The sequence below is a fragment of the Desulfatiferula olefinivorans genome, from assembly GCF_054657895.1.
In genome coordinates, this window is record NZ_BAAHXV010000001.1 from 173,015 (window position 1) to 288,357 (window position 115,343).

The following is a 115,343-nucleotide window of genomic DNA, read 5'->3' on the forward strand; positions in this document are numbered from 1 at the left end:
CCAAGGCCATCGCCGAGGCCCGGATCCAGAACAAGACCCTCCGGGTGGCGGCCTCGTCCAAAGACCGGAACTACGCCTACATCCCGAAAGACATTGCTGTCGACCCGAAGGCCGCCTTCGTCCATCTGACCTCGAACAACACGGTCAAGGGCACCCAGTGGCATGCCTTCCCGGAGACCTTCTCCGTGCCGATCATCGCGGACATGTCCTCGGACATCCTGAGCCGCCCCATGGACATGACGAACGTCGGCATGATCTACGCCGGGGTGCAGAAAAACATGGGTCCGGCCGGAGCGGCCCTGGTCATCATCCGCAAGGATCTGCTCGACCGCGTGCCCGACACGCTGCCGACCATGCTGTCCTACAAGACCTTCGCCAAAAACAATTCGATGTTCAACACGCCGCCCTGTTTCACCATCTACGTGGTCCGACTGGTCATGGCCTGGCTGGAGGAAAACGGCGGGGTCGAGGCCATGGGACGGCGCAACGCGGAAAAAGCCAAAACCCTGTACGACGTGATCGACCGGAGCCGGGATTTTTACACAGGCACGGCCGATACCGACAGCCGCTCCCTGATGAACGTGACCTTCCGCCTGCCCGACGAGGGGCTGGAAAAACGCTTTGTGGACGAAGCCCTCAAGCAGGGCATGGGCGGTCTCAAGGGCCACAAATCCGTCGGCGGCTGCCGGGCCTCGATCTACAATGCCACGACCCTTGACTCGGTGTCGGCCCTGGCCGACTTTATGCGGTATTTTGAAGAAAAACACGGGTAAGCCCGGCCCGGACGTCGGGCTCGGAACGCTGATTGATCCGTCCTGGGCCGACCGCGTCCCGATGATCGAAGGGGGCGCGGCCCTTAGGCTTCTTGAAAAAACCCGGCGGCTGCGCCGGACCCGGACCCTCTATCCTGAAGATGACCGGGTGTTCGCCGCCCTGAAACGGGTTCCCTTCGACGCGGTGCGGGTGGTGATTCTGGGCCAGGACCCCTACCACGGCGAGGGGCAGGCCATGGGCCTTGCCTTTTCCGTGCCCGAGGGCGTCGCCGCCCCGCCGTCGTTGAAAAACATCTTCCGGGAACTGGCCGAGGACACGGGCCTGCCCGACCGCCTGACCCGCAGCACGGATCTGGGCGACTGGGCCGATCAGGGGGTCCTGCTGCTCAACACCAGCCTCACCGTCGAGCAGGGCAAACCCGGCGCCCACAAAACCCTGGGCTGGACCGCCCTGACCGACCAGATCATCACCACCCTGTCCGAACAGCGCCGGGGCCTGGTGTTCATGCTCTGGGGCGCCCCGGCCCAGGCCCGGGCCCGTCTGATCGATCCGTCCCGGCACCTGATCCTGACCGCCCCCCATCCCTCGCCCCTGTCCGCTTACCGGGGCTTTTTCGGCTGTCGCCATTTTTCCGCCGCCAACGCCTGGCTGACCGGTCACGGTTATCCGCCCATCACCTGGTAAGTCCGTCCGCCGTCATTTACTTCAGGCCCAATTCCACCCGCCCGGGCCGGAACCCGTCGTCGGGAACGGCAAGGGGCGCTTCCGGTTCGACCAGAAAGACCCGCTCCGCCGAAACGGCCGGATCCGCGAGAAGCCGGGTCATGGTCTGCCGGGCCCGCCTGACGGCCAGCATCCGGAGGTCGCCGTCGGTGACAATCATCCGGCTCAAAAGGGCCGCTTCCATCTCTCCTTCGGTCAGGGCGGGATCGGAAAGGGGCTTGGCCGACGGGTCGTCTCCCGGATCGATCACCTCTTTTTTGTAAAGAAGGCGCAGGGCCCAGAGCCGGTCTTCGGCCGTCAGCGCCATGGCGGAAAGCGCCTTGTCGTCCACGGCCTTAGCGGACCGGGCGGATCGCTGCAGCACCGCCGTCCGGATGCTGCGGTCCAGGCGCCGGGCGGCCAGGGCCGGTCCGTCGGTCTTGGGGTCCGCATAGCCCATGACCTCCATGGACAGGCCCGGCCGTTCGACCAGAAGTGTCCGGAGGGCCGAAAGCTTCTGCTCTCCGGGTTCGTCCACCACCGCCCGACCGGCATCGAATTCGACAAACCGAAGCTCCTCACCCCCGCCCACCAGGGAGCCCACCAGCGCAAAGGGCGATGTGGCGGCCTTGGTGATCAGATTGACCAGGGATTTGAGCAGCGCCTTGCCCCAGCGGAACTCGGGGTCATCGGTGCGGCCCGAGACCGGCAGATCGATGTCGATCACCCCTTTTCTGTCCTTGAGCAGGGAGACGGCGAGGCCCAGGGGCAGAGGCAGGGCGTCGGGACTGTCCACGGTTTTTCCCAGGGTGAACTGATCGAGAACCAGACGGTTGCCCGCCGTGATGGCCTTTTCCTTGATGTGGTAATCCACGTCAAGGGAAAGCTTGCCTTTTTCGATGGCCCGGCCGACGTATTTGCCGGTGTAGGTCGAAAAGGCGGTCATGTCCACATTACCAAGGCCCAAATCCAGATCCACGAACAGATCCTTGGAAAGGGGGTTGATCCGGCCCGAGATTTCAAGGGGTGCGGTGCCGTCCAGGGTTCCCTTGGCTTTCACATCGGCGGCCTTGAAATCCTCGGAGGTCAGGCCGGTCACGGTCAGGGTTTTCAGGGCAAGGCGGGTGGCGAAGGGCGGCGTGAGACTGCGGTCCCTGAAACGGACCTCGGTGCCGTTAAGGGCCAGGGTGCCGATGCGGACGGGGACGACAGCCGAGGAAGCGTTTTCGTCACCTTTCTCCTCGGGCGTTTTGGGCGACGCCTCCTTTGTGCCTGCGATGGTGCTGAGGTTCAGGGCGCCTTTTTCATCGATCAGGATCCGCTGTTTCAGCCGGTTCAGCGTGACGGCGTCAATAGCCACCCGCAAGGGTTCCATGGCCAGGGAAAGGTTGTCGAGGCTAACATCGTCCCAGGTCAGAAACGGTTCGTTCGTGTCCCGGTCCACCGAGGCAAAGTCCCGCACGGCGGCGTCCGCGGTGACGGTGAGCGCCATGGGCTGATCGGCAGGCATCGTCAAACGCAGATGCCCTTCGGTTTCAAACCGTCCCCCGGTGAGGCCCAGGCGGATCGGTTCGGGAATGTAGGGCTGGAGCCAGGCCAGAGAAAAATCGGACAGGGCCGCCTCGCTGTCCACGGACAGGGGGCTGAGCGTCAGGTCTGTTCCCAGACGAAGGGGGGCGGCGTCGTTGATCCGGGCGCTCAGGTCGACACGGGAGACCTGGCCGTCGACGGTGGAAAGGGGGGCCGCGGTGACGGACAGGCCGGAAAGAACGGTGACCGCCGGGTTCTTTTGTCCGGGTGCGTCATGATCCGTGAACCGGATCAGGCCCTTTTCGAGCACCAGTCGGTCGATGACCAGGGCCGGGGACGGGGCGTCATCCGCCTCCTGTGTCGTCGTTTCGTCCGCCGGGCCATCGTCCGGGGTGACCAGCCCGGTCAGGTTGAATGCGCCGTCCGCGTCACGCACCACGTCAAGGGTCGGCGAATCGATCCGGACCTCGCCGAGATGCATCCGCTTGTCCGTTACCGGCGACGGCAGCAGGGAAATATGGAGGCCCGTAAGGGAAAACAGGTTTCCGCCGTGATGATCGGTCAGGGCAAGATCGGACAGGTGGAGGGCGCCCTCGGCCTCGACCACGGATTTTCCCCCTTCTTTCCGAAAGGCGATGCGGGCCGTCAGGTCCAGCAGGCCCCGGTCGACGGAAAGATGGACCCGCTCCCTGGGCAGATGGGCCGCGTAACGGGGAAGGGCGAGGCCGGTGAGCCCCAGGTCCAGGACGGTTTCCAGGCTGTCCTTGAAGGGCTTGGTCTTGACGTCGGCGGTCAGGGCGGCCCCGTTGACCGAGCAGGACAGGGCCGGATGGGAAAACCGGTCGTGCTGCTTGGGAAAATTGCTGATCAGCGGCAGACGGAAGGTCAGGGGCTCGACGGCGTGGTCGGCCCCCGCGGGCAGATCCCGATAGGTGACCCTGCCGTTGTTGACCGCGATGTCGGCCACGGCGAAATAAAAGGGCCGGGCACCGTCTTTTGCAGGGACGTCCGTCGGTTCTTCGGGGGCCGTGTTACCGCCTTTCAAAAGATCGGAAACATTGAAGGTCGTCTCGTCCAGCCGGACCAGGTTGATTTCGGGGCCGTCCAGGCTCAGGCGTTTGACCACCAGTCCCCGCTTGAGAAGGGACAGGATTTCGGCGTTCACGTACAGGCGGTCGAACCGGACGAAGGGCGCCGACCCGTCCGCCTCCATGACCGAAAAGCCCCGGACGGTCACGGACAGGGACAGGGGATTGACCCGGATGTGGTCGATGGCGACGGGCCGTCCGAGAATCCCGGCCAGCCGGTCCGGAACCATGCGGGTCAGCAGGGCGGACACGCCGAAAAAAACGAGGACGACATAGGCGGCCGCAAGGCCGGCTGCAGCAATTACACTCTTACGTTTGCGGGTCATGTGCGCGTTCCTGGAAGAGGTTGTTTTTTAAAGGGATTCGGGATAATGGCGTTGCCAGTAATCGTATTCATAGGGCCAGTCTTCCTTGCAGTACATGACCAGGTCTTTCATGCGCTGATGGAAGTTTGAAAGCCGCTCGGATACGTCGGCCGGGATCGTCCGGGTCTTCCAGGCGGCAACCAGGTTCCGGCCCAGGTCGAAGGCGGCCTGACGGATGGATTCGGGAAAGGCGTCCCCCTCGATCAGTCCCATGGTGGCAACGGCCGAGCCCACGGGGACCATGCCGGTCATGATCATGAAATGGTTCATGAACTCGGCGATGGGCGCTTCGTCGCCGCCGCCGGAGGTGACCACGGATACCCCGAATTTGCCCGTGAACGACCGGCAGTGCACCGGGCCGCAGCAGCGGTCCATGAAGGCCTTGAGCTGGGCGCTGACACTGAAGATGTAGTTGGGGCTGCCGAGAATCAGGCCGTCGGCGTCATGGATTTTGTCGAGAAGGTCCGGGAACTCGTCTTTCTGGACACAGCGCCCCCTGACGTGACAGACATCGCAACCCCGGCAGGGCTTGACGGTGTCCCCCTTGAGGATGACGGTTTCGTTGTCGGCCCCCACCGACCGGGCTCCGGCAATGACCTCGGCGGCCAGCCGCGCCGTGCTGCCTTTTTGCCCGTGGGGACTTCCGATCAGGGTGATAAGTTTCATGGGTGCTCCTTTTGGGGTTTGGAGGTTTTGGAAAAAATGCGGTGCACGGACACAGGGACGAACACGTGCGGTGCACGGACACACGGACATTCACGGACGGACACGGACGATCACGGACACACGGACGGCGCACTGATGTCCGTGTTCGTCCGTGGCTGTCCGTGCTCGTCCCTGTGTCCGTGAATTTGCCTTCCCCTCGGAAATGTCAAATAAGGTATCACACTCCGGTTCCTGAATCCACCGGTGCCGTCATACGTGATGGACACCACGGGAATGCCGGTGACCCGTTCGATCTCCTGCTTCATGGCCTCGGTGACGATGGAGGGGCAGCAGAAGGCCGGGGAAGCCTGAACAAACAACGACAGATCCGGGTGCTGTTTGGCCAGATAATGAACCTTCAGGATGTTTTCCATGGATTCCCCCGTGTTTTCCGGCTTCACGTGAAAGGCCGAAAGGATGGCTTCCGGATCGTCGTCGTAGGCATGGAGCGGTTCCCGTGTCACCCGTTCGAAGTAGCGGTGATACTTTTTCTCGATGAGTTTCATACCCGTGACCAGAGCCTTGACCGACACCAGGTTCATGTAGAGCCCTTCGTTGAACCATTTCCTGAAATACATGGGGGCGATCATCTTGCCCATGTCCGTGTAGGGCGTGGTGATCACTTCCCCGCCGTTTTCTTCGATGAACCGGATCAGGTCCTGGTTGATCACAGGGTTGTCCCGGACGTAGAGATCCCCGAAAATCGCCACCTTGGGCCGTTCGTGTTTTTCTGTTTCGATCCATTCGAACCGGGAGACGATCTGGGAGACGGCCTCTTCCTTGGGCCGGTTGCCGAGAAAGGCGTCTTCGAGAATCGCCGCGCTTTTCTCGATAACCCGGTCCGTGGCACCTTTCTCCCGTTCGTAGGGCCGGATCATGCAGCCCATTTTCCGGATCATACCGCCGAACATGTGGGAAAAATAGGCGTTGATCGAGGCCCGCACCGAGATGTCGATGAAGGTCAGCTCCCCGTGGTAGACGCCCGCCTTTTCAAGACCGTAAGCCGGGAACAGGGAGGCGATGAAGTTGGGATAAAGTTTCAGGTTGCAGGTGTTTGACTTGCTGATCCACAAAAGGGTTCGGGCGGGATCGAGATCGTGTTTTTTCACGGTTTCGGCAAAGCCCTGGGCGATGGCGTTGGCCGGGGTGCACTGGCCGGTGTTGAAGGTGAGGCTTCGGGAAATCGTGGCCGGTGTTTCCTCGATCAGATAGGTTTCGATACCCTCCCGCTTCAGCACCGCCGCCAAAAGCCGGCAGGTGATGGGATCCCAGTTGGGCAGCACCAGATTTTTCCCGGCGAGCTTTTTCGCCGCGGTGAAAAACATCGGGGCGTAATCCGGCGTCTTCGGTGCCTCGTCTGCCCGGGCGTGGTTGCGGAAGGCCCGCACCGCCGCCTCGATGCGTGTTTCGTATCCCACGCTGGAATCGTGTTCGTCCAGTTCCAGAATCAGGTAGGGCTTAGCCGTTTCAGCCATGATCTGTTTGAAATAGCGCAGCCCGAAGGAATCCGGCGTGCATTTGAAGGACGTGACAAACACCGGATAGACCCCGGGGGTTTCGGCCACGGCCTGGGCCGCCTTGAGGATGGTCGCGGGATAGTTCCAGTGAAGATCGGACAGAAGGGGCCGCAGCGGATGATTCTCGTCATCCGAAACAGGCACCATGTCCTGAAAGAACGTTTTGACGCCCAGGTTCCGAAAGATGTCCGGAATGCCGTTGTTGGCCGAGGCTGACAACACGGTGTAGGGCCGCCCCAGGAACACCACGCTCACATCGTCCGTCTGGGCCCGTTCCCGCGCGTAGAGGGCCTCAAAGGCCCGGAGGTGTTCCTCTTTGGCCGTAAAGGCCCGGTCATAAGCCTGGGATACCTCGAAGACCGACAGCGAAAGGCCCATTCCCCTGAGCATCCGGTAGAGTTCCATCTTGGTGTGAAAGGGGCTGTACAGGTATTTCAGAAGGGGGGTGAGTACCCGCCTCCGATCGTTTCCGGCCATGATGGACGGGATGTACTGTGTGTAGTAGCAGAACTGCCGCCGGGCGTTTTTGTTTTTATTTTCGAGATAATAGGGCAGAAACACCACATCGGCCCGGCCCAGGAGGTCTTCCACCTGGCCGTACATGGCCGTGGCCGGGGCGCAGAATTCCGTTTCGGACAAATGTTTACCCCGTTTGACCGCGTCTTTCACGCCCTCGCCGGTGACGGTGCGGATGGACAGGCTGTGAAAAAACCGCTGCCAGTAGGGAAGATCCTCGGCCATGTGAAGGGCCGAGGGAATTCCGACCAGGGGGCCCCGGAACGACAGGGGCATCTCCTGATCGGACAGCCGCTGGATTTTCTTTCGTTCGGCGAGGAGATTGAATCCTGCCGTTTTATTGGCCACGAATTTTTTCGTGTCGTAATCCCGTCCGCAGAGGAATCCGTAGGCCACCGTTTCCCCGTCGATGTCCGCCACGGACAGTTTGCAGTGGTTGGTGCACAGCGGACAGATTTCAGACCGCACGGGGATGGTCTTGGTGTAAAGATCGAGCCCCCGGAAGGCCGAGGCCGGCACCGTCTCGTCCAGAAGGGTCAGGGCCGTACCCAAAGCCCCGGTCAGGTGGCAGAATTTCGACACGAGAACGGGCTTGTTCAGCCGCTGTTCGAAGGCCGCCACCAGGGCCTGGTTTTTCGCCGTGGCGCCCTGGAAGAGCACCACATCGCCGATGGCTCCTTCGTTGGCCACCTTGATCAGGTAGTTGTCGCGGACCGAATGAAGCACCGAGGCCAGCACCTCGTCGACGCTGTAACCTTCGGACAGGTAATGATTGAGATCCCGCTCCATGAATACCGTGCAGCGGTCGCTGGACTGGGGCGCCCCGACACCCAGGGCCCGTGCGGCGTAATCCGACAGGGGACAGCCCAGCTTCCGGGCCTGTTCCTCGATGAAACTGCCCGTGCCCGCGGCGCAGACATTGTTCATTACGGCCGAGGTCACCCGACCCTGTTTGAGGGTGGTGAACTTGGCGTCCTGCCCTCCGATCTCGATGATGGTATCCACGTCGGGGTTGAGCGAGACGGCTGCCCGGGCGTGGGCCGTGATTTCGTCGAGAACGAGATCCGCTCCGATCATCCTGCCGATATACTTCCGGCCCGATCCGGTGGTGCCGCAGGCGATGATGTCAAGGGCCACCCCTTTGTCTGCCGCCAGACGACGGTCCAGGGTCTCGAAAATGGCGCACACCGCCGAAAGGGGATTGCCGGCGGTCCGGGTGTAGAAGCCGGCCGCCGGCTCTCCCGTCTGGTCGACGATCACCGCCTTGGTGCTGGTGGACCCGATGTCGATGCCCAGACAGACCTTAAGCGCCTGCCCTTTTTCAAACTCCCGGTAGAAATCGGTTTCCACGGGATTGCCGGGGCTTTTTCCGCTTTCGGGCGTATATAAAAAACGCTGGGCGCTGTCGAACACGGGATAGTCTGATCGGCTGAGCAAAAGCGGGGGCAGAGCCGGACCCTTGTTCCCCTTGTCCCTTACAAAGATCGTCTCGCGTGAAAGTCCGGGAACCCCCTCGGCCGGAAGGCCCTTGTCCAGGTCGGCCAGACCCGACAGGGCAGCGCCCAGGGCACCGTAGAGATGGGACAGGTCATCGACCGCCAGGCCGACGCCGGTCAGCTGTTCGAGATGGCGCTTCACGGCCCGGTTTTTGGAAACCCCGCCGCAGAACAACATGGGGCCCTCGGCCCGGGTTCCGCCGCTGAACAGCGTATCCACGATGTTCTTGGCCAGCCCGTAGCAGAGACCGTCGCTGATTTCCGACAGGCTGTAGCCTTCCTGCTGGGCGTGGATCAGATCGGTCTTGGCGAACACGGCGCAGCGGGAGGCGATCAGCGGAAAGGGATTCTCGTTTTCGAAGGCCACCCGGCTCAGGGTTTCGATGTCGGCCAGATTCAGCCGGCCGGCCTGCTGATCGAGAAAGCTGCCCGTTCCGGCGGCGCAGGAGGTGTTGGTTTTGAAGCTTTTGTAGTTGCCGGCCTCGTCAAACCGGATCAGGCCGAACTGTTCGCCGCCCACCACCAGGATGGATCGGACGTTGCCGTGACGGGACCTGGCGGCGGCGATCACCGACACCTGATTGTCGTAGACCCCGTGGGCCTTGACCCTCCGGGGGGTGGAGGCGGTTTTTACCACATGGGAAATACGAGTAAAATCAATGTCGGCGAGAAGACGGTCGAGGCCGCCTTCGATGTCGCCCCTGTGAAAGGCATAGGCGGTGTTGACGATGGCGCCCTCACGGGTGATTTCAACAAGCGACACGGACACCGAACCGATGTCGATGCCGAGAATGTGTAAGGTCATGGCTTCTCCTTAAAGGAAGGGTGCACGGACGAACACGGACACACGGACAGACACGGACGTTCACGGACACACACGGACGGCGCGCTGCGGTCCGTGTGTCCGTGCCTGTCCGTGGTCGTCCGTGTGTCCGTGTTACACCAAAGGTCACGCCCCTACCGTCCCGCCTTCCCAAACGGGCAGGCCGGAAAATGACAGACCGGGCAGTCCAGGCAGAGGCCGCCGTGGGAAAGGGCGGCCAGATCCCGGTTGTCGGGATGGACGCCGGCCAGGAGGCGGGGCAACATCAGGTCGAAGACCGTCCGCTCATGGTACAGGGCACAGGCCGGAATGCCCATGACGGGCAGCTCGCCCCGGTAGGCCAGAAGAAACATGGTGCCGGGCAGCACGCCGGCCCCGTAATACTCCCGGTGAACCCCCATGTCCCGGATGCCCAGGCGGGTCACGTCGTCGGGGTCCACGCTCATGCCGCCGGTGGTGATGATCAGGTCCGTGCCTTTTTCTTCGAAACCGTTGAGGGTCTGGGCGATCACCGCCCGGTCGTCGGGCAGAATCACCGTTTCTAAGAGCGTCGCCCCGTAAGCGGTCAGCTTACGGCGCACCACGGCCTCGAACCGGTCTTCGATCAGGCCGTCGTACACTTCGCTGCCGGTGACGGCCAGGCGCACACGCAAGGGTTTGAAGGGGAGGACGGCAATCACCGGGGCGGCGTCGACGGCCAGGGCCACGGCCCGGTCCAGCACGTCCCGGCGGATGGAAAGCGGGACGGCCCGGGTCCCGGCGATTTTCCCGTCTTTTTTCACCGGGGTGAAGGTGTGGATGCTCGCGCACATCACGTCGGGAATCATGTTGAAGGCGATGAGGGCTTCCACATTGATGACCGCAAGGCCGTCGTGGGCGGCGTACAGCTGGAGCTTGCCCTCCGAGGGCCGCTCCTCGATGCGGATGCCCGGTCCTGAAAGGGCCCGGGCCAGTTCGACCACGGCCTCGTCCTCATGAATCTTTCCGGCCTCGTCCTCATGGACATAAAGGTGTCGCTTGCCCAGACGCATGAGCCGGCAGACATCTCCGGCACCCACACGATGGCCTTTGCGAAAGGCCGGGCCTTTGAACTCGCCGGGCCTGATTTCCGTGATATCGTGGGCCAGGGCCAGGCCCACGGCGTCTTCGACCTTGATGGTTTTCATGATGCACCCCGTGTCGTCATGTCGATTTTGAGCGGATACCTGTAATACGTGTCGCCGGAACAGAAACGGCAGAGTACGCGGCCGTTGTCGCGGATTTCCCGGCCGTCCCGGACCACGGCGCCGCAGGCGTCGCACACGGCTTTGTACCGGGTGGGGCCGGGGTAATCGGTGTCCGGAATATCGACCCGGACCTCAAACACCTCGAACAGTTCGGACAGCGGCATGCGCTTGTAAGCGTCGAGCTGAGCCCGCCGGGGGTCCTCGATGTCCGGGGCGTAGACGGATACCAGCTCCCGGGACCGTTCGGTGGAGACGATCCGGAAGGCCCGGGCGGTTTCAAGGTTCACGAAGGTGGCGGCCATGATGCCGTAGTCCTTGAATTTCAGGGACCGTCGCCCCAGTTTTACCCCGGTCACGTAGGAAATGGCGTCGGTGGCGCAGCGGTCGATTTCCACGTAGACGATCAGTTTTTTGATGTCCGGCCCGGTTTTCGTGTCGTCAAGGCCGATCAGGGACAGACCCAGAAGGGCCATCCTGACCCCGATGACCTGGCCGGCGCACAGATGGCCGTGGGTCCTGGCCGACCCGGCCAGGAGGGTCTCAAAGGTTTCCATAGTATTTCCCCTTGCGGTAAGCCGGCATGTGTCTCACGGGTTATTAAAAGCACATCATCCTTATAAAAGCCACCGTAAAAATTTTCCGCCCGGACGGCGGGCTTTTTCGTCTCGTTCAGATGCAATGCGTCGTCATTGCGTTCATGTGCGAACCACATATTGTACACATATGTACTACATGTCAAGGCCTTTGTTCGACACAGCCTGCCGGATGGGCACACCCCGTGTTTTTTGGAGCCTTGCCGGGGTGAGGCTCAGGTGTTTTTCACGACGGATGATCCGATTTCGATATCGTATTTGGCGATTTTTGCATGCAGGGTCGGCCGGGACAGCCCCAGAATCCTGGCGGCCCTGGACCGGTTGCCGTCGGCGGCCTTGAGGGCTTCGGTCACCAGAAGGGCCGAGAATTCATCGACGCAGCGGTCAAACAGATTGTCCTCGGTCCCCTGGGAGATCCGGCGCCTGATCCAGGCGGCCATGCTTTCCTCATGGCCGGCGCCCTCGTCCTTCCGGTCCGGGAGACGGGTGTTTTTCAGCACATCCTCCCGGGAGACGGGGTTGCCCCGGTTGAAGATCAGGATCTTGCGGATCACGTTGGACAGTTCACGCACATTGCCCGGCCAGGGGTAGGCAGACAGGCTCACCAAAGCCTCGTCGGTGAAGCCGGGGCTTACCACCCCGCTTTCCCGGGCATAGCGTGTGAGAAAATACCGGGCCAGCAGGGGAATGTCTCCCTCCCGTTCGCGCAAGGGGGGAAGCTGTACGGTCACCACCTTGAGGCGGAAATAGATGTCTTCACGGAAAAGCCCTTCTTCCATGGCCTTTTCCAGATCCCGGTTGGTGGCGGCGATGATGCGCACATCCACGGGGATGGTTTCCCTGCCCCCGATGCGCTCGATGCTTTTCTCCTGGAGCAGCCGCAAAATCTTGGACTGGAGTCCGGCGGGCATGTCGCCGATTTCGTCGAGGAAGACCGTGCCCCCGTTGGCCTGCTCGATCTTGCCTATTTTTCGGGTGGTTGCGCCGGTAAAGGCCCCTTTCTCATACCCGAACAGTTCGCTTTCGAGGAGGGTTTCGGGAATGGCCACACAGTTGATCACCGTAAAGGGCTTGTCCGACCGCGTGCTGTGCTGATAGATGGCACGGGCGGCCAGTTCCTTGCCGGTGCCCGATTCACCCCGGATCAGCACGGTGGCGTCGCTGGCCGCCACCCGACCGATGGTTTTATACACATCCTGCATGGTCCTGCTCCGGCCCACGATGGATTCCCCTTCGGAGGAATACCCGGAGTCCTGCCCGTCATCGAGGGTCACCGGCCGGCGCATGAACCGTCCGGCGTCCACGGCCTGGGCGATGACCGTGAGCAGGGACGGGATGTCAAAGGGTTTGAGGATGTAGTCGAAGGCCCCCTGCTTGATGGTTTCGATGGCGGTTTCCGTGGTGCCGTAGGCCGTCATGATGATCACCGGCAGCTTGGGCTGCATCTTGTGAATCACGCCGAAGGCCTCAAGGCCGTTCATTCCGGGCATCTGCATGTCCAGAACCACCAGGTCCGGCACATCCTCGGCCAGCATGCGGATGCCTGTTTCGGCCGACGGCGCGGTGGTCACCTGATACCCTTCATGGGCCAGCAGCCTCTCGAAACTTGCCCTCAGATTGTCGTCATCGTCGATGATCAGCACCTTGCTCATGATCGGTTTTCCTTTGTCGTTTCCGTAAACGGAGGCAGAATGATGGTGAATGTGGCGCCTTCACCCGGCAGGCTGTCCACGCGGATGGCCCCCCCGTGATTGTCAATGATCCGCTCGGCGATGGACAGTCCGAGCCCCGTGCCGTCCTCCTTGGTGGTGAAAAAGGGAAGAAAGGCCTTTTCAAGGGCATGGGCCGTCATGCCCGGTCCGTTGTCCCTGAACGTCAAGACGCAGGCCCGGGGTTCGGGGCCGGTGTCCGCCCGCTTCTCCCGGATGGTGATCATGCCCCCCCGGCCCATGGCCTGGCAGGCGTTTTCGATCAGATTCACGAACACTTCCTTGAGCTGTTCGGGGTCGGCTTTGATGTCGGGGAGCACGGCGTCCCGTTCCAGCCGCACCGTGACATCATAGGACTTCAGACGGTGGGTCAGAAGCTGGAGGGTCATGTCCACCACCGTGGAGGGGCTGATCCGCTGCATCTGGAGGCGCGGGGGCCTGGAAAATTCAAGAAAATTCTGGACAATGGTGTCAATATGCTGGATTTCCTCGGAGATGACCATCAGGTCCTCGGCCTGGTCTTCGTCCAGAGACAGGGACCGGTTTAAGGAAAACAGGCGCATTTTCACCGAGGTCAGGGGGTTCCTCACGCTGTGGGCCATGCCGGCGGCCAGCTTGCCGACCATGGCCATTTTTTCGGCCATCACCAGGTTTTCCCGGCTCTTCTCAAGTTCCTCGTGGGCCTGACCGGCATCCCGGAGCAGATGCTCCACGTTGTCGGTCAGGGCCTTGACCAGGTCCATGGGCGGATGATCGCCGCGGCGGCGTTCTGTTTTCATGGTCAGGATCCGCAAGGGCTCCAGCACCTGTCCGATGAGCATGGCCCCGAGAAACAATCCGGCGCCCACCTGGATGAGCAGGGCCGTCACCGTCATTTTGCGGAGGCGTGCGGTCTCCCTGCTGCTGTTCGATCGGGCCCGGCTGATTTCCCGGTCCTGATGGGCCTTGTAGTCCTCACACAGAGCGAGAATGGCGAAAAATTCCTCCCTGAGCTTCTGGTGAAGATCGATGCCGGCATCCTGATCACCCCGGGAATAGTGGTCGAGGACCACGTCCTTGTCGGTGACATAGGCGTTGTAGCGCCGGTCGATGCGGGTGAGAATGTCGGCGGCCTCGGGGGTCGTTTCCCTGTCCCGGATCTGGGCCAGGCGGGCCTTGAAGGTCTGTCGCCATTCCCCCAGCTGCCGGAGCCAGGCCGGGTCCTTGTCCATCACATAATAGGACACGAAGCCCTTCTGGTTGACCAGGGCGATTTCCAGGGCCTCGGCCGCCTGGTAGGCGGCGATGTTGTGGTCCAGGACCTCGCGCACCATGGTTTCCACCCGATAGGTGTACCAGATCATGGTGCCGCCGCCGACGAGGGACACCAGAACCAGAAGGCTCAGGGTGGCCACCACCCGCGCTCTTAGATTGATGACGATCTTCATGTTGTTTCCGCCCCCTTTCCGGCCCATCCGTTCGGCCCGTATGAACGTGAATAAAACATATTGAAATATTCTTCAAGATGCAATATGAAACAATTTAAAACATCATGAACCCGGCCATCGGGATTTTCAGATCGAACCCAAGGACAACAGACGATGATCAGCCTTCCCACGCCCCAGGTCAGCAGGCTTTTGACCTCCGCCGTCGATTTCACGCGGATGTTCAGCGACATCCCCGTGGGTCTGGCCGTGCTGGACCGGGATCACCGCATCGTGTTCGTCAACCAGGCCTTCGAGGCCCTCACGGGGTTCTCCCTGGCCCAGGCCTACGGCTATCCCTGCCGCTGCATCATGCGGAGCAGGCTCTGTGTCCAGAACTGCCCGGCACGCAGCAGCAAAAAACAGCACAGGTCTCACACCGTCGAGAGCGACATCGTGAACCGGGACCGGCAGAACCTTCCGGTCCGCCTGACCATCGCTCCCATCCATGATCCTGACGGCAACCATCTGGGCTATGTGGAGACCCTTGAAGATTTGCGGATGATCAAGCAGCTCCATGTGCGCAAAAGCCAGGCCTACAGTTTTTCGGACATCGTGGGTCGGAGCCCCCAGATGGAGCGGGTGTTCCAGACCCTGCCGGTTCTGGCCCAGAGCGACGCGTCGATCCTGATTACCGGCGAGACGGGCACGGGCAAGGATCTGGTGGCCGAGGCCATCCACCAGACCTCGGGCCGGGCCGCTGGCCCCTTCATCAAAATCAACTGCGGGGCATTGCCCGAAACCCTTCTGGAATCGGAAATTTTCGGTCACAACAAGGGCGCCTTCACCGGGGCCGTGGAAAACAAACCCGGCCGGTTTCGCCTGGCCCACAACGGTACGATCTTTCTGACGGAAATCGGGGATCTGCCCCTTTCCCTCCAGGTGAAACTCCTGACCTTTCTCGACGACAAGGTCATCTATCCCCTGGGCAGTACCACGGGGTTCAAGGCCAACGTCCGCATCATCGCCGCCACCCACCGGGACCTGGAACAGATGGTGCGTGACAAACGGTTTCGCCAGGATCTCTTGTTCCGCCTGAACGTGGCCCGGATCCACCTGCCGCCCCTTCGAAAGCGTGAGGGGGACATCCGGCTGCTTCTGGATCATTTCCTCAACGGTTTCGCCGCCCAGATCGACAAGGCGGTCCAGGGGTTCACGCCCCGGGCTCTGGAATGCCTGACGGCCTACCGTTATCCGGGCAACATCCGGGAGCTTCGCAATATCGTGGAATACGCGGCCAACATCACCAGCGACGTCCGCATCGATCTGGAGCATCTTCCGGCCTATCTGCTCGATGCCGCTCCTTTGCCTGTTCCGGCTGACGAGCCGTCTCCGGAGGACACAGGGCTTCCGGACGCCCAGCCGGCCCCTGTTTCGGAGACGACGCCCCGCACCTGGGCTCTGGCCGAGCGGGACATGATTATGGCGGCCCTGATCCGGGCCAAGGGCAAAAAACACCAGGCCGCCGACATTCTGGGCTGGGGACGGAGCACCCTGTGGCGCAAGATGAAACTTTACGGACTCGACCAATGACCGTCGGCCCGCGTTCGGGCCGGACAGGAGCGCAGCTGTGATCAAAAAAGTCCTGATTCCCCTGTATCTCAACGAGGTGGCCCCGCGCTTCGACCTGGCCACCGAGGCCCTGATCGTCACCCTGTCCCAGGACAACAGGATCGAGGAGGAGCGGACCGTGGTCCTGCCCCAGGCCTCCAGTGAAAAGCTCTGCCATCTGGTTCTGACCGAAAACATTCACACCGTGATCTGCGGTGCGATCGAAGATGAGTATTATCAGTTTCTCCGTTGGAAGAAAATCGAGGTCTGCGACTCGGTGGCCGGTCTCTTCACCGACCTGTTCACCCGATTCCTGGACCGCCGGCTGAAATCCGGGGATATCCTCTGGGCACGTCAAATCGAGGGCCGCCATGTCTGAAACGTCGAAAACCCGTCGCACCGTCGACAAGCTGTTCGATTCCGTCAACACCTCGCCCGAGCACTACAGACGGCTCAGGCGGAACATCATCGCCACCATGCTGACGATCACCATCCTGCCCCTTGCGGCCATGATCGTCATCAATCATTTCCAGTACCGGAGCCATCTGAGGGCGGAGATCACCACCCCTTTGATCACCCTGGCCAACAAGACCCGGCACTCCTTCGAGCTGTTTTTGAACGAGCGCCTGTCCACGGTGCGCTTCATCTCCGCCGCCTACACGTATGAGGAACTGAAGAACGACCAGACCCTGAACCGGATCCTGGCCCATCTGAAGATCGAGCTGGGGGGGTTCGTCGACCTGGGCGTCATCGACGCCCGCGGCACGCTGATCAGTTACGCCGGTCCCTACGCCCTTCTGGGCAAGGATTATTCGGACCAGAGTTCGTTCCAGGAGGCCCAGCTCAAAGGCCAGTTCATCAGCAACGTCTTTATGGGGCATCGGAAATATCCCCATCTGATCATCGCGGTCCAGCATCTGACCGAAACCGGTGAGCCCTGGATTCTCCGGGCCACCATCGACACGGACCAGTTTGACAACCTGATCAGCAGCATGGGCCTCGACCCCCTGTCCGACGCCTTTCTGGTGAACAAGGACGGCATCCTTCAGACCCATTCCAAGCATTACGGGCAGCTTTTGGAGCCCTGTCCCCTGTCCCTGCCCAAGGCCATGTACGGCAGCGACATCTTCGAAACCAAGGACCCGGACGGACGGGACATCCTGATCGCCAGCACGGCTTTCACCAGCGCCAACTACGTGCTGGTCATCGTCAAGCCCCGGTCGGTGGTGCTCAAATCCTGGCAGGCCCTCAAGACCGAACTTCTGGTGATTTTTTCTATCAGTCTGGTCGTGCTGACCCTCGTCATCATCAAGATCACCAATGTCCTTATCCGCCGCATCCGGTCTTCCGACGAAAAACGGGAAAAGGCCCTGACCGAACTCCAGCATACCCAGAAACTGTCGTCCATCGGGCGGCTGGCCGCCGGGGTGGCCCACGAGATCAACAACCCCCTGGCCATCATCAACGAAAAGGCCGGGCTGATGAATGATCTTCTGGATTTTTCCGATGAATTCAAGCAGCGGGATAAATTCAGAACCCTGACCGATTCGGTGATTTCGTCCGTGGACCGCTGCCGCAAGATCACCCACCGGCTCCTGGGCTTCGCCCGGCGTATCGAAATCCAGATCGAACCGATCAACGTCAACACGGTTCTCACCGAGGTCATGGGCTTTCTGGAGCGGGACGCTCTGTATCGGAAGATCGATCTGAGGCTGAGCCTGGACCCCCAGCTCCACATGGTGTCTTCGGACCGGGGCCAGCTCCAGCAGGTGTTTTTAAATCTTCTGACCAACGCCTTCGCCGCCGTGAACGACGGCGGCGTGATCAGTCTGCACACCGAGAACCAACCCGACGGCGGCATCCTGATCTCCATCGCCGACAACGGCTGCGGCATGCCGCCGCATATCATCAAGCATATTTTCGACCCCTTTTTCACGACCAAGAAAGAAAAAGGGACCGGGCTGGGCCTGTCGATCACCTACGGTATCATCTCTAAACTGAGCGGAACCATTGCGGTGACCAGTAAGGAAAACGAAGGCACGACCTTCACCATCACCCTGCCCAAAGAACCCATCCACACCCCTGAGGAGTATCATGAACCCTAAACCCATTACCGTCCTTTTGATCGACGACGAATCGGAATTCACCTCGACCCTGGCCGAGCGGCTCGACCTGCGGGGCTACGTCACCCATACCGCCCCCGACGGCGAAGCCGGCATCCAGACCGTCATGGACAGGGAGGTCGACATCGTGGTTCTGGACCTGATGATGCCGGGCCTCTCCGGCCTTGAAACCCTCAAGCAGATCAAACGCATTCAGCCCGATCTGCCCGTGATCCTTCTGACCGGCCACGGCTCCACCAAAGAGGGCATGGAAGGCATGCGGCTGGGGGCCCTGGATTACCTGATCAAGCCCCTGGACATCAATGACCTGCTCAAAAAAATCACCCAGGCGACCCAACCCCCACAAGGACAGCAGCCATGAAAAACACCCCAACGGACCGATCTTTCTTCATGGGACGCATCACCGCATCGGTGTCCCACGAACTTCAGAACGTGCTGGCCATCATTCGCGAAACGGCCGGCCTGATGCAGGATTTCCTGATGATGGGCGATCGCTGCACCGATCTGGAAGAGCGGCTGGATACCAGCCTGAAACGCATCAAGGACCAGGTGAACCGCGGTGTCGGTCTGACCCACAACCTCAACCGCTTCGCCCATGGCCCGGATTTTCTTACGAGCGTCATCGACACCCGGGACGCCCTTGAGCGGCTGCTGGCCCTGACCGAACGCATTTTCCGGAACAAGGGGTACAGCGTCACCCTCAGTCCCGGCGACCCGGTTGCCCTCGAACAGGATCCCATGGCCTTCCAGCTATTGGCCTTCCTCTGTCTGGAAACCCTCACGGGCGTTTTGCCTTCGGGCCAGACCCTGACCGTTTCGGTCAAACGCACGGGTCCGTCGACCGTCATCACCTGCTGCTGTCCCTCCCCGGCCGCCCAGCCCGTTTCCGAGCTTACCGCCTCCGTCCTCTGGCCCGACCTGACCGAGGCCTGCCGGCAGAGCGGCGTCGTCCTGGGCGTGACCGAGTCCTGTCCCGGCGTGACATTGACCTTCGACTGATCCCCCCCCCTGTTCGTTATCTTTACACGGTGTCAAGCCGGAGCTGTCACCGGCTCCGGCATGTCAGACCCTTCCTTTCGCCCAATCTCGCTAACATCCTGATCCTTAACCCTTTTTTGCGGCACAGTCCTCTGGCACACTCCCTGCTATCCTCAAACGGGTGTTGAGCGGGCCCCTGGTGTTACGACGATTGCGGGGCATCGGGCCGGCCCGTCTTTTCGTGGACCATACGCCGAAATCGGCGAGACGAAATAGGACGGCTTTTTGACATGACACCTGAAACGTTTAAGGAGGGACCATCATTGACGCAGTACGAGCATGGACAATGGTATGCCAACCCATTTGTTTGAAGAAAGGAGAACGGACATGACTGTAAAAATTAAGGTGATGATGGTGGATGACGAACCCCGATTTCGTGAGACAACATCAACGCTGCTTAGAAAAAAAGGGTTTGAAACCACGATGGCCGCATCGGGCGAGGAAGCGTTGAGCCTGATCCGGAAGAATCCCCAGGACGTGGTGATTCTGGACGTCCGCATGGACGGCATGGACGGCCACGAGGCCCTGGCCGAAATCAAGAAAATCGCTCCGAATACCCAGGTGATCATGCTGACCGGTCACGGCAGCGAGGGCTCCGCCGAAAGTTCGCGCAAACTCGAGGCCTTCGACTATCTGGCCAAACCCTGCGACATCGACATTCTGGCGGTCAAGATCAACCAGGCCTTCGCCCTCCGGCAGACCGGAGCGGCCCAGAGCGAAAAGAAGGTCAAGGATATCATGACCGGGATCGACAACTACTCCCGCGTGAGCGTCAACCAGACGGTGCGGGACGCCATTATGACCGTCATGGCATCCATGACCGAAAAGGCCTCGAGCTCCCGGGTCCGCGAATCGGGCCACCGGTCCATCCTCGTCTTCAACGACCGGGAAGAGCTTTCGGGCATCCTCAGCATCAAGGATCTGATCAAGGGTATCCGGCCCTACTATCTGTCTCCCCCCCAGTCGTCCATGGCCCAGAGCGTCCGGTTTTCCAGCGCATTCACCGGCGGATGGGACGGCCTGTTCACCATTCAGCTCAAGGCCCTGGCCGACAAGAAGGTCGGGGAGCTCGTTCTGGACAAGCCGCCCATGATCGATGAAAACGCGAACCTCATGGAGGTGGCCGAACTGCTGTTCAAGACTCAGAAGACCCGTCTGATCGTCACGTCCGGCAAAAAAGCCGCCGGCATTCTGAGAGAACAGGATCTTTTCTTCGAGATCGTAAACATCGTCACGCGATGAGCTGACAGGAGGTTGCCATGAGTACGGAAATCAATGTAGCGAAACTGGAAGAAGAAGGCGGCGCCGATAAGAGCCAGAGCAAGGCTTTTAAATGGATCGCCATATCGATCGCCGTGGGCCTCTTGATCTGGATCCTGCCCACGCCGGAAGCCCTGGGTGTGCGCGGACACGCCTTTCTCGCCCTTTTGGCCGTGATTGTGATTTTGTGGACGTCCGAGGCCATTCCCATCGGTGTCACGTCCATCCTGGCCGGCTGCGCCATGATCGTGTTCAACATTCAGTCGTCCAAGGCGGCCTGGGCGCCCTACGCCAACCGGACCGTCGTGTTCGTGTTCTTCATCATCATGCTCGGGGTCATGCTGGGGCAGACCACCCTCCCAAGCCGGATCATGGGGTACATCCTCAAGGTGGGGGGCACCAACGTCAAGCGCCTGAGTTTTACCCTCTGCATGGGGGCGACCTTCATGGCCGCGTGGACCCATGATGCCACCATCACCATCATTCTCCTGTACGCCATGATGCCCATGTTTCTCAAGATGGGTCTCACGCCGGACAAGAGCAACAGCTTCACCAAGCATTTCATGTTCATGATCCCCCTGGGGGCGGCCTGCGGCGGCGGCGCCACCTTCCTCGGAAGCGGCCGTTCACCCGCATCGGCGGAACTGCTCGGCCAGATCACCGGCTACCACATCGGGTTCATGGAATACATGCTCTACCAGTTTGTGCCCTCCCTGTTTCTGGGCGTCGCCACCTGGCTGGCGGTGTGGATTATCTATCCGCCGAAAATCAAGGAATTGCCTGCGGAGCTGGTCGTCGAGAAATTGCCGGCCATGACGAAAAACGAGAAAACCCTCGCATGGATTCTGGCCGTGACCTTCGGTCTCTGGTTCCTGACCGACCTGACCAAGATTCACGTGTCCGCCATCGGCGGCCTGTTTATCGTCGTCTGCATGGCCTTCAAGGTCGTGGACTGGAAACGCTGTCTGGACGAGTACCCCTGGAACCCCATCATGGTGTTCGGCGCGGGCTTCTCCCTGGGCGTGGCCATGCTCGATACCGGAGCGGGGAAATGGCTGGCCACCCAGATTTTTCCCCTGTTCACCGATTCGCCCTGGCCCGTGGTCGCCGCCGGCGCCTCCTGGCTGAGCGCCGTCATCACGAGTTTCATGGCCAACGCCGCTGCCACCGCCCTTCTGGTTCCCGTGGTGGTGCCCATGGCGGACATGGCCGGAACGCCCGTGGCGCCCATCGCCATGTCGGTGCCCTTGGCCACCACCTTCGTTCTCCTGGTCATCGGCTGCCCGCCGACCCTGATTGCCTACGGCTTCGGGTACTTCACCCAGTGGGAAGCCTTCAAGGTTCTGATGTTCAGATCCTTTCTGGGCATTCTGGTGCTGGCCTTCTGTATGGCCATCTGGTATCCGCTGGTCGGCATGCCGGGTAACATTGACAACATGAAAACACCGGCCAAGCTGACCATGAGCGGGTATGAGCTGATCGAAACCCAGCCCGTCAATGCGGAATAAAAGGACCCGGTATGAACCACAACAAACCCGACAGTGCCGCCGTGAAACGACCTGTCGGGTTTGTTTCATTTTGTGCTAAAACGATCTAATGTTTTTGTTTTAATTTGTTTCAAAATGTTGTCGGTGGCAGACCGGAAAAGTGTTAACACATTGAAAATTAAATAAAAAAATATTTGGCACGCCCCTTGCTATACTAAGAAGGCAAGTGATCAAACAACAGCCCATTCACACGAATTGACACATAAAGGAGGCCACCATGACAACAGTGATAATGACCAGCGGCTTGTTCACCCACGCTGATAAAACGGCAACGAAACTGGCGAAGGATCTCGGACTGACCATCGTGACGGATCAGGATATCCTTGCGGAGACGTCGGCGCGCTTCGATATCAAGATGAGCACCCTGACCAAGGTCATGGAAAACAAGACTCTGGCCTTCAACGATTTCACCCATGAAAAGGAAAAATGCCTGGCCGGCCTGACCCGGACCGTGGCCGACCATGTGGGGAAGGGCGACCGCCTGCTCCACGGGATCATGGGCCACCTGGTTCCCAAATGGGTCACCCATGCCATGCGGGTTCTGATCATCGCCGACAAAAAGACCCGCATCGATCAGGGGGTCAGCGTCTTCGGTCTCAATGAAAAGGACGCCGCAGCCCAGGTCGCCCAGGCGGACAAGCTGGCCATTGTCTGGACCAACGCCCTTTACGAGAAAAAAGCCTGGGATGAATCCCTCTACGACATCGTCATTCCGTCGGACAAGGTCGACACGGACGCGTCGGCGGACCTGATTGCCAAGCACTTGAAGCGCCTCGACGACATTCCGGAGGACACGCGGAACCAGGAAATCGACGATTTCCGGCTCACCGCCGAGGTCGCCATCGCCCTGGCCGATGCAGGCAGCGGTCTGGTCGTCTCCTGCCGCAAGGGCGAGGTGACTGTCACCATAGAAAAAAACGTGCTGATGCTGTCCATGCTTAAACAGAAAATCACCCGCATCGCCCAGGCGGTTCCGGGGGTCCGGTCCGTCGATACCAAAATCGGGAAAAACTACTATAAAACCGATATCATCCACAATTTCGACTTCGAAACGCCCCTCAACGTGCTTTTGGTCGACGATGAGAAGGAATTTGTCCAGACCCTGTCCGAACGCTTGAAGATGCGCCAGGTTCAGAACAAGGTGGTGTTCAGCGGTGAGGATGCCCTGGAACACGCGGACCGGGAAGAAACGGAAGTGATGGTCCTGGACCTCAAGATGCCCGGCATCGACGGCTTCGAGGTGCTCAAGCAGATCAAGGCCACCAAGCCCCACATCGAGGTGATCATCCTTACCGGCCACGGGTCCGAGGCGGACAAACAGACCTGCATGGATCTGGGGGCCTTCGCCTACCTCCAGAAGCCTGCGGACATCGATATTCTGACCGATACCATGCGGCAGGCCTATGAAAAAATCAATCTGAGAAAAAACGCTCCGGCGATGTAAGGGGCGTCAGATAATACCAAAACCCGGACAGGGCCTGTTTCACCGGCCCTGTTCCCTTGAAAACAACGGATCGGAGGATAAACGATGAACGTCAAGGTACTCGTCGTCGACGACGAAAAGGAGTACACCGAGACACTGGCCCAGCGGCTCTCGATCAGAGACTTTGCCGTCACGCCGGTGTTTTCGGGTGAAAGCGCCCTGAGCGTCCTGGAAAAGGTGGACATCGATGTGGTGGTGATGGATGTGAACATGCCCGGCCTGTCGGGCATCGAGGCCCTCAAGGCCATGAAGAAAACCAAGCCCCTGATTCCGGTCCTTCTGCTCACCGGCGAAGGCACCATACAAAACGCCATTGAAGGCATGAAGCAGGGGGCCTTCGATTTTCTGCTCAAGCCTGCGGAAACCGATCTGCTGGTACAAAAAATCAACGAGGCCTATGAACTGAAAGCCATGCACGACGAACGTATCCGGCAGGCTGAAATCGATACCATTCTGAAACGACGGGGCTGGTAACCAAAGGAGGACTAACAGATCATGACAACAGACGCCATCACCCAAACCCAAATCGACTGGAAGCGCTGGATCTTTCTTTTTTCCGGCCTTTTCCTTTTTGCCCTCATCAATTTTGCCCCGTCCTTTCCCGACGCCGTGGACCCCATGGGCAAGCACTTCGCCCTGAGCCGACAGGCCCAGGGTGCCCTGGCCGTGTTCATGCTGGCCGGCACCTGGTGGGTCTTCGAGGTGGTGCCCATCGGCGTCACCAGTCTGGCCATCGGCGTTCTTCAGGTCCTGTTCATGGTCCGCCCCGCCAATGCGGCGTTCAAGGACTTCATGGACCCCTCGGTACTGTTCATCTTCGCTTCCCTGGTCATCGGCATGGTGTTCACCAAGACCGGGCTGACCCGGCGTCTGGCCTACAAGATGCTGGCCGTGGTCGGTGAAAACACCGGTATGATTCTTTTAGGATGCTTTGTGGTCACGGCCCTTCTGACCCACATCATGGCTCACACCGCCGTGGCCGCCACCATGTACCCGCTTTTGATCACCATCTACAGCATGTATGCCGACGACAACACCCCCACCCGTTTCGGTAAGGCCATGTTCATCGGCATGGCCTACGTGGCCGGCGCGGGCAGCATCATCACCCTTCTGGGTGCGGCCCGGGGCGCCGTGGCCATCGGCTTTTTCCGCGATATCATCGGTAAGGAAATATCCTTTTTCGAGCTGAGCTTCTACATGTTTCCCGTAGGCTGGGCCATGGTGTTTATTCTCTGGGCCTTTTTCATGATTTTTCTGAAGCCGGAAAAGAAAACCATCCCCGGCCTCAAAGAAAAAGCCAAACGCTTAAATGCCGAAATGGGAGGCATCACCCGCAAGGAAGTGATCGCCGCCGCCATCATCTTCGCCTGCATCTTCATCATGTCCATGCGCTCGTTCATTCCTTTCTTAAAGCCCCTTGACAAGACGGCGGTGATCCTTGTGTCCACGATTCTGTTCTTCATCCTCGGCATTCTGGACATCAAGGATCTCGAGGCCATTCCCTGGAACATCATCCTTCTGTTCGGCGGCGCCATGAGCATCGGCTTCTGTCTGTGGGAAACCGGCGCAGCCGAATGGCTGGCCATCAACTGGCTGACCATGTTCCAGAAGGCCCACTGGTTCGTGTTTGTCCTGAGCATCGCCTTTTTTGTCATGATCATGACCAACTTCATCATGAACGTGGCGGCCATCGCCATCTCCCTGCCCGTGGCCCTGGTCATCGCGCCCTACCTGGGTGTGTCGGCCGAAGTCATCCTGTTCGCCTCCCTGGTCACGGCGGGCATGCCGTTTATCCTGCTGGTCGGTGCGGCCCCCAACGCCATCGCCTATGACTCGAAGCAGTTCACCACCGGTGAGTTCTTCAAATACGGCGTTCCCACCAGTCTCATCCTGATGGTCATTGTGGCCGTGTTTGTCCTGGTGGTCTGGCCCCTGATGGGCATGCCGATTCTGGTCAAACCCATGTAAATTTCGTTCGGCCGGCGGGGAAGGGACTCCCGCCGGCCGATTCTTTTGATTCCGAGCCCTGAACCCCATCCGGAGAATGAACGAAACCATGAAAACACGCATTGTCAAAGAATACATGATTCCCATCGCCGACTACGCCACCGTGTCAGAAGACGCCACCATGCAGGAGGCCATTTCGCGCCTTCAAGAGGTCCAGAAAGAGTCCCCGACCGGCCGTTACCCGCATTTCTCGATTCTGGTCTTCGATGCCGCCGGCAAAATCAGCGGCAAGGTCAGCCCCCTGGACATCGTCCGGAGTCTTGAGCCCAAATACCGCCTGATCGGTCACTCGGACCCTCTGTCCACCCTGGGTCTGTCCCGTTTCGGGCTGAGCCCGGATTTTCTGAAATCCATGATCGTCCAGTACAATCTGTGGGACGACACCCTGGAAGCGCTGATCGCCAAATCCCGGACCCTGGCGGTCAAAGAGTTCATGTACACGCCGCTGGCCGGCGAATACGTCCAGGTGAATGAGACCCTGGCCGACGCCATTCACCAGATCGTCCTGGGTCATCATCACTCCCTTCTGGTCATGGACGGGGGTGAGATCGTGGGCGTCTTGCGCATGATGGATATTTTCAGCGAAGTCTGCGAGCTGATCGGAACCGCCCGTTGACATCCGCGGGCCGACGGGGAGCCCCCTAAGGAGAATTGACCGGACCGCCCCGATGGATTATAAGCAGAGACGACCCTTCGGCCCGCCACTTTTTCGATAAGGAGAGACCATGAAAACCCGACTGCTTCTCGTGGACGATGAAAAGGAATTTATCGACACACTCAAACAGCGCCTTGAAATCAGAGACTTTTCCGTTCAGGTTGCCTATTCAGGCGAAGAGGCCCTGGACATGTTTGATCCGGACGGCACCGATGTGGTGATTCTGGATGTCCTGATGCCCGGCCTGGACGGCATCGAAACCCTTGAGAGGCTCAAGGACAGGGCGCCTCTGGTGGAAGTAATCATGCTCACCGGCAACGCCACCATTGAAAATGCCATTTTGGGCATGAAAAAAGGAGCCTATGACTTTTTGATGAAGCCCACGGAAGCCGACGCGCTCATCGCAAAGATCAACGGGGCCCTTGGGATCAAACAGGCCCATGAAGAACGGATCCGGCAGGCCGAAATCCAGAACATAATCAACCATAAGGGCTGGTAGAAACCCGGCGTGGCGCATCAGAAAAAGATTGACATTTTGGCGCTTGCTAGTATATATCCCATATTTTAATTTTTAAGACGGATTGTTTGGCCGAAGCGGCCCGGACCCTTCGGTGGAAACGGCCGAAACCCTTAAACAATCAGCCGGAATTCTTGTGCCGTTTGTTTCCTCGGACAAGCGGCTGATGACACGTGGAAGGAAAAGAAAATTGACTACCCGGGCCCATGATTCATCGGACACCCAGACACGGGAGCCGCAGCCGGACCAGAAGCGTTTGAGACCCATCCCCTTTATTATCACCTTTTTGATCATGATGGGCATGTGGGTGATTTTTTCAGGCAAATTCGATCTGTTTCATCTTTCCCTGGGCGTCATCTCCTGCCTGATCGTGGCCTATCTGTCCTCGGATCTTTTGATCACCACCACCACGTTCAGGACCATGCCCGCCCTCTGGGGAGGTTTCCTCATGTACTTTCCCTGGCTTCTGTGGCAGATCGTCCTGTGCAACCTGCACATGGCCAGGCTGGTGTTCCATCCGAACATGATCAACCTGATCGATCCCCGGATCGTGCATTTCAAGAGCCGCCTCAAACACGACATGGCGCTGGTCACCTTCGCCAATTCCATCACCCTGACGCCGGGGACCATCACCGTGTCCCTGTCGCCCTTCGGTGATTTTTCCGTTCACGCTATCGACGACGTCTCCGCCTCGCCGCAGTCCGGCACCATGGAAAGCCGGGCGGGACGCATTTTCGGGGAATGATTATGGAACAGATTATCCTTTACTCCGGCATTGCCCTGGCCCTGATCATGGTGCTGTCGCTGTACCGCACCCTGGTGGGCCCCACGCTTCTTGACCGCCTGATCGGCGTTAACGCCATCGGCAGCGAGACCACGGTCCTTTTGATCATCATCGGCATTCTGTACAAGAAGGTCGACATGTTCATCGACATCGCCCTGGCCTATGCCCTGTTGAACTTCATCGCGGTTCTGGCCTCGGCCCGGTATTTCCACAAACGCAAAGGGCTGTCCGACGAGCCCAATGACCACAAGGGGTAACCGACATGGAATTTGACATCCTGACCATAATCATCGGCGTGCTCATGGCCGTCAGCCTGTTCTTCTTCCTGGCCGGAGCCGTCGGTATCATCCGCTTTCCCGACTTTTATTCACGCCTCCATCCGGCGGGCATGATCGACTGCATGGGCCTTTTGTTTTCCATGATCGCCCTGGCCCTTTATACCCTGCATGACGGTCATTTCACCTGGCCCGCCGTCCTGAACGCCATGAAAATCATTCTGATCGCCATGTTCATCTATATCACCAGCCCCACGGCCACCCATGCCATTTTCGACGCCGGCATGCGGGCAGGCCTCAAACCCTGGACCAAGAAAAGGAACCATTAGCATGAACATTTCCATCGATATGATCATCCTTGTCCTGGTCGTGGTCAGCGGGATCGCCGCCATTTCCGTCAAGGACCTTCTCGGGGCGGCCATCGTGTTCAGCGCCTACAGCTTTCTCATGTGCCTGTCCTGGGCCGTCATGGGAGCCGTGGACGTGGCCTTCACCGAAGCCACCGTGGGGGCCGGGGTCAGCACCGTGTTCTGTGTGGCCGCCGTATTCCACACCACAAGGAGGACCAAGGATTGAAACTCACCGCCCTTATCACCGTTATCGTCTGCGGGGCCCTTCTGATCGCCAACGCCATGCATTTTCCGGACTTCGGGGACGTGAATTCACCGGCGAGCACCCACCTGTCGCCCCATTTCATCGAGAACACCCTGGATGACGCCAACGTGCCGAATATCGTCACCACCACCCTGGGCGACTACCGGGGGTATGATACCATGTATGAAACCGCCGTGGTGTTCACCGCCGGTCTGGCCTGCTTCTTCCTGCTTCGCCGCAAGGAAAGCGTCAACCCTCCGGCCCGGTTCTATCGCCATACCCCCACCGGCATCACCCTGCGTATCGAGGAAGGGGGAACCCTGCCCGATGAAAACTCCAAGGTCTTCATGCGCATCGACAGCCTGTGGGCCCCGGATTCGCTGATCGTCCGGAACACCTGCCGCTTAATTATCGCCTTCATCCAGCTGTTTGCCCTGTACGTGGTGGCCCACGGTCATCATAGCCCCGGCGGGGGCTTCCAGGGCGGGGTCCTTCTGGGCAGCTCGATCATCCTGTTCGCCATCTCCAACGACCTGAGGCGCACCATCAAACGGTTCGGGGAAAAGACCTCGGCCCTGCTCGGAGCTTTGGGGGTGCTTATCTACGCCGGAACGGGTTTTTTCTGCCTGCTGCTCGGATTTCAGTTTCTCAATTATAAAGCGCTGGCCCCGATCTTCCGGAGCACCGACGCCATGGCACGGTCCCACGGCATCCTGTGTATCGAAATCGGTGTGGCTCTGGCCGTCATGGCGGTGATGATCTGGATCTACTACAACCTGTCTTCGGCAGGCAAACACGACGAGGGGCTGTGATATGGACACCATCAACGATATCCTTGCGACCAAATTCAACTACGTGGCCTTCATCATCCTGATGATGATCGGTCTTTACGCCATGATTGCCAAAAACAACCTGGTCAAGAAGATCATCGGCATGAGCATTTTTCAGACGGCGATCATTTTGTTCTACGTGTCCACCGCGTTCAAAACGGGGAAATCGATTCCCATCATCGCCCACGGCCACGGCATGGAGCATCACGTCGTCCATGCCGCCGACTACATCAACCCCCTTCCCCATGTTCTGATGCTGACGGCCATCGTCGTGTCCGTGGCCACCCTGGGCGTGGCCCTGGCCCTGGCCATCAAGGTCTACCGCCAGTACGGCACCCTTGAGGAAGACGACATCAATGCACAGTTAAGATCCCAGGCAGGCAAACCATGATACAGCAACTTCCCGCACTTCTCATTATCATTCCGCTGCTTACGGCCCTGGTGACGGCCATGGCATCCTGGATCAATCCCAGGGCCTGTTACCCCCTGGCTCTCACCGGCCTCGCCCTGTCCCTGGCCTCGACCGTCGGGGTGCTCGGCCGGGTGATGGCCCACGGCCCGGTGATCTATTCCATGGGCGGCTGGCCCGCGCCGGTGGGGATCGAATACGTGATCGATTACCTGTCGGCCCCCATTCTGGTGGTCATCGCCGCCGTGGCCCTGACCAACCTGATCTCGGCCCGGGCCACCGTCAACGAAACCTTTCCCGGCAAAACCGGCGCCTTTTATGCCCTGTACGTCCTGTTCACCTCGGGGCTTCTGGGCATCACGGCCACCGGAGACGCGTTCAACCTCTATGTGCTCCTTGAAATTGCGGCCCTGACCGGCTACGCGCTGATCGGCCTGGGCAGCGACCGGGCCCCCCTGTCCAGCCTCAACTACCTGTTCATCGGCACCATCGGGGCGTCGTTCTATCTACTGGGCGTGGGCTATCTGTACATCGCCACCGGGACCCTGAACATGGCCGAGCTGGCCCGGTTCATCCCGACCCTGTCGGACAGCCCCATCATCCTGTTCGCCTTCGTCATCTGCATGACCGGCCTGTTCATCAAGATGGCCCTGTTTCCCATGCACGGCTGGCTGCCCAACGCCTACAGTTATTCCTCCACCGCCGCCTCGGGCGTCATCGCACCGCTGACCACCAAGGTGATGATCTACGCCATGATCCGGGTGGGGCTCTATGTGTTCACCCCCGGGTACACCTTCGAGACCCTTGCCGTGTCCGACGCCTTAGTCTGGGTGGCCATTGCCGCCATTGTCGCGGGGTCGTTTCTGGCCCTTGCCCAGAAACGCCTGCTGAAAATGATGACCTACGTGATCGTCGCCGAAGTGGGCTACATGGTGGGGGGCTTTTTTCTCGGGAACCGCATGGGCATTACCGGCGCCGGCCTTCACATCATCAACGACGCGGCCATGACCCTCTGTCTGTTCATGGCGGCAGGGGCCATCGTCTACAAGCTGAACGACGATTCCTTCGACTCCCTCAAGGGGCTGTTCCGGAAAATGCCCGTGACCATGATCGGTTTCACGGTGGGGGCCCTGGCCGTCATCGGCATTCCCCCGACCTGCGGGTTCTTTTCCAAATGGTATCTGATCATCGGAGGCCTTGACGCCGGGCACTACGCCTTTGTGGCGGCCCTCTTGTTCAGCAGTCTGGTCAACGCGGTGCTGTTTTTCCGGATCTTTGAAATCGCCTTTTTCGAACCCTTCGCCGATCATCACGGCCATGACGATCACGATGATGCCCATCACGGCCATGAGGCGGTGATCGACGAGGCACCCCTGTCCATGGTGGTTCCGCTCCTGGTTGTGGCGGCGGCTCTGATCGTTCTGGGCATCTATTCGGGAGACATTGTGACAAACCTCATTCAATCCGCCATACCGTCAGGGATAGCTTAATTATGGAAACGATTTACTCTGCCAAACCGCTCATCGCGATCCTGGTTTCGCTTTTCGTGGTTCCCGTTCTGATTTCAAGCAAGTCGGACAATGTCCGGGAAGCCTGGACCTTTGGCGCCGCCATTCTGAAATTTCTGGTCGTGGCCTCCATGGCCCCCCTGGTGCTGTCGGGCGTCAGGATCGAGTTCACCCTGTTCGAGGTGATGCCGAATCTTGCCCTGGCCTTCCGGGTCGACAGCTTCGGTCTTTTGTTCGCCCTGGTGTCCACGCCCCTTTGGATCGTCACCTCGGCCTACTCCATCGGCTACATGCGGACCTTGAAGGAGCACAGCCAGACCCGGTATTACTGTTTCTTCGCCCTGTCCCTGTCCGCCACCGTCGGCGTGGCCTTTTCGGCCAACCTGTTGACCCTGTACCTGTTCTATGAAATGCTGTCCTTCGCCACCTACCCCCTGGTCACCCATCACCAGGATCAGGAAGCGAGAAGCTCCGGACGCAAATACATCCTGTATATCCTGGGGTCATCCATCGCCTTCGTGCTGCCGGCCATGCTGTTTATCTTTGCCGAAACCGGCACCTTCGATTTCGTATCCCAGGGTTTTTTGGGCAATCATTTCTCGCAGACGACCCTTTTGATCCTGCTTCTGATGTTCGTGTTCGGGTTTGCCAAGGCGGGGATCATGCCCTTTCATTCCTGGCTGCCCGCCGCCATGGTGGCCCCCACGCCGGTGTCCGCCCTGCTGCACGCCGTGGCCGTGGTCAAGGTCGGCGTGTTCTGCGTGGCACGGGTGATCACCGGGGTTTTCGGCACCGATCTTCTGCTTCGAACCGACCTCAACACGGTGATCTGCTACATCGCCTCGTTCACCATCATCGCCGCCTCGCTGATCGCCCTGTCCCAGGACGGTCTCAAGCGCAGGTTGGCCTTTTCCACCATCGGCCAGCTGTCCTACATCGTTCTTGGCGTGGCCCTCTTGTCTCCGCTTGCCGTCACCGGCGGCGTCCTTCACATCGCCATGCACGCCTTCGGAAAAATCACCCTGTTCTTCTGCGCCGGAGCGATTTACGCGGCCTCGGGCATCAAGAACATCAGCGACATGGTGGGTATCGGCAAGCGCATGCCCGTCACCATGGGCTGTTTTCTGATCGGGGCCTTGAGCGTCATCGGCCTTCCCCCCTGCGGCGGTTTTATCAGCAAGTGGTATCTGGTCCTGGGCACCCTGGAAGCCGGAAAGATCTTTTTCCTGTTCGTGCTTCTGGCCAGCTCCCTCCTGAACGTGGCCTACTTCCTGCCCATTGTGTACAGGGCCTTTTTCTGTACCGATGAGGAATCCATGTTCGAGAACAAGGTCGACGAGGTGCCGATCTGGTGTCTGGTGCCCCTGTGCATCACCGCCTCCATATCGGTGATTCTGTTTTTCTTTCCCCAACCCTTTCTGCGCCTGGCCCAGATGACGGCCCAGACTGTTTTCGGAGGTTGACATGAGCCCTGATTCCCCCAAGGAAACCATGGAAATCCGCCACGACCCCGTTCCGGGATACCGTCCCGTGTTTTACGGTCTGCTGGCCGCAGCGGCGCTTTTTCTCGGATTTCTTCTTTTCAACTATCTGTCCCATCCGGCATGACGAGGTACTGATATGACACTTTTTTATTCCTTGCTGATCTCCGGGGCCGTTTTTTTTGCCGTCTGCGCCCTGATTCTCCGGTACAGCCGGGGCCGGACCCTTTCGTTTTTCGACGATCCCAGGCGGGTCAAACAAACCCTTGCGGTGTTCGGCGTGCTTCTTGTCGTGCTTCTGGGCCTGGATTTCGTCGTACACAAGCACGACCCCGTGGCGCTGGGCAACGCCCCTGAATTTTTCGCCGTCTACGGCTTCATCGCCTGCGTGGTCCTGATCGTCGGGGCCCGGGTGCTGCGGCTGCTGGTCAAACGCGATGAACGGTATTACGAAAACGATTAACCCCTAACGCTGTCAGGTGTGATATGATTCAGTCACTTTTCGAAACCGGTTGCCCGCCCTCGCTGATCTATATTTTCGGCGCCCTTTTGATTCCCTTTTTGAAAGGCCGGGTCAAATCCGTGTACATGCTGCTCATTCCCCTTGTGAGCCTTCTTGTGATCGCCGGGGTCGACATTCAGGGCGGCGCCCGCTGGACCGTCGGGCTTCTGACCTTCGGACCGGAGTTCAACCTGATCTTCGGACGGGTTGACGGCCTGAGCCGGGCCTTCGGCATCATCTTTACGCTCATCACCTTCATCGGCCTGATCTACGCCCTCAAGGTGAACGACGACCTGCAGTACACGGCCGGCCTCTGCTACGCCGGCGGGGCGTTGGGCGTGACCTTCGCCGGGGACCTTTTTTCCCTGTACATCTTCTGGGAAGTGATGGCCATCGCCTCGACGTTCCTGATCCTGGCCCGCAGGACCAAGGCTTCCCAGGCGGCGGCCTTCCGCTACATTCTGGTGCATATCGTGGGGGGCCTTTCCCTTCTGGCCGGCATCGTGCTGTACATCCAGGCCTACAAGACCACCCAGTTCTCGTACATCGGCCTGACCGGCCCCGCGGCCTGGTTCATCTTTATCGGCGTCGCCATCAACGCCACGGTCTTTCCCATCCACGGCTGGCTCAAGGACGCCTATCCCGAAGCCACCGTGGCCGGGGCCGTGTTTTTGTCCGCCTTCACCACCAAGAGTGCCGTCTATGTCATGGCCCGCATGTTTCCGGGCACCGATCTTCTGATCGTTCTGGGAACCCTCATGGCGGCCATTCCCATTTTTTACGCCATCATCGAAAACGACATCCGGCGGGTCCTGTCCTACAGCCTGATCAACCAGATCGGTTTCATGCTCTGCGGCATCGGCATCGGCAGCCAGCTGGCCATAAACGGGGCCGTGGCCCATGCCTTCTGTCACATTCTCTACAAGGCCCTTCTGTTCATGTCCGCCGGCGCCGTCATGGAAATGACCGGCAAATCCCGCTGCACCGATCTGGGCGGTCTGTACCGGACCATGCCCCTGACCTGCCTGTTCTGCATCATCGGCGCGGCGTCCATTTCGGCCGTCCCCCTGTTCAGCGGGTTTGTCAGCAAGTCCATGATCATCAGCGCCGTGGGCTACGAAAAACTCCTTCTGGTCTGGATGGTGCTCCAGTTCGCCGCCGTGGGCGTCTACTGCGGGCTCAAGGTGCCGTACTTCATCTTTTTCGGAAAGGATTCGGGTCTCCGTCCCAAGGAAGCGCCGGTTCACATGCATGTGGCCATGGGCATGGCCGCCTTTTTGTGCATCTACACGGCCGTGGACTACCACAGCCTGTACAATCTGCTGCCCTTTGCCGTGGACTACCATCCCTATTCGGGCAGCCATGTGGTGGGCCAGCTCCAGCTTCTGATGTTCGGCGCTCTGGCCTACTTCCTGCTGATTCTTTCCGGGCTCTATCCGTCGGAGGTCCGGGCGGAAAACCTGGATACGGACTGGTTCTACCGCAAGGGGGGCAGGGCGTTCTACCGACTGGCCGATGCGGTGATGAACACGGCCAACGCCGTGGCCGATGCCGTGCTCGTCCGTACCCTGACCTCGGCAATCAACCGGTTCGCGCAAAAGGCCCCGGCCACCCTGGCCGGGCTTGTCCTGCTGCCGTTCAAGGGCCTTCTGACGGACGAGCCCACGGATGACGCCGCCTTTACGGCGCGGATTACCAAAGCGTTCGACAGCGGGTCCCTGCCCGTGGGCCTGACGGCTCTCGTCACCGCCCTGTTCATCGTGGGGCTGATCGCTCTGACATAAATCATAAGGTACGAAAAACAGATAAAGGACACGCCCATGGCCTCAATCGACGATTTCAAAAACAACATCATCTTCAGTGATCTGACCGATCAGATGATCGAAACGATCATCCCCCTTGCCAAGGTTCTTCACGTGGAATCCCGGGACTACGTGTTTCGGGAGGGCGATGCCGTGGAAAACCTCTATCTGATCCGGCGCGGCACGGTTTTGATCGAACAGCGTCTGTCGGACAAGATGACCCTCACCGCCGGCACCATCACCGTGGGCGAGACCTTCGGGTTTTCCGCCCTGTTTGCCGAAGGCACCTACAGCACCAACGCCGTCTGCGCCGATCAGTGCGAGCTGATCGTCATCAACGGCCAGGCCCTGATGGATCTGCTTCAACGGAACCACTCCATGGGCTTTCATGTGATGAAAAGCATCGCCGTGGTTTTTTCAGGCCGGATCCAGCGGCGCACCGAGCAGTTCCTCAGGGCCGTCACCACCCATCCGGATATCCATGATCTGAAGCACTGATTTTTTTCCCGTCATGTCTGCCCGGGCGTTGCCGCCCGGGCTTTTTTATCCCCCCCCGATGCATCGGTTTCGATCTTCCTTGACGTTAACGTAAACAGCGTTCGCGGGTCCGTATTATAAACCCAAACGTAAATGAAAATCCTTTAATTACCATTGTTTATCCTACAAAGTATTTGTTTTTTACGACCCGGGATGGTATTTAGAACCATTGTTTTTTATGCGAACCGATGACACGCGTCACGAGGTTCATTCTTGATCGCAGAGACGTGATCCCTTCTGGAGCAGGCGTGTGGAGGGGGATGATCTGTACGGCAACGCGCCGGGGTATCGGGCATGAGGTCGTGAGAAACCCAATCGGTTGCACGGTGTGTTTTATACTTTATCCGGATCCGGCGCCCGACACGGCACCGGGTTCATTGTTGAGGGGGAGATTCAAAACATGAAAAAAATCGTTCTCGGTATGATCCTGTCGGTGATCACTGCAACAGCCTCATACGCGGCCAGCGTCGACACCTTCGGCATCGGCCCCAAAGCCACGGCCCTTGGCGGTGCGGTCACGGCCCAGTCCAACGACGTCTTTTCCATTTACTACAACCCGGCGGGCCTGTCCCAGCTCAAGGGCGGCCAACTGTCCGTGGCCCTGCAGGTGTGCGATCCGGACCTTCAGTTCCATGAATACACCGCAACAGGCGGTCGTTCCGAATTCACCGGCGCACCGCTTGCCGACATCGGCGGCAGCAATATTAAGGACGAAGCAGACCTTCTTTACGTGCCCTTCCTGGGATACGCCCAGCCGATCAACGACAGAATCTCCCTGGGTGTGGCGGCCTATGTGCCCTTCGGCCTCGATGTGGAATGGAGCGACAGTTCCGCGGGTTCCCTAAACTGGTTTCACTCGTACTACCTGCGTGAAGTCGTAACCCCGTCCGTCTCCTACAAAATTAACGACGCTTTCTCCGTGGGCGTGGGCGTTTCCATCGGCAAATCCAAATCCGGTGCGGAAAAAAATCTGAATCTCGCCGCGCCGTCTGAAGCGTTTCGTGGCGTGATTGCCCCTTCATACGACACGTATACGGATCAGGCTGACATGATGACAAAGCTTGGTGAAATCAACGCGACCGTAACAGCGGCAACTGGCAGTGCCGCTACGGGTGCTGCCGCCGCCCAACTGGCCGGCGCCTATTACCTGTATGACGGAAAACGGCTTGAACTGGAACTGGAAGACAGCTTCAACTACTCGATGAACGTGGGTCTTCAGTATACTCCCAACGACAAGGTCGCTGTGGGTCTTTCCTACCGGGGCCGGGCGGAAGCCGATTTTGACGGCGATGTGACCATCGACGGCGCCAAAGTAACCACCGCCGACATGTCCTACGACCACCCCGAACAGGTTCAGGTGGGCGTGATGGTCAAACCCGTGCCCAGCGTCACCCTGGAAATGGACGTGGTCTGGACCAACTGGAGCATTAATAGTACCCAATATACCAAATTTTCAACGCCTCTCATGGGTGCCATTCCTGATGAAACCCTCGAACGAAACTGGAACGATACCAACCAGATCCGTCTGGGCGCCGAATGGCAGGTCAACGAGATGGTGGCCCTGCGCTGCGGATACTTCTACGATCCGACACCGATCCCCGACAACACCTTCGACATCATGTGGCCCGACGCCGACCGCAAGACCTATTCGATCGGAACCGGCCTCAACTTTGGTCCCTGGACTCTGGACGCCTCGCTGCAACTGGCTCACGCCGAAACCAAACGCATGATCGGCGGCGAAAGCGACAATCTGAATCACTCATACAACCCCACCGGCATCACCGGTTACCGGGTTGAAACCTCCGCCGACGGTTTCCTGGTCGGCTATGGTCTGGCGCTGACCTACAATTTCTAAGCGTTTCGTTTCACACACAGGCACAAAAAAACCAGGGGCGTTACCGCCCCTGGTTTTTTGTTTTGATCGGCCGATCAGGCCTCGATGATTTTCAGTCGGGCCTGGACTTCATCGGTTCCGGTCAGGTAGAGCGTGTCCAGAAAGGCCGTCTCAAAACTGCCGGGGCCCTTGCTCAGGCGGGCGGCCATCTCTCCGCAGAGGCCGTAAAACCCGAAGGCCGCCGCCGCGGATCGCAAGAGATCATCGGGACATACCGCGCAGAAAGCCCCGACCACCGAGGACAACCCGCAGCCCAGCCCCGTCACCCGGGCCATCATGGGATGGCCGTTTCGAACCCGATAGACCGCCCGGCCGTCGGTGATGCAGTCCTCCTCACCGGATACGGCCACCACCAGACTTAAACGCCCGGCCATGTCGCGGCAGACATCCACCGCCTCATCGGACAGACCCAGGGACGAATCGACGCCCTTGGTGGTGGCCGCCACATCGGACAGGGACAGCACCTCCGAGGCGTTGCCCCGGAGCACCGAGACCCGGCATTCATCGAGTATCCGTCGCACCGACCGGGTCCGGTAGGCCGTGGCTCCGGACCCCACGGGATCAAGGATCACGGGTATACCTTTGTCGTTGGCCGCCCGTCCGGCCGTGATCATGGCCGACACCCAATTTTCCTCAAGGGTACCGATATTGAGCACCAGGGCATCGGCAAGGGACACCATGTCGGCGACCTCGTCACGGCTGTGGGCCATGACCGGCGATGCGCCGATCGAAAGCAGAATATTGGCCGTGACGTTCATGGCAACAAAATTGGTGATGTTGTGAACAAGGGGAGACCTTTCGCGAAGGGTCTCCAGATTATCCCGGGTAAAGGCTTTCATGGTCATGGTTCAATCCTCGCATAGGGGGGGGGGAATCGTTGAATTGGTCTCTGATCAGATACCACAGACGCAACAGCCCTGCAAGCCTCCAGCAGGGAAGGGCCGGGGCAATCGCATGTTCCACGGTCATGCGCCGGATGTCGATGAGCGGCACCGTGTGACAGGCGAAGGCCTGTCCGGCTTTTCTCATAGGCGTGTCTTTGTGCCTCTGTGAGAGCATTACACCGGCGTCTCAGAAGGGGACGGTCTATGAGATTTCTCACGGAGCCACAGAGTCACAAAGAGGGTGTCGTGTGCTCACGCGGTGTATTTCCTGCCGGCACGGATGACGTGTTTAAGTCCACAGGATTGATCTGTGATCAATCCACTGAGATTCTCACGAAGACCGTTTTTAGTTTTCTTCAAGGGTTTGAAACATGCGATGATCAGGGCAATCGCATGTACTATTCGTTCACGTGCATGTTCACGGTCACGCGCACGAGCACGGCAGACCGAGACCTTCTCGACCGCATCATCCCTCGCCGGTTGAACCGTCTGACGGTTGCGTTCACGTGTTGCCTTCCGGCATCGTGCTCGTGACCGTAAACGTGAACGGCATGATCCGTTCCGCAGGAAGAGACCCATGTGTTTTAAGATCATACTTGCGATTGCCCTGAGGGCAGGGCCGGGGCAAACGCATCGGTGTCGTACGGGGACGGTTCGGCAGGACAAAAACCTTCTAAGGTTTGATGAACTCGTAAAAAGTCATCAAATGATGGCAAAGAAAAAAGTTCGAGTTCAAGGCGTCGCGAATCCCGAGGAATGAGGCATACTTAGGGTACGCCGCAGTGACGAGGGATGAAGCGCAACGCAGAAATCGGACTTTTTACGAAGCCATCAAGGTTTGGCGTCGTAATCGTCGATCAGGCGGTCCAGGTCGGAGACGCGGTCAAAGGGGCCCAGCACCGTGAGGGAAGGGCGCTGACCTCTGAACTGGCGGCGGGCCAGGGCGAGGATGTCGTCGACGGTCACCGCCTGGATCCGGTCGATGACCTCGGAGACAGTCATGTCCCGACCGTAGTGGATTTCATTCTGGGCCATGCGGATCATCTGACTTTCCGTGCTTTCGGCGGATAGAAGGATGTTGCCCTTGATGTATTCCTTGGCGGCGCGCAGTTCCTCGTCGGGAATGGGCCCGGCGCAGAGGGCGCCAAGTTCCTTGAGTATCAGGGACAGCGAGGCTATCACGTCCTCGGGGGCCACGGCGGTGTAGACGCCCGACAGGCCCGTATCCGTGTTGAGGGCGGTGAACGAATAGATTGCGTAGGCCAGGCCTCGGTTTTCCCGGATTTCCTGAAACAGGCGGGAACTCATGTTGCCGCCCAGAAGGGTGTTGAGCAGGGAACTGCAGAACCGGTCCGGATCGGTGAGGGAAAGGCCCCGATTGCCCAGACAGAGATGGACCTGTTCCAGGTCCTTGGGATAGACCCGGGTATGGACCACGGGGTCGGGACAGAGCCGCACCAGGGGATCGGTTTTGGCAGGCAGTGAGTCGAAGATCGGAGCCACACGGTCCACGAACTGTTCGTGGGACAGGTTGCCCGCCGCTGAAATGATGATGCGTCCCGGCTGGTAATGCCGGGAAAAATAGTCTTTGATTTTTTGTGAATCGAAGGTTTCGATGGTTTCCGGGCTGCCCAGAATCGGGAGGCCCAGGGCATGGCCCTTAAAGTAATTTTCTTCGAAGAGGGTGTGAACGTATTCTTCAGGACTGTCTTCGATCATGCTCACTTCGGACAGAATCACCGGTCGTTCGCCTGCAATGTCCTGGTCGTTGAAGGTCGAATGGAGCACGATGTCGCCGAGCAGATCGACCATGATGTCAAGATGGCTGTCGATGGCCCAGGCGTGATAGCAGGTGTATTCGGACGAGGTGAAGGCGTTGGAATGGCCCCCGATGGCGTCGAATTCCCGGGCGATCTGGAAGGCGGAGCGGGTCCCGGTTCCCTTGAACAGCATGTGTTCGATGAAATGGGAGAGGCCGTTTTCATGGGCGGCCTCGTCGCGGGAGCCCACCGTGACCCAGATGCCCATGGACACCGAACGGACGTGGGGAAGGTGCCGGGTAAGCACCCGGACACCGTTCCCCAAAACCGTTTTACGTGTCGTTACGACGGTCATCTAGTTGTCTTCTTCCAGGATATCCGCAGTCTGGTCGTCCATGGCCGCCTTGTAGCTGAGGCGGATCTTGCCGTCGCGGGTCACTTCAAGGACCTTGACCCGGATGGTGTCGCCTTCTTTGACGATGTCCGTGACCTTCTTGACCCGGTAGTTGGCCAGCTCGGAAATATGAACCAGACCGTCGGTACCGGGCTTGATGGTGACGAAGGCGCCGAAGTCCGTGGTCTTGGACACCACACCGTCGTAAATGGTGCCCGGTTCGGGATCGGTGCCGATCTCGGTGACGATGCGGAGGGCCGCTTCACCGTCTTCCTGGCTGGTGGCGTGGATCTTGACCAGGCCGTCGTCGTTGACCTCGATGGTGGTGTTGGTGTCGGCCTGGATCTGGCGGATGATTTTACCGCCGGGGCCGATAATGTCACGGATCTTGTCCTTGTTGATCATGACCGAGTAGGCCTTGGGCGCATACTTGGAGATCTCGGGGCGGGTTTCACCCAGGCTTGAGAGCATGCGGTCGAGGATATGAATCCGGCCCATGCGTGCCTGCTCCAGGGCCTTGACCATGATGTCCTTGGACAGTTCTTTGATCTTGATGTCCATCTGGAGGGCCGTGATGCCGTCACGGGTTCCGGCCACCTTGAAATCCATGTCGCCGGTGTGGTCTTCATCACCGAGGATGTCGGACAGGATGGCGATCTTGTCCCCGTCCTTGACCAGACCCATGGCGATGCCGGAGACCGGCGCCTTGATGGGCACGCCGCCGTCCATCAGGGCCAGGGTGCCGGAACAGACCGTGCCCATGGAGGAACTGCCGTTGGATTCGGTGACTTCGGAAACGATCCGGATCACGTAATCGAACGACTCCCTCTCGGGTAGGACCGCCTCGATGGCCCGATGGGCCAGGGCGCCGTGGCCGATTTCACGGCGACCGGGACCGCCGATGCGTTTGACTTCACCCACGGAAAAGGGCGGGAAGTTGTAGTGAAGCATGAACGGTTTGGTGGAATCGCCGCTGAGGGTTTCCACCCGCTGTTCGTCGTTGCCGGAGCCCAGGGTCACCACGCCGAGCACCTGGGTTTCACCGCGGGTGAACAGGGCGCTGCCGTGTGTACGGGGCAGGACACCGACCTCGCAGGTGATCGGACGGATTTCATCGAAGGCGCGACCGTCGATGCGGTGGCCTTTCTCAAGGATGATTTCCCGGCTGACGGCCTTGATGTGTTTTTCCCACAGACCGCCGATCTCGTCTTTCCGATCGGCGTACGCCTCGCCCAGGCTGTCGATCAGATCGCTTTTGATTTTGGACAGGGCGTCACGACGGTCCATTTTGTCGGGAACCTGAAGGCCGGCGACCACGGCGTCGTAGGTCTTTTCCTTGATCAGGCCGTAGAGGGCCTCGTCGATGACCACCGGTTCGACGGGCCGTTTGGGCTTGCCCAGGGCCTCGACCAGTTTTTCCTGGATGTCGATCAGAGGCTGCATGGCCTTGTGCCCGAATTCGATGGCGTCGAGCATGTCGGCCTCGCTGACGATTTTTGCCCCGGCTTCGACCATGATAACCCCGGTCCGGTTGCCGGCCAGCACGATATTGATATCCGCCGGTTTGGATTCCTCGATGGTGGGGTTTGCGATCAGTTCACCGTTTACCCGGGCCACGCGGACCGCGGCAATGGGGCCTTCGAAGGGAATATCCGAAATCGACAGGGCCGCCGAGGTGCCCACCATGGCAAGGATGTCCGGCTCGTTTTCGCGGTCCATGGACAGCACGGTGCAGATCACCTGGGTCTCACAGTAGTATCCCTTGGGAAACAGCGGGCGGATGGGGCGGTCGATCAGACGGCAGGTCAGGACTTCCTTTTCGCTGGGGCGTCCGATTTCCCGGCGGAAGTAGTTGCCGGGAATGCGGCCCGCGGAATAGATTTTTTCCTGGTATTCGACGGTCAGGGGCAGAAAATCCAGGCCTTCCCGGCCTTTTTTTTCCGACACCACCGTTACGAGAACCATGGTTTCTCCCAATTGGACGATGACGGCTCCGGAAGCCTGTTTGGCGATTTTACCGGATGAGATGCTGAAGGTCTTGCCGCCGATTTCAGCGTGAAAGCGTTGTTCCATTATGTCACTCCTTTGTCTGTTGCGTGGGCGGCGTCGGAAGGTTTGCGTAGCAATCGATTCATGTGAAATAATCGCACACATGTGACATCAAAAGAAGCCATGGGCGTGACGAGGAGCCCGGGCCATGGTCTTTTGATATTACAGGCGTGCTTATTTGACATGAATGGTGGCTTCGTAAAACGTCCGATTTCTTCGTTGCGCTTCATCCCTCGTCACTGCGGCGTACCTTAAGTACGCCTCATTCCTCGGGATTCGCGACGCCTTGAACTCGAACGTTTTTCTTTGCCCGCCTTTGATGACTTTATATGAGTTCATCATGAATGGCTATTACGCAAACCGGGAATCCGAACGCTGCGGGTTGTGTGTTCGAGAGGCGCCCGGCCTTAGGGGGCCGGGCGCCCGTTCGGGTTTTAACGTTTCAGCCCCAGTTGTTCGAGCAGGGTTCTGTAACGGTTGATGTCTTTTCCTTTGAGATAGTTGAGCAGCCGGCGCCGACGCCCGACGAGGATCAAAAGACCGCGGCGTGAGTGATGATCCTTTTTGTGAACCTTGACGTGTTCGGTCAGGTACACGATGCGGTCGGTGAGCAGGGCGATCTGAACTTCCGGTGAACCGGTGTCGGAATCGTGCTGCTTGAATTTGGCGATGGTCTCAAGTTTGTCTTCTTTGGCGTAAACCACGTTTTTCCTCCGTCATAAAGTTTGGAATAACCCGGGGATCCGTCGCCGCTCAAACCAATATTCCACTCAGAATGAACGCATGGGGTCGAGACGGATCCGTCAATCGATGAATATATAAATCAAGGCATTATACATCTAATCCTTAAAAACACAACAATAATTGTATCGCCGCCTGCTTTTGTCGAACTCCGCCAGAGCCAGAACCTGCCGGTTTTTATCGAGAATCTTAAGGCAGCCCTCGGGCGGCGTCACGGCCAGATCGGAGGGGCCCAGCACTTCCCCGTTCCGGATTTTGACGGAAAGGGCGTCGTCCACCGATGCTTCGGGCATGTCCGACAGGGCCCGGTCCATGGAAATCAGGTGACAGGTCCAGTCGGGCAGATCGGCCAGGGTGTCCGGATCCGTGGCCTGGGACAGGGAAAACCCGCAGGTTTCGGTGCGGACCAGGGCACTCAGGTGTGCGCCGCATCCGGCCAGGTTTCCGATGTCGGCGGCCAGGGACCGGATGTAGGTGCCCGCCGAACAGGCCACGGACACAACGATGGACGGCGGGGTGATGTCCATGAGCTCCAGACGGTGGATGACCACGGCCCGGGCCTCCTTTTGAACGGGCTTGCCTTTGCGTGCCAGTTTGTAAAGGGGAACCCCCTTGTGCTTGAGGGCCGAATACACGGGGGGCATCTGCTGCAAGGGCCCCAGAAAATGTGAAATCAGCCCGGTCTGAACTGTTTCGCTGAAAAAATCCGGATGCTGATCGAAAAAATCCTTGGGGGCGGTGCGGGTCACGGCGCCGGTACGATCCAGGGTGTCGGTTTCGATGCCGTAGGTGATGGTGGCGGTGTAGGCCTTGTCGCCCTGAAGAAAAAACCGGGACAGCCGGGTGCCGTGGTTGATGCCGCAGACCATCAGGCCCCGGGCGAAGGGATCCAGGGTTCCGGCATGCCCCACCTTGGCGGCGCCGGTGATCCGTTTGACGCGGGTGACCAGACCGGCGGAACTGAGATTTTCCGGTTTGTCGATGAGCAGAATACCGCTGGGGCGGGTTAACAGGGATCGGGTCATGATCAGAGGGCTTCGGCCAGCGAGAAGATCTGTTTCTTGAGATCAGAGAGGGTCAGGGATTCGGCCTTGAACCCGGCGGCGTTGCAGTGGCCGCCTCCGCCCAGCCGGGCGGCAAACCGTGATACATCCACCGAGCCGTTTGACCTCAGGCTCACATGGTAGGTGCCCCTGCCGTTGACGCCGGGGTGGGTTTCCCGGATCAGGGCCGCCACCTGGACGTCCTCGATGTGTTTGGCGTAGTTGACCAGGCCGTAGATGTCTTCCAGCTGGGTTCCCGTTTCCATCAGCATTTTCTGGGACAGGAACATGGTCGACAGTTTGCCGTTGTCTGAGATTTCAATGGTGTCGAGGACCATGTTGAGCAGCCGGAGCCGTCCCAGGGAATAGGTGGCGTAGACATACTGGGCCACGATGTAGGGATCGGCGCCCTTGGCCACCATCTCCGAAGAGATCGAAAAGGCGGCGCTGTTGGTGTTCTGAAACAGAAAGGACCCGGTGTCGGTGAGGATGGCCGTGTACAGGGCGTTTGCAATGGTGGCGTCGATGGGCGCATTCAGGGTTTTGATCAGCCGGTAGATGATTTCCGCCGTGGCGCAGGCCCGGCTGTCCACCATCTGATGGGTGCCGAAGTCGGTATTGGTCGGGTGGTGGTCGATGTTGACGATCACCGGGATCGTCCCGATGGTCTCGGACAGTTTTCCGATGCGCCCCAGATCGCCGCAGTCGAGGACGATGGCCATGTCGAAGACGGACAGATCGCCGATGCGATCCACAATCAGGTTCACCGACGGCAGAAACCGAAAAATGGCCGGGATGGGACTTTCGTTGAAAAGGGTCACCGTTTTGCCCAGCGATTTCAACGCCACACCCAGGGCCAGCATGGAGCCGATGGCGTCTCCGTCGGGCTGGACGTGGGACACGACCAGAATGGTGCGGCTGTTATGAATGGCATGAGGGATCATGGCGTATGATCGTCGTCTTTGTCTTTCAGGGATTTGAGGATGGCATCGATGCGTGATCCGTAATCGAACGAGGAGTCATGCATAAAACGGAGTTTGGGCATGAACCGAAGGCCCAGGTTTTTGGCCAGGGCGCTTCGGATGAAGCCTGATGCGCTTTCAAAGCCGTGGAGCGCGTCTTTCTGCGCTTTTTCTCCACCGGCGCAGGTGAAGTAGATGTAGGCGTCCCGAAGATCCGGACTGAGTTTGACACCGGTGACGGTGACCATGTCCAGACGGGGGTCGCTGATTTTTTTCGTGAGGAGCTCGGACAGGGTCGTCTGAATTTTCATGCCGATCCTGTCAGCCCGCGTAAAGGGTTTCATCTGTCCTGTAACCTATCAATCAAGACTGGGCTTGACCTCTTCGAGTGTGTAACAATCCAGGGTGTCGCCAACCTTGATATCATTGTAATTTTCGATGCCGATGCCGCACTCGTACCCGTGCTGGACTTCCTTGGCGTCGTCTTTGAACCGTTTCAGGGACGAGATGTTGCCGTCATAGATGATCACGCCGTCACGCAGAAGACGGATGCGCTGGCCGCGCTGGATATGGCCTTCGGTGACGTAGGCTCCGGCGATGGTGCCCCGTTTGGGAATCACGAAGGTGTCACGGACTTCGGCCCGACCCAGGATCACTTCCTTGAAGGTGGATTCCATCAGGCCGACCATGGCATCGCGCAGATCCTTGATGGCATCGTAAATGATGTCGTAGAACCGCATGTCCACATGCTCTTCCTTGGCCATGTCCTGGACCTTGGTGGCCGGTCTTACGTTGAAGCCGAGAATGATGGCGTTGGATACCGCGGCAAGGGAGATGTCCGATTCGGTGACGGTTCCCGTGGCCGAATGGATCACGTTGATCTTCACTTCCTGGGTGGTCAGCTTGCCCAGGGCTTCCTTGAGGGCTTCGATGGAGCCGTGAACGTCGGCCTTGATGATCAGGTTCAGGTCCTTGACGATGCCTTCTTCCATCTGCTCGAACAGACCTTCCAGAGACAGGCGGCTGTTTTTGGCCAGTTCGCGGGATCGGGCCTTTTGGGTCCGGTGGACGCTCACCTGTTTGGCATCCTTGTCGGCGGCCAGGGCGATCAGCTCATCGCCGGCTTCGGGAACACCGGTCAGACCGATGACCTCCACGGGGATAGACGGTCCGGCTTCGGTGACCTGGCGTCCCTGGTCGTTGAACATGGCCCGGATTTTACCGTAATGCATGCCGCAGACGATGGATTGGCCGGTTTTAAGCGTCCCTTCCTGAATCAGGACGGTGGCCAGGGGGCCCCGGCCCGAATCGAGCTTGGATTCGACCACGTGACCGGTGGCGAACTTGTTCGGATTGGCCTTGAGTTCCAGGACTTCGGCCTGGAGCAGGATCATTTCCAGAAGATCGGTGATGCCGATTTTCTTTTTGGCCGAGACGTTGACGAAAATGGTGTCGCCGCCCCAGTCTTCGGGAATGACGCCGTGGTCGGACAGTTCGCGTTTTACGCGGTCGATGTCGGCGCCGTCCTTGTCGATCTTGTTGACGGCCACGATGATCGGCACTTTGGCCGCCTTGGCGTGGTTCAGGGCCTCGATGGTCTGGGGCATGACCCCGTCGTCGGCCGCCACGACCAGGACCACCAGGTCCGTGACCTTGGCGCCCCGGGCGCGCATGGCCGTGAAGGCCTCGTGACCCGGCGTGTCAAGAAAGACGATCTGACCCCGGGCCGTTTCAACGTTGTAGGCCCCGATATGCTGGGTGATGCCGCCTGCTTCGCCGTCGGCAATGGCGGTTTTGCGAATCACGTCAAGCAGCGAGGTCTTGCCGTGGTCGACATGGCCCATGATGGTGACCACCGGCGGGCGGGGAAGCAGTTCCTCGGGATTGTCTTCGCTTTCAGGTTTGAGCAGGACGTCCTCTTCAAACGAGGCCCGTTCCACCTCGAATCCGAATTCCGAGGCGACCAGCACCGCGGTGTCGTAATCGATGGTCTGGTTGACCGTGGCCATGACGCCCAGGCCCATGAGTTTGGCGATCATTTCACTGGCCTTGATGCCCATGCGTTTGGCCAGATCGGCCAGCACGATGGTGTCGTCGATCTTGATCCTTCGCTTGATGGCCTTGGGTACGGTGATCTGCGTTTTCTGGCCGTCGGGTATTTTGACTTTACCGCCTTTGGCGCCTTTCCGGCCCTTGCGGCCTTTGCCGCCGGCATAAAGGGCGTTGCCTTCGACCACGGTCTTGCGTTTGGATTTTTTCTTGGAAAATTCGTCGCCCTCATCCTCTTCGGCAAAGGCCCGTCCTTTTTTGCCTTTTTTCGCCAGGCGGTCTGCGGGCGAGGCGTCTGCGGCGGGCGTCACGACGATATCCGGTGCGGAAACCTCGGTGGTGTCGGGCGTCACGGGGACCGGATCAGGCAGCTTGATGATGCGGGCCGCGGTGAATTTTTTCTTTTTCTTCTTGCGCCCGGTGGGGGTTCCGTCTTCGTCCAGCTCGTTTTCCTCGGTGTCTTCCGCCGCCGCGACGGGTTCCTGATCCGCGTCACTATCGGCCGGTGACGTTTCTTCCAGGGCTTCGGGCGCCGATTCGACGACGGTTTCCGGGGCCGGGGGCTCGGCTGAGGGTATCTCTGCGGCGGGGGGGGCGGCCGCGGGTTCTTCGGCTTTCTCGTCCAGTTCGGGCTGGGCGGGAACGGGTTTTTTTACGATCCTGGCCGGTTCGAAATCCGGCTTGGCCAGATGCTTGACGGTTTTGACCTCGGCCTTGGGCGGTGACGGTTCCGTGTCCTCATCCGTCTCAGGAGCGGCGTGTTTTTCCTCCACGGGCTCTTTCGTCCGGGACGGAGACGCGGCTCGTGGGGCCGGGGCCTCGGAGGGGGCCTCCGCCGCCTCGGTTTCTTCGGATTCGGTGTCCTCCGACAGAAGGTCCTCGCCCTCCTCGTCCGATGCGCGTTTGCGACGACGGATGACGGTCGATCGCACGCGCTTGACATCCACATCCGTTTCTTTTTTCCCGAACAGGTTGGTTTTGATCAGCTCAACGATGTCATCGTCCAAAGAACTCATGTGGCTTCCGACCGAAATGTTCATTTTTTCGATCTTGGTCAGAAGGGCCTTATTGGTCATGTTTAGATTTTTGGCAAGTTCATATACTCTGATTTTTGCCATTCAATCCCCCTAAATTGATCTGCCCCCGAAGGCAGGTTGAGTCTCAGGCGGTTCCATGAACCCTTGCCGTCATAAAGCCGTAAGACATTGAGTGTTCGTTATGGCCGGCGACTATACGTCGGAGCCGTTTTCCGGATCCGGGTCGACCATGGCCGCCGGTTCCGATGGTTCTGATTCAACACCTTCCGGTGCCGTTTGCACGTCGTCCGTCTCGCCGGGGCCTTCCTCGATCGAAGGCGGCACATAATGCATCGCCGCATCGATGATGGCCTCGGCCTTGGCCGGTCCGATGCCCTTGATCTGCATCAATTCGTCGACGGTGGCCTCGGTCACGTCCTTGACCGTGAAGAACCCCTTTTCATGAAGCGCATCGGCCACGGCGATGCTGATGCCCGGCAGGCTCAAAAGAGCGTCGTAACCGGCCTTCATCGACGAACTGTAGGATTCCTCGCTGATTACATCAAGCTGCCAGCCGGTCAGAGCCGAGGCCAGACGGACATTCTGCCCGCGTTTTCCGATGGCCACGCTCAGATAATCATCGTGAACGATCACCTCCATGGAGTGGTTGTCCTCATCGATGATCACTTTGGATATTTCAGCCGGAGCCAGGGCGTTGCAGATATAGCGTGCCGCGTCGATGTGCCAGGGGATGATATCGATTTTTTCGCCCCGAAGCTCCTGGACCACGTTCTGGACCCGGCTGCCCTTCATACCCACGCAGGCGCCCACCGGATCGATGTCGGAATCCGTGGAACTGACGGCGATCTTGGACCGTGCGCCGGGTTCCCGGGCCGCGCCTTCGATGGTCACGACCCCTTCCATGATTTCGGGCACCTCGGTTTTGAACAGGCTGATCAAAAAGTCGGAGCTGGCCCGGGTCAGAATGATCTGGGGGCCCCGTGAATCCAGGAGAACGTCCTTGATCAGCGCACGGATGCGATCGCCCCGCCGGTAGCTTTCCTTGGGAATCTGGTCCCGGACCGAGAGGATCCCCTCGGTGTGGCCCAGATTGACGATAATGTTGCCCCGATCGATACGCTGGACAATGCCGTTGATGATTTCACCCTTGCGGTCGATGAAGCTTTTGTAAACGGCGTCGCGTTCGGCGTCCTTCATCTTCTGGATGATGACCTGCTTGGCGGACTGGGCCGCGATGCGACCGAAGGAGGAGGTGTCCACCTTGGAGCCCAGGCTGTCGCCGATCTCGCAGTCGGGATCGAGCTTCCGGCCTTCTTCGATGGTAATTTCAAGCTCGGGATTTTCAACATCCTCGACCACTTCCTTGAACTGAAAGACTTCGATTTCGCCGGCTTCCTCGTTGTACTGCACCTCGATATCGGCGTCCCGGCCCAGAATTTTCCGGGCGGCGGACGTGAGGGCCTCTTCAAGGGTCTTGATCAGCACATCCGAATTGATGCCTTTGTCCTTGCTGACCTGCTCAACCACGCGTTTAATGTCTGATATCAACATCTGTTTTCTCCATTGGTTTCGGCAATCCGTGCACGTTGAATGGATGAATAGTCGATGGCCACCGTCTGCCCGTCAATGGAAAGCATCACACGATCATCGTCCGTGATGCCTTCGAGAATGCCGGTGAATTTCTTTTTATCCATCACCTTGGTCACGGTTCGGATTTCCACGGTGCGCCCCTTGAACCGTCGGTAGTCGTCTTTTTTGAACAGGGGCCGGTCTATCCCCGGTGACGAAACCTCAAGCCGGTACTCGGTATCCAGATTGAGATTCACATCGAGGATGTCGCCCAGCTGCCGGCTGATCAGCGTGCAGTCATCCATGGTCACTCCGCCCGCTTTGTCAATGTAGACCCTCAGGAAGTACTGCTGGAATTCACTGACAAATTCCACATGGACCAGCTCGATGGATTCGTCGTTGCACAAGGCGGCGGCCAGGGGTTCAACCCGGCGGGCAACGGTTTTTTCCTTCTCGGGCGACAGTCTTTTCTTCGCCGGATTAAACCGGCCTTTTCGAGCCGGCTTCAGTCCCTTCTTTTTTTCCATACCTGCACATCCCGTTCATCGCATATAAAAAAAACGGGCATTTGCCCGTTCCCATGTGCAATATACTTCAATTTTGAAGTGGACCCTGGGACACTTAACCCGACTCGGGCTCGACGCTTGTCCCAGGCGGATTAACGGTCAACCCGTCGGTCGATCGATGCTCGACCGGCGGGGGAGTTGGAGCGGGCAACGAGATTCGAACTCGCGACACCAAGCTTGGGAAGCTTGTACTCTACCAACTGAGCTATGCCCGCAATATGACGTCACCCTTGTACCAAACAGACCTTTTACGACAAAATATCAATCATGTCAATACACAATGCAGATTGCCCCGCGATACACCGAAACGGATCATGATTCGAGCATCTTTTTGATCTGTTCCAGCTCGGACCGGATGTAATTCACATCAATCGCGGCCGCCGCGGTCGGCGGCGTCCTGGACTGACCGGCTTCGTTTTCCAGGTACTTCCGGGCGCCCTGGATGGTGAATTTTTCGTTGTGCAGCAGGTGCTTGATGTAAAGAATCAGCTGGATGTCGTTTTTCCGGTACATGCGCTGACCGGTGGAGGTCCGCCGGGGCTTGATGTTTTTGAATTCGCTTTCCCAGAACCGGAGCACATGGGCTTCAAGGCCGGTGATTTCACTGACCTCACCGATTTTGAAATACATTTTGTCCGGAATGACGGGGTCCATCTCACTGTCCTTCCCAGCAGATTCTTCACCGGTCGGCGGCCGGACGATCACGAACCCGGGAGATCGGCGCCGAATCGATCGAGAATCATCTGTGTCAGTCTGCTGTGTATTGTATTGACGTCCTTGTCTTTCAACGTTTTGGCCGAGGATCGGTAGGTCAGCCTGAACGACAGGCTTTTCTTGCCTTTGGCGATGGGTTCGCCCGTATACAGGTCGATCAGGTCCGCCGCTTCGACCAGTTCTTCCCCCGACTGACGGAGGCAGGTCAGGATATCACCCGCCTGGACAGACTCGGCGCAGATGATGGTGGTGTCCCGGGACATGGACGGAAACCGGGGAATGGGTCCGGACTGGCGGACGTCGCTGGCCAGGGCCGTCAGGGGCGCCAGGTGAAGTTCAAAGAAAAACACATCCTGGCGGATATCGTAGTGATTGAGCACCTCGGGGTGAATTTTGCCGATGATGCCCAGATCGAGGCCGCCTGAGGTCATCCGGGCCAGATAGCCTTTGCGTCCGTAGGTGCATGCCGAGGGCGGCATCACGGAAAACGTAACGGCCGGAAGCCTCAGGGCCTTGAAAAAGCCTTCGAGAATACCCTTGAGGTCGAAGAAATCACAAGCCGTTTCACGGGCATACCAGGATGGCTCCAGGCTGCTTCCCGTCATGACGCCTGCGATCATTTCCACCTCGTCGGCCAGGGGGCTGTCTGATTTTTTCAGAAAGATCCGGCCGATCTCGAAGAGCATCAGATTGCGGACCTGCCGGGCGTTGTTGTGATAAATCGTCGACAGAAGGCCCGGCATCAGGGAGGTGCGCATCGCCGACTGGTCTTCCGACAGGGGATTGAGCACCGCGATGACGTCCCGGCGGGGGTCATCCGGGGCCAGACGAAGGTGGTCGCAGGATTTGGCGTGAATGAAGCTGTAATGGATGGTTTCGGAAAACCCGTACCCGGTCATCAGGGAACGCGCCGCGTCTTTCACCTTGAGGGCCGGGCTCAGATCAAAGGCTTCGGCCGGAATGGGCGGAAAGGTGGTCTGAATCCGATTGTAGCCCCAGAGCCGTGCCACTTCCTCGGCGATGTCCTCCGGCCGTTCCAGGTCCACGCGGAAGGTGGGCGGGACAACGGTCAGGGTGTCGCCGGACGCGGCGGACACGGTAATTTCAATGGATTCCAGGTACCCCTTGATTTCGTCCCGGCCAAGGGAGGTGCCCAGGCGCCGGTTGAGGGCCGGGATGTCGACCGTGATGGTGCGGCCGGGGATGGGAGACGGGTAGGCGTCGATCAGTCCCTCGACCAGATTGCCCTGACCCAGGGTGGTGATCAGCGACGCGGCCCGGTTGAGGGCGTAGATCACCCCTTCGGGATCGATGCCGCGTTCGAACCGGTAGGAGGCATCGGTGCTCAGGCCTGTTTTTTTGGACGTTTTCCGGATGCAGGCCGGGTCGAAATAAGCGCTTTCGATCAGAACCCGTGATGTGCCGTCATGGATTTCCGAATTCAGACCGCCCATGACGCCGGCCAGGGCCACGGGCTTTTCACCGTCGCAGATCATCAGCATGCCGCTGTCCAGACGGTGGGCCCGCTCGTCGAGGGTGGTGAAGGCCTCACCGTCCGCGGCGGCGCGCACCTCGATCCGTTGTCCCGCAAGTCGGTCGAAATCGAAGGCATGGAGGGGCTGTCCCGTTTCCATCATCACGAAATTGGTCACGTCCACGATGTTGTTGATGGGCTTGAGGCCCACGGACAGCAGCCGGTCCTGGAGCCAGAAGGGCGAGGGTCCCACGGTCACGTCGAAGACCAGGCGGGCCGCATACCGGGGGCACAGATCCGGATCCTTGATCGTCACCGAGGTGTAGGCGCTGATGTCCTTGTAGTCGCCGGACGGCGTAACCGTCAGGGGATCGGGGCGCTGAATCAGGGCCCGGTTCTCCTCGAAGGCGCCGATTTCCCGGGCGATGCCCATGACGCTCAGGCAGTCGGGGCGGTTGGGGGTCACGCTCACGTCCAGCGCGGCGTCGGAAAGGTTCAGGGCCCGGACCAGGGGGGTGCCCGGAGGGGCGTCCACCGCCAGCTCCATGATGCCGGACCGTTCGAGGCTCAATCCCAGTTCCGAGGCGCTGCACAGCATGCCTTCGGACCGTTCGCCCCGGAGCTTGCCTTTTTTGATCTGGATGCCGCCCGGAAGCACCGCGCCTTCGAGGGCGCAGGGAACAATCAGGTCCTTCGCCGCATTGGGCGCGCCGCAGACAATGGACAGCACCTCGCCGCCCACGTCCACCCGACACAGGCGAAGCTTGTCGGCGTTGGGGTGGGGCGCGATGTCGATGATCCGGCTGACCACCACCTTGTCCAGGGCGGCGAAACGGTCTTCCACCGATTCGATCTCAAGGCCGGTCATGGTCAAGGCCTCGGCCAGATCCGGTGTGCTCATGGTGATGGGAAGGTATTCTCGTAACCAGCTTAAACTGACTTTCATATCAGAACTGCCTTAAAAATCGTGAATCGTTTTCGAAGTATTTGCGGATGTCATCCACGCCGTATTTGAGCATGGTCAGCCGCTCCACGCCCATGCCGAAGGCAAAGCCCGTGTATTTGGCCGTGTCGTAACCGATGTTTTCGAACACCGCCGGGTGGACCATGCCTGCCCCGAGCACTTCAAGCCAGCCGGTCTGGGAGCAGACCCGGCAGCCCTTGCCCCGGCAGATCACGCAGCGGATATCGACCTCGGCGCTGGGCTCGGTGAACGGAAAGAAGCTGGGGCGAAAGCGCAGGCTGGTTTCCGGATCGAACATCTGATGGATGAAGGTGGTGAGAATGCCCTTCAGATCACCGAAGGAGCTGGTTTCATCGACCAGAAGGCCTTCGACCTGGTGAAACATCGGCGTGTGGGTCAGATCCGAATCGCAGCGGTAAACTTTTCCCGGGGCGATGATGCGTACCGGCGGGTCCTGCTTTTCCATCACCCGGGGCTGGGTCGGCGAGGTGTGGGTGCGGAGCACCGTACTGTCCGAAATGTAAAAGGTGTCCTGCATGTCGCGGGCCGGATGGTGCTTGGGGATGTTCAGGGCTTCGAAGTTGTAATAGTCGCTTTCGATTTCCGGCCCCTCGACAATTTGGAACCCCAGGCGGGTGAAGATATCGCAGATTTCCCGGGTGACCCGGGTCAGGGGATGCAGGGTGCCCTGGCGGACGGTGCGGCCTGGAAGGGTGACATCGATGCCCTCATCGGCGCCTTCGGCGGCCAGTTCGCACCGGCTGGCCGCATCCCGGAGGGCGGCCTCCAGGGCCTGTTTGACTTCGTTGGCCCGTTTGCCGGCCTGGGGCCGTTCATCGACGGGCAGTCCGGCCAGGTTGCGCAGGAATTGGGTGATCAGCCCCTTGCGTCCCAGGTAGGCGACGGAAAGAGCCTCAACGGCTTCCGGTGAATCGGCGCGCTCGATGTCTCTAAGGGCGTCCTGATAGATCTCTTCGATAGGTTTCTGCACGGTGTTTCTGCTCTGTGTTGTCGGTCCGGCCGCAGCCGGAACCGGGAACATGCCACATGCCGGTCCGTTCAGGCCCGGAAGGGTTCCCGGGCATCCGGAAGAACGGGGCCGGACACAATGAAATCATAAACAGGTAAAGGGAATGAAGCGATCGGCAGGAATGCCGCAAGCCGCTTGATTCCCTTTACAGGCAAATGAATGACTATGAAAGCTGCTGGGACGCCTGGCCGGCGATCTGGCTGAACGCCGCGGGATCGGAAATGGCCAGCTCGGCCAGAACCTTTCGATCCAGCTCGATATTCGCACATTTGAGCCCGTGAATAAACTTGCTGTAGCTCAGGTCGTTCATGCGGGCTGCGGCGTTGATACGGGCGATCCACAGGGCACGGAAATCGCGCTTTTTGGCTTTGCGGTCCCGGAAGGCATACATCAGGGCCTTGTCCACCGAGTCGGCGGCGGTACGGAACAGTTTGCTGCGGCCTCCGCGGAAACCCTTCGCCAGCTTGAGAATTTTCTTACGGCGTTGTCTTGCTTTGTAACCTCGTTTGATTCGCATGGTATACTATCTCCTCACACATCGAAAGCGATGTCATGACTATGGCTGAACATCAGGCCCCTACAGGTTGGGAAGCATCCGTCGGATGGCCTTGACGTTGGTTGAATCGATGATGTCACCCTGACGGAGCGACCGTTTGCGTTTGCGTGACTTGCTGGTCAGGATATGACCGGCGAAGGCCTTCTTGAATTTGAATTTTCCGGTGCCGGTGACCCTGAATCGTTTGGCGGCGGCTCTGTTGGTTTTGATTTTTGGCATTTACATTCTCCTTAAAAGACTCCATATGCGTTGTACAGTCATCGGAAACCCGGGCCTCCGAACAAACACATATGGCGCGAACCTGTGTTGACAGACCACGCCATTGGTTCCTGCATCGTTATCACTTTGGGATCATTGCCGAAAACGGCAGATGCCCCCGGTTTTCAGGAAAAAAACACGCGAACTACTTCGGCCCCAGAATCATGAACATCGCACGGCCCTCGAACTTCGGCATCTGCTCGACGACGGCGATCTCTTCCGTTTCAGCCGCAATCTGAGAAAGCAACTCTTTGCCCATGGCGGAAAGGGTGATTTCACGGCCCCTGAACACACAGGTGACCTTGACCTTGTTTTTCTTGGCGATAAATTTTTTGATATGGCCAAGTTTGGTCTGAAGATCGTTCTCCCCGGTTTTGGGTCTGACCTTGATTTCCTTGAGCTGAATGACCGCCTGCTTCTTTTTCGCCTCCTGCTTTTTCTTGGTCTCTTCGTACTTGTATCTGCCGTAATCCATGATTTTGCAGACGGGCGGAGACGCATTGGGCGAGACTTCAACAAGATCAAGGTTGAACTCATTGGCGGAAGCCAGAGCCTGATGAAGCGGCAGAATCCCCAGCTGGTTGCCCTCGGGATCGATCACGCGGACTTCCTTGGCCCTTATCTTCCTGTTAATGTTTGTCTGGTCGCGGTTGGGGTTAGCTATGCTTTCCTCCTCATGGTAACCTGTTATCGTATGCGGAAATGCCGATGGTAACGGGTGCATTTCACAATAAAATATTAACAACCGCTCTTCTTATAGAATAATTGTATGAAAAGCAAGAGAAAAAACGGCCGGCCGGGCAATCGCAGGGGAACGGATCAGCGGGCCGCCAGGATGTATCGGGCCAGGGGGCTGTCTTTCCAGTACCGGTTGTCGGGTTTTTGGAAAAAACGACGGAACAGCGCAAGGCTCTCCGCTCGCATCACGCCCGGCGTCAGCGTTAGATCCGCGTCGCGGTAAAGCGTGGGCAGCACGGACCGGTCGCAGGCCGTACCGCCTCCCATGGGGTCCTCAAAGGCGTAGACGATGTGACGGATACCGCAAAGGAGAATGGCGGCAAAGCACATCAGGCAGGGTTCCATGGTGGCGTAGACGATCATCCGGCCGCGTTCGTCCCGGCTGAGTCCGGGATCGAGGCGGCGAAGGGCGTTGATTTCCGCATGATCGATCTCGTTGGTCCCGTCCCCGGTCGTGCCCGTCCGAAGGCCCCGGGCGATGACGGTCCCGTGGTGGACGATCACGCAGCCCACGGGGAAGTCTCCGGCATCAAGGGCCGTCTCGGCGAGGATCAGCGCCTCGTGCATGAACAGGTTATGGTTCACGGCTCGATCCGGCAGATGTCGGTGTCGCAGGGGCAGCTGCCGTCCACGTCAAAGGCGTAGAGGATACGGGATTCCAGGCGGGCCCGATCGGGGCTGACCGGTTCCGGCGGATGCTCACGGCCCAGCCGGACCAGGGTCTCCCGGTCGGGAACGGCGTCGAGGCCCCGGCCCAGCAGCCGGCCGCTTTTGCCGTCCAGAATGTCGGCATCTTCCCCGTTGGTTACCACCACCCTGGGGATCTGGCGGCCGGATATCAGGCGGGACGCCGCAAGGGCCGGCCGGTGCCGGGTGATGATCGATCCGGGGCCGTATTTGACCAGCATCAGGTCCGTCCCGTCGATGCGCACGATGATATCGATTTTCAGACGGGCTTTTTTACCGGCGGTTTCGGCGGTGAGGGACACGTTCCGTATCAGCTCCCCGGGGGCGAACTGTCTGTCCTCGACCAGCAGCCGGGCGAGGTTCTGCCGGTAGCGTTCGTCATGGGTGTCGTCAAGGGTCTCGCCCGTCAGAACATCGACGAGGGTGCCCAGAATGAGATGATGATCGTTCATGAGTGTGATTTTAATCGAGGGCCTTCCGGATGTAAAGCGGTGATCAGATAATTTTTAGGTAATGGTTGTTAAAACCGTCGTTCTGATTTATATAACTCCTTTGAAAAAAATTGAAATTCGACAACCGTGGATGGTCGGTCATGGGCCGCAGACCAGTAAAGATCGGAATCTCATCATGTCTATCCGGGAAGAATTTGAAAAACGAGAACGGAAATTCATCTCCGAATTCGGCTGCCTGAGTTCGGAATCGCGCGGCCGGGCCCGTGAGGAGGACCCCTGTCCGATCCGGACCGCGTTCCAGCGGGATCGGGATCGGATCGTCTATTCCAACGCCTTTCGACGGCTGAAACACAAAACCCAGGTGTTTTTGTCACCCCTGGGCGAGCATTACCGAACCCGCCTGACCCACACCCTCGAGGTGGCCCAGATTGCCCGGACCCTGTCCCGGGCCATGCGCCTGAACGAAGACCTGACCGAGGCCATCGCCCTGGCCCATGATCTGGGGCATACCCCTTTCGGACACAGCGGCGAGACGGCGCTCAAGGAGATTTATTCCGTCGATTTTTCCCACACCAGCCAGAGTCTGAGGGTGGTGGACGTGCTGGAGAAAAACGGGGCGGGGCTCAATCTGACCTATGAGGTTCGTGACGGCATCATCAAGCACTCCAAGGGATTCGGTGATGTGATCTCCAAAAATCCCGATGATATGGCCTGCACCGTCGAAGGTCGGATCGTCCGGATCGCCGATCTGATGGCCTACCTGAACCACGACCTGGACGACGCCATTCGAAGCGGCGTGATCACCACGGACCAGATCCCCGAGGTGTGTCTGTCGGTGCTGGGCCACACCCATTCCCAGCGGGCCACCACCATGGTCACGGACCTGATTCAGTCGTCCCGGCCCGAAAACGGGGAGTTCTGTCTGAAGGTCAGCGACGCGGTCAAGCACGCCATGGGCGCGCTCCGGGAATTTCTCTACGAGAATGTGTACCGCTCGCCCCAGGTCCACGGGGAATTCGAAAAATCCATGAAGGTGCTCAAGGATCTGTACCTGTTTTATATGAACAGGGACAATGCCGACAGCTTCGAAGCCGAACTCGTCGGAATCGAAATGGAAGGCTGCGCGACAGACGAACCCCTGGACAGACGCGTGGCGGATCTGATCGCCAGCATGACCGACCGCCATGCCCTGGATCTTTATTCCAGGCTGTTCTTTCCCCTGCCCATGGTGTGATCGATGCGTCTTCTGAGCCAAATCATGCCGGACAATCACGGCCCCTGGCTTGAACGGATCGAGGCCCTCTTCGTCCGGATGGACGCGGCCTATGACCGGGTGGCCGAGGCATACGGCTTTCAATGCCGGGGCTGTGAGGACAACTGCTGCTTCAGCCGGTTTTACCACCATACCCTGCTGGAATACCTTTTTCTGCATCACGGCCTGGGAACCCTGGCCCCGTCCCGGCGGGAGGACATCCTGGCCCGGGCGAAAACGACGGCCGCCCGGATGGCCGGCGATGACCGGGACGGCGTGCTGCGCAAACGGCTCTGCCCCCTCAACGACAACGAACGCTGCCTGCTGTACGCCTACCGCCCCATGGTATGCCGCCTGCACGGGCTGTCCCATGAACTCTGCAAGCCGGGCGGGGAGCCTGTTCGAAGTCCGGGCTGTGATCTGTTTGTCCGACAGACCCGCGCCGTGCCCTACATCCCCTTTGACCGGACACCTTTATATATGGAGATGGCCCGTCTGGAACGGGACCTGAGGCGAGCCTCGGGCTTTTCAGGCCGGATGAACCACACCATCGCGGAGATGCTGCTGTTATGAAATCCGTGGATCCTCACGAGATAGACGCCCTGCCCGGACGACGCCTTGCGCCCGGCGATACCTTTCATTTCCGCTGCCATGAGGGGTTGTCCTGTTTCAACCTCTGCTGCCGGAATCTCAACCTGTTTCTGTATCCCTACGACCTTCTCCGCCTGAAAAACAATCTGGGCATCACGGCCGGTGCGTTCATCGACCGGTACACCGATATCGTTCTCCGGCCTGGGCACGCCTTTCCCGACGTTTTGCTCAACATGGCGGACAACGAGGAAAAGACCTGCCCCTTTCTGACCGATCGGGGCTGTTCGGTCTATCCGGATCGTCCCGACACCTGCCGGACCTTTCCCGTGGAGCAGGGGCTGTTGTTCGAGCCGGGGAGCGCGCCCAGGTCCGTGTCCTTTTTCAGGCCGCCGGATTTCTGTCTGGGGCGTCATGAATCCCAGGCTCATACTCCTGCGACCTGGGCCGCGGATCAGGACGCGGATACCCACAACCGGATGACGGCCCTGTTTGCGGAAATCAGACGGCTTTTCGATATGACCCCGCCTTTCGGCGCCGAAGGTCCCGGGGGGCCCCAGGGCAAAATGGCCTTCATGGCTCTTTTCAATGTGGATGATTTCCGGTCTTTCGTGTTTGAGAGCAGCTTTTTCAAGCGGTACAAGGTCAAAGACGAGCTGAAGAAAAAAATCCGCCGCAGCGATGTGGCGATGATGCTGTTCGGGTTCGAGTTCGTCAAGGTCGCTTTTTTCAGGATGACCTCACCGAAGCTGCGCCTGAAATAAAGGCTCCCCGGCGGCTTAGCGCGAGAGAGGAATCGCCGGTGACCAGTTCAGCCAGGCCGGGTCGGGATCATCGGCCAGATCGAATATCCGCTGTGCCGAGGCGGGCTCCCCCATGTCCGGCGGGTCCGGCGTGGCGAAGGCGATGCCGCCTTCGATCAGGGACGCCACGCTGTCCATATCGAACCTTACGCCCCGGAACAGACCGGCGTCGAGTTTCATGCCGCTGACGTTCCAGAACCGGCTGGTCGTTCGGACCAGAGGGGCGTATGCGTCGTCGACCACCGCGTCGATCAGGACATGGTCCGCCGCATCGGCCAGCCGGACAGACACCACCGTGCCCACCGTCACATCCTTGTAACGAATCGGATTGCCTGCCTTGATCGATCCGCGCCGGGGCGCACGAAGGACGATGGCCAGGCCGTCGGCGCGCCGGGCGTCAGCCGGCGGCCTGGTCAGCCCCGTGAATTGCCGTCCCGGATCCCCTTTCCCCGGCAGAACCGCCAGGTAGGGGCCGCTGATCAGGGTGTCGAGATGGGCGGTTTCCGTCAGCCCCAGGCTTGGCCCCACCACCCAGAACCGGCTGCCCTGCCGGGCAAGATCCCGGGCGTGGGGGTCGAGTTCGGCATAAACCGTCACCGCAGACAGATCCTCGGAGGGAACAACGGCGGTCACACGGCCCAGATCCACATCCCGGTACCGGATGGGCGCGCCGGGTTTCAATCCCCGGCCGCGATCGAACCGGATGGTGATGGGAATTCCGCCGGAAAGGGCCTGGTCGCGTGAGGCGTGCAGGGTGAACACCTGACGGGGATCGGCCGGCGGCCCCTGATTTCCCGGTGTTTCAAAGGCGATGCCCCCGGAAACCAGGCTCTCCAGGGATTCGGCCTGGATTTCCAGCCCCTTCAGACCTCCCTTGACCGTAATGCCGCTGCTGTTCCAGAAGGCCGTATTGGCGTGAATCAGACCGGTGTAAGGTTCCTCGACAATGGCATCGATCAGGACGGCGTCGCTGTGATCGGTCAGCCGATGGGTCAGAACCGAGCCCACCTTGAGTCCACGGTAAAGCAGGGGCGTTCCCCGGCTGATCGACGACAGGGTCGGGCTTTTCAGGGTGATGGCCAGGCCCGTGCGCCGTCCGTTACGGACCGGTGGATCTTTGAGGAGGGTGAAATGGGTTTTGGCCCGTCCGCCGAGTTCGAAATCCATCTCCAGGTAAACGCCCGACAACAGAGTGTCGAGTCCGGACACCTCGGTAAACGACAGGCGGGGTTTGACGGCCCAGAACCGGGTGCTTTCGTTGAGGGCCTCCTCGCTGCTCGGATCGAAAACGAAGTGGCCGACAATGCCGTCCAGCGATGTGCCGATGGTCAGCTCCTTGAGGAGGCCCACCGCCACCCCCTTGTACATCACTTTGGTTTTCCCGGGCGTGAGGCCCCCGGCCGAATCGAAGGCGATGGTGACGGGAATGCCCGCATGGGCGCTCTGGTAGTCCGTAAACAGCGTGAAGGTGTCGCCGTTTCGGCAGATCTCGCCTTTGGGGACGGTGTCCGTTTTCGGGTTGTGGAACGAGATCCCCCCGGCAACAATGGACATCAGCGATTCGGTGCGGAGCGTCAGCCCGCCCAAATCGCCGGACAGGGAGATGCCGCTGGAATTCCAGAACCGGGAACAGGGGGTTACCAGATCGGCATATTTGCTCTTGATGTGGATGTGGATGAGAAGACCTGTGTTGTCCGGGTTGAATTCGTAGCTCTGAACGCTGCCGACCACCACCTTGCGGTAGAGAATCGGGGTGCCCTGGCGGATGGAGCCCAGATCTCCGGAGGTCAGGGTCAGATGGAGGCCGGGTTCGGATCGGGGCAGGGGCGGCGGGGCGCTCAGGGCGTCGAAGGTCTTGCTCGGACGGCCCTTCCCCGGCCGGATTTCGATGTAGGCCCCGGACACCAGCGTCTCCAGGCCGGTGACGCCTTCCAGGGAGATCCGGGGCTCGACCAGCCAGAACAGGGTCTCCTCCCGCAGGACCGCCTCGGCGTTCCGGTTGACGGCCACGGTGGCGATGACCCCTTTGATGTCGTCGTCCAGCCTGAAGGACTTGAGATAGCCGATGATGACGCCTTTGTGCTTGACCTGGGTTTTTCCGGCCACCAGTCCCGCCCCGGAATCGAAATGGACCTGAACGATCAGATCCTTTTCGATAAACTGGTTGTAGATCAGAAAGCCGCCGATCAGAAGGGCGATCACAGGCAGGATCCAGACAAAGGAGAATCGTCTGGGCCGACGTAAAACGGCGTCACTGATGGTCGGGGTTTCGGTGCGGGCAAGGGGGGGCATGTCAGGTCTCCTTAAGGTCCCAGATCAGGCGGGTGTCAAAGCTCGAGGCGGCCAGAAGGGTGACGACGACCACGGCGGCGAAGGCCGTGGCGCCGGGCCCCGGGGTGACCGAAGACAGGCTGCCCATGTCCACCAGAGCCGTCAGAATGGCAATCATGAACAGGTCCAGCATGGACCACCGCCCGATCAGGGAAATGAACCGGTACATCAGGGTACAGTGATAGGCGCTGACCGCCCACCGCATCTGAACGCAGATAAGGAGAAATCCAAGGCCGATCAGTTTGAGAATGGGAACGACGATGCTGGCCAGAAAAACCAGCACGGCGATGGGCGTCATGCCGCTTTCCATCAGGGAAATGACACCGGAAATGATGGTGTCGGGCTCTCCTGCGCCTAAATACACCACCTCGGCGATGGGCAGGAGGTTGGCCGGAATCAGCAGCAGAAAGCCGGTGACCACCAGGGCCCAGGTGGTGGACAGGCCGGTGTGGGGAACGGGGCGAACCCGTGAGCCGCAGCGGGGACAACGGACCCGCCCGGATGTGTTCGGCACCAGCCTGAGGCAGGTTCTGCACAGAAGAAAACCGCTGGAATGAACCGTCGCAGGTGCGCTCATGGTGATCCCTCCCCGATCATGTCCCAGGCCTTGTGGGTGCTGAAGGCCGTCATGGCCAGGGTGGTCGCGGCCATGACACCGATAAAACAGTAAAGGCCCGTACCGGGCACCAAATCGCCAAAGTCCTTCATTTTGATAAAGGCAATCAGAATGCCGATCAGATACACGTCCAGCATGACCCATTCGGAAAGGCCCTGATACAGCCTGAGCAGCGGAACGATGAGGGGGCGGATGCGTCCGAGCTTCAGCAGCAGGGTGACGGCGCACAGAAGACTGAGGATGCCAAGGGGGGCCATCAGGCTGCACAGCAGGACCAGGCCGGCTGTCCACGGATCACCGTTCCGATAAATCTGGAACACGGCCCGGATCATGGTGCACCGGCCGCTTTGCCCCATGATGTTCAGTTCAAGAAGGGGGAGTCCGCCGGCGGGGACGAACAGAAGAAGCCCTGAAAGGCTCAGGGCCAGGGCCCGGGTGATACCGTCCTCACAGCCTTTGAACAAAAGGGCGCCGCACCGGGGACAGCAGCTGTCGTAGCGTCTGTTCACAGGATGCCGCCTGACCAGAAGGTCGCACTGGGGACATCCGAGCAGGGACTCGGCGTGTGGGGGGAAACGGGTATCCATGGTTGTCGTGTCGTGATCCGGCAGTGTGTCGTTAAACGATCTTTGCAAAAACGAATGCACCCAGAATGTCAAAACACGCGACGATTTTCAAGCCTTTTCACACGTCGTCTTCACCCCGGGGCATGGGAGGGACCGCCTCACCGCCCAGAACATAGCCGCCGTCCAGGCGGATGACCGAGCCGGTCATGAACGGGGCCTCGTCGATGAGGAACAGGCAGGTTTTCACCACATCGTCGATCTGTCCGATGCGACCCAGAAGGGTGTGACGGACCAGATCCCGGCGGATCGACTTGGGCAGCAGGCCCCAGCCCCGTGTCCCGGTTCCGTGACGGGTGTCGATCAGCCCCAGCATGATTTCATTGACCCGGAGATGCGGGGCGCCCAGGCGGGCCCAGGTTTCCGTCAGCAGGGAAATGCCCCGGTTGAGGGCCGCATAGCCGTCGTTGAACAGATAGCCGGCGGGGCCCGTCCGGCCGATCCGGCCGGCGATTGACGAAAAATTGATGACGCAACCGTCGGGGGACTGCATCAGGTAGGGGAAGGCCGCGTCAAAGACCCACCGTTTGGCGCGCAGGGTGGTTCCCATTTCAAGATCCCACTGATCCCGGGTGTAGGCCCCGTGGACGATGGGCATGCCGCCGCGTTCGATATTGTTGATCAGGATATCCAGGCGGCCGAACCGCCTGATCACCGACGCGATGAGGGGGGCGACGGACTCGGTGTCCAGGAGGTTGACCCGGATGATCTCATGATCGGTTCCGGTTTCGGAAAAATCCCGGGTCATGTCGGGCAGGCTTTCTTCCCAGTCGTGCCAGGTCAGGGCGGTGCGAATTCCCCGCCGGGCCAGGGCCAGGCCGATCTGCTTTCCGATTCCCTTGACGGCGCCGAGCACCAGGGCCACCCGTTGTTCGGCAGTATGGACGGGGCCGGTGTGCGTCATGGTTTGAGCGGGGTTCCGAACAGTTCGGATGTGACCCAGGCCAGGCCGAGGTCGAGAACGGTCGGGTCGTCGGTGCGGAGTTTTTCGAGCAGATCGGGGCCGATCAGGTCCGGGTCGATCAGCGCGTCGTTAATAACGGCGTCCCGGAATCCGTCCACGTTGTAGCAGCCCAGAATGAATTTTTCGCGGTAGGGGGTGTCCAGGTATCCGGGCATGATCTGCTGTTTCATGCTGATCAGCTCGATCATCTTGTCGTTGTATGTGTTATACGGCAACAGGCCCTGGTCGGCGACAAACCGGCGGACCGTCACGGGCGTGCCCCCGTCGAAGCCCCGGCATACGGGATCCTCGATCAGGGCGTAATGCTCCCGGATCTCGAAGGTTGTGCGCGACCGGGAGATGGCCCGGGCCAGGGGAAAGAGGCGGCAGGCCGCGGGGCGGTCATCGTAGACCGTACAGCCCGCATCGCTTACAAAGGGGCATCGATGGCCGTCGGAGGCCCGGGTCCTGAAGGAAACCACGGGAAGACCGGTGCTGTCTCCGCCGTAGATAATGGTGTAGGTGTCCAGAAACACGTCCGAGCGCATGCCGAGGCGGTTTTTGAGCCGGACGATGTCATAGGGGTAAAGGAACTGGTTCAGGTCCCGGCAGCATTCGTTGAAGCAGGAAAGCGAGGGGCCGCAGGAAAACGTAAACGTATCGTCAATGCCGATTAATTCGGGTTCGTCACTCATGGTCATCTCCGTCGGTTAACGGCCGCGCCGGTCGTTCTCACGGTCGGGCGGGCCAATCATTTCCGATCACAGCTACCATGTCTGGAATCTATGTCAATGATTTTTTAAGGGCACGCTCCGAAGGTGACCGCTCACGACCGCTGCGATTCCCTGGGCGGATCGAAAGGGCATATGTAGTGGTAAATCCTTTGTCGTTTTCCAGATATGGTGATAGTTGCCGAGACCTGTCGGACAGGCCTGTTTTAATGGTCCGACGAGCCTGAAAATTCTTGACATCGATCAGGCCCGGTGATAACTTTGCGCTTTGATTATGGTAGGGTAGAGCCTTTTGGAACGCCCGCTTTAACAGCATAATCAATGTGTTAGAAGTATGAAAAACGGAGAGGGCGCCGTTCGGTGACCTTCTTCCATCGCATAACAATCAGTTTTAGTTTGGAAATTGCCAGGAAGTGTATCATCTTCCGGCGAATTGTTGTGAGCGGCGATACGGTAAGTGTGCCTGTATCGCCAAACAGTTAACGCGGGTGTTGATTGGTTGCACGTTCAATACCGAATTAGGGAGGTATAATTAATGCCAAGCTATGTAATCGCAGAAAAATGTGACGGCTGTAAAGGCGGGGACAAAACTGCATGTATGTACATTTGTCCGAATGACTTGATGGTGCTCGATGCCACTGCAATGAAAGCCTACAACCAGGAACCGGATCAGTGCTGGGAATGCTTTTCCTGTGTAAAAATCTGTCCGTCTCAGGCCGTTGAAGTTCGTGGCTACTCCGACTTCGTACCCCTGGGAAGCAGCATCGTTCCGATGATGGGTACCGAAGATGTCATGTGGACCTGTAAATTCCGTAACGGCGTTGTAAAACGCTTCAAGTTCCCCATCCGTACCACTCCTGAAGGCGCCGCCAATGAATACGGCAGCCTCAAGGGCAAGGATCTGGACAGTTGCCTTCTTTCTACGGAAGAAGCTGAAGGCGTCACTCTGGCCGTGCCCACTCAGCTTGCTTAGTATCTGAGACACTGAGTTGGAATCATTCGTCCAAATTACGACTATGACAATCTTAAGGAGGAAGTAATATGGCATTACCGAATAAACCTTTGGGAGAGCTTAAAGCCGTTAGAGATCCTGAAGTTATCGAAAAAGAAGTTGACATTCTCATCGTGGGCGGTGGTATGGCTGCATGCGGTACCGCGTTTGAAATCAAGAAATGGGCCAGCGACGACACCAAGATCCTTCTGTGCGACAAAGCCGCCATGGAACGTTCCGGCGCTGTAGCCCAGGGTCTCTCCGCCATCAACACCTACATCGGTGAAAACGCCATCGAAGACTACGTCCGCATGGTCCGTAACGACCTGATGGGTATCGTTCGTGAAGACCTGATCTATGACCTTGGCCGTCACGTTGACGATTCCGTTCATCTGTTCGAAGAATGGGGCCTTCCGATGTGGAAAAAATCCCCCGAAGGAAAGAGCATCGACGGTAAAAAAGGTCTGCAGTTCGGTACGCTGAAATCAGGTGCCGCTCCTGTTCGTACCGGTAAATGGCAGATCATGATCAACGGCGAATCCTACAAGAGAATCGTTGCCGAAGCCGCCAAAAAAGCGCTGGGTTCCGACAACATCCTCGAACGCGTGTTCATCGTTGAACTGCTCAACGACAAAAACAACCCCAAGAGAATCGCCGGCGCCGTCGGTTTCTCTACCCGTGAAAACAAAGTCTACATCATCAAATGCAAAACCATGATGGTTGCCTGCGGCGGCGCGGTTAACATTTACCAGCCCCGTTCCGTTGGTGAAGGAAAAGGCCGTGCCTGGTACCCCGTATGGAATGCCGGTTCCACCTACACCATGGCCCTCCGTGCCGGTGCCGAACTCTCCATGATGGAAAACCGTTTCACCCCGGCCCGTTTCAAAGACGGTTACGGCCCCGTTGGTGCCTGGTTCCTCCTGTTCAAAGCCCATCTTGAAAACGGTCTCGGCGAAAACTACGCCGCTTCCGACAAAGCCAAGGCTGAACTCCAGAACTACGCTCCCTACGGAACCGCTCCGATTACGCCGACCTGTCTGCGTAACCATCTGATGCTGTTCGAAATGAAAGCCGGTCGCGGTCCGATCATCATGAAGACCTCTACCGCTCTCCAGAAACTCGGTCAGACCATGGACAAGAAAGAACTCAAACATCTGGAATCAGAAGCTTGGGAAGACTTCCTTGACATGACCTGCGGTCAGGCCAACCTGTGGTGTGCCACCAACACCGAACCGGAAAAGAAAGACTCCGAAATCATGCCGACCGAACCCTACCTGTTGGGCTCACACTCCGGCTGCTGCGGTATCTGGGTATCCGGTCCGGACGAACCCTGGGTTCCCGATGCATACAAGATCAAAGCCCTCAGCGGTAAAGTCTACAACCGTATGACCACGGTCGACGGTCTGTTCACCGCCGGTGACGGTATTGGTTGCTCCGGTCACAAATTCTCCTCCGGTTCACACGCCGAAGGCCGTATCGTCGCCAAGGAAATGGTTAAATACATCCGCGACAATGCCGACTTCAAACCCGAACTGGCAGAAAGCAAGGAAGAACTGGTCAACCTCGTATGGAAACCCGTTCAGGTTTACCTGGATCACTGCAACTACACCACCGCCGTTGATCTGAACCCCAACTACGCGAAACCGGCCGGTATGGCTCTTCGTCTGATGAAAGCCACCAACGAATACGGCGGCGGTACGGCAACGTACTACCAGACCAGCAGCAAGGCCCTCGACATCCTGATCGACGACCTTCTGTTCATGATGCACGAAGATACCGAAAAACTGGCTGCCGGCGACCTTCACGAACTGATGAGATGCTGGGAAATCTTCCACCGTATCTATACGGTAGAAGCCCATGTTCGTCACATCCGTTTCCGTAAGGAAACCCGCTTCCCCGGTTTCTACTATCAGGCGGATTATCCCGGACAGGACGATGCCAACTGGTTCTGCTTCGTGAATTCTTCCTACGACAAGAAAACCAAAGAGTGGAGCCTCAAGAAACAGGAATACGTGAAAATCATTTCCTAATCGTGAGATACGACTCTGAGTGACTAATGCAGGCCTCCAGGTGTCACCGATGCCTGGAGGCTTTTTTCGTTAAATTCAAGGCGGGTGTGTGATGCGACCGCAGGCGGTGGACATGGCCGTGTCCAGATTTTTAAGGGTTTTATAACAAGACGGTCACCCGGAATAAAACCCTTCGAAATATGGGCACGCGGAACAGGTGACCTGGACCATGGCCCACGGACGGCATAAAACCCTGTCAAAGGTTTAGCGATATGAACATTATTTTTTTAATTTTATGCATGGAGGGATAGCATGACAATAGACAAAGCAGCCCCTGCTAGTGCGAGTATTCTGGTTGTTGGCGGCGGGATCAGCGGACTGACCACGACCCTCGAAGCCGCCGAGGCAGGCTACGAGGTTCTTCTGGTTGAAAAAAATCCGTACCTGGGTGGACGAGTCATTCAGCTCAATCAGTATTTCCCCAAACTCTGTCCTCCGACCTGCGGTCTTGAAATCAATTTCAGACGCGTCCGGGACAATAAAAAAATCAAAGTTCTGACCATGACGGAAGTGGAAAAGGTCGAGGGAACCAAGGGCAATTACGAGGTTACGCTCAAGATCAGTCCCCGCTACGTCAACGAAAACTGCACCTGTTGCGGCGCCTGCGCCGAGGTGTGCGAGACGGAAATCGAAAACGAATTCAATTTCGGAATGAACCGGAGCAAGGCGGCCTACCTTCCCACGGAAATGGCGTTTCCGGCCCGCTACGTGATGTCTCCCGAAATCAGCGCCGAAGACAAAAAGAAGGTTGAGGAAGCCTGTAAATACAAGGCCATCGACTTTTCCATGGAAAGCAAAACCGTGACCATCAAGGTCGCCGCCGTTGTCTGGGCCACCGGCTGGAAACCCTACGACGCTACCAAGATCGACAATCTGGGCTTCGGACGTCACCAGAACATTATCACCAACATGATGCTTGAGCGCATGGCGGCCGTCAACGGACCCACCGAGGGAAAGATTCTCCGTCCGTCCGACGACAAGGCCCCCAAAACCATCGCCTTCGTTCAGTGCGCCGGATCCCGTGATGAAAATCACCTGCCCTACTGTTCGTACATCTGCTGCATGGCGTCTCTGAAACACGCCACCTATCTTCGCGCCCAGTATCCGGATGCGGAAATCACCATTTACTACATCGATCTGCGCGCACCCGGCCAGCGGTATGAAAAGTTCTACAAAATGCTCAAGGACGACCCCAAGGTTTTCTTTGTCAAAGGCAAGGTGGCGGACGTCGCCGAAGCGGACAACGGAAACATCACCGTGACCGCCGAAAATGCCGTGACCGGCGAAAAGGTCAGACAGACCGTCGATCTGGTCGTTCTGGCCACCGGTATGGAGCCGACAGCTGCATCGGATAGACCCAATGCGGATCTCGTGATTACCGAAGACGGGTTTATCGTCAACGACTTCAACAAGGGCGGTATGTTTGCCGCCGGATGCGCCAACAAGCCGGCGGATGTTGTATCTTCAAACCAGAATGCGACAGGCATGGCCCTGAAAGCCATTCAAACCGTTGTGGGGAGGTAGAATCGATGAGCAATAAACTCGGTGTTTTTATATGCAAAGGTTGTGGGATCGGCGAATCCATCGATTGTGACCAGCTTGTCAAAGTAGCGGCCGAAAAGCGCGCCCCGGCGGTAATTCATGACTGCCTGTGCAGCAAGGACGGCCTTGAGGTCATCAAGAAAGGCATTGCCGACGGTATCAATTTCCTGTCCATCGTCGGATGTTCCAAGCGAATCAATTTCGACATCTTCCAGTTCGACGGCTGCATGGTCGATCGCGTGGCCATGAGAGAAAACGTGGCCTGGACCATTTCCCGGGAAAAATATCCCAAGAAAACCGAAAACGACGACGATTACTTTGTGGACAACGTCCAGCTGGCCGCCGACGACTACATCCGCATGAGTCTGGCCCGTCTGGAAAAAGTCAAGATTCCCGAAGCGTTCAAGCTGGAATCCATCTCCAAGAAAATCCTGGTCATCGGCGGCGGTATGACCGGTATGAGCGCCGCTCTGGATGCGGCCAAGGCCGGATACGACGTGACCATCGTCGAAAAGAACGGCTCCCTGGGCGGGTATGCGGCTAAAATGCGCAAGCAGATGCCCGTGGCCGAACCCTACGACGCATTGATTCCTCCCATGGTGGCGGACAAGATCAGTGAAGTCCAGGCCATGAAAAACATCACCGTGAAAACCAACACCGTGGTGGCCCGTCTGGCCGGCCAGCCCGGTGAATTCACCGTGACCCTGAAAAAACCCGGTGAAAGCATTGAATTCGACGTCCCCTTTCCTCTGCCCGACGAGATGAAGGTCGATGAGAACGGCAAGGAGTATGATGCCGACAAGCTCTTCGAAATCTACCAGGAATACAACAAGGGCCGGAAAGACGTCCTGACCCTGGATCCCAACGGTGAGCTGTTCGGCGCCGTGATCCTGGCCGCCGGCTGGAGACCCGACGTGCTCAAGGCCGATCAGTTCGCCCATCTGGGCGTGGGAGACGCCGACGTGATCACCAACGCCCAGTTCGAGGAAATGGCCGCCAAGGGCAAGATCGTCCGCCCCTCCGACGGCAAGGAAGCCAAAAGCGTGGTGTTCATCCAGAGCCCCGGCAACGGGGACGACCGCGACTTCAACTACGCCGGTTCCGTGACCAGCATGGTGGCCCTCAAACAGGCCAAATACGTGCGTGAAGACTACGAAGACGGTAAAGCCTACGTGATCTACCAGCACATGAGAACCCCGGGACTCACCGAAGGCTTCTACAAGAACATGCAGCAGGACCCCGGCGTGTTTCTGACCAAGGGCGACGTGACCGCCGTGGAAAAGAAAGGCGGCCGGCTGATCGTTTCCGCCAAGGACACCCTTCTGGGTGAAAGCATCGCCATCAAGGCCGACCTGGTGGTCCTGGCCGCCGGTATGGTTCCGGCGACCGTGGATGATCCCGTGGTCAACATGGCTTACCGTCAGGGCCCCGGCTTCCGTGACAATGCCATCTTCGACGGCTATGCGGACTCCAACTTCATCTGCTTTCCCTACGAAACCCAGCGTACCGGCATTTATGCCGCCGGTGCCGTTCGTCGGAGCATGACCATCGAAGAGTCCATGGAAGACGCCGCCGGCGCCGCCCTCAAGGCCATTCAGTGCATCGATTCGGTCAACCGCGGCGTGTCGGTTCATCCCCGCTCCGGCGACATGACCTTCCCGGATTTCTTCTTCCAGCGCTGCACCCAGTGTAAACGCTGCACCCAGGAATGCCCCTTCGGCGCCCTGGACGACGATGCCAAAGGCACGCCCAAGCCCAACCCCACCCGCTGCCGTCGCTGCGGAACCTGTATGGGTGCCTGCCCCGAACGTATCATCGGCTTTGCCGACTACAACATCGACAGCATCGGTTCCATGGTCAAGTCCGTCTGGGTTCCCTCGGAAGACGATTACTACAACGCGCCCATGAGAATCCTGTGTCTGTACTGTGAAAACGACGCCATGCCGGCCCTCGAAATGGCCGCCATGAGAAAATCCCAGATCGATCCCCAGGTGCGTTTCATTCCGGTTCGCTGCCTGGGCTCCGTCAACACCATCTGGATCAAGGACGCCCTGGCCCAGGGTATGGACGGTGTTTTCCTTCTGGGTTGCAAACACGGTGACGATTACCAGTGCCACTTTGTCAAAGGCAGCGAACTGGCCGACGTCCGTATGAGCAAGATCGGTGATGCCCTCGAAAGCCTCGCCCTCGAACTCGAACGCGTGGCTCAGTTCGAAGTGGCCATCGATGATTACGACAAGGTTCCGGCCATCATCAACGACTTTGTCGCCAAAGTCGTGGCCCTGGGACCCAACCCCTTCAAAGGGTTCTAATCAACGGATAATTTAGATCAGCCCGCGCACGGCGATGCCGTGTGCGGGCTCCTGAATGTTTTTAATATCAGAGAAATTGGGAGGCATGAACATGTCAAATCAATACCTTATACAGCCTGATCTGACCTTTATCGACGAGGTGATGGCGCTCGGCGGAGACACACTCAAGAAATGCTTTCAGTGTGCCACCTGCTCGGTGGCCTGCCCCATCGCTCCGGAAAACAGCCCCTTCCCGCGCAAGGAAATGATTGCCGCGTCCTGGGGTCTGAAAGACAAACTGGTAAGCAGTGCCGATATCTGGCTCTGCCACCACTGCGGCGACTGTACGGCCCTGTGTCCCCGCGGCGCCAAGCCCGGTGAAACCCTGTCGGCCATCCGGTCTTACGCCATCAGCGACTACGCAAGCTCCGTTCCCGTGGTCGGCAAGCTGGCCAAAATGGTGACCAACCCGAAAAAGCTGGCGATTCTGACCGCCGTTCCCGCCGTCTGGCTGGCCCTGATGGCCTTCATCACCATGGTTCTCGGCAAGGAAGGCGGCATCATGGACAAACTCTTCCACGCCGTGGGCGTTCACTGGATTCATCACACCGACGCCCCCATCGCCCAGGCCCGGTTCATTTCCTCCTGGCTGGTGGATTTTACCTTTGTGCCGATCTTCACTGCCAGCATTCTGGCCTTCGCCTACGTTTTACGGACGATGCTCAAGGACATGCACGCCAATGCGGTGGCCGAAGGCAAAACCGATAAAGACACCCTGGATTTCAAAGCCTATTTCAAAACCATGCCCGCCGTGATCAAGAAAGTTCTCAGCCACACCCAGTTCAACGAATGCGGTGAGAACAAGGCCCGCGGCACGGCCCACATGATGGTCCTGTTCGGCTTCATCGGCTGCTTTATCGTTACCAGCATCGGTTTCTTCTTTCTTTACATCCTGGGCATCCCCGGTCCTTACTCCCAGCTCTGGCCCTTCAAATGGCTGGGCAATATCTCCGGTATCGCCATCGTGATCGGCGCGGCCCTGATGATCAAGGAACGTCTGGCGGACAAAGATTTGAGCGCTTACAAAGACTGGTACCTGCTGGGTCTGGTACTGATCCTCGGCGCCACCGGTCTTCTGACCCAGATGGCCCGTCTGGCCGGAATGGAATTCATGACCTATGCCATTTACTATGTGCATCTGATCTGCGTGTTCCATCTGTTCGCCTATCTGCCCTTCTCCAAGCTGGCCCATGCCGTTTATCGGTTTGCCGCCATGACCTATGCGGAGTACGCCAACCGCAAATAGGCCGGGACGGTTCTGATGTTACGACAAAAGGAGAGGGCTTGCCCTCTCCTTTTTTTATGGTATAGTCGAAAAAACGGTCCGTTTCTTCCCGCTCTCACCCAAGACCCGACGAGGGCTGAGGCCCTGAATGAAAAAACCGTGGACGGTCACGGTCGAGGGGGATCGGGCCGGGGCCGCGATTGTGGCTGCCGTGATCGCGGGTGTTTCGGCGTTCAGTCGGACGTGCTGCCGAAGGCGGCCGCAACGGCGCCCGACGTTTTCCCATCAGAAGGACCGATAGCGCCATGACCATGACAACCCCTGCTGCCGCCTATAGGGATGCCTTTGATTTTGACGCCTGCACCGGTTGCGGCAAATGCCTTGCCGGATGTGCATTCAAGACCCTGACCCCCAAAGAGGCCGGACAGGCCATGGCGGGGTTGAAGCGGGGCGATGTGTCCCTCTGCGATGCCATGCTGGACCAGTGCACCTTTTGCGGCGTCTGCGATCAACGCTGCCCCGTGGGCGCCAGGCCGGCGGCCCTGATGCTCGAACGCCTGAAAGACCGCCGGGCTCGCGAGTCGTCCATGGCTCCCTCCCTGGCCTACGTGTTCAACGGCCTGGCACCCAAAGGCTTCCGCCACAATCTTTTCCGTGACATCTACAGCGGCTTCGGAGCCGGGGAGAAGGCCATTCTCGTCGACTGGTCCGAACCCACGAACGACCCCGGCAGGGACCTGCTCTGGTGCGGCTGCGGTGTGCGCATGTTTCCCGGGGATATCGCCCGCTCCCGGGTGTTTGAATCCTTGCCCAAGTTTGGCGGTGAGCATGATTGCTGCGGGCTGTTTGCGGCACGATGCGGCCTTTACGATGAGGCGCGATCGATCGTCGACCAACTGATCGACCGTCTGTCGTCAGGACGGTTCAACCGTCTGGTGGTCATGTGCGGATCATGCCTTGAAATGTTCCGGGTGACCCTGCCCGAGTACTTCGGCCGGACCTTTCCGTTTGAAACCGTTTCCGTCTATGAGTATCTGGAAGACCGGCTGCGTGAGGGAACGCTGTCAATCCGGCGCCGGGTGCCGCGGGGCGAGGACGATGTCTGCCTGACCGACGCCTGTCACGGTCATGCCCTGGGCGACGACTACCTGGACAGGGTCCGCAGGCTGGCCGATGCCGTCGGCTACCGGGTGACGGAACTTGAACATAACCGGGACAATCATGCCTGCTGCGGTCTGACCGGTTACTTCCGTCACGGTCGGCTTACGGACCTGTATGACGCCGGACGCGTGAAAGCCCGCGATATCCGGCAAAGCGGTAAAACTCATATCCTGTCCTACTGTCAGGGCTGTTTCATGGGGACCCATCTTCTTCAGAAAGGAACGGCCCATTATCTGCTTGAAACATTGATGTGGGCCCTGGGTGATGACATCCGGACGCCTCAGAAGACCATTGTGCGCCGTTCGCTGACCGCAAGGGGGACGCTCAACATGATTCGCGTCGCTCCGTCGGCGCTGACCGGTTTTTTAGGCCGATAAGGCCAACGTCCATTCGGAGGGTGCGATGAACCATCTGATGATACGGGTGATTTGGATTTGGATCGTGATGTCGGGCATCGCCCAGGCCGGTCAGGGCGAGTGGATATCTCTGGCGGCGGGCCTGACCGTGGAGCCCTATGTGATCGAAAAAGACGATGGCGGCTTCGAAGTCGACATTGTTCGGGCCGCATTGAAGCAAACGGGATATCAAGCGCGCTTTTTGTATGAGCCTCTTTTGAGAACCAAGGCGTCGTTTGAAGAGGGGCGTGTGGACGGTGTGATGACCGTCAAGGCCAATTATCCCGAAATCCGAAAGGCGTTTTTGTCCGATGAATACATCACCTACCATAATGTGGCCGTCAGCCTGCGATCCCGGAATCTGGCCGTCACCGCGGTGACGGATCTGGCCGGAACATCCGTCGACGCCTATCAGCAGGCCCGATTCGCACTGGGGACCGACTTTATGGCCATGGCGGATAACAACCCCCTGTATCATGAAATGGCCAATCAGAGGAATCAGGTGGCCAAACTCTATGCCGGTCGCACCGATGTCATCATTCTGGACAAGCGGATTTTTCGATATTATCGGAATGAGCTGGCCAGTTCATCAGACAGAATGACCCGGGCACTTCCCCTGAATGAGCCGGTAACGATGCATGACCTGTTCGAGCCGAGCCGTTATATGGTGGGATTTCGTCTGGAACGCCACCGAAACGCCTTCAACGAGGGCCTGTCCGCGATCAGGGAATCCGGACTCTATGATCGTATCATTGCCGGTTACCTCGGGACGGAGAAGTGACTCGAACAGGCCCCTTCGACTCGGACGGGAGATTGCGGACATACGGCCAAACCGTCGATATATGACGGATGTTGAACACCGTTGATCAATCTGTCCCTGTGTCGTACGGCCGGCCTGCGGAGTCGATAAAACAACCGCCTCCGCCGTCCGAACTGTCCGTATCGCCGGCCGCATCATTTCCGGACGTCTCGTCGATCGCATGGTCGGCCGGCGTCAGGTCGCACAGAACACTGTCGTCCCCCACATAGACCGTTGTGACGACGGCGTCACCGAGGCGGGCACCGCTGAAGGTCACCTCAAGGACGCCCGATTCGACGGGCAGGGCATAGCCGCCGCTGTCGGCGGTGACAGCGAAATAGGTCCCCCGGTCGGGGGTGACGGTGATGCCTTCAAACCCTTCCCCCGGATCATACGTCGCATTGCCGTTGAGGTCTTCAAAGACGGTGCCAACCAAAAAACGATTGTGGTGATCGGGGATGTCTTCACGGGCATGGGCATAGTTGCCGGTCGTGACAAGGGGGCCGACCCGGGTCCCGTCGTCTGTCTCGCTGACCATGGATAGCCCCGCATTGGTATAGTCGCCGTCCATGGACATGACCGCCAGCCGGTGACCCCGGCCCGGCTGCATGCCGGTGTCGTCGCCGCCGCCCCAGTCGATATTGAATCCCGCGTGACCGTGGACCGCATGCTTCGCGTAGGAAAAAACATTGCCGCGAAGCGCGGTGAAAGAGAAACCGGCGGACGTCACCCGTGCGAACTGATCGGTGTGGTCCTGGGCGTCCCGGGCGATCAGATCGTCCGAATGAGCCTTCGCCGCCGCGTAAAGACGGACATCGAAGGCGGCAGGAGGCCTGGCTTCGATCGCTGCAAATTCGTCACGGAGAAGATCAAGGTCGACATTGAAATACGCCACGGCGCCAATCACATCGGGATCACCCGAGTTTGCGAGCCATTCGCCTTCCCGGGCCGGATTCGCCCGGGCGCGGTTCATCAGCCAGAGCAGCTGCTGTTCATGGGGGTCGGGATGACGGTTGTCCGGCGTTTTATGAAACGTCCACTCCACAGAGGGAACCGCTTTGGCGGTTTTCGGGGCGGATCGCAGGGGTCGGGGGGCCTCTGATCTGATCATCGGCGGATTCGGCTCCGGCATATCCTCCGGAACGGTCCACGCCACGGCCTCTCCCGGGGCCGCGGCAATCAGCAGGGCGAAGATTCCCGTGACGAGTCGTTTGAGCGATACGGCGAGTGTACCCATGATCTATTCTCCCTACCGACGTGACAAACGTCGATTCAAAGGCCCGGCAACGTTTCCGTCTGTTTCAATTCATGCTGTAACATAAGGATTTATTAAACAAGAATCGTGCCGCAATGTCAAAAAACATAGTCATCACCCCCTTGCGTATCGAGGGCCATCGGTTGAACCCATTTCCCTTTCGAGAAGACAGAGCTTCCGCATGCACCGACGTCGTCTTTTTCTTTGAAACAAAGACCTTACAAAACTTTTACTTATGGTTGATTTTCGGGGCCGGCCCATTGCTCGGTAAAACGGGTCCGCCAAGAGGCCTGAAAAAAAAGGCCGCGGCACGCCAGGGGATTCTACCCGGTTGCAGCCGGGGCAGGTCGGGGCCGGGGCGCTGCGGCGAGACGCGGGGAAAAGCGTTGACGCCGCCCGGCTTATCCGGTTAAGTGCGGGTAGACATGACCGAAAAACGACGGACGGTGCTCCGGCCGTCGCTGACCCTCGCTCGTATGGAAACGTCAATCATGAAAAAAAAATACTACATCGTCTACAATCCGGTGACCTACAACCTGATGGACAGTATCGGGGTCTGCAAGACCCCCCTCGAGCTTCTGGGATACATCGCCAACCGCGACGTGCGGGATCTGTCCGAAGCGACCTATCTGGATTTTCTGGATTTCGACCCCCGAAAGGAAAAGATGGGCATGGTCGAGACCTTCGCCATCGAAGGGTATGCCATCATCTACATCGCCAATCAGGTGGCGAAATTCGCCCCCGATGCCCAGGTGATTCTTTCCGACGGCTTGAGAAACCGGATCCGGGACCTGATCATCGAACACGGCAAGCCCGAGGCCGTGCTGATTTCCTCGATGAGCTCCAACTTCCCCACCACCGTCTGCACGGCCATCGCCCTCAACCAGGCGAAGATACCGGTCGTCATCGGGGGCATCCATGTGTCGACCAGCGGTCAGGACGTGGATCTGTTCATCCGCAGGTACGTGCCTTATCCGGAGCTTGTCACCTATGTGCGGGGGGGCGGCGACGCCGATGTGATGGGACGGGTGATGCGGGATCTCTCGCGAAAAACCCTCAAGGATCATTACACCGGGTACAAGATGATCGAGGACAGGGTCTGGGGGCGGCCGAACATCACCGGCATGCCGCCGATGAAACTGAATTTCCTTCGGCGTTTTCCCCTGGTGGGCAACCTGATGGCCGAGAAAATCAGGATCAACCCCACGGCGCCCTACCTGGGCTGTCCCCATTCCTGCAGTTTCTGTTCGATTTCCAGCCTGCCCAAAGACCTGCGCCGGTTCACCCTGCGAAGCGCCGACGATTTTGTCAATGAAATCGAACACCTTCAAAAAGACGGGGTGACCCTTCAGAACCGCCTGTTTTTCTTTCTGCCCGACAACATCCTTCTGGGCGGCAAGCGGCTGGAGGAGATGCTCGACCGGATCATCGCCCGAAAGCCCAGGATCAATTACACGGTGCAGACCTCCATCGAGGTGGCCGATAACGACCGGCTTTTGCGGAAACTCCGGCTGTCCGGCGCCTCCCATTTCTTTATCGGCTTCGAATCGCTGGACATACGAAACCTCAAGGCCGTGGGGAAAAGCGTGGTCCGCGACATCGAGAAAAGCGGACAGACCGTCCGGCAGTACTATTCCGAGCGCATCCGGAAAATCCAGCGCCACGGCATCGCCATCCACGGGGCCTTCATCCTGGGCCTGCCCTACGACGTTTTTCATTCCATCTACGACAACACGGGCCACGAGTACGGCAGGTTCTGCGTGGAGCACCACATCGGCATCCAGGCCACCCCCCTGTCGGATTTGCCGGGTTCCCGGGATTTCATCGAAAGCCAGAAGACCGAACGGTATCTGTGGGCGAAAAACGGCACCATGGATTACCTGATCAGCCTGGTGGTCTGCGACCTGACCGAAGGCAACCGGATTCCCTCGGAGCGGCTCAAGAACAGCCCCCTGGTGGTGCTTCACATGGCCTACGAGGCCATCAACCATGTGGGCCAGATGAAAAGCGCCTTCAAAAGCGCGTTCTACATGATGGTGAAAAGTTTTCTCTATCCCACCCAAAGCGGCCGGGACAGTTTCAGGGCCAGGCTCAACGACATGTTCGTGGGGTTCGCCGTGCCCCTGATCGTCAGTCAGTACAAGGACCACGCGGAAAAAGTCCTGTCCTCGTACAGCGACATCCGGGGATCCGTCGAGCGCCTGTACGACATCGAAAAAGATCCGAACATCAAACGGCAGTTCACCCGCTATGTCCGGGGGTTTATCCACCGGTCGTGATCAGGTCGGGGAGTGAGGCATGATTTCAAAGGCATTGGTAGACGCGGTCCTGGCTCAGTATGCCCAGAACGCGACCGGACGGCACGGCATCGTTCACTGGGCCAGGGTTCTGGAAAACGGACGGCGGCTGTATGCGATCAATGGGGCGCGGCCCCGGGTGGTCGAACTGTTCGCTCTGTTTCACGATTCGGGCCGGGTGACGGAAAAACGTGATCCCGGTCACGGCCTGAGGGGCGCTGAGCTGGCCCTGGCCTTGCGGGGCAGGGTGTTCGATCTGGCTGACGAGGAATTCGACCTGCTTTATGAAGCCTGCGTCCGCCACACCGATGGCGACACCGAGGCCGACCTGACCATCCAGACCTGCTGGGACGCGGATCGCCTGGATCTGGGGCGGGTCGGCATCACTCCCGATCCCTCCCGGCTCTGCACCGCCGCGGCCCGGGACAAAACCGTCCTCAACTGGGCCTATCGGCGCAGCGTCATCAATGATATCCCTTCTCTGATCCGTGAGGCGTGGGGCATCGCAATTCCCGGATAGGGACGGCGGTCAGAACGACACCGACAGGAGGGCCGAGTACTCCAGGCCCCCCCGGTCCGAATCCGTGATTTCGTCCCAGGCCTCGAACACGTAATGCCCGTAGACATCCACACTGAAGCGCTTGCCCAGGGGAATGGACAGGCCGGCTAAAATCTGCCAGTAGACGTCGGTCCAGTCGCGATCCCCGTCTTGTTTCACATAGCTGATCAGGGCCCCGGTTCCCATGCGGTAGATCCGGTCTTTGAGAATCAGGCTGATCTGGGGCGTGAACACCTCATCGGCGTGATCGGCGGAGGGGGCATAGGCGGCCCCGATCTGCCAGAGGCCGATGCCTTCATGGTACTCGTAGAACAGCGTGCCGGACAGATCCCCGTTGGAAAGGGGGCGGTCCGTGAACGCCTCGATGTCTGTATGGCCCTGAATCCCGACGGCCAGTCGTTGGGACGGCCCTTCCGCAGGTGTGCCGAATCGGTGTCTGGCGGATCGGGGGGCGGCCGAGACCGCCGAGGCCGCGAGGAGGATCAGAATCATCGCCCGGGCGATGGGAACCTTGGGTATCATAGAATCTCCCTTGATGTTATTCAATGCTCATTTCCGCCAGGTAAAGAAAGGCGGAGGTTCCGGCATAGTTGTCGCCGAAATTGGCCGTCAGGCTGGAGCGGGAAAGGGCCTTGACCTGCTTGTCGGTGAGTTTGCCGCCCTGGCGCTGGGCCACGCGGCCGCTTTTGTCGTCGTAGTTTTCGGTACACAAAACGGATTCCCACCAGCCTTCATCGGTGACCCGGGCCCGGATGTAATACCAGGTGTCCGACTGGATCACGAAGCTGCCCGCCCAGGAATTGTTGGTGGTAACGTGGGCGATGGGCATGGCCGTGGGCTTGACGCTGACCGCCGAATATTTTCCGGGGCTGTTCATCTTGAATTTTGCCCTGAAGGTCCGCCCGTTGAGGTCGTAAACCTCCCGGGTGACCATGCCGTTGCCGTCCACATGCCCGTTTTTGTCTTTCCGGCCGTTGGTCCAGGCCGCCCCGCGAAGCCGAAGCATCCGGTCGTATTCATCGACATCGGCCCGGGGGTTTCGGCTCTCCATTTTTTCCCAGTGGGACAGGTTCATGGGAATCTGGACGGTCTCGGGTTTCCGGGGGGGCGGTTCCTCCGTCCGCGACAGCTGGCGCATCCTGAGTCTGGCGGGCGTGCTGTATCGTCCGTCGGGAAACTGCTTGAGATAATAGGCGTAATCTTCGGCGTAGGTCGACTGCTTGACCAGATCCCAGGTCTCCTGATCCGGGTCGCCGAACGGCCGGGATGCCGGGACGTCAGGGCTCGCGGTTTTGACCGGAGGGGGCGCGGGCGACGGGCCGGACGGAGAAAAATAAAAATCCCCTTCCAGGGAGGACACGTCCCAGGGGACCTGCATGTTCTGTGTTTCCAGGCGGACGTCTTTCCGGACTTTTTTGAGCATCCGGGACAATTCGAGTCCCGGGGTGTCCATGTGGGCGAGCAGGTGTTTGGTGAACACGCCGTTGCGTCCGTCTCCGTCCGCCGCGGTGTTTCCCGGCGACGTGGCAAAGGCGATCACCGCGCCGCGGGTCACGTCCATCTGGGCCAGTCCCGTGTTTCCCGACCGGAAACTCCGGGCAAAGGGGTTGTTCCGGCAGGCGTCGAGAAAGATCATATTGAGATTGTTTCCGGCGGCTTCCATTTTGCTGAGGACCATGTTCACATTGACCGATTCATACTTGATTTCGTCTTCGGCCATGATGTCCGCCCCGATGGGAATCAGGTAGTTGACCCCGTTGACCTGCATGCCGTGGCCGGCATAATAAAAAAGGCCCGTCCCCCCCTTCATGATTTTTTTCCCGAAGTCGCGGATGGCCCGCTCCATGTCCCGCTGGGACCCGTCGATGATCAGATCCGTATCGAAACCCTTTTTCCGGAGCATGGCCGCCATGTCCCGGGCGTCGTTGACCGGATTTTTCAGCGGCGCTGAGGCGTAGGTCCCGTTGCCGATTACCAGGGCCGTCTTGTTTCCTTTGGAAAAGACAAGGCCCCGGTCATCGGCGGCTGCGGCCGCCGAAATCCAGACAAAGCAAACAAGCAAAAAGAAAAAAAACGGTTTGAGCCGACATGTCATACGTCCCCCCTGTGGTTTTTCTGATGTTGCAGCACGGCATGGATGGGTTAACCCTATACCACAGTTTCATCGGTCATTCATCATTCAACTTTAGAAAACAGCCGTTTTTCGCGATGGGGCCGCAGTCCGTGGCCCCTGATGCGGGATGCATCCCGGTCTCGGCCGGCGAAAAACCGGTTGACTTTACGGGGGAATTCGTCTTAGAGGTTTTGGTGTTCATCGGCCGGTCCGGCCGGAGAACCGATATCCATTCAAGGCTCCCCGGGGGGGGCGTTGACAATGATATGTTTTTTCTATGATGAGACGGTTAAGAAAGATGATCTCGTAAAAAGTAAGTTTTTGGACGGATTCGTAAAATGTTCGAGATCAAGGCTTACGAATCCCTAGGAATGAGGCGTACTTAGGGTACGCCGCAGTGACGAGGGATGACGCGTAACGCAGATATCGGACGTTTTACGAAGCCGTCAAGAAAGGAGCGCCCATGAAACGGCTGGTGTTGTGGATTATGGAAACGAGACCCCAGTTTCTCACCCTGTCCGTGGTGCTGACCTTCCTCGGAACGGCCATGGCCTGGCTGGATGGGCCGGTCAATGTGTGGCATGCGGTGCTGGCCGGGTTCGGCCTGATGCTGACCCACGGCAGCGCCAATGCCGTCAACGATTATTTCGATTTCAAGAGCGGGATCGACCTCGATGTGGAGCGGACCCCCTTCAGCGGGGGCAGCGGACTGGTGCCCGAGGGGAAAATCGGGGTGAATCAGGCCCTGTGGGTGGGCATTGTCACCACCCTTGCGGCCTTTGCCATCGGTGTTTTTTTCTGCATCGAGAAAGGTTGGATGCTGATGCCGCTTCTGATCGTGGCGGTGCTCTGCCTGGTGCTGTACACCCCGGTGATTTTGAAAACCCCCTGGCCCGAATGGTCGCCGGGGCTGGGGTTGGGCATTCTGCCCCTTCTGGCCCTTTACTTCATCCAGTTCGGCCGTTACGACGGAACCATTCTGGTCGCCTCGGTGCCCAGCGGCATTCTGGTCCACAACCTGTTGCTTCTGAACGAATTTCCCGATGTGGCCGCCGACCGGAAAGGCGGCCGGAAAACCACCCCGGTGCTGTTCGGCATGGACGCCGCCGTGACCCTGTTTGCCCGGGCCACCTGGGCGGTTTACGGATGGATCGCCGGCTGCGTGGCGCTGACCCTGATTACCGGAACGGTCGTCATGCCGGTCTACAGCCTTTTATCCCTGCTGGCCCTGCCCTGGGCCGTCAAGGCGATCCGCGGGTCACGGTCCTATAACGACCGGAGTATCCTGGTTCCGGCCCTGGGGCACAACGTGACCTTTATCCTGCTCACCCAGGTGCTTCTGGGCATCGGGTATATGCTGGAAAAACTGGCGCCCCTGTCCTGAATCTGCCGGACCCGTTGGCGTGATTCACATACCGACCCCGGCCACAACCGTTTTGCATGAGGGGCAGGCCCCTTTTGTCAGACGGTTCCGGACGATGCCGAACCCGACCCGGGAAATGACCGCGGCCCCGCAGCCGGGACAACAGGTTTTTTCCCCCTCGTCATCGGCAACGTTGCCTTCGTACACATGGCAAAGTCCTTCCTCGAGACCGATCTGCCGGGCCCGTCGCAGCGTGGCCACCGGCGTGCGGGGGCGATCCATAAGGCGGTAGGTGGGATGAAACGCCGTCACATGCCAGGGAATTGTTTTATCGACGCCGCCGATAAACCGGGCGATCTGCCGAAGCTCGTCCTCGCCGTCGTTCAGGCCGGGAATGACCAGCGTGGTCACTTCCACCCACACCCCCAGATCCTTCATGCGCCGGATGGTGTCCGTCACCGGTTCGAGCCGGGCGCCGCAGAGGTCCTTGTAGAAGGACGGCGTGAAGGCCTTCAGATCGATATTTATGGCATCGAGCACCGGCGCGATGGTGCGCGCGGCTGTTTCACTCATGAACCCGTTGCTGACAAACACGTTTTTGATGCCCCGGGCCTGTGCCAGGACGGCGGTGTCATGGGCGAACTCGAAGAAAACCGTCGGTTCGGTGTAGGTGTAGGCAATGGACTTGCAGCCCGTCCGTTCAGCGGCATCGACAATCTGCTCCGGGGTCCGCACCTCCCCGATGATTTCCCCTCCCCGGCTTTGGGGATACTGGGAAATGTCCGAATTCTGGCAGAACATGCAGTGAAAGTTGCAGCCCACCGTCCCGATGGAATAGGCGGTTGAACCGGGGAAAAAATGATACAGCGGTTTTTTTTCAATGGGATCGACGTGCTCGGCCACGACCCGGCCGTAGACCAGGCTGACCAGGGTGCCTCCGCGGTTTTCACGCACCCCGCAGCGCCCGCGTTTCCCCTCCGCGATGGTGCACCGGTGGCTGCACAGCCCGCAGCGGACCTTTCCGCCCTCGATGCCCTCGTACAACATGGCTTCCTTGACCATAGGTCCTCCCCCTGACAATCAGGTTTTTGAGGTGACGATGATGAAGGCCACCAGCACCCCGCCGGCCAGGGCGACCATGGAGTATTTCTTTTTCTCGGTCTCCGCCCGGGGCAGAAGATGGGTGGCTCCCACATAGATCAGGGCGCCCGCAGAAAGGGACAAAAGCGCCCCCAGTTCATTGGGCTCGATGCGCCGGATCATGGGATAGGACATCAGCATACCCAGAGGCGTGGTCAGCGCCGCCGCCAGAAACGCCCAAACCATGGCCCGGCCTTCGGTAAATCCGCTGCGGACCAGCAGCAGATAGGTGATGATTCCCTCGGGAAATTCATGCAGCACCATGCCCAGCGTCGCCAGAACACCGGTCAGAATGCTTACCGTAAAGGAAATGGAGTAGATGACCCCGTCAATCAGCGAATGGAATCCGATGCCGAGCATGGGCACCACCCCGAAGGCGTAGTTTCGGTCATTTGGGTCCTTTTCACAGACAAAGGCCGTCAGGAAACGGTTGAACAGGTGCAGGCCGAAAAAACCGGCGAGCAGGTAGGACGGCGATCGGGGATTCATGTCCAGGGATTTCGGGATGATGTGCAGAAACGAGGCGGAGATCAGCACCCCGGCCGCAAAGCACATGAAATACGCCGTGTTGCGTTCTCCCCACCCCGTAAAACGCCGGATGGTGTAAATGCCCAGGGTGGTGACGAGTGCCGCCAGGGTACTGGTGAACAGTGCGGTCCAGAAGGTATTTTCCATGCGGGCACCCCCGTTTCGCCGTGATGCGTGAAAAGGATGCGCGGCCTGCGTCGGGCAGATCCCGCGCGAGCAGTGTCAATGGATGTGAAAAACGTACCGTTGTCGGATGATCAGGGCCCATGGGCCTGTCTCGGGTGATCAAAAGAGGCTCACAGTTTACCACCGCCCCGACAAGGATGCAAGTTTTGAAAAAGCAGACGAGATGAACTCGTCAAACCTCATCACATGACGGCAAAGAAAAACGTTCGAGTTCAAGGCGTCGCGAATCCGTAAGGAATGAGGCGTACTTAGGGTACGCCGCAGTGACGAGGGATGACGCGCAACGCAGAAATCGGACGTTTTGCGAAGCCGTCAGACTTGAACCGGATCGCGATCCTGAGTAGGATACGGTCAGACTGATCACTCAATCCGGAGATTTTTTATGACATCCGCCCGACACCGCGTCTGTCCCGTTGAACGATCCGGCCGCCTTGACGGCCGTTTGCGAGCCTGGGTCCAAAACCCCGAAAAAATTCTGTCGCCCTATGTCAAGGAAGGCATGCGGGCCCTGGACGTGGGCTGCGGCCCCGGGTTTTTCACCCTTCCCATGGCCCGTCTGGTGGGCGGGTCCGGCCGGGTGGTGGCCTGCGACCTTCAGACCGGCATGCTGGAAAAAGTCGCGGGAAAAATCGAGAACAGCCCCCTTCGGGAGCGGATCATTCTTCATCCCTGCACTGAAACCGCCCTTGGTCTCACCGGCCTCTTTGATTTTGCCGTGGCCTTTTATGTGGTGCACGAACTGCCGGATCAGCAGGCCTTTTTCGATGAACTGGCCGGTCTGATGGCCCCGGGCGGACGGTTTCTGATGGTGGAACCCCCCATGCACGTGAGCCGGAAGGCCTTCACCGCATCTCTGGCCGCGGCGGCCCGGTCCGGCCTGACCGTCACAGGCCGTCCCCGTTTCTTTCTCGGCATGGGGGCGGTGCTCGAACCGCACCATCAGGGGGCCAGGGCCACCAGGACGGTATCCAGATAACTGACCAGCAACAGGCCGTCCTGGTTGACGAGTTCCAGCCGGTTTTTGACAATGCCGCAGCCGGGCCTGGAAGCGGAGGGCCGCTTGCCGATGCAGGTCCGGTACAAGGTCAGGGTGTAGCCCGGACGGCCCGGGGACAGAAACCGCACCTCGTCCCAGCCCAGACCCGCCAGCGTGTGTATCGGTGTGGGGCTGGTGACCATCAGGCGGACGGTGACGGCCATCAGATGGGTACCGGCGGCCGTCAGGCCCTGGAAGACGGTTTTTTTGGCCGTCTCGGGATCGATGTGGGTTTCGTGGGGGTCCCAGGTTCGGGCGTAGGCCAGGATGTCCTCTTCGGTCAGATCGTAATGGCCCACCCTCGTACGCTCGCCCACGACGATGTCTTCAAAGTAGATCATGACCTTCCTTTCGCGTCAAAGGCCCCTGCACCGCGGGCGGTGAGCAGGGTGACCAGGGCGTCCTTTTTGGCGATTTTCGCCATCTTGAGGGGGGTCATGCCGTGATGGTCCTTGACATGGGGATCCGCGCCGTGGGCCAGCAGACATTCGACCATCTCCGTGTCGCCGGTATGAAGGGCCAGGACCATGGCGGCGTGAAGGGCTGAGGCCTGCCGGTCCTTGTCCATGACGTTGGGATCCATGCCGGCCTCGAGGAGAACGGACGCCGCCCGGGTGTCGTTGGAAAAGATACAGGTAAAGAGCATGCTGTCGCCCTTGGCATCGGTCGCCTCAAGGCTTGCCCCGTGGCCCAGCAGGCGATGGACCAGCTCCTTGTGGCCGAACCGCGCCGCAGTCAGGATCGGGGTCTCGCCATTGGAGGCCCGGGCCTCAACATCCGCCCCATGGGCGATCAGCAGATCCGTCATCTCGGCGTTTCCGATCGTGGCCGCGATATGGAGCGGGGTAACGCCGGTATCGGCGGCCGTGTTCATGGTCACGGACGCCCCTTTGGCGATCAGGTGTGCGGCCGCGTCGAGCCGGTTTCTCATCACCGCCACATGGAGGGGTGTCACCTCCTCGTATATCGCGTCAGCGGCATGTCCCCCGGCGATCAGTGCGTCGATGCGCGCAAGGTCGCCGGCCGCCGCCGCATCATGAAGCGCATGGGCCTTCCTGCGCCTGATCCACCAGATTACCCCGACGACGACCGCCGCCGCGACCGCCACACTCACATTACGCGCAAACACCATCTGTCCGACTCCCGTAAAGCAGGTTGTTTAAAAAAATCCGGACGGGCGCGGAACGATTCCTGCCGCCGCCCGATCCGGCGCAAGGTTCTATGTACGTCCGCATCGACGGCTAATCAACATATTTTTTCTGAAGGGTTGTCTCCGACCATACAACAGGGCCATCGCATGTCTATCCCGCACGCCCCATGGGTCGCCCTGTGGGGGGCGGTTCATGAAATGCCGTGTGTCAGGGATTGACACCCCCCATTTCCTTCGCGCTCTTCAGGGCGCGCAGCGACCGGGTGGTTGAATGGTTTGACCATGACGAAAAAGAGGGGGGGCTCTTTTCCGTCACGGCATGGGATGCCCAGAGGATCGTTGCCGTGCGACATGCCCCGGCATGTCCGGCGTTCTCTGTGTCTCCGTGCCTCTGTGAGAGCGATTAAACCGGCGTCTTTGATGGGGACGGTCTATGTGATTCCTCACGGAGACACAAAGGCACAGAGGGTGTCGTGTGTTTAAGTCGACAGGATTGATCTGAGATCAATCCGCTGAGATTCTCACGAAGGCCGTTTTTGGCTTTTCTTCAAGGATATGAAACATGCGATTACCCTGGACCATACAAGACCCGCCCTTGACTTGGCGGGGGATTGATGGATAAGGTTGAGGGTCTCGCAAAAAATCACGTTTCAGGCGACTGTGTAACACGTTCGGCACGGCCCCGGCCGACCCATCCCCAAGACGGAGGTTTTCCATGACCACGAACGATTTGATGGCTCTGTTTGAAGAGAACTACCGCCGGTCCGTCGCCTTCGACCGGTTTCTGGGCATGACCCTCACGGTCAACGCTGTGGGCGATGTCACCTATACCCTGACCGTGGGTCCCGACCATCTGACCGCAAAGGATTCGGCCCACGGCGGCGTAGCGGCCGCCATGATGGACGGGGCCCTGGGCGTGGCGGCCCTGTCCTTCGCCGTGTCCCGAGGGAATCTCTGCGCCACGGTGGAATTCAAGATCAACTATCTGAGGCAGGTCCGGCCGGGCGATCGTCTGATGGCCCACGGGACGGTCAAGCACACGGGCAAACGTCTGATCGTGTCCGAATGCGATATCCGGGAGCAGCAAAGCGGCGATCTGGTGGCCACGGGCCTGGGCACCTTCACCCAGTACCCCATGGACCGGCGGCAGGACGTGCTTGGCGAGACCAAACCCTGACGGCATGTGTTTTGATCGGCCGGAGCGCCCCGGTGGTCGGGGCGCTTCGGTTGGGGATCAGGGGGATGAGACGGTTTGGACGAAGCAGCCGCCGCCACCCCCATCGCCGCCGTCGTTTCCGTCATCGGGTTCGGTGAGGGCGGCGAGGGGCAGGTCGATGCCGCCGGTCATGACGATCAGGCCGTTGACCACGCCGTCGGCGTCGCCCAGGCCGCCGTCGGTGAGGGAAAGGGTCAGGGTGTTGATGTCGGGGCCTTGGGTCTGGACGGTGTCGTCGCGCCAGCCGGTCAGGGCCTCGATGCGGTGCCAGCGGGTGCCGTCCGCGATCGGACGGGAGAAGACCACCCGGACCCGGGCCGTATCGCCGGGGGCGTCGGTGAACAGGCGCATGGTAAGGAGGCCGACGGGCAGCTGATCGGGCCGGTTGTCCGTATCGATGACGGTTTCCGGATCCACCGATTCCACGGCGGCGATAAAGGCCACGTTCAGGTCCCGCTTGACGCAGACCTGGACATCCCCGGCCACCACCGTGTTCACGCATTTGATGTCCTCGGGCTGGTCCGCATCGGGCGTGCCGTCACCGTCGGTGTCGGTATCGGGGTCCACGGCCTGGTCGTCGGGAATGCCGTCCTGATCGGCGTCGGCCGCAGACGGAGCCACGGTGAACGATACCGCGTCGGACCAGGGTGAGAAAAGGCCCCGGCGGTCGGTGTAGCGCACCCGGACGGCGTAGGTTTCCCCGGCTTCCAGAATGAAGGGCGGGACGGTGAGTTCCGTCAGGCGGGTGGCCTCGCCTGTGTCCACGGAAAGCACCAGATCATGGGTATCGGCAAAGGCCGCATCCAGACCGATCTGCCAGAGGGTGGACAGGTGGCTGTCGCCGGGCAGGTCGTCAAAGGCGCTTGCCGTGACGGTCAGCGTCGGCGAACAATCGGTCAGGCCCTCCGTCGGACTGGTGATCAGGGGCCGGCCCGGCGGGGTGGTCAGGAACACATAGGCGTCGTAATCACTTTGCCCGTCGTCATCCGAATCGGCATCGTCCGGGTCCAGGCCCAACGCGGTTTCGTCGTCGTTCAACACGCCGTCGCCGTCCCGGTCGGGATCACAGACATCCCCCACGCCGTCGCCGTCCAGGTCCGCCTGGTCGGTGTTGGGTATGAGGGGGCAGTTGTCGGCCCCGTCCCGGATGGTGTCGCCGTCGGTGTCCACGTTGTCGGGGTCGGTGCCCAGGAGAACCTCGTCGGCGTTGCTGATGCCGTCTCCGTCGCTGTCCGAATCCGGCGTGATGGTCAGGCAGAGGTCCACGGCATCGGCGATCAGTTCGTCCATGGTGCCGGTCAGCATCAGGGCGGCCAGGTAGAGCCCGTGCTCGCTCTGGAGCAGGACGCCCATCTGTTTTTCAAGATTCAGGGGATCATCGGCGGAAAGGGTGTTGTACACGGTATCCATGTGGCTCCGCAGGCCGAAACAAACCTGGGCTTCGTCCAGCAGACGATCCAGATCGTCCATGTGATCGTTCATGCTCTGGCCCTTGTCGGCCAGAAGCAGGCCGAAATCCGTCAGGGTCCCGGCGTAGGGGGCGTGGGACAGGGTGCCGGTCAGGATGAACAGGCCCGGCGCAAGGCCCTGGAACAGTTCCAGTTCCCGCTCTAGAAGGGAAAGGGTCTGGATGTGGCGGGGGGTGAGGTCGAATGCATTTTCCGTGACCACGAGGTTCTGCCGGAGGTGGTCCAGATAAAGGGCCTCCCATTCGTCCGCGTCGGCCCAGGTCTGTCCGTCGAGGTCCTGGGGAGAAAGATCCGTCAAAAGGGGCAGGTAGCGCTTGACGGCAAACTGATCGCAGATCACGCCCGTCCCCCGGACGACCAGGGGATCACCGGCCCGGAGACGCAGGGGCGACGGCAGGCCGTAGCGCCCCTGGGCGTCGCTGACCCCCTCGGCCACGGTGGCCGAGGCAAGGGTCCGGACCGTGAAGGTCATGGCGGCAAGGGGTGTCGCGGCGACGTCATCGGCATAAAAGGTGCCCGAGATCAGCCGTTCGGGTTCATACAGCCCCAGGGCCGCGGGCCTGTCCAGGGGATCGGCGGGGCCGGTGCCCCGCAGGATTTCGTCCGCATCACTCCAGCCGTCGCCGTCACTGTCCAGGGGTCGGGCCCCCGGATCGTTCGGATCACTGCCCCGAAGGATCTCGTCCACGTCGGTCCACCCGTCACCGTCGGTATCCCTGTTGCGGTCATTGGACAGGGGATTCAGGCCCCGGGCGGTTTCCCAGCAGTCCGGGAAACCGTCATGGTCCGAATCCACCGTGAGCGACGCGGCCCCTCCTTTTCTTGCGATGACGAATTCCGCCGTCCGTCCGTCCGCCGATCCGAAGACCCGCATGTCCACCGTGGTGGTCTGGAAAATGAACAGCTCCGCCGTGTTGCCCCCATGGACCCAGGCCCCGCCGTTTTGGCGGTATTCCACCGTGGCCGAGGCGGGACTGGCCGTGATCGTCACCGCAATGGTCTGATCGTAGGTGCCGGGTGAGGGGGCGCAGGCGATGCCGGTGAGAGGATCGCCCGTGCCGCCGAGCATGGCGTCGTCGAATCCGAACAGGGACACCTGGGGAAGCCCGGCGGGCGGCGCGGGAAACGATCCGGCAAGCAGGTTGGGTACCAGGGCGGCGGCCCCGTCCACGGTCAGGACGCGGCTCTGTTCCGCAGGCGGCAGGGTGACGGGATCCCCGTAGATTCGGGAGTGAACCGTGTACTGGTCGGCGCCCGATGAAAGGACGGCGGTGGTCATGTCGTCGATATGGTAGCTGGCCGTGACCTCGCCGTCCGCATCGAACACGATGAGGTTTTCATGGGTGTCGGGGTTGAAGGCCCCGGCGGTTCCGGCGAAAACCGGAAGGAAAACCAGCGTCGCCGTGATCAGTCTGAAGAAGGTCTTCATTGCGTTCTCCCGTTATCAGGGCAGCGTAAGCCAGCCGCTGGTGTAGATGGTTTCGGGTTCCAGGGTGCCGGTGTCGAAGGCCAGCACCTTGTACCGGACCCGCGTGCCGGCCCGGTAGGGGAAATGGTCGGCGAACACCAGGCGGGTGGTGCCGGACAGTCCGCTGATCACCGCCGGGTCGTCGCTGGAGGCGGCGGCGATGGCCGCCGTGAACGTCACCACATAAATCAGGGGATCGTTCACCGTGGCGACGAACAGGTGCTCGTTGCCCTCCGTCGCCCCGTAGGTGCAGTGGACGGTTTCCACCAGGGGGCCCGCCTGGACCAGGTCCCGGCCTTCTTCCTGGCGGTAGACCATGAAGGTTCCCAGGGTGTTGGCCGACCGGATCAACCCGCAGATGTCGCAGCAGAACAAGGACGGTGAAAGGCACATCTGGTCTTCCCCGCAGAGCGGAATGTCGGCGCCGTCGACCGGGCAGCGTTTGTTGACCTGGCTGTTCACGCAATCCCGTTCGAAGGCCGCGATGCGGTCGTCCAGAGCCTCGGACAGAACGAGCAGCGGGGTCGTCCGGCCGTTGATCCTTACCGCCACGATCTCGCCGGTCTCCGTCGGAGTCGAGACCTGGGGCCAGCCCAGGCTTTCGGCGGCCGTCGGGGCTCCCCAGATGCCGCAGCGGGTGTCGGACCAGTCGCTCATGACAAGGGTCGTGTCCATGGCCCGGACCGTGAAGCACCAGTCGGTTTCAAGGGTGTCCGGTTCGATGGGCAGGGTGAGGCTGAACTGCCCGGTTTCCTCATCGGGCCGAAGGTCCCACACCGTTTCGTAATAAATGCCTGCAGGCGATTCCCGTTTGACGATAAACGCGGCGATGCCCTCGCTCTGGGACGACCAGCGCACCTCGAAGGCCGGGGCCGCTGCATCCCCCTTGGGCGTCACCCCTTCCATCAGCGGGGCCTTGGGCGCCGCGGGAGTTTTCACGGAAAGGCAGGGGAAATACACCATGCCCGAGCCGACCCCGTTTTCGCTGAACACCCGGACGCCCAGGCAGAGATCCGTGGTGACGATGCCCCGCAGATCGATGGGGCCCGAGCAGGACCCGTCGCTGTCGCAGAAGGAGGCGATGGGGGTCATGGCGCCGCCCACGTTCCGGTAGACCCGGGCGCACCGGCCCGGCGCAAGGGCCGCGCAGACGATCAGGGGATCATCGGGATCCAGGGGGCCGACCCCGGTGTCGTCGGGGGTGATGACGATCTCCCGGCATTCCTTGTAAAGAATCACGCAGCCTGCGGGGTCGGCCAGGCAGGACTGGGATTCGAACGGCGTGCTTTCGGCCAGGAAGCGGTTGCCGTCACCGAAAAAACGGACCCGGTAGCGGCGGTTTTCACGGCAGGTCGAGGTTTCGCAATTGTAGCGGCCCAGGTCCCTGGATTGGACCACTGCGTGATCCTTGATGGTTCCGCTGTAAAGCAGCCGGTCGGTGACGATCTTGCCGTTGTCGCAGATTTCGTACAGATGAAAACGCCGGGCGGCGCTGGTTTCGTCGAACAGGTTGAGGGGGGCCTGCTGATCGGCGTTGCCGTAGCTGCCGAAACATTCTCCGGGCGGCATGACCTTGGCGGCGAAGGTGCAGCGGGCGGTCCGGATCACCGCGTCCGCATCGGGTTGGCTCCGGTCCCACAGCGCGCCGCGCACCGGGGGCGACAGGGGGCTTTGGTTGCCCTGATCGTCCACGGCGCCGATGCGGTACCAGAACACCCGGTTGTCCGGCGCGGGCACGGTGTCCCGGAAATAATGGATTTCCTTGGCGCTGTCCGGCAGGGTCCGGATATTGGCGGCATAGGGAACGGTGGCCACGATGGGGCCGGTGAGGCCGGGAATACTTTCCGGGTCGCAGGGATCGCTTAAGCCTTCTTCCACCGAATCCGGCCACAGGTCGTTGTCGGAGTCCGTGCCCCAGTCATGGGCCGCCTGGAAGGAGGCGAATCGGTAAACGAGGTAGTGATGCACATCGATGTCCAGGCATTGGCGGTCCGTGCCCGCACAGTCGCCGCCGGGGCGGGTGAAGCAGAGTTTCCCGGCGGGGCTTCCGGCGCAGTAGGCCTTGTCCCGCCGGTAATGATCCCGGACATTGGCGGCGTTAATCCGGTCCCAGAAAAGGGTCAGCCGGGGAGTGGTTCCGTCCATTTCCTGGCGGGCCTCGACCCCGAAAGGCATGATCGGCGCCTGACGGTCCGGGACCGTGGCGGCAAGGGGGCCGGCCGTGGCCGAATAATGACCCGACAGGTCCCGGGCCACCAGATAATAGTAATAGGTCTCACCCGCGGCGAGCCCCTGTTCGGCCTGGGCCCTGCCCCCGTCCACGGCCAGAAAGGCGTCGGGACCGTCGTGTTCCGTGTTTCCGGAAACCACGATGGGCACGGGATTGACCCGGACCAGCGAGGCGGGCACGGTGTCGGCCAGGTTAAGGGTCCCAAGATCCGTGGTGGACCGGTAGAGATCGTAGCCGTAGACCAGGATGCGCCGGGCCAGGGTTTCGGGGGAGGTGCCCACATCCCAGTTGAAATGAACGGTTTCATGGTCCATGAAGCGGTTGATGGCCGAGCAGCCGCCCACGGTCACCTGGCGGAACTGGTCCGGGGCGGGCAGGCGCGTCAGGGCCCCGGTTCCGACCACCGTTTGGCCCAGGGGTTTGGTTTCCGACGCGGCGGTCACGCCGGTGATCAGGTATTCGTTGTCCGAACCGCCGGGGGCGCTGTCCATGACGGCCCGGCCGCAGGCCCGGGCGATCAGGGGACAAAAGCGGATCAGCAGCATGCGCTTGAAGGCGCTGTAATCCGGATGACCCTCATCGAGGATAGGATGCAGAAAATCCAGGTAGTTGGAATCGTCGATGTCCGCCTCCTGAACCATGTCGTCGAGCAGGGCGATGATTTCAGCTTTGGCCGCACCCTGCCCCGGGCCGTTGAAGAGGGTTCCCAGCTCGGCGGGAGAGGCGAGGGTGTTGGGGATGTCGAAAAGGGGCGCGGCCTCGAAATCACCGGCTCCGGTTTTCCGGTAGATCCGGAAGGCGATGATGTCGTCGGGGATGCGCCCTTCCAGCTCACCCCAGACCAGCAGCACTTCCCGAAGGCCCGATGCGGGGTTTTCATTGTTGAAGCCGCCGAAGTACATGCGATCGGCGGAAAAAGCCGATGCGGCCAGGAACAGGACCGTCCAGAAAGCTCCGAGGAGCGTTTTGAAGGTGGTGGTTGTATAGCGTTTCATGATCGAGACTCTCCCGTATTAGTAGCAGCAGTGAACGTCCGGCCCGCTGATGGTCCATCCGTGGTTGTAGGTGGCTTCGAAGGTGGCGTCGCCGGTGACGCACCAGCTGTCCGACCGGCTCTTGGACACCGAGGACCATTTGCCGGGTTCGCAGAATCCCACGCCGCCGGCGCCCCAGCCCATGCCGTAGAATCGGTACTGGTCGCCGACCTTGGAGCCGCTCAGCAGCACCCTGCCTTTGAGGGCGGCCAGGCAGGCCACCCGGCCGTAGGCCGAGCCGCCGAACATGCCGCCGTAGGTGGGCACCGGATCGGTCAGGTACCAGGCCCCCACCTCGGCCCCCACGCCCACCTTCAGGGCGCAGCCGTAGTTGAAAATCGGAATCTCGGCCCCGCCCCGGACATAGACGCCGGTGAAGGCGGCGTGGTCGCCGATGAAGTTGGTCACGTCCTTGTCCAGGCGTTTGAGCACCTCGAAATCACAGGTCTTGCCGAGAAAAAACACGGCCGAGATCGTATAGTCTTCAAAACGTCCGGTGGCCTTGGCCCCCAGGTAATTCTCGATGGCCCCGATGCCGGCTTCGAGCCCCATATCCATCAGGGTCACGGCCTCGAATTCCAGTTCCCCGGAGGTGTAGACGTTGCCGAAGATGCCGATGGGCAAAAGCCCCGTAAAGGTGAACCCCAGCGAGGCGGTCTTGATGCCGATGTCCGTGCCCAGCATGTCGGCTTTCACATCCTTGGTGGAGATCACCACGTCGAACATGGAAGTGCCTGCCGTGTCGCCGGGGCAGCCGCTGCCTTTGCCGTTGTCCGCGTTCCAGTTGGTGATGTCCAGGATGGCGTAGTAGATGGTGGGGTCAGGCTTGCCGCCGAAGTCGAACTCGGCGTCGATGTGGATGCGTTCCAGCTCGTCCTGGCTGATCAGGGCGTAGCCGTCCATCTTGGCGGCGGACAGGCCGCCGCCGGAGCCGCCGATGTCGCTGGACACACTGGCCAGCTGGGCGTTGAGTCCGTCGGACACGGCCTTGATCGCCTCGTTGATCAACCCGTTGATCTTGGACGTCACCTGGCCGGTGAGATCGTCCACATGGTCTGAGATGAAACCGAATTGGCTGTAAAAGACGGTGTTCAGCTCCTGAACCGGGCCGCTGTTTAAAATGGCGTTTTTGACCATCTGTTTGAGGTCGTCGGCCCCGGCGTCGGGGATGAAGCCGAGGGCCTCGTCGGTGACGGCCTGGATCTGGGCCGACAGGCCCCCGGTCAGTTGATCGAGTGGCGCCGTCATCAGCGTGGTCAGGCCGGTTTGGAACACGGTTTCAAAGGCGTTCGCCGGGTTCGCCGGGTCGATGCCCGCAAGCAGCAGGCCGGCCGCATCCGAAAGGTCCCCGCCCTGGGCCGAAAGGTCCGTGACCAGGGAAAGGGCCAGGCTGTCCAGCTTGTCCCGGCCCATCTGGGCCAGGGCCGCCCGGTCCGGCGAGCCGTCAATGCCCATGGGCAGATCCCCTGAAATGGACTGGCTAAAGCCGCTCAAAAATCCCTGGGCCGAGGCCAGGCCGTTTTCGAGCAGCCCCAGGTAGCCGTTGTCCGCGGGGCCGCCGGTGCTGCTGACCAGCAGGCGGTCGAAGACCAGGGTGATCTGGGCGTTGACCGCGCTGATGTGGGTTTCGACGAAGGTGATCCGGCTCTTTGCCTGGACAAAGACCGTGTTCAGGCCCGTGCCCGAAATCGCCGATTCCAGCTGGGTTTCGGCGTCGGTCATCAACTGCTCGAGCTGCTGGACCTGGGTGTCCAGAAAGGCGTCGGCCTCGTCGATCATGCTGGTGTCGATGGTGCCCCCGGACAGACTGGCCGCCTGACTGAGGGCGTCGCCGATCTGCCCCAGGTCCAGGGCCTTGATGGCGGCAAGGGCGTTGTTGATCGTGTTCTTGGCCTGGTTGACTTCGGTGAGCAGGGGGTTTGTCGCCATGTCCGGGCTGGTGTATTCGGTCAGGCTGTCGATGGCGTTGTTGACCGTGGTGACCGTTGAGGAGACCGTGCCCACGGTGCCGTCGATCTCGCCTTTCAGGGACTCAATCGTTGAGCGGATCGTTCCAATCTGTCCCCTGAGGCCGGAGACGGTGCCTTCCAGGTTGCCCAGGGCCGCGGTCAGGGCCTCCCGGCCGCTTCGGAATGTTTGAATCTCGACGGCCGAATAAAGACCCGTGCTTTCCAGGCTTACGGGGTCGAAGGCGACAAAGGCGGCAAGATCCGAGTTGTAGACCTCATCCAGCGGGCCGGTGAGGGCGTCGGTCAGGGTGCCGACCATGCGGCTCCGGACCTCGCCGATGCGGTTTTCGATCTGGCTGGTGATCAGGGTGGGGGCCCGGTGGATGGTCCTTACGGCCGACGACAGGGCATCAAATCCGTTGGCCACCGGACCGGCGGAAAGGGCCGCATCGAGGACCGGCTCTAAAAGGCCGCTGATATCCCCGCCGGTGACGCCCCGCATCAGGGAGGTGGTGTCGACCAGGTCGCCCAAAAGGGTTTCGATGGGCAGGGTCACGTTCAGCCGGTCGGCCAGGAACGTGTCGAGGTTGCCGGTCAGCGAGCTCAGGTCCACGTGAAAATTCTGAAGCTCCGCCACATCGGCCGTGGCGCCGAAGGACACCTTGGCGGTGTCGGGTTTCAGGTAATCGGCGGCGGAGGAGATGGTGATCACCGGATCGGCCCCGCCGGGCAGGTGCGAGGTCTGCTTGACCCCGTTGAACTGGGGCCCCCCATCCGCCGTGGCCCGCTGGTAGAGAAGCGGGTAGTTCAGATTGATGAGCCCCGCCCAGGAATACCGGGCTTCGGGTCGGGGATCCGGGGAAAGGGTCTCCTCGTTCTTGACCAGCTCCGCCCGGTAGCCGTCCACGGTCCAGCCGACGTAGCCCGCATCGGGCAGGCCGTTTCGGTCCGCGTCGGGGGTGAGGGCGTCCCGGGACAGGTAGAGGGTGAAGGCCTCGTCATCGTCGTTCTGGAAATGGCCGAGCACGGACAGGTCGTCGAACAGGGGCAGGTCCACCAGAAGGTTGAGGGCGGTAAAGCCGGTGACGCCGGTTGAGGCATAGGTGTCATGGTTGAGGTACCCGTCACGGAGCACCACGGAAAAGCCCGGATCATCGCCCGCGGCGGGATTGTCCATGCGCTGGGTCACGGCCGAGGTCATCGTGTCCTGGGAGGGTTCGCCCGCGGGACTCCAGAACGCCGAAAGGGTCACGGGGCGGCTGAGGCCCCGGACGGTGTTCGAGGAATCCAGCCGGAGCTGCCGGTTGGCCGGGTCCGGACAGGCCGATTCCCCGGCGGTGTCCTCGAATCCCATGCCCAGAAGGGTCACCGGCGCGTTCCAGTAGGCCAGTCGGTTGCCGCTGCTTTCGGCGTCGACCTGACCCCCCGCCATGTCGCCGGTGCAGGTGAGTTCGAGGCTGGTGAAGCCCACGGTCAGCTCGGCCGGAAAGGGCAGGTCCAGGTGGCCGTCGATGAAGCTGTAAGGATCGAGCCGGTTCACGTCGGACCGGAAGGCGAAGCGTTTGAGTTCCAGGGTGTACCCGTAGATGGACAGGGGGCCGGAAAAGGTCGTGTTGAACACCCCGGTGATGCCCCCGGGACGGATCACGTACTTGGTGGCGGGGGTTACATCGATGGCCACGGGGGTGCTTTCACCGCTGAGCAACAGGGACAGGTCCCGGTCGTCGACGGCATCGGTCAGACCGTTTTCCACCGCGGGTTCGAGCCGGCCGGGACCCAGGGTCAGCCCGGGGAAATAATGGTTGCCGGACCGGGCCGCCGTGTTGTCCGGATCGTTCAGGTAACAATGGGCCGAAAGGGTTTCGGCATCGTCAAAGGCCCGGGAGCCGAACAGGTACTGGGACAGGGTGTACCGTCCCTCGCTTCCGGTGTCGGCGTCGGTGCCGGGCAGGCGATTGCCCGGAAAGAACAGCATGGCCCGGCGGCCGGTGTCGTCTTTTTCAAAGGTGTAGCGGGCGCCGTTATATTTTCCAAAGGCCGTGGGTGCCCGCACATCGGCCACGGTCCCGCCCAGGGCCCCGTCATCACCGGTGCCCAGGGTCAGGTTTTCGAGCACATAGTCGGTTCCGGCGGGAGTGTCGCCGCAGATGCCCTCGGGGCAGTTGCCGGACATGCGCATGGAAAAGTCGACGTCGGGGATCGTGCCCGGCTGCATGGTCCCGCCGGTGAGGGTCAGGTCAAAGGCTCCCCAGGCGAGGGCGCCTTTGGGAAAGGCGGTCCGGGGGCTGATGCGATCGGTGGTCCAGCCGCCCCAGGCGGCGGTTTTGGCCCGGAAGGGCAACATGCCGTCAAGCCCCGCCGAGGTGAGGGTCAGCTCGGTTTGACCGCTTGCGGCATAGGGCGCGGTGTTGGACGGAAAGCCGACAAGCCGTCTGGGGTCATCGGCGGCGGTTTTGATCATGTGAACCATGTCCATGGACAGGGCGGCGGCGGCCGGCAGCACGATGCCCCGGGCGCTGTCGAAATCAAGATTCAACGACGAAAAACCCACCCAGAAGGGCAGGCCGTAGCTGTAGAGATACCGGGGGGCGGAAAGGGAAAGACTGATGGCGTTTGGTGTGCTGACCGGCCCCACGCCTGAAAAGGAAAGATGATCGAGCCCCCGGGGGTTCGGGCGTCCGGCCGTCGCGTCCGGCTCATGGACCGTGACACCGTCCGGCAGGTCCACGGTGATCGAGGCGCAGGACAGGCCGTCCGCGGTCAGCGTCGTGCCCGACAGGGTGTAGGACAGGCCGGCCGCCGAGGTTCCGCCGACAGTGCCGAGGGCCAGATCGCCGCTGATCAGGGTAAGATGAACGGTTCCGTTCCGGTTGACGATGCCCCGCTGCACACAGAGATTGGCCGCGTTGTCGGTGAAATCGTTGTCAAAGACGTCGCCTTTGAGGCGCGTCACGTTGGGGCTGGCCTGGGCGCAGGTCTGATAATAGGACGCCGGCAGCGTGATGCTCGTGAAGGTCACCGTGTTGACCCCGGCCGTGAGGCGTCCGGAAAACAGAGTGAAATCAAACCCGCCCGCGGCGTCGGCCAGGATCGTGCCCGGATTTGCCGAGGGGGTGACGGCGACGGCCAGGGTGTAGTCGCTGGTGAAACGGGCATCGGGGGAAAGAACGAAAGACAGGGTCCGGGTGATCTGGCATTGATCCACCGCGCCGCCGGGCCGAGGAACGTCATACATGCACATGCCCCAATCCGGGTCAGGCACCGATACCGAGGCGGCGATCGTGGTGTCTCCCCGGGTGACGGTGCCGCGGATGGTCAGGGGATCGGAGGGCTGTGTGCTTCCGGCCGGATAGGTGCAGGCCACCGTCACCGGGACCTCAAGCGTCACCGGCGAGGGGTCGGTGGCCACGGCGTAACGGTTTCCCGCCACCGCACCAAGAGACAAAAAATAATCCGCCGAAAGGGCCGGGCGGCCGCTCAGCAGGAACACACAAAGAATCAGAAACGGTTTCAATGGTTTCATCGCACACGTCCTCTTTGCGTCCGGGGAACACAGGGGGTGTTTGCTCCGGACGGCACGGGTTTTTCAGGGCTTGGTGGCCAATTGTTTCGGGTAACGGGTATGGATGCTCGATGTTTCGTGATGTTCGCGGTCACGATCAAACACGGCGGCACCTTGGTTTCACCTTATATAGCCGGGTGATAACGGGAATCAAGGAGAAAAAATATTTTTTGATGCCCGCCATACAAACGGTCACGGCGTTACCTGTCATAGGGCGATTGCCCTCGACAAACAGGCTTCGGGCTTCCATGGGGGGTAACCTAACGCATCGCAACGCGTCACGCTGTTAAATCCGTCACACCCCAGGGAGATTTCCCCCTTTTTTATTCGGCCAAAGTGGGTATAATGGCCGAGCATACGGATCGATATCCCTCACCCATTCTGCGGAGAGACGCCATGCGACTGGTTTACACGCTGATTTTTCTTGGTCTTTGCACCGCAAGGGTCCAGGCCGGACCCGACGCCGACACGCTGGTCCGCAAGGCCTTCGACCACTGGCGGGGCCAGGCGTCCACGGCCCTGACGGACATGACCATCCACCGGCCGGCCTGGGAAAGGACCGTCCGTATCCGGGGCTGGACCCGGGGGGACAGCGATTCGCTGATCGTCATCATCGACCCGCCCAAGGACAAGGGCAACGGCACCCTGAAAACAGACGGGGGCATGTGGATGTACAACCCCAAAATCAACCGGGTGATCAAGCTTCCGCCCTCGATGATGAACCAGTCCTGGCAGGGATCGGACTTTTCCAACAACGACCTGGCCAAATCCGACAGCCTGATCCGGGACTACACCCACACCCTTCTTTCCGAAGAAAGCCTTGAGGGCCATACCCTTTACCGGATCCGGTCCGTCCCCCGGCCCCGGGCGCCGGTGATCTGGGGGATGATGGACCTGTTGATCCGGGACGATGACATCCTTCTCGAACAGATTTTCTACGACGAGGACAAAAAGCCGGTGAAGATCATGACGGCCTCGGACATCCGCATGACCGACGGCCGTCTGTTTCCCATGCGCTGGCTGATGAAGAAGGTCGAGGCCGACGACGAGTACACCCTCCTGAACTACCGCGAGCTGAGCTTTTCCCTGGACCCTGATCCCGGACTGTTTCAACTGTCCGGCCTGAAAAACAAGGCGATCTGGGAGTGAGGAAATGATGATGGATCTTGTCATGGCCTGGCGGAATATTTTCCGGAACCCCCGGCGCACGGCCCTGACCGTGCTGGCCATTGCCTTCGCCTGTCTGCTTCTGGTCTTCATGCTGTCCTTCCAGTTCGGCAGTTACGAAACCATGATCGACATTTCGGTGTCGGTGAGCACCGGCCATCTTCAGGTCCAGGCCCGGGGCTACCAGGACGAGCGGAACCTGTGGCAGGCCGTCGACGATACAGATGCCCTTGTGGCGCTTTTGTCCGCCCGGCCGGAGATCCGGGCCTTTTCCTTTCGCGCCTCCGCTTTCGCCCTGGTGTCGTCGGACACCCGCACCGAGGGGGTCCTGATCACCGGCATCGACCCCGGAAGGGAAAAAGATGTCTCCACGGTGGCGTCGCTGGTCCGAGAGGGTTCCTACCTGTCCGGCGATACCCCCTACGGCGCCCTGGTCGGCCGGCGTCTTGCCCGGAATCTGTCCATTGATATCGGCGATGAGCTGACCGTGCTGGGCCAGGGCCGGGACGGGTCCGTGGCGGCGGCGGTGTTTACGGTCAGCGGGATCTTCGAATCCGGCATCGAGGCCGTGGACCGGAACACGCTGATGATCGGTCTTGGGGATTTTCAGGAGACCTTTTCCATGGAAGGCGGCGTTCATCAGGCGGTGATCCTGCTCGATCGCCTGGGCTCGGTTACACCGGTCAAACAGGCCCTCGCCCAGGCCCTGTCCGGATTCCCGGATCTTCGGGTGCTTGACTGGATGGAGCTGACCCCGGGCCTGCTCCAGAGCATCCAGATGGATTTGGTCGGCGGGATCATCATGTACCTGATTCTGATCATCGTGGTGGCCTTCAGCATTTTCAACACCTTTCTGATGGCGATTTTCGAGCGAACCCGGGAATTCGGCGTGATGGCGGCCCTGGGGGTCAGCCCCTTGCGGCTGATGAAACTCGTGATCATGGAATCCATGGCCATGACCCTTCTGGGCCTGATCCTGGGCATGGTGCTCGGGATTTGCGTGACCCTTTATTTTCAGCATCAGGGCATTGCCATTCCCGGCACCGAGGATATTTTCAGGCAGTACGGACTGCCGGACCGGTTTTATCCCCGGATGACGCCGATTACCGTTCTGGCCGGGCCGCTTCTGGTCTTCGTGATCACGGTGTTGTCGGCCATTGTTCCGGCCCTGAAACTTCGAACCCTCAAACCGGTGGAGGCCATGGCCCATGTGTGAGACGCGCCCGCATGCTTCGTTGAGGACGCCATGGATCTGACCCTGTCCTTTCGCAATGTCTGGCGGAATCCCCGGCGCACCTTGGTGATTCTGACCGCCGTCGTCGTGGGGGTCTGGAACATGCTCCTTCTGGCGTCCCTGACCCACGGCATCGAGACGGCCATGGTCGGAAACGCCCTTTCCGATCTGACGGGCAGCGTCCAGATTCATCATGCGATGTACCTGGACGATCCGGTGGTCGATTATCACATCGAGGCGGCCCCGCCCATCGACGCCGTGCTCTCGGAGCATCTGCCCGCGGGATCGTTCTGGTCCCACCGGATCAGGGTCTCGGCCGTGGCGTCGAACGCCCGGCACTCCACCGGGGTGACCCTCGTCGGCATCGATCCCGATCAGGAAGCCCGGATCTCCTTTATCGGCGGAGCGGTCATCGAGGGACGCTACCTGACGGAGGCGGACGCCGACGCCGTTCTGGTGGGCCGGTCCTTTCTCCGGCGGTTCGAAACCCGGATCGGCCACAAGCTCATCGTGATGAGCCGGGACCTCACGGGCGACATCGCCTCCCGGGCCTTTCGCATCACGGGGGTGTTCCGGGCGGAAACCGAGGCCATGGAAACGGGCCGGATCTTTGTTGTGAGGCGCCAGGCGGCGGCCATGCTGGGCCTTTGCGAGGGGTACTCGGAAACCACGATCCGCCTGCCGGACACGGACCTTGACGGCCGGACCGAGCAGACGGTCGCGGACCGCCTTTCTCAGGTTCTGGATGAGACGCTTCAGGTGTCCACCTGGCGGGATCGCCTGCCCATGATCCGGGCCTATCTGGATTCCAACGATTTTTTTCTGTACATCTGGTACGGGGTGGTGTTCGTGGCCATGGGCTTCGGCATCGTCAACACCACGCTGATGGCCGTGTACGAGCGCATGCGGGAATTCGGCCTGCTCAAGGCCCTGGGCATGACGCCGGTCCGGATCGTCGTCGGCGTGCTTCTGGAAAGCGGCCTGATTCTTGGGATCGGAACGGTGCTGGGGGCCCTCCTGGGCCTTGTCACCGTGCTGCTGCTGACCCCCTCGGGCATCGATCTGTCGGCCCTTGCCGCCGGCGCCGACATGTGGAACATGCCCCGGGTGATCCGGCCCCTCCTGCGCGTCGGCGATGTGCTGATCGTGGGGGCCGTGGTCATGGTGTCGGGCCTTCTGGTCAGCCTGTACCCGGCGGTCAAGGCCGCCCGCTTCACGCCGATCGAAGCCATGGCCGTGCATTAATGCGAGTGACGGGAGATTGAAACCATGATCATCGTGAACGCCGAGTCCGTCGTCAAGACCTACGTCCAGGGCAGCCAGACGGTCCGGGCCTTGAGCGCGGTGGACCTGTCGGTCCGGCGCGGGGAATTCCTGGCCCTGGCCGGACCGTCGGGCTCGGGAAAAACGACGCTGCTCAACCTCATCGGCGGCCTGGACACGCCGGATTCGGGAACCGTCACCGTGGACGGCCGGGAACTCTGCCGCCTGTCGGGGTCTGAACTGGCCCGGCTCCGGCTTCACCGCATCGGCTTCGTGTTCCAGTCCTACAACCTGATCCCCGTTTTGTCCGCCGAGGAAAACGTGGCCTACATCATGCAGCTCCAGGGCGTTCCCTCCCGGGAGCGGCGGGATCGGGCCCGGCAGGTTCTCGATGAGGTGGGCCTTTCGGGCCTGTACGGGCGGCGCCCGGCCCAACTGTCCGGCGGGCAGCAGCAGCGGGTGGCCGTGGCCCGGGCCATCGCCGCCGATCCGGCCATCGTCCTGGCCGACGAGCCCACGGCCAACCTGGATTCGAAAACCGGCGAGTCCCTGCTGGACCTGATGCAGCACCTGAACACGGACAAGGGGGTGACCTTTGTCTTTTCCACCCACGACCGCATGGTCATGGACCACGCCCATCGCCTGGTGATGATTCGCGACGGACGCATCGTGGACGATGTGACGAAAGGCTGAGTGATGGTTTCTTACCCGATCAGGTCCGGTCTTTTTTTTCTTGGGGTGCTCACCCTGATGACGCCCGCACGGTCACTTTTTGCACTGCACCACGATTGGGGAGGGCAGGTCAAGGCCCGGGGCGTTTACTCCCGGTTCGATGAAGGCTCCGTCTGGACCGTCTTTGGCGATGAAGCAGGAACGGATCAGGACCTTTCCCTGCGCCTGACGGATACGGTGCGCCTGGCCGATCGGGTCAGTGCCGAAATCCATTACGAGGCCCTCTGGGCCGGGGGACGGACCCATGAAACCCGGAAACGCCTGGCCGCCGCCCTTTCCGGCCTGATTCTGGCGGGGAACGAGGAGGACGACAGGCGGCTGATGGATCTGAGCCGCACCATCGACGAGGGGGACGACTGGACCCTCGGCCATCGACTGGATCGTCTGTCCCTGGCCGTCCGGGGCGACCGGGCCCAGTGCCGGATCGGACGCCAGGCCCTGACCTGGGGCAGCGGCCTGATCTTCAATCCCATGGACGTGTTCAACCCCTTTGCCCCCACCGACACGGTCAGGGATTACAAGATCGGCGACGACATGGCTGTCCTTTCCGTCCGGTCGAACGGTCAGGGCGAGACCGATCTGGTGGTCGTGCCTCGGCGGGACGAGGCCTCGGGCAGGCTCGAAGGCGATCAATCCTCGGCGGCCCTGCGGCACCACCTTCTGCTGGACGGGATGGAGGTGACGGTTTTGGGGGCCGTTCATTATGACGAGCCCCTGACCGCCGTCGGTCTTTCACGAAGTCTGGGCCAGGCCATGGTCCGCAGCGATCTGGTCTGGACCCGGGCAGGAGGCGAGAATCCTCTGTCCCTGGTGATCAATCTGGATGGGTCCTTTACGGCGTTCGGAAAGAATGTCTACGGTCTGATCGAGTATTACCACAGCGGCCTCGGGCACCATGACGCCGAGAACAGCCTGGCCGACCGGGAGCTTCTGATCCGCGCGGCCCGGGGGGAACTGTTCGTGCCGGGCCGCAACTATCTGGGCGGGGCCGTCCAGATCGAACTGCATCCTTTGGTCTCGTTTCATACCACGCTGATCGTCAGTGCGGACGACGGCTCCAGCGTGGTGCTGCCCCGGCTGGTCTGGGACGCGGGCTCAAACCTCCGGATCGAAGGGGGCATGGCCCTGTACAGGGGCGGCACGAATACCGCCTTCGGGGGAATCGCCCTCCCGGTTCTGCCTTACACCACCAGGGCCCCGGACACCCTGACCCTGACCGGAACCTGGTATTTCTGACACGATTTTGCCTCCGGCGGCCCTTCCGGGGGACCCGCTTTTAAAAAGCGGGGCAAATGGGGTTTGATTTTAGAGAAAGGACGGATGATGGAACGTTGCGAGTGGTGCGGCACGGATCCCCTTTACATCGCCTACCACGATACCCAGTGGGGCGTGCCGGTGCACGATGACCGGCTTTTGTTCGAAATGCTGGTGCTGGAGGGCGCCCAGGCGGGACTCAGCTGGCTGACCATTTTGCGCAAGCGGGAGCATTACCGCCGGGCCTTTGATGGTTTTTCCATGGAAACGGTGGCCGCCTATACCGATCGGGACATCGAACGCCTGATGAACGATGCCGGCATCGTCCGCAACCGCCTCAAGATCCGCTCGGCCGTCACGAACGCCGGCAGGGTCCTGGACCTGATCGAGGCCTTCGGCTCCTTCGACGCCTACCTCTGGCGCTTTGTCGATCACCGGCCCATCGTCAACGCCTTTACCTCGGTCCGCGAGGTTCCCGCCAAAACCCCCCTGTCGGATGCGATCAGCAGGGACATGAAACAGCGGGGCCTGACCTTTGTGGGCAGCACCATCGTCTATTCGTTCATGCAGGCCGTGGGCATGGTCAACGACCATCGCACCGGCTGTTTCAGGTATCGGGAAGTCTGTCTGACGGCGTCGTAAAATATTCGAGATCGAATTTTTTTTGGGCGCCGTTATTTGAACTGGGTCAGGCCGCCCATGATGAAGTCCACGGCGTCCCGGCCGATGGAGCCCAGGTCCGAGGCGCCGCTGTCGTCGGCCCACATCAGGTACTGGTAAGCCACCCGTTCGTAGATGCCTAAAATGCCCACGGCGATGACCTGGGCTGAGCGGGGGGTTTTGTAGGTGAGGCCCAAGGACTCGCTGACCACCAGGAGGGCGTTGTACACGTCGTCGTTGAGCTTTTTCAGCATGGTGCGGCGGGCCTCTTCCAGGGCCTGGCTCTGGCCCACGGCTTCCTTGAACACGATGGCCACCTTGCCCGGATGCTTGGCGCAGAACTCGTCGTAAAAGGCAATGCCCGCGGCGCGGAAGCCGTCTTCGGGCCGCGTTCCGCCGGCGTAGGCCCGGCCCAGAATTACCCTCAGGGTGTAGACCCCTTCGGAAAACAGGCGGACCAGAAGGTCCTCCTTGTTCTTGAAATAGAAATACACCGTGCCCACGGACACCTCGGCCCGTTCGGCAATGGCCTCGACGCTGGTCTGGTGGTAGCCCTGGGTGACAAACAGGTGCTCGGCCGCGTCCAGGAGGGTTCGGTAACGCTGCTCCTTTTCCCTCTGACGCCGTCTGGCGCTGGGTGATAGATCCTTGTCCGATGCCCGCTCGTCCCGGTGTTCGCCCATATCCCTGTCCTCAATCGATGCTTGGAGTGTGTGTGATCGTTTTTTCGCCGCCTCCGGGCGATGGTTCAGTGTATACATGAAAGAGCCGCGAAACTCAATCCCCCTCCGAGCGTACCCCAGGGCAATCGCATGTCTGTTCATTAAATTAAAACACATGGGCCTCATGGATTCATGCCGTTCACGTTTACGGTCACGAGCACGAGCACGTTTACGATGGCGGTGCCGGGCTGTGACAAACCATGCTTCCTTCGTGCTCTTCGTGTTCTTCAGGGAGCGCAGCGACCGGGTGGTTGAAGGGTTTGACCACGAAGCTCACGAAGAGCACGAAGGAAAAGAGCCCCGGCTCTTTTCTGTCATGACATGCAATTGCCCTGGAGCGTGACCTCAGAACCCCAGGGTTTTCGTGATGATTTCGCACATGATCTCGTTGGCGCCGCCGCCGATGGCCATCAGCCGGGTGTCCCGGAAGGCCCGGCTGATCCGGGTTTCTTCCATGAGCCCCATGCCTCCGTACATCTGAAGGCAGCCGTCGGTGACCGAACTCAACAGCTGTCCGGCCAGGAGTTTGGCCATGGACACCTCCCGGGTTACGTCCCTTCGGTCCATTTTCATGCGCACGATATGGTAGGTCAGCTGCTGAAGGCTTTCCGTCTCCGCCAGCCACTGGGCGATGCGGTGACGCAGCACCTGGCGGCTGATCAGGGGCTTGCCGAACACCACCCGCTGTTTCAGGTGATCCACGGTTTCCATGATGATCTTCCGGGCGGCCGTGTAGGCCATGGGCAGCACGCTGAACCGTTCGTGCTGGAACTGCATCATCTGGTGAATGAAGCCTTCCCCCTCGGTGCCGATGAGGTTCTCCGCCGGTATTTTCATGTCGTCGAAAAAAAGCTCCGCCGTGTCGCTGCTTCGCATGCCGATTTTTTTCAGTTTACGGCTGACGGTAAAGCCGGGCAGGTCCGTGGGCACCACGAACAGGCTGAACGAATGATAGCCCGGCGCATCGCCGGTCCGGGCCAGAAGGGTCAGAAAATCCGCCTGGGTGCCGTTGGTAATGTAAGTTTTCGACCCGTTTAACACATAATGATCCCCCTCCCGTCGCGCCGTGGTCCGGATGGCGGCCACATCGGAGCCCGCATCGGGTTCGGTGACGGCGATGGCCGCCACCAGACGTCCGTCGACGGCCCCCTTCAGGTAGGTCTCCTTGAGGTGCTCGCTGCCGAACTCGTCGATGGCCGGGGTGGCCATGTTGGTCTGGACGGCGATGGCCATGGGAATGCCGCCGCAGTCGATTCTCGCCAGCTCTTCGAGGAAGACCGTTTCGTACCAGTAGTCCAGTCCCTGGCCCCCGTAGGCCGGATCATAGCGGATACCCAGAAAGCCCAGGTCCCCCATTTTTTTGAACAGATCGTGCAGGGGGGCCTGTTCCTCCTCTTCCCACCGATCCACATGGGGGTTGATCTCCCTGTCGATAAACGTCCGTACCGCCCGCCTGACTTCTTCATGTTCTTTGGTGAAAACCATCGAATCCACGGCTGATCTCCTGTCTGTCGTATGTTTGGCGATGATGATAAACAATCTTCATATATTGAATTTGGTTCAATTTATCGTCAAATCAGGTCCCTGTCAACGGTTTTGACCCGCCTGTCGTCTGCCGGAGCCGTCACGGGGCCCTTTGAAGCGGGCCGGTCCCGTGCGATCTGAAATTTTCGTTGTTGAACCCGCGGCCTTCCTGTACAATAAGCGGCATCCGCATACGTTCCGCACAGATATCAACGGGCGCGACATTGACGCGCCGTCAGGAGGCCAGGATGAAAGCACGATGTGACCGGTGGGTCTTGCCCGTCGTAATCGCGGCAGGGCTGTTGTTTCTTTTCCAGGGGATCACGGCCGGACCGGTCCTTGCGTCGGTGGTCAAGGCCAAGGATCTGGAAGCCATGGCGGCCCGGCTGAACGACTGCCGGAAAAACCGGCCCGAGGACCGGATTTACCTGATGTGCGACAAGCATTTCTACTATCCCGGGGAGACCCTCTGGTTTCAGGCCTACGTGCGCAACGGGGTCGATCTTTCCCCCTCGATCAACAGCGAGATCGTTCATGTGGAGTGGATCGGTCCCGCGGGCGATAAGGTGGCCGAGCGGACCCTCATCGCCCGCAACGGGACGGCATCGGGGGATATCGCCCTTTCCGAAGACGCCCCCGGCGGACGGTACCGCCTGAGGGCCTTCACGCGCTGGCAGAAAAACCAGCCGAACCCCTTCATTTTCGAAAAAGAGATTCCCGTCCAGCATGTGGTGGTTCCCCGTGTCAAGATGCGACTGGATTACCTGAAGGCCGGCTACGGCCCCGGCGACAGGGTCCAGGCCGCCTTTTCGGTGCGGGGCCTGGACGACCGGCCCCTTACCCGTCAGGCCTGCACGGTCACGGTGAAGCTGGGTGACGGGGTTTTCCTTGAAAAGACAATCACCACCGATGACCAGGGAAAGGCGCTGATCCGTTTTGACCTGCCGGGCACCCTGGATCCGGCCGGAGGTCTGGTCAATGTCTCCCTCGACTACCAGGGCCTGCCCGAATCCCTGTCCCGTTCCCTGCCCCTCCTGACCGGCCGCCTCCAGGTGGGCTTTTTCCCCGAGGGCGGGGATCTGATTGCCGGACTGGCGTCCCGGGTGGCCCTGCGCGTTCTGGATCAATGGGGCAAGCCGGCGGATATCGAGGGCGTGATTGAAACGGATACGGGCCGCCGGGTGGCCGACGTTGCCACCGTGCACCAGGGCAAGGGCCTGTTTTCGCTCACGCCGGAAAAGGACCGCACCTACCGGCTCCGGGTCACGAAGCCCCGGGGCATCGAGACCCTTTATCCGCTGCCTGCGGCCCTGGAACGCGGCTATGTGCTGGAGGTGACCCCCCTGGACGAACGGAAAAGCCTTGATATCATGGTCCGCAGCACGGAAACGGAGACGCTGCTTCTTGCCCTGCGGTCCCGCTGTCCGGTGGCCGCCTTTGTCTCGCTTCCGGTCAAACCGGGTGACAACCGGACCCGGGCCGACATCGGGTCCTTCCCCATGGGGGTCTGCCAGGTGACCCTTTTCGACTCCCGGGGCATCGAACGGGCCGAGCGGCTGACGTTCATCAACGAAGACAAACAACTGGACATCCGCATTGTGACGGACAAGGCCGTGTACCTGCCCCGGGAAAAGGTCACCATGCTGATCGGGGTGAGGGACGATCGGGGGATGCCGGTGCCGTCCCAGCTTTCCCTTTCGGTGACCGATGACCGGCTTCACAGTTTCGCCGCCGACACCTCCGGCACCATTTTGTCCAAACTGCTGCTCGAACCCGACCTGACGGGCGAGGTGTATGAACCGTCCAAGTATTTCAGTGCCGATACGAAAAACCGCATAGAGGCCCTGGACCTTCTGATGATGACCCAGGGCTGGCGGCGTTTCACCTGGGAACAGGTCCTGGCCGAAGAACGGCCCCCCCTTGCCTTCAAACCGGAAAAGGCCGAAATCCGGGGTTTTGTCTACGACAGCCCCCGGCGGCGCAATCCGGTGGCCGGAGCCGTGGTTACCATCGGTGAAACGGGAAAAACCGTGATCACCGACAAGGACGGCGCCTTTGTGATCAGTGATCTTGATCTTTACGAACCCCGGCTTTTGTCCTGCACGGACGGCAAGCGGAACGGGGAGGTCTCGGTCCGGGATTACGACGAGACGGCCATCATCTACCTGGAGCCGCCGGTGCGCTTCAAGAAGGGATTCAATTTCCTGAAATTCGGTGACGACACCCCGATGGTCGAAGCCCGAGCGGGCGGTCCGGCGGTTGCCGAGGCCGACGCCCCGCCGGAACCGGCACCGAAGGAGCCGCAGCCCGGCCGGATCCCGGCGGAACTCGAAGACCTCGACCTGCCCCGGGACCGGGGACTGATCATCGCCGACGATCGTCCCGCCGGTGAAACACGGTACTACAGGGCCCGGGTCTTTCCGGCGCCGGTGTACACGACGACCGCGGTCGAAGAACGCAGTGATTTCAGGTCCACCGTTTTTTTCAAGGGACAGGTCGAAACCGACCGGCGGGGCATGGCCACCCTCGAATTTTACAACAACGACGCCGTGGGTTCTTTCCGGGCCACGGTGGAAGGCATCGGCGTCACCGGTCTGGCCGGGCGCTGCGAATCGGCCTACGCTACAACGCTGCCCGTCAGTCTGGACCTCAAGGCGCCGGTGTCCGTGGCCATGGGGGATACGCTCAGGCTTCCCCTTGTGGTCACCAACGCCACGGCGGAGGCGGTGAAAGCCTCCCTGACCGTCACGGCTCCGCCCGCGTTGAAACCCCTGATGGATCTGACCGGGGGACTGGTGCTCAAGGCCGGAGCGTCGAAACGCTTTCTCATTCCCTTTGAGGTTCAGGATATACCCGGTCCCGCCGCGCTTGTGGCCCAGTGCCGGGTGGGCGGGGATACCGACACCCTCCGCCGGGAGATCCGGGTGGTGCCCCGGGGCTTTCCGGTGAAGACGGCGGTGTCGGACCGGGTGATGGACCGAAGCTTCGATGTGACGATCGACAAGCCGGTGGCCGGAAGCATTGAGGCCCGACTGACGGCCTATCCCACCGTGCTCAGCGACATGCTGGCCGGCATAAAGGCCATTTTGCAGGAGCCCTACGGCTGTTTCGAGCAGGCCTCGTCAAGCACCTACCCCAACATCATGGTGCTGGACTACCTGAACAAACAGGAATCCCCGGACCCGGACCTGATCAAACGGGCGGGGTCGCTCATCGACACGGGCTATAAAAAACTCACGGCCTATGAAACCAGAGAAAAGGGCTACGAATGGTTCGGCCAGACCCCGGGCCACGAGGCCCTGACCGCCTATGGCCTGATGGAATTTGCCGATATGCGGCAGGTCTATGACGGGGTGGACCCGGCCATGGTCAAGCGCACCGCAGACTGGCTGATGGCCCGGCGGGACGGGAAGGGGGGCTTTTTACGGAGTGAGCAGGCCCTGGACAGTTTCGGCCGGGCCGACGAGGATATCACCAACGCTTACATTGTCTATGCCCTGTCCGAGGCGGGGTTTGTTCATGACATTCAAAAGGAACTGGACCGGGCCCACGACGCGGCCCTGGCCGCCGATGACCCGTACATGCTGGCCCTTGCGGCCAATGCCCTGTTTCACGTCAGGGATCAACGGGGAGGAGCGGTGCTTGGACGGCTGATGCCGCACCAGGGAGACGACGGCGGCTTCACCGGGAAAAGGCATTCGATCACGCGGTCCACCGGAACGGCCCTTACGGTGGAAACCACGGCCCTTGCCGCTTTGGCCATGCTTAAATCCGAGACGCCGGATCGGATGCGTCTGGGCAAGGCGGTGCGGTTTATCGTGGGGGCCCGGCAGGGGCAGGGGGGCTTCGGCAACACCCAGAGCACGGTTTTGGCCCTCAAGGCCCTTTCCGCCTTTGCCCGGTTCGCCCGGAAAACCGCCGAATCGGGCCGCATCATCGTCGAGATCAACGGCAGGACGGCGGGTGAGGTCGCCTACGCCGCCGGTCAGTCCGAGCCCATCGTTATCGACGCCGACGTGCTTTCATCCAAATTTTCAGAAGGGAAAACCCCGGTGCGGGTGCGGTTTACCGAGACCGGCGAGCCCCTGCCGTTCACCTTTGCCCTGGCTTACAACACCTTTGAGCCCACGGGTTCCGCAGACTGCCCGCTGTCCCTCGACACCCGCCTGTCCGCCGATACGGTCAAGGCCGGCGACACGGTGACCCTGACGGTCCGCCTGACCAATCAAAAGGAGGGTGAGGGGCTGCCCATGAGTCTGGCTCGCATCGGCGTGCCCGGCGGACTGGGTCTGGTCCCCGGCGTGCTCGCGGAACTCCAAGACAAAGGGCGGGTGGATTTTATCGAAATCTTCGGTAATGATCCGGTGCTGTACTTCCGCCAGATGAAACCCGGCGAAACCCGCACCGTGTCGCTGACCCTCAAGGCCGAGATCCCCGGCACCTATCAGGCCGCCGCCTCCTCGGCCTACCTGTACTATACCCGCGAGCACAAGGTCTGGACTCCCGGTGAAACGGTGACGGTCACGGAATGAGGATCCTCCGTCGGCCCTGGCCTGGTGGTCAGGGCCGATCGGGGCGCCTTATCCCAACAGTGCGGGAAACAGTCCCTTGAGTCCGGCGGCGATGATCTCCACGCCGATGGCCGCCATGATCAGGCCCATGATCCGGGTGATCACGTTGATCCCGGTCTGGCCGAGCACGGCCCTCACACGATCCGACACCGCGAGACAGAGCCAGACGGACAGCCCCACCGCCACGATGATGAAGGCCGCCACCGCATAATCCATCACACTCCGGTACTGATGGGCGTAAACGATGACCGTGCTGATGGCCCCCGGTCCCGCCAGCAGGGGAATGCCTAAGGGGACGATGGCCACGCTGTCCATGTTTTCCAGGGCCTGGGCCTCTTCCTGGGTCTGCTTGGCCCGGCTGACCCGGGCCTGGAGCATGGCCAGGGCCATGGTGAACAGAAGGATCCCCCCGGCCACCCGGAAGGAATGGATGGTGATGCCGAAAAACGAAAGAATGGACTCCCCGGAAAAGAGCACGATGAGCAGCACGGACAGCACGGTGATCACGGTCATCCGGGCCGTCAGGGCGCGCCGTTCGGCGGGCATGTCCCGGCAGGCGTCCAGAAAAATAGGAATGGTTCCCACGGGGTTGACGATGGCCAGGAGGCCGATGAAAAATTTCAGGTAAAGGGTGATGGAGTCCATGGTCGTATGCGTGTCCGGTCCGGGTTCGAGGCATCAATAAAAAACCGCCCGGTAAGGGGCGGTTTTAAAAAGAATGCCGCACTGGAGCATGAGCGTGAGACGAGGCCAGAATTGGAGATCCGTTACGTACCGAAGTCGATCGAGCGTGTGCGGCAATATGTATTTTTTTGAAGGCCATCAAACGATATTCTTTTCCAAATGTCAAGAATTATCCTCAAGGAATTTTAAAATGTGCGTCCGGCAGGCCCCGGCCTGCTCCATGGGCACGAAGTGAGAGGCCCCGTCGATGACCACGGCCCGGGCCCGGGGTATCAGGGCGCAGAGCTTCCGCTCGGACGACGCGCTGAAAATGTCCGATCGCTCCCCCCGGATCAGCAGGGTGGGGCAGGTGATCGTTTGCGGATAGGTCCAGATGTCTTCCAGAAGGGTTTCGAAAATCTGGGCCTCGGTTTCCGGGTCGCACTTGAGGGAGGCGGTCCCCAGCCGTGACGTGGACAGGGCGTGGTTGCAATAGGCTTTGATAAAGGGGTCGGGCCAGGTGGCGAACAGGCCCCGGCCCGAAGAAAACCGCTGGTAGGCGTCCTTTTTGCCGGAAAAGTAGCGTTTGCGCCGCCTTGCTCCGGAGGGCAGGGGGAGCAGGTGGCGCATCTGGGCCTGTCTGACCAGCCAGGTCAGAAACAGTTTGGATCGCACGTAGATCACCGGGTCGATGAGTACCAGATGGGAGAACAGCGCAGGGTACCGGGCCGCGGTCAGAAGCGTCACCACGGCCCCTAAAGAGTGGCCCATGCCCACGACGGGCGGGGTCATGCGGCGTGAGATCACGTCCTTCACGTCGTCGACGAAGATGTCCCAGTGCTCGATGCGGCGCCTGCCGTGGTGGTCCGAATCCCCCTGGCCGGGAAGGTCCGTGGCCAGAATGCTGAAATCATTCTTGAAATGTTCGAAAAAAGGCAGATAAACCCCGGCGCAGAATCCGTTGGCATGAAGAAAGTGCATGGGGCGGGATTCCGTGCCGCAGGCGATGCTGTGCAGACGCCGCTCGGCGGTGTCGGTGAAGACGTTCGTGTAGTTCATGTCAGTCAAATACCATCGTTTGTAGGTTAGCCATCACGAAAGATTCAGGGCCGCCAGAAATCCCCCGTGAATGGCGTCATCCAGCTTGCCGGGGCGGACTCCGTCCCCCACGGCGGTAAAGGGAATACCCTCGGTCTTCAGAGCCTCGGCCAGGGTTTTGACCGACCGGGACCCGGCGGCGGTCACCACGGTGTCGAAGGCCGCCTCCCGGATGCCGCCTTCGGTTTCATAGCGGATCACCCCGCCCTCGACGGACAGGACCCGGGTGCCGGTCAGCACGGTGACGCC

General features: G+C 60.1%; 94 protein-coding genes and 1 tRNA gene (2 of these 95 running past the window's edge). 49 read left to right on the top strand and 46 right to left on the bottom strand.

The genetic code is table 11. From position 1 onward, the window contains the following. Both serC and ung read left to right on the top strand, forming a co-directional pair. Positions 1-773, top strand: the 3' portion of a protein-coding gene (serC, locus tag ACYQ11_RS00645) for a 3-phosphoserine/phosphohydroxythreonine transaminase (protein WP_459921798.1). 316 nt of this gene lie to the left of the window's left edge; the window shows 773 of its 1,089 coding nt (coding positions 317-1,089); its start codon lies beyond the left edge, outside the window; it ends in the stop codon at positions 771-773. Continuing rightward, the gene (ung, locus tag ACYQ11_RS00650) at positions 754-1,458 is read left to right on the top strand and encodes a uracil-DNA glycosylase (protein WP_459921799.1); all 705 of its coding nucleotides are present in this window, start codon (positions 754-756) and stop codon (positions 1,456-1,458) included. Before serC ends, ung begins: the two co-directional genes overlap by 20 nt. A gap of 16 nt (positions 1,459-1,474) precedes the next feature. On the opposite strand, the gene ACYQ11_RS00655 is transcribed toward ung, so the two are convergent. From ACYQ11_RS00655 to ACYQ11_RS00685, 7 genes are all read right to left on the bottom strand, one after another. After that, positions 1,475-4,420, bottom strand: coding sequence for a DUF748 domain-containing protein (locus ACYQ11_RS00655; protein ID WP_459921800.1), 2,946 nt, complete (start codon positions 4,418-4,420; stop codon positions 1,475-1,477). Between the two features lie 27 nt (positions 4,421-4,447). Continuing rightward, positions 4,448-5,125 carry a flavodoxin family protein gene (locus ACYQ11_RS00660; RefSeq protein WP_459921801.1) on the bottom strand — a complete coding sequence of 226 codons (678 nt, stop codon included), beginning with the start codon at positions 5,123-5,125 and terminating at the stop codon, positions 4,448-4,450. A gap of 110 nt (positions 5,126-5,235) precedes the next feature. After that, positions 5,236-9,498, bottom strand: a complete 4,263-nt coding sequence (locus ACYQ11_RS00665; protein WP_459921802.1) for an acyl-CoA dehydratase activase — start codon at positions 9,496-9,498, stop codon at positions 5,236-5,238. 152 nt (positions 9,499-9,650) lie between these two features. Beyond that, positions 9,651-10,682 (bottom strand): molybdopterin-binding protein, encoded by a 1,032-nt coding sequence (locus tag ACYQ11_RS00670; RefSeq protein ID WP_459921803.1) that lies wholly within the window; start codon positions 10,680-10,682, stop codon positions 9,651-9,653. After that, entirely contained in the window at positions 10,679-11,296 is a 618-nt protein-coding gene (locus ACYQ11_RS00675; RefSeq protein ID WP_459921804.1) for an FmdE family protein, read from the bottom strand. The genes ACYQ11_RS00670 and ACYQ11_RS00675 overlap by 4 nt, the downstream gene beginning before the upstream one ends. 254 nt (positions 11,297-11,550) lie before the next feature. Next, positions 11,551-12,987, bottom strand: coding sequence for a sigma-54-dependent transcriptional regulator (locus ACYQ11_RS00680; protein WP_459921805.1), 1,437 nt, complete (start codon positions 12,985-12,987; stop codon positions 11,551-11,553). Next, on the bottom strand, positions 12,984-14,471 hold the full coding sequence (locus ACYQ11_RS00685; protein WP_459921806.1) for a sensor histidine kinase: 1,488 nt from the start codon (positions 14,469-14,471) through the stop codon (positions 12,984-12,986). The genes ACYQ11_RS00680 and ACYQ11_RS00685 overlap by 4 nt, the downstream gene beginning before the upstream one ends. A gap of 153 nt (positions 14,472-14,624) precedes the next feature. On the opposite strand from ACYQ11_RS00685, the gene ACYQ11_RS00690 reads away from it, so the two are divergent. From ACYQ11_RS00690 to ACYQ11_RS00810, 25 genes are all read left to right on the top strand, one after another. Beyond that, on the top strand, positions 14,625-16,040 hold the full coding sequence (locus ACYQ11_RS00690; protein WP_459921807.1) for a sigma-54 interaction domain-containing protein: 1,416 nt from the start codon (positions 14,625-14,627) through the stop codon (positions 16,038-16,040). A 37-nt stretch (positions 16,041-16,077) separates the two neighbouring features. Next, positions 16,078-16,437, top strand: coding sequence for a NifB/NifX family molybdenum-iron cluster-binding protein (locus tag ACYQ11_RS00695; protein ID WP_459921808.1), 360 nt, complete (start codon positions 16,078-16,080; stop codon positions 16,435-16,437). After that, positions 16,430-18,163, top strand: coding sequence for a sensor histidine kinase (locus tag ACYQ11_RS00700; RefSeq protein WP_459921809.1), 1,734 nt, complete (start codon positions 16,430-16,432; stop codon positions 18,161-18,163). Before ACYQ11_RS00695 ends, ACYQ11_RS00700 begins: the two co-directional genes overlap by 8 nt. Next, on the top strand, positions 18,153-18,542 hold the full coding sequence (locus ACYQ11_RS00705; protein ID WP_459921810.1) for a response regulator: 390 nt from the start codon (positions 18,153-18,155) through the stop codon (positions 18,540-18,542). Before ACYQ11_RS00700 ends, ACYQ11_RS00705 begins: the two co-directional genes overlap by 11 nt. Continuing rightward, entirely contained in the window at positions 18,539-19,180 is a 642-nt protein-coding gene (locus tag ACYQ11_RS00710) for a histidine kinase dimerization/phospho-acceptor domain-containing protein (RefSeq protein WP_459921811.1), read from the top strand. Before ACYQ11_RS00705 ends, ACYQ11_RS00710 begins: the two co-directional genes overlap by 4 nt. A gap of 366 nt (positions 19,181-19,546) precedes the next feature. Next, positions 19,547-20,461, top strand: coding sequence for a response regulator (locus ACYQ11_RS00715; protein ID WP_459921812.1), 915 nt, complete (start codon positions 19,547-19,549; stop codon positions 20,459-20,461). A gap of 17 nt (positions 20,462-20,478) precedes the next feature. Further along, on the top strand, positions 20,479-21,987 hold the full coding sequence (locus ACYQ11_RS00720) for an SLC13 family permease (RefSeq protein ID WP_459921813.1): 1,509 nt from the start codon (positions 20,479-20,481) through the stop codon (positions 21,985-21,987). A gap of 256 nt (positions 21,988-22,243) precedes the next feature. After that, positions 22,244-23,470, top strand: coding sequence for a response regulator (locus tag ACYQ11_RS00725; RefSeq protein ID WP_459921814.1), 1,227 nt, complete (start codon positions 22,244-22,246; stop codon positions 23,468-23,470). A gap of 84 nt (positions 23,471-23,554) precedes the next feature. Further along, on the top strand, positions 23,555-23,983 hold the full coding sequence (locus tag ACYQ11_RS00730) for a response regulator (RefSeq protein ID WP_459921815.1): 429 nt from the start codon (positions 23,555-23,557) through the stop codon (positions 23,981-23,983). A gap of 21 nt (positions 23,984-24,004) precedes the next feature. Then, positions 24,005-25,477, top strand: a complete 1,473-nt coding sequence (locus ACYQ11_RS00735; protein WP_459921816.1) for a DASS family sodium-coupled anion symporter — start codon at positions 24,005-24,007, stop codon at positions 25,475-25,477. An 88-nt stretch (positions 25,478-25,565) separates the two neighbouring features. Beyond that, positions 25,566-26,132 carry a CBS domain-containing protein gene (locus tag ACYQ11_RS00740; protein WP_459921817.1) on the top strand — a complete coding sequence of 189 codons (567 nt, stop codon included), beginning with the start codon at positions 25,566-25,568 and terminating at the stop codon, positions 26,130-26,132. A gap of 109 nt (positions 26,133-26,241) precedes the next feature. Next, the gene (locus ACYQ11_RS00745) at positions 26,242-26,670 is read left to right on the top strand and encodes a response regulator (protein WP_459921818.1); all 429 of its coding nucleotides are present in this window, start codon (positions 26,242-26,244) and stop codon (positions 26,668-26,670) included. Between the two features lie 208 nt (positions 26,671-26,878). Next, positions 26,879-27,433, top strand: coding sequence for a Na+/H+ antiporter subunit E (locus ACYQ11_RS00750; RefSeq protein ID WP_459921819.1), 555 nt, complete (start codon positions 26,879-26,881; stop codon positions 27,431-27,433). A gap of 2 nt (positions 27,434-27,435) precedes the next feature. After that, positions 27,436-27,729: an MrpF/PhaF family protein gene (locus ACYQ11_RS00755; protein WP_459921820.1), complete on the top strand. Its 294-nt coding sequence runs from the start codon at positions 27,436-27,438 to the stop codon at positions 27,727-27,729. A gap of 5 nt (positions 27,730-27,734) precedes the next feature. Continuing rightward, a complete protein-coding gene (mnhG, locus tag ACYQ11_RS00760) occupies positions 27,735-28,076 on the top strand; it encodes a monovalent cation/H(+) antiporter subunit G (protein WP_459921821.1) in 342 nt (113 codons plus the stop codon). Between the two features lies 1 nt (position 28,077). Next, positions 28,078-28,323 (top strand): Na(+)/H(+) antiporter subunit B, encoded by a 246-nt coding sequence (locus tag ACYQ11_RS00765; RefSeq protein WP_459921822.1) that lies wholly within the window; start codon positions 28,078-28,080, stop codon positions 28,321-28,323. Further along, positions 28,320-29,153, top strand: coding sequence for a hydrogen gas-evolving membrane-bound hydrogenase subunit E (gene mbhE, locus ACYQ11_RS00770; protein ID WP_459921823.1), 834 nt, complete (start codon positions 28,320-28,322; stop codon positions 29,151-29,153). The genes ACYQ11_RS00765 and mbhE overlap by 4 nt, the downstream gene beginning before the upstream one ends. A gap of 1 nt (position 29,154) precedes the next feature. Next, a complete protein-coding gene (locus ACYQ11_RS00775) occupies positions 29,155-29,562 on the top strand; it encodes a cation:proton antiporter subunit C (RefSeq protein WP_459921824.1) in 408 nt (135 codons plus the stop codon). After that, positions 29,559-31,070 carry a complex I subunit 5 family protein gene (locus tag ACYQ11_RS00780; RefSeq protein WP_459921825.1) on the top strand — a complete coding sequence of 504 codons (1,512 nt, stop codon included), beginning with the start codon at positions 29,559-29,561 and terminating at the stop codon, positions 31,068-31,070. Before ACYQ11_RS00775 ends, ACYQ11_RS00780 begins: the two co-directional genes overlap by 4 nt. Before the next feature lie 2 nt (positions 31,071-31,072). Continuing rightward, positions 31,073-32,551 (top strand): monovalent cation/H+ antiporter subunit D family protein, encoded by a 1,479-nt coding sequence (locus ACYQ11_RS00785; RefSeq protein ID WP_459921826.1) that lies wholly within the window; start codon positions 31,073-31,075, stop codon positions 32,549-32,551. Between the two features lies 1 nt (position 32,552). Then, the gene (locus ACYQ11_RS00790) at positions 32,553-32,696 is read left to right on the top strand and encodes a hypothetical protein (protein WP_459921827.1); all 144 of its coding nucleotides are present in this window, start codon (positions 32,553-32,555) and stop codon (positions 32,694-32,696) included. A gap of 12 nt (positions 32,697-32,708) precedes the next feature. Next, positions 32,709-33,032 (top strand): hypothetical protein, encoded by a 324-nt coding sequence (locus ACYQ11_RS00795; RefSeq protein ID WP_459921828.1) that lies wholly within the window; start codon positions 32,709-32,711, stop codon positions 33,030-33,032. A gap of 23 nt (positions 33,033-33,055) precedes the next feature. Then, complete coding sequence (locus tag ACYQ11_RS00800; RefSeq protein ID WP_459921829.1) at positions 33,056-34,855, top strand: Na(+)/H(+) antiporter subunit D; 1,800 nt, start codon at positions 33,056-33,058, stop codon at positions 34,853-34,855. Between the two features lie 36 nt (positions 34,856-34,891). After that, on the top strand, positions 34,892-35,371 hold the full coding sequence (locus ACYQ11_RS00805; RefSeq protein WP_459921830.1) for a cyclic nucleotide-binding domain-containing protein: 480 nt from the start codon (positions 34,892-34,894) through the stop codon (positions 35,369-35,371). Between the two features lie 439 nt (positions 35,372-35,810). Beyond that, positions 35,811-37,265 (top strand): OmpP1/FadL family transporter, encoded by a 1,455-nt coding sequence (locus ACYQ11_RS00810; RefSeq protein WP_459921831.1) that lies wholly within the window; start codon positions 35,811-35,813, stop codon positions 37,263-37,265. A gap of 74 nt (positions 37,266-37,339) precedes the next feature. Here ACYQ11_RS00810 and thiM read toward each other — a convergent pair whose 3' ends face one another. From thiM to ACYQ11_RS00905, 19 genes are all read right to left on the bottom strand, one after another. Then, positions 37,340-38,149 carry a hydroxyethylthiazole kinase gene (thiM, locus tag ACYQ11_RS00815; RefSeq protein ID WP_459921832.1) on the bottom strand — a complete coding sequence of 270 codons (810 nt, stop codon included), beginning with the start codon at positions 38,147-38,149 and terminating at the stop codon, positions 37,340-37,342. Between the two features lie 870 nt (positions 38,150-39,019). Beyond that, positions 39,020-40,303: a M16 family metallopeptidase gene (locus ACYQ11_RS00820; protein ID WP_459921833.1), complete on the bottom strand. Its 1,284-nt coding sequence runs from the start codon at positions 40,301-40,303 to the stop codon at positions 39,020-39,022. Next, on the bottom strand, positions 40,304-42,415 hold the full coding sequence (gene pnp, locus ACYQ11_RS00825; RefSeq protein ID WP_459921834.1) for a polyribonucleotide nucleotidyltransferase: 2,112 nt from the start codon (positions 42,413-42,415) through the stop codon (positions 40,304-40,306). It lies immediately after the preceding gene. A 410-nt stretch (positions 42,416-42,825) separates the two neighbouring features. Then, positions 42,826-43,095, bottom strand: coding sequence for a 30S ribosomal protein S15 (gene rpsO / locus ACYQ11_RS00830; RefSeq protein WP_459921835.1), 270 nt, complete (start codon positions 43,093-43,095; stop codon positions 42,826-42,828). A gap of 135 nt (positions 43,096-43,230) precedes the next feature. Beyond that, positions 43,231-44,157: a tRNA pseudouridine(55) synthase TruB gene (gene truB, locus ACYQ11_RS00835; protein WP_459921836.1), complete on the bottom strand. Its 927-nt coding sequence runs from the start codon at positions 44,155-44,157 to the stop codon at positions 43,231-43,233. 2 nt (positions 44,158-44,159) lie between these two features. Continuing rightward, positions 44,160-45,119, bottom strand: a complete 960-nt coding sequence (locus ACYQ11_RS00840; RefSeq protein ID WP_459921837.1) for a DHH family phosphoesterase — start codon at positions 45,117-45,119, stop codon at positions 44,160-44,162. Next, complete coding sequence (gene rbfA, locus ACYQ11_RS00845) at positions 45,116-45,481, bottom strand: 30S ribosome-binding factor RbfA (RefSeq protein ID WP_459921838.1); 366 nt, start codon at positions 45,479-45,481, stop codon at positions 45,116-45,118. The genes ACYQ11_RS00840 and rbfA overlap by 4 nt, the downstream gene beginning before the upstream one ends. A 15-nt stretch (positions 45,482-45,496) precedes the next feature. Further along, complete coding sequence (gene infB / locus ACYQ11_RS00850) at positions 45,497-48,304, bottom strand: translation initiation factor IF-2 (protein WP_459921839.1); 2,808 nt, start codon at positions 48,302-48,304, stop codon at positions 45,497-45,499. Between the two features lie 111 nt (positions 48,305-48,415). Then, on the bottom strand, positions 48,416-49,774 hold the full coding sequence (gene nusA / locus ACYQ11_RS00855) for a transcription termination factor NusA (protein WP_459921840.1): 1,359 nt from the start codon (positions 49,772-49,774) through the stop codon (positions 48,416-48,418). Beyond that, on the bottom strand, positions 49,768-50,319 hold the full coding sequence (locus tag ACYQ11_RS00860; protein ID WP_459921841.1) for a ribosome maturation factor RimP: 552 nt from the start codon (positions 50,317-50,319) through the stop codon (positions 49,768-49,770). Before ACYQ11_RS00860 ends, nusA begins: the two co-directional genes overlap by 7 nt. Before the next feature lie 178 nt (positions 50,320-50,497). Next, positions 50,498-50,573: transfer RNA gene (locus tag ACYQ11_RS00865), tRNA-Gly, on the bottom strand. Between the two features lie 97 nt (positions 50,574-50,670). Then, the gene (locus tag ACYQ11_RS00870; protein WP_459921842.1) at positions 50,671-51,012 is read right to left on the bottom strand and encodes a MerR family transcriptional regulator; all 342 of its coding nucleotides are present in this window, start codon (positions 51,010-51,012) and stop codon (positions 50,671-50,673) included. Between the two features lie 47 nt (positions 51,013-51,059). Next, complete coding sequence (gene pheT / locus ACYQ11_RS00875) at positions 51,060-53,492, bottom strand: phenylalanine--tRNA ligase subunit beta (RefSeq protein WP_459921843.1); 2,433 nt, start codon at positions 53,490-53,492, stop codon at positions 51,060-51,062. Between the two features lies 1 nt (position 53,493). Beyond that, positions 53,494-54,501 (bottom strand): phenylalanine--tRNA ligase subunit alpha, encoded by a 1,008-nt coding sequence (gene pheS / locus ACYQ11_RS00880; protein ID WP_459921844.1) that lies wholly within the window; start codon positions 54,499-54,501, stop codon positions 53,494-53,496. Positions 54,502-54,703: 202 nt separating this feature from the next. Further along, on the bottom strand, positions 54,704-55,057 hold the full coding sequence (rplT, locus tag ACYQ11_RS00885) for a 50S ribosomal protein L20 (protein ID WP_459921845.1): 354 nt from the start codon (positions 55,055-55,057) through the stop codon (positions 54,704-54,706). A gap of 60 nt (positions 55,058-55,117) precedes the next feature. Next, entirely contained in the window at positions 55,118-55,315 is a 198-nt protein-coding gene (gene rpmI / locus ACYQ11_RS00890; RefSeq protein ID WP_459921846.1) for a 50S ribosomal protein L35, read from the bottom strand. A 184-nt stretch (positions 55,316-55,499) separates the two neighbouring features. Beyond that, on the bottom strand, positions 55,500-56,045 hold the full coding sequence (gene infC, locus ACYQ11_RS00895; RefSeq protein WP_459922008.1) for a translation initiation factor IF-3: 546 nt from the start codon (positions 56,043-56,045) through the stop codon (positions 55,500-55,502). A gap of 128 nt (positions 56,046-56,173) precedes the next feature. Beyond that, a complete protein-coding gene (locus tag ACYQ11_RS00900; protein WP_459921847.1) occupies positions 56,174-56,677 on the bottom strand; it encodes a nucleoside deaminase in 504 nt (167 codons plus the stop codon). Continuing rightward, positions 56,674-57,231, bottom strand: coding sequence for a type I restriction enzyme HsdR N-terminal domain-containing protein (locus tag ACYQ11_RS00905; protein ID WP_459921848.1), 558 nt, complete (start codon positions 57,229-57,231; stop codon positions 56,674-56,676). Before ACYQ11_RS00905 ends, ACYQ11_RS00900 begins: the two co-directional genes overlap by 4 nt. Positions 57,232-57,406: 175 nt before the next feature. Here ACYQ11_RS00905 and ACYQ11_RS00910 point away from each other — a divergent pair, with 175 nt between their 5' ends. The 3 genes from ACYQ11_RS00910 to ACYQ11_RS00920 are packed head-to-tail and all read left to right on the top strand — an operon-like array spanning position 57,407 to position 59,835. Further along, positions 57,407-58,465, top strand: coding sequence for a deoxyguanosinetriphosphate triphosphohydrolase (locus ACYQ11_RS00910; protein WP_459921849.1), 1,059 nt, complete (start codon positions 57,407-57,409; stop codon positions 58,463-58,465). Between the two features lie 24 nt (positions 58,466-58,489). Then, complete coding sequence (locus ACYQ11_RS00915) at positions 58,490-59,056, top strand: hypothetical protein (RefSeq protein ID WP_459921850.1); 567 nt, start codon at positions 58,490-58,492, stop codon at positions 59,054-59,056. After that, positions 59,053-59,835 (top strand): YkgJ family cysteine cluster protein, encoded by a 783-nt coding sequence (locus ACYQ11_RS00920; RefSeq protein WP_459921851.1) that lies wholly within the window; start codon positions 59,053-59,055, stop codon positions 59,833-59,835. Before ACYQ11_RS00915 ends, ACYQ11_RS00920 begins: the two co-directional genes overlap by 4 nt. Before the next feature lie 15 nt (positions 59,836-59,850). On the opposite strand, the gene ACYQ11_RS00925 is transcribed toward ACYQ11_RS00920, so the two are convergent. The 5 genes from ACYQ11_RS00925 to ACYQ11_RS00945 all read right to left on the bottom strand — a co-directional run bounded on the left by ACYQ11_RS00925 (position 59,851) and on the right by ACYQ11_RS00945 (position 65,082). Continuing rightward, positions 59,851-62,166: a PqiB family protein gene (locus tag ACYQ11_RS00925; RefSeq protein WP_459921852.1), complete on the bottom strand. Its 2,316-nt coding sequence runs from the start codon at positions 62,164-62,166 to the stop codon at positions 59,851-59,853. A gap of 1 nt (position 62,167) precedes the next feature. After that, on the bottom strand, positions 62,168-62,782 hold the full coding sequence (locus tag ACYQ11_RS00930; RefSeq protein ID WP_459921853.1) for a paraquat-inducible protein A: 615 nt from the start codon (positions 62,780-62,782) through the stop codon (positions 62,168-62,170). Further along, positions 62,779-63,408: a paraquat-inducible protein A gene (locus ACYQ11_RS00935; RefSeq protein ID WP_459921854.1), complete on the bottom strand. Its 630-nt coding sequence runs from the start codon at positions 63,406-63,408 to the stop codon at positions 62,779-62,781. The genes ACYQ11_RS00930 and ACYQ11_RS00935 overlap by 4 nt, the downstream gene beginning before the upstream one ends. 97 nt (positions 63,409-63,505) lie before the next feature. Continuing rightward, positions 63,506-64,348, bottom strand: a complete 843-nt coding sequence (locus ACYQ11_RS00940; RefSeq protein ID WP_459921855.1) for an SDR family NAD(P)-dependent oxidoreductase — start codon at positions 64,346-64,348, stop codon at positions 63,506-63,508. After that, a complete protein-coding gene (locus tag ACYQ11_RS00945; protein WP_459921856.1) occupies positions 64,345-65,082 on the bottom strand; it encodes a YkgJ family cysteine cluster protein in 738 nt (245 codons plus the stop codon). Before ACYQ11_RS00945 ends, ACYQ11_RS00940 begins: the two co-directional genes overlap by 4 nt. 571 nt (positions 65,083-65,653) lie before the next feature. On the opposite strand from ACYQ11_RS00945, the gene aprB reads away from it, so the two are divergent. The 7 genes from aprB to ACYQ11_RS00980 all read left to right on the top strand — a co-directional run bounded on the left by aprB (position 65,654) and on the right by ACYQ11_RS00980 (position 75,633). Next, the gene (gene aprB / locus ACYQ11_RS00950) at positions 65,654-66,091 is read left to right on the top strand and encodes an adenylyl-sulfate reductase subunit beta (RefSeq protein WP_459921857.1); all 438 of its coding nucleotides are present in this window, start codon (positions 65,654-65,656) and stop codon (positions 66,089-66,091) included. Positions 66,092-66,159: 68 nt separating this feature from the next. Further along, entirely contained in the window at positions 66,160-68,139 is a 1,980-nt protein-coding gene (gene aprA, locus ACYQ11_RS00955; protein ID WP_459921858.1) for an adenylyl-sulfate reductase subunit alpha, read from the top strand. Positions 68,140-68,430: 291 nt separating this feature from the next. Continuing rightward, positions 68,431-69,702: a CoB--CoM heterodisulfide reductase iron-sulfur subunit A family protein gene (locus ACYQ11_RS00960; protein WP_459921859.1), complete on the top strand. Its 1,272-nt coding sequence runs from the start codon at positions 68,431-68,433 to the stop codon at positions 69,700-69,702. Positions 69,703-69,707: 5 nt separating this feature from the next. Beyond that, positions 69,708-72,032, top strand: a complete 2,325-nt coding sequence (locus ACYQ11_RS00965) for an FAD-dependent oxidoreductase (protein WP_459921860.1) — start codon at positions 69,708-69,710, stop codon at positions 72,030-72,032. A 91-nt stretch (positions 72,033-72,123) separates the two neighbouring features. Next, positions 72,124-73,317, top strand: a complete 1,194-nt coding sequence (gene qmoC / locus ACYQ11_RS00970) for a quinone-interacting membrane-bound oxidoreductase complex subunit QmoC (RefSeq protein WP_459921861.1) — start codon at positions 72,124-72,126, stop codon at positions 73,315-73,317. Positions 73,318-73,601: 284 nt separating this feature from the next. Next, positions 73,602-74,834 (top strand): (Fe-S)-binding protein, encoded by a 1,233-nt coding sequence (locus tag ACYQ11_RS00975; protein ID WP_459921862.1) that lies wholly within the window; start codon positions 73,602-73,604, stop codon positions 74,832-74,834. A 25-nt stretch (positions 74,835-74,859) separates the two neighbouring features. After that, the gene (locus ACYQ11_RS00980; RefSeq protein ID WP_459921863.1) at positions 74,860-75,633 is read left to right on the top strand and encodes a substrate-binding periplasmic protein; all 774 of its coding nucleotides are present in this window, start codon (positions 74,860-74,862) and stop codon (positions 75,631-75,633) included. A gap of 85 nt (positions 75,634-75,718) precedes the next feature. Here the strand turns inward: ACYQ11_RS00980 and ACYQ11_RS00985 are convergent, their stop codons facing one another. Beyond that, positions 75,719-76,888, bottom strand: coding sequence for a CAP domain-containing protein (locus ACYQ11_RS00985; protein ID WP_459921864.1), 1,170 nt, complete (start codon positions 76,886-76,888; stop codon positions 75,719-75,721). Positions 76,889-77,331: 443 nt separating this feature from the next. Between ACYQ11_RS00985 and ACYQ11_RS00990 the strand changes: the two genes are divergently transcribed. Continuing rightward, positions 77,332-79,185, top strand: a complete 1,854-nt coding sequence (locus tag ACYQ11_RS00990) for a B12-binding domain-containing radical SAM protein (protein ID WP_459921865.1) — start codon at positions 77,332-77,334, stop codon at positions 79,183-79,185. A 19-nt stretch (positions 79,186-79,204) separates the two neighbouring features. Continuing rightward, positions 79,205-79,723: an HD domain-containing protein gene (locus tag ACYQ11_RS00995; RefSeq protein WP_459921866.1), complete on the top strand. Its 519-nt coding sequence runs from the start codon at positions 79,205-79,207 to the stop codon at positions 79,721-79,723. Positions 79,724-79,732: 9 nt separating this feature from the next. Here the strand turns inward: ACYQ11_RS00995 and ACYQ11_RS01000 are convergent, their stop codons facing one another. Together ACYQ11_RS01000 and ACYQ11_RS01005 are read right to left on the bottom strand one after the other, a co-directional pair. Further along, positions 79,733-80,284 carry a hypothetical protein gene (locus ACYQ11_RS01000; RefSeq protein WP_459921867.1) on the bottom strand — a complete coding sequence of 184 codons (552 nt, stop codon included), beginning with the start codon at positions 80,282-80,284 and terminating at the stop codon, positions 79,733-79,735. 16 nt (positions 80,285-80,300) lie between these two features. Next, a complete protein-coding gene (locus ACYQ11_RS01005) occupies positions 80,301-81,857 on the bottom strand; it encodes a caspase family protein (RefSeq protein ID WP_459921868.1) in 1,557 nt (518 codons plus the stop codon). A gap of 481 nt (positions 81,858-82,338) precedes the next feature. Between ACYQ11_RS01005 and ACYQ11_RS01010 the strand changes: the two genes are divergently transcribed. Next, on the top strand, positions 82,339-83,259 hold the full coding sequence (locus tag ACYQ11_RS01010; protein WP_459921869.1) for a prenyltransferase: 921 nt from the start codon (positions 82,339-82,341) through the stop codon (positions 83,257-83,259). A 24-nt stretch (positions 83,260-83,283) separates the two neighbouring features. Here ACYQ11_RS01010 and amrS read toward each other — a convergent pair whose 3' ends face one another. Together amrS and ACYQ11_RS01020 are read right to left on the bottom strand one after the other, a co-directional pair. Next, positions 83,284-84,300: an AmmeMemoRadiSam system radical SAM enzyme gene (amrS, locus tag ACYQ11_RS01015; protein ID WP_459921870.1), complete on the bottom strand. Its 1,017-nt coding sequence runs from the start codon at positions 84,298-84,300 to the stop codon at positions 83,284-83,286. 18 nt (positions 84,301-84,318) lie between these two features. Then, entirely contained in the window at positions 84,319-85,053 is a 735-nt protein-coding gene (locus ACYQ11_RS01020) for a ZIP family metal transporter (protein ID WP_459921871.1), read from the bottom strand. Positions 85,054-85,474: 421 nt separating this feature from the next. Between ACYQ11_RS01020 and ACYQ11_RS01025 the strand changes: the two genes are divergently transcribed. Further along, complete coding sequence (locus ACYQ11_RS01025) at positions 85,475-86,068, top strand: class I SAM-dependent methyltransferase (protein WP_459921872.1); 594 nt, start codon at positions 85,475-85,477, stop codon at positions 86,066-86,068. Here the strand turns inward: ACYQ11_RS01025 and ACYQ11_RS01030 are convergent. After that, positions 86,032-86,469, bottom strand: coding sequence for a MaoC/PaaZ C-terminal domain-containing protein (locus ACYQ11_RS01030; RefSeq protein WP_459921873.1), 438 nt, complete (start codon positions 86,467-86,469; stop codon positions 86,032-86,034). The genes ACYQ11_RS01025 and ACYQ11_RS01030 overlap by 37 nt on opposite strands. Then, complete coding sequence (locus ACYQ11_RS01035; RefSeq protein ID WP_459921874.1) at positions 86,466-87,260, bottom strand: ankyrin repeat domain-containing protein; 795 nt, start codon at positions 87,258-87,260, stop codon at positions 86,466-86,468. The genes ACYQ11_RS01030 and ACYQ11_RS01035 overlap by 4 nt, the downstream gene beginning before the upstream one ends. A 733-nt stretch (positions 87,261-87,993) precedes the next feature. On the opposite strand from ACYQ11_RS01035, the gene ACYQ11_RS01040 reads away from it, so the two are divergent. Beyond that, the gene (locus ACYQ11_RS01040; protein ID WP_459921875.1) at positions 87,994-88,455 is read left to right on the top strand and encodes a PaaI family thioesterase; all 462 of its coding nucleotides are present in this window, start codon (positions 87,994-87,996) and stop codon (positions 88,453-88,455) included. A gap of 57 nt (positions 88,456-88,512) precedes the next feature. Here the strand turns inward: ACYQ11_RS01040 and ACYQ11_RS01045 are convergent, their stop codons facing one another. The 3 genes from ACYQ11_RS01045 to ACYQ11_RS01055 are packed head-to-tail and all read right to left on the bottom strand — an operon-like array spanning position 88,513 to position 100,167. Further along, on the bottom strand, positions 88,513-91,392 hold the full coding sequence (locus tag ACYQ11_RS01045; RefSeq protein ID WP_459921876.1) for a choice-of-anchor U domain-containing protein: 2,880 nt from the start codon (positions 91,390-91,392) through the stop codon (positions 88,513-88,515). Positions 91,393-91,407: 15 nt separating this feature from the next. Beyond that, on the bottom strand, positions 91,408-94,656 hold the full coding sequence (locus ACYQ11_RS01050) for a fibronectin type III domain-containing protein (RefSeq protein ID WP_459921877.1): 3,249 nt from the start codon (positions 94,654-94,656) through the stop codon (positions 91,408-91,410). An 18-nt stretch (positions 94,657-94,674) separates the two neighbouring features. After that, the gene (locus ACYQ11_RS01055) at positions 94,675-100,167 is read right to left on the bottom strand and encodes a hypothetical protein (RefSeq protein WP_459921878.1); all 5,493 of its coding nucleotides are present in this window, start codon (positions 100,165-100,167) and stop codon (positions 94,675-94,677) included. A gap of 435 nt (positions 100,168-100,602) precedes the next feature. Between ACYQ11_RS01055 and ACYQ11_RS01060 the strand changes: the two genes are divergently transcribed. The 6 genes from ACYQ11_RS01060 to ACYQ11_RS01085 all read left to right on the top strand — a co-directional run bounded on the left by ACYQ11_RS01060 (position 100,603) and on the right by ACYQ11_RS01085 (position 106,498). Further along, entirely contained in the window at positions 100,603-101,355 is a 753-nt protein-coding gene (locus tag ACYQ11_RS01060; RefSeq protein ID WP_459921879.1) for an outer membrane lipoprotein-sorting protein, read from the top strand. A gap of 4 nt (positions 101,356-101,359) precedes the next feature. Continuing rightward, a complete protein-coding gene (locus tag ACYQ11_RS01065) occupies positions 101,360-102,589 on the top strand; it encodes an ABC transporter permease (protein ID WP_459921880.1) in 1,230 nt (409 codons plus the stop codon). Between the two features lie 30 nt (positions 102,590-102,619). Continuing rightward, positions 102,620-103,852 carry an ABC transporter permease gene (locus tag ACYQ11_RS01070; protein WP_459921881.1) on the top strand — a complete coding sequence of 411 codons (1,233 nt, stop codon included), beginning with the start codon at positions 102,620-102,622 and terminating at the stop codon, positions 103,850-103,852. A gap of 24 nt (positions 103,853-103,876) precedes the next feature. Beyond that, positions 103,877-104,563 carry an ABC transporter ATP-binding protein gene (locus tag ACYQ11_RS01075; protein WP_459921882.1) on the top strand — a complete coding sequence of 229 codons (687 nt, stop codon included), beginning with the start codon at positions 103,877-103,879 and terminating at the stop codon, positions 104,561-104,563. 3 nt (positions 104,564-104,566) lie between these two features. Continuing rightward, a complete protein-coding gene (locus ACYQ11_RS01080) occupies positions 104,567-105,838 on the top strand; it encodes a hypothetical protein (protein WP_459921883.1) in 1,272 nt (423 codons plus the stop codon). A gap of 84 nt (positions 105,839-105,922) precedes the next feature. Beyond that, positions 105,923-106,498 (top strand): DNA-3-methyladenine glycosylase I, encoded by a 576-nt coding sequence (locus tag ACYQ11_RS01085; RefSeq protein WP_459921884.1) that lies wholly within the window; start codon positions 105,923-105,925, stop codon positions 106,496-106,498. A gap of 32 nt (positions 106,499-106,530) precedes the next feature. Here ACYQ11_RS01085 and ACYQ11_RS01090 read toward each other — a convergent pair whose 3' ends face one another. Continuing rightward, a complete protein-coding gene (locus ACYQ11_RS01090; protein WP_459921885.1) occupies positions 106,531-107,199 on the bottom strand; it encodes a TetR/AcrR family transcriptional regulator in 669 nt (222 codons plus the stop codon). 384 nt (positions 107,200-107,583) lie between these two features. Next, positions 107,584-108,723 carry an acyl-CoA dehydrogenase family protein gene (locus tag ACYQ11_RS01095; RefSeq protein WP_459922009.1) on the bottom strand — a complete coding sequence of 380 codons (1,140 nt, stop codon included), beginning with the start codon at positions 108,721-108,723 and terminating at the stop codon, positions 107,584-107,586. 287 nt (positions 108,724-109,010) lie between these two features. Between ACYQ11_RS01095 and ACYQ11_RS01100 the strand changes: the two genes are divergently transcribed. Then, complete coding sequence (locus ACYQ11_RS01100) at positions 109,011-113,294, top strand: MG2 domain-containing protein (protein ID WP_459921886.1); 4,284 nt, start codon at positions 109,011-109,013, stop codon at positions 113,292-113,294. Positions 113,295-113,342: 48 nt separating this feature from the next. Here ACYQ11_RS01100 and ACYQ11_RS01105 read toward each other — a convergent pair whose 3' ends face one another. The 3 genes from ACYQ11_RS01105 to ACYQ11_RS01115 all read right to left on the bottom strand — a co-directional run. Then, complete coding sequence (locus ACYQ11_RS01105) at positions 113,343-113,978, bottom strand: YchE family NAAT transporter (protein WP_459921887.1); 636 nt, start codon at positions 113,976-113,978, stop codon at positions 113,343-113,345. A gap of 201 nt (positions 113,979-114,179) precedes the next feature. Then, a complete protein-coding gene (locus tag ACYQ11_RS01110; RefSeq protein ID WP_459921888.1) occupies positions 114,180-115,055 on the bottom strand; it encodes an alpha/beta fold hydrolase in 876 nt (291 codons plus the stop codon). A gap of 33 nt (positions 115,056-115,088) precedes the next feature. Continuing rightward, positions 115,089-115,343, bottom strand: the final stretch of a protein-coding gene (locus tag ACYQ11_RS01115; protein ID WP_459921889.1) for an oxidoreductase. 1,749 nt of this gene lie beyond the right edge of the window; only the last 255 of its 2,004 coding nucleotides appear in the window; its start codon lies beyond the right edge, outside the window — the gene reads right to left on this strand; it ends in the stop codon at positions 115,089-115,091.

Bases quoted from the DNA above. Each gene is read 5' to 3' on its own strand.
- ACYQ11_RS00805 (WP_459921830.1), top strand. From the start codon at position 34,892: ATGGCCTCAATCGACGATTTCAAAAACAACATCATCTTCAGTGATCTG.
- ACYQ11_RS00975 (WP_459921862.1), top strand. From the start codon at position 73,602: ATGACCATGACAACCCCTGCTGCCGCCTATAGGGATGCCTTTGATTTT.
- ACYQ11_RS00935 (WP_459921854.1), bottom strand. From the start codon at position 63,408: ATGGATACCCGTTTCCCCCCACACGCCGAGTCCCTGCTCGGATGTCCC.
- ACYQ11_RS01035 (WP_459921874.1), bottom strand. From the start codon at position 87,260: ATGGTGTTTGCGCGTAATGTGAGTGTGGCGGTCGCGGCGGCGGTCGTC.
- ACYQ11_RS00775 (WP_459921824.1), top strand. From the start codon at position 29,155: ATGGACACCATCAACGATATCCTTGCGACCAAATTCAACTACGTGGCC.
- ACYQ11_RS00820 (WP_459921833.1), bottom strand. From the start codon at position 40,303: ATGACCGTCGTAACGACACGTAAAACGGTTTTGGGGAACGGTGTCCGG.
- ACYQ11_RS00655 (WP_459921800.1), bottom strand. From the start codon at position 4,420: ATGACCCGCAAACGTAAGAGTGTAATTGCTGCAGCCGGCCTTGCGGCC.
- ACYQ11_RS01060 (WP_459921879.1), top strand. From the start codon at position 100,603: ATGCGACTGGTTTACACGCTGATTTTTCTTGGTCTTTGCACCGCAAGG.
- ACYQ11_RS01100 (WP_459921886.1), top strand. From the start codon at position 109,011: ATGAAAGCACGATGTGACCGGTGGGTCTTGCCCGTCGTAATCGCGGCA.
- ACYQ11_RS00675 (WP_459921804.1), bottom strand. From the start codon at position 11,296: ATGGAAACCTTTGAGACCCTCCTGGCCGGGTCGGCCAGGACCCACGGC.
- ACYQ11_RS00725 (WP_459921814.1), top strand. From the start codon at position 22,244: ATGACAACAGTGATAATGACCAGCGGCTTGTTCACCCACGCTGATAAA.
- ACYQ11_RS00905 (WP_459921848.1), bottom strand. From the start codon at position 57,231: ATGAACGATCATCATCTCATTCTGGGCACCCTCGTCGATGTTCTGACG.
- infB (WP_459921839.1), bottom strand. From the start codon at position 48,304: ATGGCAAAAATCAGAGTATATGAACTTGCCAAAAATCTAAACATGACC.
- ACYQ11_RS00965 (WP_459921860.1), top strand. From the start codon at position 69,708: ATGAGCAATAAACTCGGTGTTTTTATATGCAAAGGTTGTGGGATCGGC.
- ACYQ11_RS00985 (WP_459921864.1), bottom strand. From the start codon at position 76,888: ATGGGTACACTCGCCGTATCGCTCAAACGACTCGTCACGGGAATCTTC.
- ACYQ11_RS01070 (WP_459921881.1), top strand. From the start codon at position 102,620: ATGGATCTGACCCTGTCCTTTCGCAATGTCTGGCGGAATCCCCGGCGC.
- ACYQ11_RS00710 (WP_459921811.1), top strand. From the start codon at position 18,539: ATGAAAAACACCCCAACGGACCGATCTTTCTTCATGGGACGCATCACC.
- ACYQ11_RS01055 (WP_459921878.1), bottom strand. From the start codon at position 100,167: ATGAAACCATTGAAACCGTTTCTGATTCTTTGTGTGTTCCTGCTGAGC.
- ACYQ11_RS00920 (WP_459921851.1), top strand. From the start codon at position 59,053: ATGAAATCCGTGGATCCTCACGAGATAGACGCCCTGCCCGGACGACGC.
- rpmI (WP_459921846.1), bottom strand. From the start codon at position 55,315: ATGCCAAAAATCAAAACCAACAGAGCCGCCGCCAAACGATTCAGGGTC.
- ACYQ11_RS00930 (WP_459921853.1), bottom strand. From the start codon at position 62,782: ATGAGCGCACCTGCGACGGTTCATTCCAGCGGTTTTCTTCTGTGCAGA.
- ACYQ11_RS01010 (WP_459921869.1), top strand. From the start codon at position 82,339: ATGAAACGGCTGGTGTTGTGGATTATGGAAACGAGACCCCAGTTTCTC.
- ACYQ11_RS01050 (WP_459921877.1), bottom strand. From the start codon at position 94,656: ATGAAACGCTATACAACCACCACCTTCAAAACGCTCCTCGGAGCTTTC.
- ACYQ11_RS00700 (WP_459921809.1), top strand. From the start codon at position 16,430: ATGTCTGAAACGTCGAAAACCCGTCGCACCGTCGACAAGCTGTTCGAT.
- ACYQ11_RS00945 (WP_459921856.1), bottom strand. From the start codon at position 65,082: ATGAGTGACGAACCCGAATTAATCGGCATTGACGATACGTTTACGTTT.
- ACYQ11_RS00670 (WP_459921803.1), bottom strand. From the start codon at position 10,682: ATGAAAACCATCAAGGTCGAAGACGCCGTGGGCCTGGCCCTGGCCCAC.
- ACYQ11_RS01030 (WP_459921873.1), bottom strand. From the start codon at position 86,469: ATGATCTACTTTGAAGACATCGTCGTGGGCGAGCGTACGAGGGTGGGC.
- mnhG (WP_459921821.1), top strand. From the start codon at position 27,735: ATGGAATTTGACATCCTGACCATAATCATCGGCGTGCTCATGGCCGTC.
- ACYQ11_RS01105 (WP_459921887.1), bottom strand. From the start codon at position 113,978: ATGGACTCCATCACCCTTTACCTGAAATTTTTCATCGGCCTCCTGGCC.
- ACYQ11_RS01065 (WP_459921880.1), top strand. From the start codon at position 101,360: ATGATGATGGATCTTGTCATGGCCTGGCGGAATATTTTCCGGAACCCC.
- ACYQ11_RS00870 (WP_459921842.1), bottom strand. From the start codon at position 51,012: ATGGACCCCGTCATTCCGGACAAAATGTATTTCAAAATCGGTGAGGTC.
- aprA (WP_459921858.1), top strand. From the start codon at position 66,160: ATGGCATTACCGAATAAACCTTTGGGAGAGCTTAAAGCCGTTAGAGAT.
- pheT (WP_459921843.1), bottom strand. From the start codon at position 53,492: ATGAAAGTCAGTTTAAGCTGGTTACGAGAATACCTTCCCATCACCATG.
- ACYQ11_RS01110 (WP_459921888.1), bottom strand. From the start codon at position 115,055: ATGAACTACACGAACGTCTTCACCGACACCGCCGAGCGGCGTCTGCAC.
- ACYQ11_RS01085 (WP_459921884.1), top strand. From the start codon at position 105,923: ATGATGGAACGTTGCGAGTGGTGCGGCACGGATCCCCTTTACATCGCC.
- ACYQ11_RS00925 (WP_459921852.1), bottom strand. From the start codon at position 62,166: ATGCCCCCCCTTGCCCGCACCGAAACCCCGACCATCAGTGACGCCGTT.
- ACYQ11_RS00740 (WP_459921817.1), top strand. From the start codon at position 25,566: ATGAAAACACGCATTGTCAAAGAATACATGATTCCCATCGCCGACTAC.
- ACYQ11_RS00785 (WP_459921826.1), top strand. From the start codon at position 31,073: ATGGAAACGATTTACTCTGCCAAACCGCTCATCGCGATCCTGGTTTCG.
- amrS (WP_459921870.1), bottom strand. From the start codon at position 84,300: ATGGTCAAGGAAGCCATGTTGTACGAGGGCATCGAGGGCGGAAAGGTC.
- pnp (WP_459921834.1), bottom strand. From the start codon at position 42,415: ATGGAACAACGCTTTCACGCTGAAATCGGCGGCAAGACCTTCAGCATC.
- ACYQ11_RS01045 (WP_459921876.1), bottom strand. From the start codon at position 91,392: ATGAAGACCTTCTTCAGACTGATCACGGCGACGCTGGTTTTCCTTCCG.
- rplT (WP_459921845.1), bottom strand. From the start codon at position 55,057: ATGCGAATCAAACGAGGTTACAAAGCAAGACAACGCCGTAAGAAAATT.
- ACYQ11_RS01080 (WP_459921883.1), top strand. From the start codon at position 104,567: ATGGTTTCTTACCCGATCAGGTCCGGTCTTTTTTTTCTTGGGGTGCTC.
- ACYQ11_RS00915 (WP_459921850.1), top strand. From the start codon at position 58,490: ATGCCGGACAATCACGGCCCCTGGCTTGAACGGATCGAGGCCCTCTTC.
- rbfA (WP_459921838.1), bottom strand. From the start codon at position 45,481: ATGAAACCCTTTACGCGGGCTGACAGGATCGGCATGAAAATTCAGACG.
- ACYQ11_RS00800 (WP_459921829.1), top strand. From the start codon at position 33,056: ATGATTCAGTCACTTTTCGAAACCGGTTGCCCGCCCTCGCTGATCTAT.
- ACYQ11_RS01020 (WP_459921871.1), bottom strand. From the start codon at position 85,053: ATGGAAAATACCTTCTGGACCGCACTGTTCACCAGTACCCTGGCGGCA.
- nusA (WP_459921840.1), bottom strand. From the start codon at position 49,774: ATGTTGATATCAGACATTAAACGCGTGGTTGAGCAGGTCAGCAAGGAC.
- ACYQ11_RS00860 (WP_459921841.1), bottom strand. From the start codon at position 50,319: ATGGAAAAAAAGAAGGGACTGAAGCCGGCTCGAAAAGGCCGGTTTAAT.
- ACYQ11_RS01075 (WP_459921882.1), top strand. From the start codon at position 103,877: ATGATCATCGTGAACGCCGAGTCCGTCGTCAAGACCTACGTCCAGGGC.
- ACYQ11_RS00755 (WP_459921820.1), top strand. From the start codon at position 27,436: ATGGAACAGATTATCCTTTACTCCGGCATTGCCCTGGCCCTGATCATG.
- ACYQ11_RS00660 (WP_459921801.1), bottom strand. From the start codon at position 5,125: ATGAAACTTATCACCCTGATCGGAAGTCCCCACGGGCAAAAAGGCAGC.
- ACYQ11_RS00840 (WP_459921837.1), bottom strand. From the start codon at position 45,119: ATGATCCCTCATGCCATTCATAACAGCCGCACCATTCTGGTCGTGTCC.
- aprB (WP_459921857.1), top strand. From the start codon at position 65,654: ATGCCAAGCTATGTAATCGCAGAAAAATGTGACGGCTGTAAAGGCGGG.
- ACYQ11_RS00980 (WP_459921863.1), top strand. From the start codon at position 74,860: ATGAACCATCTGATGATACGGGTGATTTGGATTTGGATCGTGATGTCG.
- ACYQ11_RS00690 (WP_459921807.1), top strand. From the start codon at position 14,625: ATGATCAGCCTTCCCACGCCCCAGGTCAGCAGGCTTTTGACCTCCGCC.
- ACYQ11_RS01040 (WP_459921875.1), top strand. From the start codon at position 87,994: ATGACCACGAACGATTTGATGGCTCTGTTTGAAGAGAACTACCGCCGG.
- ACYQ11_RS00940 (WP_459921855.1), bottom strand. From the start codon at position 64,348: ATGACGCACACCGGCCCCGTCCATACTGCCGAACAACGGGTGGCCCTG.
- ACYQ11_RS01000 (WP_459921867.1), bottom strand. From the start codon at position 80,284: ATGATACCCAAGGTTCCCATCGCCCGGGCGATGATTCTGATCCTCCTC.
- thiM (WP_459921832.1), bottom strand. From the start codon at position 38,149: ATGACCATGAAAGCCTTTACCCGGGATAATCTGGAGACCCTTCGCGAA.
- ACYQ11_RS00810 (WP_459921831.1), top strand. From the start codon at position 35,811: ATGAAAAAAATCGTTCTCGGTATGATCCTGTCGGTGATCACTGCAACA.
- ACYQ11_RS00780 (WP_459921825.1), top strand. From the start codon at position 29,559: ATGATACAGCAACTTCCCGCACTTCTCATTATCATTCCGCTGCTTACG.
- ACYQ11_RS00685 (WP_459921806.1), bottom strand. From the start codon at position 14,471: ATGAAGATCGTCATCAATCTAAGAGCGCGGGTGGTGGCCACCCTGAGC.
- ACYQ11_RS01005 (WP_459921868.1), bottom strand. From the start codon at position 81,857: ATGACATGTCGGCTCAAACCGTTTTTTTTCTTTTTGCTTGTTTGCTTT.
- ACYQ11_RS00960 (WP_459921859.1), top strand. From the start codon at position 68,431: ATGACAATAGACAAAGCAGCCCCTGCTAGTGCGAGTATTCTGGTTGTT.
- ACYQ11_RS00735 (WP_459921816.1), top strand. From the start codon at position 24,005: ATGACAACAGACGCCATCACCCAAACCCAAATCGACTGGAAGCGCTGG.
- ACYQ11_RS00765 (WP_459921822.1), top strand. From the start codon at position 28,078: ATGAACATTTCCATCGATATGATCATCCTTGTCCTGGTCGTGGTCAGC.
- ACYQ11_RS00795 (WP_459921828.1), top strand. From the start codon at position 32,709: ATGACACTTTTTTATTCCTTGCTGATCTCCGGGGCCGTTTTTTTTGCC.
- ACYQ11_RS00720 (WP_459921813.1), top strand. From the start codon at position 20,479: ATGAGTACGGAAATCAATGTAGCGAAACTGGAAGAAGAAGGCGGCGCC.
- ACYQ11_RS00910 (WP_459921849.1), top strand. From the start codon at position 57,407: ATGTCTATCCGGGAAGAATTTGAAAAACGAGAACGGAAATTCATCTCC.
- truB (WP_459921836.1), bottom strand. From the start codon at position 44,157: ATGACCCGATCCCTGTTAACCCGCCCCAGCGGTATTCTGCTCATCGAC.
- qmoC (WP_459921861.1), top strand. From the start codon at position 72,124: ATGTCAAATCAATACCTTATACAGCCTGATCTGACCTTTATCGACGAG.
- ACYQ11_RS01090 (WP_459921885.1), bottom strand. From the start codon at position 107,199: ATGGGCGAACACCGGGACGAGCGGGCATCGGACAAGGATCTATCACCC.
- ACYQ11_RS00715 (WP_459921812.1), top strand. From the start codon at position 19,547: ATGACTGTAAAAATTAAGGTGATGATGGTGGATGACGAACCCCGATTT.
- ACYQ11_RS00990 (WP_459921865.1), top strand. From the start codon at position 77,332: ATGACCGAAAAACGACGGACGGTGCTCCGGCCGTCGCTGACCCTCGCT.
- ACYQ11_RS00745 (WP_459921818.1), top strand. From the start codon at position 26,242: ATGAAAACCCGACTGCTTCTCGTGGACGATGAAAAGGAATTTATCGAC.
- ACYQ11_RS00995 (WP_459921866.1), top strand. From the start codon at position 79,205: ATGATTTCAAAGGCATTGGTAGACGCGGTCCTGGCTCAGTATGCCCAG.
- ACYQ11_RS01095 (WP_459922009.1), bottom strand. From the start codon at position 108,723: ATGGTTTTCACCAAAGAACATGAAGAAGTCAGGCGGGCGGTACGGACG.
- ACYQ11_RS00730 (WP_459921815.1), top strand. From the start codon at position 23,555: ATGAACGTCAAGGTACTCGTCGTCGACGACGAAAAGGAGTACACCGAG.
- ACYQ11_RS00680 (WP_459921805.1), bottom strand. From the start codon at position 12,987: ATGAGCAAGGTGCTGATCATCGACGATGACGACAATCTGAGGGCAAGT.
- ACYQ11_RS00665 (WP_459921802.1), bottom strand. From the start codon at position 9,498: ATGACCTTACACATTCTCGGCATCGACATCGGTTCGGTGTCCGTGTCG.
- ACYQ11_RS00790 (WP_459921827.1), top strand. From the start codon at position 32,553: ATGAGCCCTGATTCCCCCAAGGAAACCATGGAAATCCGCCACGACCCC.
- ACYQ11_RS00705 (WP_459921810.1), top strand. From the start codon at position 18,153: ATGAACCCTAAACCCATTACCGTCCTTTTGATCGACGACGAATCGGAA.
- ACYQ11_RS01025 (WP_459921872.1), top strand. From the start codon at position 85,475: ATGACATCCGCCCGACACCGCGTCTGTCCCGTTGAACGATCCGGCCGC.